The organism is Flavobacterium sp. CAN_S2, from assembly GCF_015752255.1.
In the GTDB taxonomy this organism is placed as follows: Bacteria; Bacteroidota; Bacteroidia; order Flavobacteriales; family Flavobacteriaceae; genus Flavobacterium.
The window spans coordinates 230,687-346,029 of sequence record NZ_JADOVA010000001.1; the positions used below are offsets into that span (position 1 = coordinate 230,687).

Here is a 115,343-nt window from a genome sequence, read left to right on the forward strand (position 1 = left end):
ATTTAGACACAATAAGCGTAGGTGTTATTCAAGCACTGAATGAGATTTCTGTTGCAGAAATTCATCATTCCAAATACTGTGACGATGCTTTTTTGAAAATAAAAAAAGCGCTACATGATAATGTACCTTATGATTTACTTATCAGCGATTTATCATTTAAACCCGATCATCGAGATAACCGACTAACTTCCGGCGAAGAACTAATTGAAGCAGTAAAAAAAGTACAGCCAGATATAAAAACAGTAGTATTTTCTATTGAAGATAAATCATTTCGAATTAAGTCACTTTTTAAAAACCAAGGAATCAACGCCTATGTATCTAAAGGTAGAGACAGCATTCCGGAGCTTAAAAAAGCAATTCAGCGTATTTATAATAACAAAGAAATTGAGCTCACCTCAGAGATTGAATATGCGCTAAGAGATAAATCACTTTTTGAAATTGAAGCGTATGATATTACCCTTTTGAAATCATTAGCCAAAGGTTTCACACTAGACGATATTTCGACCGAATTCAAAGATTCGGGAATTATTCCAAATGGCAGCAGCAGTTTAGAGAAACGCATCAATAAATTAAAAATATACTTCAAAGCAAGTAACAATGTACATTTGATAGCTATCACAAAAGATTTAGGACTGGTATAATCTGGCATCGCCTCATCAAGAGAGTTACTTCCCCTGAATAAAAATCCGAATTATATTTAAAAGTGCATTTTAAACAAAAATGATTCTTAAAAGAGAAAATACATTTTTATTAAAATTGCACAAAAAAACACTCCCATTACGGTTTTCCGTAAAGATAAAGTTTTAAAAGACATTAGGTTTGCCACAACAAACTTTAAGATCATTTAAAATGGCCAATTTCACAAAAGACGACTTAGCATTTACCGGATATTCACAAAAAATCGATTTGGCAAATAATCCAGAACATATCGAAATACTTGACGGTATGTACATTGACAAAACAGAAGAAATTGAAGTAATACATTTCTGTAATCAGTTTCTAGAAAAATATAAAGTTCCTCAAACCAGAGCAAGTTTTCAAAAAGTTGAAAGTTTCTTACAACATACAGCGTTAGAAAATGAAGTCTATAAAGCTCAATTACAAGATTGGATAGCAAGCAACTGGATCAAATAATACACTTTTTTACCTATAAGTCTGTAACTGAAAATAACTTTTTACGGTATATAATTTGCAGCAAAACCTCGTTTTTTTTTGATTGCTAAATAATTCTTGACCTCAAAAAAATACAACTGATAGCGGATTCAAATAATTATTTTGCTGGAATACGGTTTACCGTAAGGAACGAAATTTTATTGCCTTTACCTTTGATGAGAGTATAAAACCTAAATGATTTTGCAAATAATTTAGTCATGAAAGAAAACGAAGTGCTGAACAATGAAACTAAAAAATATAGAATTGAAAAATGGAATAAAACGCTTCATGATTATGATAATTATGTAAAAGAATACCTAAAGGATTATAAGAAATCGCTTCAAGGAAATAGTATTTCTTTATCCAAATATCCTTACATGAAAATCAAATCAGAGGCTTTATATAAGAAACTTAAAAAAGCGACAGATAAAAAAATTTTGACAGAAAGTCAGATAAAAAAAATATTACAGATTCAATTAAAAATAGTAACTGCCTGTTGTGAGTAAATCTTTTTAAAAAGACAAAATGAAAAAAAATATTTTACTGGTAACTATACTAACAATTTTGATTTTTTCCTATCCAACAAAAACTAAACATAAGAATAACAATTCAAGTATCAACAGAGAAAACAGTATCCTAATAACGGTACAAAGCGACCGGAAATATGATTCTGATGAAGATGTCAGAAAACTTTCAAAGGAATTTTTCGAAAAAAAAACGATAAAAAACCAGTTTGACACCTCAAAAATAAAAATTTTAATCAACATTCCTCAAGGCACAATAAAGGAAAAATCCTGTATTATAAAAACAGCTATGTAAGTCCAAAAACTAAAGTAGAATAATCCTTTCAAACATAAATAGTTTACAAAAACAACAACAAATAATGGCATCAATAGTACTTCTTAACCTCAGTTTACTTTTTGCTGTTCAAATCGGAATTATGATACTAGGTGCAATTTGGCTAGTATTTTTAGTATATCATTTATGGAAAAATAAATAATATTTCTCTTTTCAAACAAGACTTTATAAAGTCTTTCAAAAAAAACTCAACATCTATAATTAATTCAATAAAGATTAAGAACAACCATGATTTTAAAAAATAATTTCATAGAACTATCATTAAGTGAGAACGGGATACTTTTAATCTTTAAAACAAAAGAAAAAAAGCAAATTTTGTTTTCTGATTTGGACCAAGTTTACATCACAGTAAACAAAATAAAAACTATTTACATTGCCCTAATTTTTGCAATTTCAATAGGATTAGCTGGATTTAGCTATATCACTTTCCAAATAGACTTAATCCTGATAATAGCTTTCTTATTAGTAATTACCATCATTTTAAAAATGAATGATTACAAAAGATATGGTCTAAAAATACGTTTAAAAAACGGTGTTGTTTTTGAAAAAAAAATAGATATCAAATCCAAACATGAAACAATAGATTTTGTAAATGACATTCGAAAAGAGATTTATGATTGTAAAATAAAAAAGAGTAATGAGGCTTTAATTAAAGTTCAGCATGAATCTGTTGTGTAAAAACGGAAAATCCTGCAAAAAAATTAACTTCAATAAAAAAATACAACTGAAAAAACTTTACTCACATTGCTCAATCTAAGTTTGAATTGTTTTAATTTTACAAGTTATAAGACCCAAAACAATTCCCAAAATTGACTACATTAAAAGCGCTTTATTCAGCATTATTCCTCCTTATTCCCTTCTATATTTTCTCCCAAACGAAACTCGTTTCCTGGAATATCGAAAACTTTGGAAAATCAAAATCTGAACAAACAATCAACTATATTGCAAATTCGCTTAGAGAATATGACATAATCGCCATTCAGGAAGTCGTGGCGGGATATGGTGGCGCACAGGCTGTGGCCCGGTTAGCAGATGAACTGAATCGCAAAGGCACGAAATGGGATTATGTAATTAGCAATCCTACCAGCAGCAGCGCTTACAAAACCGAACGTTATGCTTTTATTTGGAAAACAAGCAAGGTTAAAAAAATAGGAAGAGCCTGGCTTGAAAAGAAATACCATTTAGAGATTGACAGAGAACCCTATTTTTGTACGTTTGAGTATGAAAATAAACAATTTACAGTCGTGAATTTCCATGCAATTACAAAGAAAAGACAACCTGAAACAGAAATTAAATATTTCAAGTATTTACCGGATGAATATCCAAATTTGAACTTGATTTTTGCTGGGGATTTCAATTGTCCGCAATCACACACGGTTTTTAACCCTTTGAAAAAAATGGGTTACACTTCTATTTTGATTGGTCAAAAAACATCGCTGAAACAAGAATGCAAAAACGACAATTGTCTGGCTTCGGAATTTGATAATATGTATTTTAAATCTTCGAAAGTAAATACTATAAATTCAGGAATTATTGCGTTTTATAAAAACTTCAATTCTTTAAAAGAAGCCCGAATAATCTCTGATCACATTCCTATTTGGTTTGAATTTTCTTTGAACTAAATTAATCAAAAACTTCAAATTGATCACCGTCAAAACTGGCGAAAACCATACTCGGGTGCGAATCCTGATGAAACATATTCCCTTTATTATCAATAGCAATGGCACCGGCAAAACCATCATAAGGTTTTAATTCATTAAACGTTTTAGTAAAAGCTTCTTGTAATGAAAAACCATCAGTAACTCGAGTTACAATTTTTGTTGCAGTGGCATTACTCACAATATCCTCACCCACTCCTGTCAAACTCACGCCACAAAATGCATTAGCATAATTCCCGGCTACAGTTGCAGAATCAGAAATACGTCCCGGAATTTCAAATCCTTTACCTCCAGTTGAAGTTGCTACAGCAATTTTTCCCTTGGCATCTAAAGCTACACAACCAACTGTTCCAGTTCCTAATGATTTCAGTTTCGCTTCATACTCTGCTCTTCTTTGTGGAATTTCGGTTGAAAAAGCTTCAAAACCATGTTTCCTTGCAAAATTAGTAGCTCCACTACCGCCTAAAATTCTATCGTCATATTGCATCAGTATTTGTGCAACCTGAACCGGATTCTTCACTTCTTCAATATTGATAACGCCACTCATTTTCTGAGTTTCCCCATCCATAACGGCTGCACTCATTCTGATTTTTCCGTCACTTTGTATTTGGGACCCAATTCCGGCATTGAATAATTCGTCATCTTCCAAAAGAGAAACCGCATAAACAACAGTTTCTAATGCAGAATGCGTTTGTAAAAATGCATAGGAATCTTTTACAATTCTTTCTAATGCATTTTGCTTGGCAACTTTTGTTTCGTTGTTGGTTGATGATTCCGAGAAAAAACCACCATGTATAATTAATTTCATAATTGATTGAAGCCTTTTAGTTTACTGTATAAAAATCTGTTATTCGCAAACTAACTATTATATGTAATGTGAAGATTGAATGTGCATTTTGTGCGTATCAAGATTGTAAGTATCAAACTTGCTCATCACATGGGTTACTAAATGGGAGATCGAAATGGGTTGTCCTAATTCTACTTTCGTTAAATTAGTGTCTTTTATTTCACGACCATCTACTAAAATAACCAAGCCGGAACCTATGGCTTCCATTTCCTTATTATTGGTAATCAACAATCCTGTATCCTCACCTAAACCTATTCCAAGCACTCTCGGATTCCCTACAACAGCTTGAAAAAGTCTGCCAATTCTGCCGCGTTGCACAAAATGAGTGTCAATAATAACACCGTCAATTAAACCCAATCCGCTTGAGATTTTCACTTCACCTTTCAATAACGCTTCTGAGCTGCTTCCCTGATAAATCATGTTATTTGAAGCTGCTGCTGCTCCAGCCGAAGTACCTGCATAAATAAATTCTTCATTATGGTATTTATCCAGTAGCATATCATGAAACGGGGTCCCTCCAAGAATAGAACTCAATCGCAACTGATCGCCTCCGGTAAACATAACAATATCAGCTGCTTGCAATCGTGCCAAAACCTCAGGATCAGCGGCTTGTTCTCTCCTTTCAATATGGAGAATATCTACATTTTTAGCATTCAAATATTCAAAAGCCTTGACATATTCAGGTCCTATTTCTCGTGGAATAACAGAGGCCGTTGTAATAACTTCTATTCGTGATTTTTCTTTATGTTTTGATTCATTTAATATCCTTTTTAGAATTCCAGCTTCAAAAAAGTTTAAATTATTGGTTGCATTTTTATCTAAATCGGTTTCCGTAAAACTTCCTTTGTCAACTGCACCGCCTATTATTATTAGTTTTCCAAGTATATTCATTTTGTAAAAATAACCAAAAAGATAAAAAAGAGCCTTTGAAGTTGTGTTTTTTTTTCAATAATTGCCAACAGAGCTACTAATAATTAATTTTTAAAGAATAAATTTTGATTCCTATCGTAAAAACTTTACTTTAGTTGCATTCTAACTTATTTAGATTGAATTATTAGATTGTACTTTACTTTTTTTACCCAAATCTATTCTGGTTAAAAATGAAAATTAAGCCTTTGTATTCAACTATTTTTTACACAAAAAATAATCTTTCCGTTTTTATGAAAATAATCAAAGTACAAGCCCTCCGTGGTCCGAATATCTGGAGTATTCAAAGAAAAAAATTAATCCAAATGCGCTTGGATTTGGAAGAAATGGAGCAATTTCCCACCAATAAAATTGACGGATTTAGAGAACGAATCGAAGCAATGTTTCCTTCAATGATTGAACATCGTTGTTCCGAAGGTTGTCGCGGCGGATTTTTTTCCAGAGTTGAACGTGGCACTTGGATGGGACATGTCATCGAACATATTGCACTCGAAATTCAGTCTCTTGCAGGAATGGAAACCGGTTTTGGAAGAACCAGAGAAACCAAAACTCCGGGAACTTATAATGTAGTTTTCAGTTATACTGAAGAAAATGTAGGACTTTTTGCTGCGGAATCCTCCGTTGCCATAGCCGAAGCTTTAATTGCCGGAACTGAATATGATGTTGATGCCGACTTACAGAAGATGCGTGAAATACGCGAACGTGTTCGCCTTGGTCCAAGTACAGGAAGTATTGTAGAAGAAGCTGTCTCCAGAGATATCCCTTGGATACGCCTTGGAACAAATTCTTTAGTACAACTTGGATATGGTATCAATCAAATGCGTTTTCAGGCAACAATCACCTGTAAAACCAGCAGTATTGCAGTAGATATTGCCTGCAACAAAGAACAAACTAAAAAAATGTTGGAGATGGCCTCTATCCCTGTGGCAAGCGGAAGCATTTGTGTAGACGAAGAAAGTCTAGCTGAAGTAATACAAAAAATTGGCTATCCTATTGTCCTAAAACCTTTAGGCGGAAATCACGGAAAAGGTGCTTCTATTAATGTAACCAATTGGGAGGATGCAGTGGCTGGTTTAGCTTTTGCACAAGCATATGGAAAACGTGTCATTGTAGAAAAATTTATAACCGGTTTCGACTTTAGAATATTGGTTATCGATAATAAATTAGTTGCTGCCGCAAAAAGAGTTCCGGCACACGTAATAGGAAATGGAACGGACAGCATTCAGCAATTAATTGAAATTACCAATCAGGATCCAAGAAGAGGTTATGGACATGAAAATGTGCTGACTCAAATCGATGTTGACAGAGATACAGAAGATTTATTGGAAAAACTAAACTATACATTGGAAACGATTCCTAGAATCGGCGAAATTGTATTTTTGAAATCAACAGCAAATTTAAGTACTGGCGGAACTTCTGTAGATGTTACTGATATGATGCACCCGGAAAACATCTTTCTAGCAGAAAGAATTTCTAGAGTGATTGGACTTGATGTTTGCGGAGTTGATATTATGGCAGAAAATTTAACGCAGCCGTTAAAAGAAAATGGCGGTGTAATTCTGGAAGTCAATGCGGCTCCCGGCTTTAGAATGCACCTTGCACCTTCTGAAGGATTGCCAAGAAACGTGGCTGCACCGGTAATTGACATGCTATATCCTCCGGGAAAATCGTGTCGTATTCCTATAATTGCCGTAACAGGAACTAATGGAAAAACTACTACAACCCGACTATTGGCACATATTGTAAAAAATAATGGTTTCAAAGTAGGTTTCACAACATCAGATGGAATTTATGTTCAAAACCACATGATGGAAAAAGGAGATACGACAGGACCTCTTAGTGCCGAATATATTTTGAGAGATCCAACTGTAGAATTCGCAGTTTTGGAAACTGCCAGAGGCGGAATTCTTCGTTCTGGGTTGGGCTTCAGTCGCTGTGATATCGGGGTAATCACGAATATTCAGGAAGACCATTTAGGTTTAAGTGACATTCATACTTTAGACGATTTGGCCAGAGTTAAAGCAACAGTGGTCAAAAGTATCAAGAAAAACGGCTGGGCTGTTCTAAATGGTGACGACGAACATTGTATAAAATTAGGAAAAGACCTAAATTGTAATGTAGCTTATTTCAGTTTGAGCGAAGACAGCGATTTTATCAAAAAACTTTGTGCCGAAGGAAAAACAGTTGCAGTCTACGAAAATGGCTATATCACTATCAAAAAAGGAGAATGGAAAATCCGAATTGAGCGCGCTACTCATGTACCTTTAACATTGGGCGGTAAAGCAAAATTCATGATTGCCAATGTCCTTGCTGCTACTCTAGCTAGTTATTTATGGGGTTTCAAGACTGAAGATATCAGCTTGTCCCTTCAGACTTTCATTCCAAGTGCCGCTCAAACGCCAGGGCGTATGAATATTTTTGAATTCAAAAAATTCAAAGTCCTAATTGATTTTGCTCATAATGCATCTGGTTATAAAGGGGTTGAAGAATACCTTCAAAGCGTAGATGCTTCCAAGAAAATAGGAATTATTGCAGGAGTTGGTGACCGTCGTGACGAAGATATCAGGGAATGTGCCACTATTGCGGCCCGAATGTTTGACCATATCATCATCCGACAAGAAAAATACTTAAGAGGAAGAACCGAAGATGAAATTATTAATTTAATCCTGGATGGAATAAAAACTTCAGGAAAAACCGTTACCTATGAAATTATTCCTAAAGAAACCGAGGCGATCAAACATGCTATAAATTGTGCCGAAGAAGGAAGCTTCATCACCGCTTTAAGTGACGTCGTGACCAATGCAATTGATATTGTACAAGAATATTTAGACAAAGAAAATGAACACGGAGTAGTGTAATTTTTTCAGGAGCTAATCCTGCTGTCCGTTATATCTTTGTTTGCCTAAAGAAGGCAAACAAAGGATGCCACTACCATCAGGGCTAAAAAACAAAAGCCAATCGAATTCCGATTGGCTTTTGTTGTATATTATGTTTTCAATTTTTTCTTTCTGGCTGCAGGAAACAAAACGTTATTCAAAATCAAACGATATCCCGGTGAATTAGAATGTAAATCTAAAACTGTTGGAGGATCTCCCACCTGATGCTGAAAATCTTCCGGATCGTGACCACCATAAAAAGTAAACATTCCTTTCCCTTTTTGCCCATGAATATAACGGGCTTCCCCATTTAGCTCACAAGTTCCCATCACCAACACATTTGACTTAATTAAGGGCGCATCAAATGCAGTAGTTTGCCCCATAAATCCTTTGACCAACTGTGTATGGTTTTGACAAAGCATACTTGGAATTGGATCCCATTTAGCCGAAAATTCCATTAAGGTAAAGTAATCTTTCTCCATCGGAATTCGTCTTTTTGTAGTCATATCTATATCCGAAAATTCATATTGCTCCGGTTTTCTTTCCAATGTAAAATCTTTGAAAGCAAATGAATTACTGTAATTCATTTTAGATTGGTAATTTCCTTCACTAGGATCTCCATCAAACATAGCTTCGCAAATATCTACACCATCCGCTGCCAAAGCGATGTCAAAACTATCCGTTGCAGAACACATGGCAAACATAAATCCACCACCAATTACAAAGTCCCTGATTTTTTTAGCAACAGCTCCCTTTTCCTGAGACACTTTAGCATATCCTAATTTAGTTGCTAAAGTCTCCGCCTCTTTCTTTTGCTCGATATACCAAGGTACGTTCTTATAAGCCCCGTAAAACTTACCGTATTGACCCGTAAAATCTTCATGATGCAAATGCAGCCAATCGTATAACAGCAGTTGATCGCTTAATACTTCTTCATCATATATTGCAGTGAAAGGTATTTCAGCATACGTCAAAACTAAAGTCACAGCATCATCCCAAGGTTGTTTTCCTTTAGGAGTATACACCGCAATTTTAGGTGCTTTTTCCAGCACCACCGATTCCATATTTTGGGAAGGACTTGAGATTTCATTTAATATTGTCAATTCTTCCGCATCAGAAATGATTTCAAAACTGACACCGCGTATCTGACATTCTTTTCTGATTTCCTCGGCATCAGGCAATAAAAAGGAACCTCCGCGATAATTAAGTAACCAACTCGCTTTGTAATTTTTGTCCAAACACCAAAATGTAATTCCGTATGCTTTCAAATGGTTTTGCTGCGTAGTTTCATCCATTGGAACCAATATAAACGAAGCTTTGGCAGTTATAGACAATAGAAAAAGGAATATATAAAAGAGTTTCTTGAGCATTTTGCGGTAATTTTTTAATCTCAAAGATAGAAAGTAAGGACTTCAAATGAATAAAATTTAACGTTTAAATGAAGCTTTATCATCGCTTTTCTAAAAAACACGTAAAAATACGCATAGCCAAATTATTTCTTAATTATAAATTCGCAGATATCCTTTAATAAACCAAAATGAAAAATTTAATAATGAATCCAAACGAAAGCAATGATCCGTTCAATCTTCTGAATTTATTAAAAAAAATAGGATTGTGTTTATTAATAATCCTTATCATTACTTTTTACATGCTTTGCTACCAACATCTTAGCCTATAAAGAATCAAAATCATTCTCAAAAAATATAAATTATTTTGAAAAATTATTACACCGCTTTATCAGAAGAAATTCTCGTCACTGCAAAATCAGATGGCGATTCAACCTTGCTGAGAAGACAACTTTTCTATATCCGGGCAGCAAAACTGGAGAAAAGTCTGGATAGTGATGATTTGAGAAAGACCTTTTGGATAAATATCTACAATGCGTATTATCTCATTATTTCAAAAGAATCTACTGACAACACTTCAATTTACAACTTGAAAAGAATAAAAATTGCTCGTTCTCAATTGTCATTAAACGATATTGAACATGGGATTTTAAGGAAATCCAAATTTAAAATAGGATTTGGATATCTTACGAATCCATTTTATTCTGATTTTATAAAAACGTTTGCGGTAAAGGAGTTGGATTACAGAATCCATTTTGCTTTACAAAGTATTTCTTTAGAAAAAACTACCATTGATTATTACGATAGTGAAATAATTGAAAACCAACTCGGTCAAATTACCCACAATTTAATTCGATCTGAAACTGAATTTGATCCAAAATTAAAATTAATCCGAACATCAAAATTTTTATTCTCTTATTATCGGGATTTTGGAGGTATGAGCTCTGTTAAAAAACTATTACAAGCAAGTTTAAAAAAAGACTTGAAAGGGTATACACTTCAGTTCAAAAACTCTGCAAAATAAAGAACAATTACTAATGCATCCCAATTGCCGTTTCTCTCCCAATTAACGCAATTTTCAAAAAAAATTAAACTTCAAAATCCATAATTTCATTCTGAACAGCATAAACCACTAAACCAGCGATATTCCTCGATTCAGTTTTCAATAATAAATTGTTGCGATGACCTTCTACCGTTCTTGGACTTATAAACAGCTTTTCGGCAATTTCAGCCGTACTTTTTTGCAAACAAATCAGTTTTAATACTTCAAATTCACGAGCTGTCAAAAAATTATTATCTAAAGCGCTCTTTGTTTTTTTAGCAGTCAACACATCATCCTGAATAATTTTCATGACATAATCCGTGTAGTAAAAACCTTTTTCAGCAACTTCATTTATAGTTGTAATCAATTCTTGCGGGGTTGCATTTTTTATCAAATACGAAACCGCGCCTACATCAATCATATTGGCAACAAAAGACTTTGAATCATAACTGGTCAGTGCTATTATTTTTAGTTTTGGAAATTCCACATGAATAATCTTAGTCGCTTCAACACCATTAATTCCTGGCATTTTTAAGTCCATGATGATAATATCCGGAAGATTATTTTTATTTTTTTGGAGAAAAGAAATCAATTCATCCCCGTTTGACGCTTCAAAAATGATGTCAATATTTGGTTCACGACCCAATAAAAAAGAAATTCCTTTTCTAAAAAGAATCTCATCATCCACTAATATTATTTTTATAGTTTTACCCATTTTTTAAAAATTAAAAACTACCGAAATTCCTTTGTTTAATGCTGATTCTAATGTCATTTTACCATTTAAAAAAGCAATTCTGCTTTCTATATTTTTCATTCCTAAACCTTTTTTATTTTCGTCGGATTTCATTTCAAAACCAATTCCGTTATCTGAATAATAACAGTTTTTGATTCCGTTCTTCTCTTCAAAAAGGACTGCAATAAGAGTAGCTTTTCCGTGCCGAAGCGAATTATTCATCAGTTCTTGCAAAATTCTAAAAACATGCAAATGTTTATCAATGTCTTTGATATCAAATGCAGTTTTGTTTTCATAATTTACTTTAACCGCTTTCGAACTGCTAAATTCCAAACATAATTCCTCGACTCCTGCATGAAGTCCAAATTTTTCTAAAACGGGAGGCAACAAACCGTGTGCAATTTTTCTTGAATTATCTAAAGCTTTACCGGTAAGATTGATAATGTTTGCTGTAATTTCATGAATCTCGTTTTGAGATAAATTAGGTGTAGTCAACAAATGCGAGTTCAGCGAAACGATATTCAGTTTAGAACTGATGTCATCATGCAAATCTTGCGCAATACGCTTGCGTTCCTCTTCTTGAGTAATAATTACAGCACTTAAAAGTTCTTTTTGATACTGAATTTCTAAATCCTTCTTTTCTAATTCCTTTTGAATGATTTTCTTTCTTGAAAAATAAAAAAACAATATCAAAACCAATCCCATAAGAAGGAAAGCGATAAAACTATACACTATAATTTCAATTATTTCACTTTCCTGCAGAGTATTGACTTTCATAAAATTGTTTTAAATTCTCTTTTTTTAGAAAAACTTTTTTTCCATTCTACCAATATAAAAATCTGATACAAAACATACAATATACTGTTCAAAATCCACGTAATTTTACTCATTTTTGGACTTAAAACAATTGTCAGATTCCCTACGAGAAACAAAATTGTACTGCCGAACAAATAGAATAAAATGCCCATATTTATGAAATAGAACTCTTTTTTTTCATTTAACATATTGTAAAAATGAAAAGTGGCATACAGAATCAATAATATGGAAGTTATGAATATTTCAAAAAGATTAAATTTTAAAAACAAAGAAAAGTCAATGGCATATTGTATTGCTAAAGCTAACAAGACTATGATTAAACAAACTTTCACTATTTTTTTTTGCAATTCTCCTTTTAAAATATTTATGTAAAAAAGACTCAGAAGTATAAACTGGCCGATAAAATAAAAATGCGAGAGATATAAGTTATTAATATTGAATTTTTTCAAGGTCATTGAAGTAACTTGGACTAAAAAAATTACACCAAGATACCATGTAAAAATTGAGTACGCTTTCCCGTCATTTCTGGCACCTTTAATAAATAAAATGAGGTTAAGAAATAAAATTAAGTAACCAATATCTGCAAATAATCTCCACATGTCAATTAGGAATTTAAAGGACTTTCAGGATCACTCGCTGGCGGGCAAGGCTCTGTAAAATCGTATATATTATCTTCACTTCCTGCTGAATTTCCAACCCCAACAGTAATCATATCTACATAAATTCCTGTTTCCGGATTGAATTTTGTTCCTACAATCATTAATTTTTCAACGCCTTCATCATTCACTCCAATATAAGCTCTCACCGCATCTACTCCTTCTGCTAGAACTTCCAGTAAATCAACTTTTGGAATCAAAAAAGCATTGACATGATGGTGTTTGTTGTAATTACCTTCTCGTTTAGTCCAACGTTTGGCCCATTTTTGTGCTGTTTTTAATGGAATAGAATTAATCGATTTTCCTTTAATTTTCCCTTCTGAAGTAGTTTTTTGTGACATAGGTTTTGAGTTTTGGTCTACAATATTTTTGAAATTAAAAATCGTTAGCTAAACTACTATTTTTTATTGTTTTAACAAAATTCATCCTATCTAATACCGTATTAAAAAGCCTAAATCATTCGTATGATTTAGGCTTTTTAATCTTATATCCTATAAAAAGAGGACTAACTTCTTTCATTTTCTAAAAAGGAACGTCGCTGTCATCATCCGGATCATTCAAATTACTTCCAAAAGCATCATTCGCAGATGGTAAATTTTTAGTAATAAAAGGATTGTCATCCTGATTCATGCTGGATGGTAAATCATCATACCCACCGCTGTAATCTTCCAGATTATCAAATTTTCCTAAATGCCCAATAAACTTCAAACGAACGTTTTCAATACTACCGTTACGGTGTTTTGCAATCATTATTTCTGCCTGACCCGCAGTTGGTGATGCTTCATCATCATCCCATTCGTCAATTTTGTAATATTCCGGACGGTATAAAAAAGATACAATATCGGCATCTTGCTCAATCGCTCCCGATTCACGTAAATCAGATAATAAAGGTCTTTTGCTGGATCCACGCGTTTCTACTGCACGCGACAATTGCGAAAGGGCTATTACAGGAACGTTCAATTCCTTAGCTAAAGCTTTTAGGTTTCGGGAAATCGTTGAAATCTCCTGCTCTCTATTTCCTCCACCTTTTCCGTTTCCTCCTGCCGTCATCAATTGCAAATAATCGACAATGATAATTCGGATTCCATGTTGCGAAACCAAACGTCTTGCTTTTGCACGTAAATCAAAAATTGATAATGAAGGCGTATCATCAATAAATAATGGTGCTTTTTCTAAATTCTTCACTTTAGTACTCAACTGTTCCCATTCGTGTTTTTCTAATTTTCCGGTACGCAATTTCTCCGAGGACAAACCTGTTTCAGAGGAAATCAAACGGGTGATCAACTGCACGGATGCCATCTCCAGAGAAAACAAGGCTACGGGCATTCCGAAATCAATTGCCATATTTCTGGCCATCGATAATACGAATGCTGTTTTACCCATTGCAGGTCTAGCCGCTATAATAATTAAATCACTCGGCTGCCAGCCAGAAGTAATCTTATCTAATTTATCAAAACCTGTGGCGACACCACTCAATCCTTCTTGACCGGCGATTTCCTCAATACGTTTTTTGGCTTGCAATACTAAACTCTGCGCCGTTTCGGAACTTCGTTTAATGTTTCCTTGTGTAACCTCGTATAATTTAGATTCGGCTCTGTCTAATAAGTCAAAAACATCCGTTGTTTCGTCGTAAGAATCTTCGATAATTTCTGTCGAAATCCGAATCAAACTGCGTTGAATAAATTTTTGAAGAATAATTCTGGAGTGAAATTCAATGTGTGCCGAAGACGATATCTTTTGCGTAAGCTGAATTAAGTAAAAATCGCCGCCTGCCAAATCCAATTTTGCATTTTTCTTCAGTTGTGCAGAAACGGTTAATAAGTCAATAGGCTGCGTTTCTGTAAACAGTTGAACGATAGCCTCAAATATATGTTTGTGTGCTTCTTTATAAAAAGCATCGGGCTGTAAAATGTCAATTACATCATCAACCCCTTTTTTGTCAATCATCATGGCACCCAACACAGCTTCCTCTAAGTCGAGAACCTGCGGTTGCAATTTTCCTTTTTCAAGGCTTATAATAGTAGTTTTATCAACCTTCACAGGATTAATATTTCTGAAGTTTTCCATAGAGCGAAAGTAACGAAAATTAAAAAAATATGGTTGTCGAGTTGTTATAAATAATTGTTCATAACTAACTATTTTTTGTTTATAACCCAAAAAAAACCCGTCTCGTTCTAGGTTCTAGCGCGAGACGGATTATATGTGAAATTGTAAGATTTTACTCTTTATACTCGCCCATTTTGCTGTATTTATCCATCCTTTGGGCAATTAATTGTTCTGTTGATAAGTCTTTCAACTCATTAAAACCCTTCATAATATATTGCTCTACGGTTTTGAAAGCAGTTTCTCTGTCGTAGTGTGCTCCACCTAATGGTTCTGGAATAATATCATCTACTAACTTTTGCTTTTTCATGTCAGCCGAAGTCAATTTCAAAGCCTCAGCAGCTTGTTCTTTGTATTCCCAGCTTTTCCATAAAATAGAAGAACATGATTCTGGCGAAATAACGGAATACCAAGTGTTTTCCATCATATATACTTTGTCACCAACTCCTATTCCTAATGCACCTCCAGAAGCTCCTTCACCAACAATAACGGTGATAATAGGCACTTTTAAGCGAATCATTTCAAATATGTTTCTGGCAATAGCTTCTCCTTGTCCGCGTTCTTCTGCTTCTAATCCTGGATAAGCTCCCGGAGTATCAATAAGAGTGACCACTGGAATACCAAATTTTTCAGCCATTTTCATCAAGCGCAACGCTTTCCTATAGCCTTCTGGATTTGCCATCCCAAAATTACGGAACTGACGCATTTTAGTATTGATCCCTTTTTGCTGACCTACAAACATAAACGATTGTCCATTAATTTGTCCTAAACCACCTATCATGGCTTTGTCATCTTTAAACCCTCTGTCTCCAAAAAGTTCAAGAAATGTACCTTTAGTAAGATTAGTAATATGCTCTAGTACATAAGGCCTATTAGGATGACGAGATAACTGAACACGTTGCCAAGCCGTTAAATTTTTATAAATATTCCTTTTAGTCTCTTCTAGTTTCTTGCTGATTTGTTTGCAAGTATTCGTTACATCAACATCTGATTCCTGACCAATAATGAGACATTTGTCTAACTGATCTTCTAGTTCTTTTATTGGAAGCTCAAAATCTAAATATTCCATAGGATTTTTGCGTTTTTGTTTTTATTTCGAACCGCAAATATAAAATTTTAAATCGTTCGAAACGGTAAATATTCTATTTATGTGTAAAAGTTTGCTTCAACAAAGCAGGAAATTCTTAAACTGTTTTGCCCTTTTGATAGTGTTTAATTGCACCATTAAGGATTACTGTAATTACTATTATCAGTGCGCCAATATAAAATTCAAAACTCATTTTTTCTTTTCCGCCAAGGATGAAATACGCCAATACAATTCCGTAAACCGGCTCTAAATTCGTAGTCAACATGACCGTGTACGGCGTTAGTTTTTGCATTACTTTCACCGATGCCGTAAAAGCATACGCGGTACAAACCGAGGCTAAAATCAGGATTAAAATCCAATTATTAGCGGTCAATACAAAAAAGTCCAGTGTGAATTTCCCTTGAAATAAAAAGTAAATGGTGATGAAGGCAACACCCGCCAAAAATTCATAAAACGAAATTACCGAAGGATCGTGATCCGCAATCAGCTTTCCGTTCATCAGCGTAAACAAAACGCCTAATATGATGGATGCCAAAGCGTACAACATTCCGTCAAGGTAATTGATTTCGACTTTCATAATCAATGCCAATCCTGCGATTATGATGAGTCCAAAAAAGACTTCGTACCACAAAACCTTTCGACCATAAAAAAGCGGCTCTAAAATAGATGCGAAAAAAGCACCCAATGAAAAAACCGACAGTGTTATGGACACATTAGAAACATGAATCGCTTTGAAAAAAAAGATCCAGTGTAACGCAATCAATAACCCGACGAAAATCAATTTGAGGAACGATTTTAAAGGAATTCGAAACGATTTTTTCTTAAAAGCCAAAAACAGCGCTAAAAAAACAGCTGCAAAAAACATGCGATACCAAACCAAAGCATCTGCTGTTATGGTGATTAAAGCGCCTAAAATGGCAGTAAAACCCCAAATAAAAACAATTAAATGAAGGTTTAAATAACTTTTTAAATTATCGTTTTGCATTTCGTAGTAAATAAATGGCTAAAATTCCAAAAGCAATATTGGGCAACCAAACCGCTAACATCGGAGGAATACTGGATTTTTCGGCCAATACGCCAAAGATTTTATCAAAAAACACAAAGGCAAAAGCCAATGCAATTCCTATGGCCAGATTCGTTCCCATTCCGCCTCTACGCTTCATCGAAGAAACGGCTACGGCAATAATGGTAAGAATAAAAGCCGATACCGGAACGCTGTATTTTTTATACAAAACCACTAAGTACACGTTGATATTAGAGGAACCTCTTTCTCTTTCTTTTTCTATAAAAGCATTCAATTTTCCTAAGCTCAACGTTTCCGCAATATAAACTACAGGTGTTAAATCCTCTAAATCAAAAGTAAAAACAGCCTTTTTTTCCGGCAGCTTTTCAATTTTATCATTCAGTTCACCTACCGTTCTTTTCGTGTAATCATACATCGTGTAAGTGCTGTCCTCTTTATTCCATTTGATTCTGCTGGCCGTTATTTTATGGACTAATTTCTCGTTCTTAAATTTCTCCAAGGAGAAACTAAAAGCAATTTTCGATTCGGCGTTGAAACTGTTTACATAAATAAACTCATTGTCGTTGATCTGGCGGTACACATCCGTATTATCACCGCGCATGGCTTCTTTTCCGCCTCCTTTCAAGTACGTGTACCTGAAATTATTAAAACCTTCACTGGCCGCCGGCACGACAAAGAAACCCATTAACAATACAAAAACTGAAACGATGGAAGCACCTATAATATAGGGTCTTAAAAATCGTGTAAATGAAATCCCCGAACTTAAAATAGCAATAATCTCCGTATCATTTGCCAGTTTTGATGTAAACCAAATCACCGATAAAAACAAAAATATAGGAAAAAGGGAATTGGCAAAATAAACCGTAAAGTTGTAATAATAAAGTGCAATCTCTAAAAACGGAACTTTATTTTCCAGCATTTTATTGATCTTTTCGGATACATCCACAACGATTCCTATCGGGATAAACAACAACAGCATCACCGCGAATGTGGCTAAATATCTTTTTAGGATGTATTTGTCTATTATTGTTAGCATGTTTTTGTTTAAGGTTTAAAGTTTAAGGTTTAAAGTCAGCGCTGGAACGTTAAACTTTAAACCTTAAACATTTTTTTTACAAACGTTGACTCATATTTTTCACCATCATTTCTTTCCAAGGTCTGAAATCGCCCGCTAAGATATGTTTTCTGGCTTCACGAACCAACCACATATAAAAACCAAGATTGTGTATCGTGGCAATTTGTTTTCCTAGGTATTCATTAGCAGCAAAAAGGTGGCGCAAATACGCTTTCGTGTATTCTGTATCCACGTAAGTGATTGCCATTTCGTCAATTGGAGAAAAATCAGCTTCCCACTTTTTATTTTTGATATTGATTGTACCATTTGCAGTAAACAACATTCCGTTTCTAGCGTTACGCGTAGGCATCACACAGTCAAACATGTCGATTCCAAGGGCAATATTTTCCAAAATATTGATTGGAGTTCCCACGCCCATCAAGTAACGCGGTTTGTCTTCCGGTAAAATTTCGCAAACCACTTCAGTCATTGCGTACATTTCTTCGGCAGGTTCCCCTACTGAAAGTCCACCAATAGCGTTTCCTTCTTGATTTGAATTCGCAATATATTCCGCTGATTGCTGACGCAAATCCTTATAACAACTTCCCTGAACAATTGGGAAAAAAGCTTGATCGTATCCGTATTTTACAGGCTGCGTGTCTAAATGATTGATGCAACGGTCTAACCAACGATGCGTCATTTTCATGGAGCGTTTTGCGTAATTGTAATCACAAGGATACGGCGTACACTCATCAAAAGCCATGATAATATCGGCACCAATGGTACGTTGAATTTCCATCACATTCTCTGGCGTAAAAAAGTGGTACGAACCGTCTATATGCGATTTGAACTTCACTCCTTCTTCCTTAATTTTTCTGTTGGCCGAAAGGGAATACACTTGGTAGCCACCAGAATCCGTCAAAATATTACGGTCCCAGTTCATGAATTTATGCAAACCACCAGCTTTCTCCAGGATTTCCGTTTGTGGTCGCAAGTATAAGTGGTAGGTATTTCCCAGGATAATATCCGGGTTAATGTCTTCTTTCAGTTCCCGTTGATGCACTCCTTTTACCGAAGCTACGGTACCCACAGGCATAAAAATTGGAGTTTCAATCACCCCGTGATCAGTAGTAATACTTCCCGCTCTGGCTTTGGACTGCGGATCTTTTTTTAATAAATCAAACTTCATAGTAACGTATTTCACCCGATTGTTCGGCTGGCAAAGATAGGTTAATTTGAAATCTACATCAAAAAAATGTTTTTCATCCTTTAAAGTATAAAAATAACCTGAAAGTTCTCGGGATAACCAACTAAAATCATCCCATTTCTATTCAAAACACATCCAGCTAATGAAAATCATTTTGATGATTTGTAAGAAAATTTTAATATATTTGAAAATCAATAAAGCGAAACAAACCTTCGCCAATCTACCCATATTTGGGTGTATTTACGATGGTTTGTTTTGCCTATATAAAAGTTGTGGGCAATTGTCGAGCGAATCGATAAAAAAGAACGTAAATCAATCATATGAGTAATATTAGTTCGAATTGTTTATTTCATTTTACATCCAAAGCTGAATTTCTAATTGGTATTTTGACGAACACGTTTATACCAAGATATTGTTATGAAGAAACAAAACTCAACTCGAGTTTTGACAGACCTAAAATGATGGGCGCAAGACCAATGGTCTGCTTTTGCGATATTTCTTTGAGTCAAATAAACAATCATGTCAAAACATATGGAGATTATGGTATCGGAATGACCAAAGAATGGGGAATTAGAAATAAGCTAAATCCTTTGATATACGTTAACGAAGGTTCCGAATTAGCCGATGCTTTCAGCAAGATGGCAAGTACAATGTTCGATCTACTCGATAAAAATTGCAATGAATATACCCGAAATGCTTATGACCAATTTGCAAAAATGTCAAATTTTGTTAAGCCATATTCTGGTGAAATAATTATGAATTCAAAACCTGTAAATATTCGTTTCTACAACGAGCGTGAATGGCGTTTTGTTCCTGATGTTGCTAACGATGACAATGTTTCTTTAATTTTAAGTAAACAAGATTTTGAAAATCCAATCAAACTGGCTTCTGAAAATATTAAACTGCAAAACTATAAACTTAAATTTACACCTGACGATATAAAATACATTTTTGTTAAAAACGATAAAGAAATACACTCAATGATTACGGCATTGAGACAAATAAAAGGTGATAAATTCAGTCCTAAAATATTAGATTTACTCGCCTCAAAAATTTTAACAACTAAACAGATTGAAGAAGATTTTTAAAACAACTGCCCTCAACAGCCGTTTGGAAAGATTGCGAATTTTGTGGTAAATTCACGTTTGCGTTCTGCAAGAAATTTTATCTTTAGTAGAAAATAAACGGTTACGAACTTCCAGCCATCTCAAAGCAGCGAAACGTTATGCCTAATGTTACGGAAAACCTGGAAATTAAAGACTTTATATTAAAACATGAAAAATTCATTCGAAAATATTGAGAAATTTATCAAACCATTTCGAGAAATGCAAGAAAAGTTAAAGCCAGTTATCGAAATGCAAAAAAGAATGGAGCATATAAACAAAATGCAGAAGACGTTTGAGAATATTAATAAAATTTATACTTCTGTTCCAAAATTTAATAATGTTTTTTTAGAACAATTAAAATCTTTTCAAGAGATTGGAAATCGCTTAAAAGAATATGAAGCAAAAACCCCAGATTATTTATTACTAATTGCTCAAAACGGTTGGTATATGGAATTGGATTGCGAAATGAAATTTCCTTCAGAAATTGCTAAAGATTTTGCCGAAGACAAATCCGATATTGCAAATGAAAAATTAACCAACTACTACACTGAAAATCTTGATAGAATTTTCGCAGAAATTACTTCAAGACATACAAACAGAAAGGAAATTTTTGAACAAATTTTATCTGCTTTTTACAGAGGAGAATATTATACAATTATACCTTGTATATTATCACAAGTTGATGGCATTTGTTTTGACTTCACTAAAAAAAAATTTTTCATAAAAGAAAAAGACAATAAATATTTGCCACAAATATCTTCTGAATTAGAAAAATCAGTTGGAAGCTTTTTGAATATCTATTTATCACCGTTAAAAAATCAAACGCCAATAATGGTTCAGGAAAAACAGATTTCAGAATTTCCTTGTAAATTAAACCGTCACGAAATATTACACGGAATAAATGTTGATTATGGAAATAAAGAAAATAGTTTGAAAGTAATTTCTCTTTTAAAATATATTTCCGATTTACTAATTGAAATCGAAGAAAAACACTAGGCATAACAGCCGTTTTGCTCTATTAAGAATTTTGTGGCAAGTTCACTTTCACGATTCGCAAGAATTTTTATCTTTAACAGAAAATAATTCGTTCCGAACTTTGCAACTGATGAGAAGCAGTAAAACGTTAAAATTCAATTTATTACGACCAATAAGACAACCATCAATTGACATAAAAGGAATATAATGACGACAGAATTTCCAATAATAAAAACCGAAAAACTTTTACTTCGACAATTTGTTGACAACGACCTTAAAAATGTTTTCAAAGGACTTTCGCATCCAGATATTATCAAATATTATGGAGTGAGTTTTCAAACATTGGAAGCAACGAAAGAACAAATGACTTTTTTCGCTGACCTTGAAAAAAACGAAACGGGAATTTGGTGGGCTGTTTGCTCTGCAGACAACAAGACATTTTACGGAGCAGGCGGACTAAACAGTTTAAATAGAGAACATAAAAAAGCAGAAATAGGATTTTGGCTAATTTCAGAGTTTTGGGGTAACGGAATTATGAAAGAAGCTATGCCGTTAATTTGTAATTATGGATTTGATAATTTGGAACTTCATAGAATTGAAGGGTTTGTAGAGTCAGAAAATAAGAATTGTAAAAACGCAATGGCTAAACTGGATTTCCAACACGAAGGAACAATGAAAGAATGTGAAATTAAAAATGGCAAGTTTATAAGCCTTGACATTTATGCAAAAGTGAAGACAACTTAATGATGAGTAAACTAAAAAAATCAATTGAAAAAAACCCGATCACACTGATATACAAAAATCGTTAGTGCAGTTTTTCAAACTGTGCCAACAGCAGCAAGCAAATAACAAAAAAATCAAACCTCATTTTGAACACAAACAACTGCGTTTTGGACACACTCAAATATGATAAAGTTCTAAACTTTGCACTTCACTAATACATAAAAAAATGAAGTACAAAATTTTAGGAAATACAGGTTTGAAAGTTTCCACACTTTGTTTAGGGACAATGAACTATGGCGGAAAAGGTTTTTTCGGCTATATGGGTAACCTTGATCAAAATGCAGTGGATGAACAAATTAAAATTGTAACCGAAGCAGGTGTTAATTTTATTGACACAGCAAACATTTACTCAGAGGGACTTTCGGAAATTATGATTGGCAAGGCAATCAAAAACCTTTCAATCAATAGGGACGACTTGGTTTTGTCAACAAAAGTGAGAGGTACTATGGGCAAAAGCCAAAACGACTTGGGGCTTTCAAAAAAGCACATTATTCAACAAGTTGAAGGAAGTTTAAAAAGGCTTGGTACAGATTATATTGACTTGTACCAAATTCACACAGCAGACCCACTAACGCCCATTGAAGAAACCATCAGAACATTAGATGATTTAGTGCGAAGCGGAAAAATTAGGTATTTTGGCGCAAGTAATATTATGGCTTGGCAATTAATGAAAGGCTTGGCTTATTCTCAGTACAATCATTTAGACAGATTTGCTTCGTTGCAAGCAAATTACTCTTTGGATGTAAGAGATGCAGAACGTGAAATTATACCTATGCTAGAAGACCAAAAAGTGGGAATGATGGTTTGGAGTCCTTTAAGTGGTGGTTTGCTTACCGGAAAGTATAAAAGAAACGGACAGAATGAAGAAGGAAGACTAAATAATTTTCCGTTTCCGCCTTTTCACGAAGAAAGAGCTTATGATGTTTTAGATGTGCTTACACCAATGGCAGAGACAAAACAAGTTTCAGTTTCGCAATTGGCGTTGGCTTGGTTGTTACATCAGCCGGTAGTAAGCAGCATTATTATTGGTGCAACCAAAATACATCAACTTCAGGACAACTTAAAATCTGTTGCTGTTGTATTTACGCCAGAGGAATTAAATCAGCTGAACGAAGTAAGCAAATTGCCTGCTGAATATCCAGGAAATGTTTTGGAAATAATGACAATGGACAGAAGTGCCGGAGTTGATTTTCAAAATGCTTAACTTTACTAAAATAACAAAGTAGGCAGTAAAAACCACTGCTTACTTATTTGACTTATGAAAAACAAAGAGCAACATATAAAAAAACTGAATTCAGTTGCAGCATTACATTCTTTGATGGGATTGAAAAGTCCGTTGAATCCATTGATTACAGTTATTGACCATTCTATAAAATCAAATACTAATCAATATCAAAATGGAAAATTACTATTTGATTTTTACAACATAACACTAAAAAGGAGTTTTAAAGGAATATTAAAATATGGTAAAAATGAGTATGATTTTGACGATGGGACAATGTCTTTTATTGCGCCAAATCAAATAATTAGTGTAGATAGTGAAGAAAATAGAAACAGCGATGGTTGGTCATTATTATTTCACCCCGATTTAATAAGGCAATACCCATTAGGAAAAGCGATTAAAAACTATGGATATTTTTCATACGAAGTAAACGAAGCACTTCATCTTTCAGACGAAGAAGAAAAAATAATTGAAGCAATCGTTCAGAATATTCAAACGGAAATAAGTTCAAGATTAGATAATTTTAGTCAAGATGTAATTGTTTCAAACCTTGAATTGCTTTTAAATTATTGCAATCGTTTTTACAGCAGACAATTTATTACAAGAAAAATGGCCACTAACGATTTGTTCTCTAATTTTGAAAACATATTAAACAAACATTTTAATCTCGATTCAGATTTGCCAATACCAACAGTTGAAAAATTAGCAAATGAACTCCATGTTTCGTCTTCCTATTTAAGCGATATGTTGCGAAGCTTGACAGGCCAAAATACGCAGCAACATATACACGAGAAGCTTATTGAAAAAGCGAAAGAAGTTTTAATAACTACAAACTTGACAGTAAGTGAAATTGCCTATCAATTAGGTTTTGAGTATCCTCAATCTTTTAGCAAACTATTCAAAAGTAAAACCAATTTGACACCAATGGAGTACAGACAAACATTTAATTAAAGTATTAAGTTTATGAAACTAATATTATTTTTATGTTCCCGAATACTTTTGTCTTACTGAACATAATAAACAGACAATTTCCAATGATCAAATAAAAAAGTCAGACTTGAAAAAACAATACAAATAAGTGAGCAACAAAAACGAATGCTATAAAAAGTAAAATACTAAATAATTTCACCATCAAAATGTTTCAATTCAACCGCAACTATTTTATACTAACAATTTTACTTTTCCTGACAGAAATCGCCATTGCTATGTATGTTCATGATGACTTTATAAGACCTTATTTCGGAGATTTTTTAGTGGTTATTTTACTCTATTGTTTTGTGAAATCCTTTGTAAAAGTCTCGGTTTTAATAGCCGCAAGTCTTGTGTTGGTTTTTTCATTCGGGATCGAAATCGCGCAGTATTTCAATATGGTGGAAAAACTGGGACTTCAACATTCTAAGATTGCAAGAGTTGTCCTCGGGAATTCATTTGCCTGGATGGATTTGCTTGCCTACGTTCTTGGAATTCTGACCGTAATTGTCATTGAAACACTCCGTTTAAAACGAAAGAATAAAATCCATAACCAGATGTAACTTTCTCTAAAATACGGTATTTCATACAGCAAACTCTTGTAAAAAATTCTTATGTTTGTCTGAACACGATTTTAAAAACTTTAAAAATATGATTCGAAAATTATTTTCCTCAAGTTTATGGTCCGCTAATGCAACAGATTGGGCTTCGCTTATTTTACGACTAACATTTGGTTTATTGATGTTGAGTCATGGTATTCCAAAACTGATGAAGTTAATGGATGGCAACATGGAATTTGGTGATCCAATAGGTATTGGAGTTCCGGCATCATTAGCTTTGACGGTTTTTGCCGAAGTTTTATGTTCCGTTTTACTAGTAATTGGATTATGGACCAGACTGGCATTGATTCCGCTTATTATAACCATGGCGGTTGCCGTATTTATTGTTCACATCAATGATGATTTGGGAACAATGGAATCTGCATTACTGTATTTACTGTCCTATTGTGCACTATTTTTATTGGGAAGTGGTAAATATTCTGTTGATGCGATTTTGAAAAAATAAGCTTCCTCCAATTCTTCTTATTCTTAGGATTTAAATATCAAAACCTTAATCATGCTGCTCTTACAGTGTGTTAAGGTTTTTTCTTATTGTGCAATTCCATAAAAGCAATAATTTCATCAAAGCGATTACTCCAAGGCGAGAAATACTGAAGCACCATTGGGACGTGCTTTTTATTCAACCGTATTGGTGTCACATCGGGTTGGAAAGGTTGCAAAGCAGTTACAAAACGGCTGTTGGCAATTTTTATGGAATTATATGTTTTGTCTCCAATATAAATTAAAAAAGGTGGCGTGTTTTTATTTAAAAAATAAATGGGCGAAGCATCTTTCCATTGCTCCGGATTTGAGGTCCAAGTTGCCAAATAATCATCTTTTTCAGTTGGTGGATTTCCCTCTAAATAATTTTTCATATCTAATCCTGCCGCATCATTCAGGATAATTCCGGCAATAGTTCCAGAATCAATTCCATATTTCGGATTCATGACTGCCAAAGCTCCAAGATGCCCGCCCGCCGAATGACCCGTTATATAAATCGAATTGGGATTACCATTGTACTGACTGATATTCTTTTTTGTCCATTGAATTACAGACACAATTTGCCGTGCCATATCATCATAAGAAGCCTCAGGACTCAACGTATAATCCGGAATAACTGTAATCACGCCTTTGTTGGCAAAATTTCTGCCCAGTAAATCATAAGTGCCTTTCCGACCGCTGTTCCAATTTCCTCCGTGAACAAAAATTATAACGGGAACCGGCGTCACACTTGATTTTCGGGGAACAAAAACATTCAATTGTGGTGGTTTTGCCGTATTTTTTTCGGTAGAATTGAGGTACGAAATATCAGTATTTTTTTTTGAACCGCAGTTGACGAAAAGAAAAGCATTCAATAAGACGATGATGAAAAAGGAGAAACGCATATTCATTTTTTTACGAATATAAGATTTTAAAAAATCACGAAAGTTAATTTAGCTTTAAAAGGTAGTTTTCTTAAGTAAAACGTTTTTCATATCCTTTAATACGCCTATATTTACTATGAAATTTTCGTTTATTAATGCTGCTGAAATTTTTCTTTTATCAAAAATCCCAGCATCTATTTCTACTATTTTAAAAAAAATTAAAAACAAATGAACACTACAAATGCTCAAAATCTCGAGAAAATGACTTTAACTCAAAACATCAGTCGGAATATTTTAGGACTATTCCTTACAACTGCTGGAATTAGTCATCTTACTTGGAGTCGAACAGAATTTTTAGCACAAGTACCACCGTGGATTCCTATAAACGCCGATTTAGTGGTTCTGCTGTCTGGAGTAGTCGAAATTGCTTTGGGTTTATCCCTAATTCTTTTATTTAAATATCGCATCCAGGTTGGATGGATTGTAGCTGCTTTTTTTGTCCTTGTCTTTCCGGGAAATATTGCGCAGTTGGTCGAACATAGAAATGCTTTCGGACTCAATACAGAACTAGCCAGATGGCTTAGACTTCCACTTCAACCACTTCTCATTCTAGTAGCATTATGGTCAACTGGCGCTTGGCATTCGTGGAGGAAAAAATAAAAAATTATGTAAGGAAGTCTACTATATCTTTCTTTTAAATTTCAAAACGGTACTGTACCAAATAAAATAGGCTGCCCTTCCGGACAGCCTATTTATATTTATCTTAGAAAAGATTAGTTGAATTGTGAAGCCACATATTCAATTAAACTTTCATCGCTCATTTTATTAGAAGTACTTTCTTTAGTCTCTACATTTTTATATTGTGGAGTCTCACTCAAATATTTAATAAATTGTTCTTGAGCAGTTCCAGGACCTGTTACGTGTAATTCATCTACATTTTGCATGTGAGCAGTAATGCTTTTGAATAATTTATGCAATGAATCTCTTTCTGCATTGTTAGCCGCATTTTCGTTTGAGTTACCACCTTGACCTTCTTCTTTTTCGTGTCCTAATACTACGAAATCTCCTGAATCTACATTTTCTCTACCTACGATAGTTGCATGATGTGAATCCATCCACACTCCGAATTGTTTTTTACTTTTGTCTGACATTATGCTATATTTATTTTTATTAATATTTGTATTATTAAATTGTCAAAAAGCATGCCGTGACAGTTTAAATACTTTATCTTTTAAAAATAGCATATTTTTTCGAAACAATGGCAGTCAATTATGAATTTACTTTTTAATTAACACAATTGACTCACAATATCTTAGCTTAAAAGAAATCTATTTTTGATAAAAAGATGCTCTATTGTTTTTATCTTATAATTACTGCCATGAAACAATCTGATACAAATCGTTTGTCACTTTAAGTTTTTCTTTTTCAACCTGTTTTGCATGATTATGTCGAATTATTTTGCAAAGAATCTATTGTTTGTACCTTTACTTTCGAAAATAAAAAACTAAATCATATTAAGATGTACGAATTACTAAAAAAGTATATCAGCAACCGAGCACAAATCAATGATGAACAAATGGATTTCATCTGTTCCTTTTTTAAACCAATGCAAACCAAGCGCAATGAAATTTTAGTGCGTTACGAGGAAATATGCCAGCAGTATTATTTTGTAAACAAAGGCTGTATCAGAATTTTTACCATCAATAAAGAAGGGATTGAAACGTCACGCTTTTTTGCTTTTGAAGGTGGTTTTGGAACAGCTTTACCCAGTTTTATTGATCAGCAGCCCGCTTACGAATACGTACAAACGATAGAGAAATCAGAATTATTGGTAATTTCCAGAACTGACTTTTATCAGCTCGTAGAAACAATGCCTCAATTTGCATTAATTTACAGAGAGATTCTCGAATTAGGTTTTATAACGGCTCAAAAACGCATCTACGGTTTTCAGGGATTTGATGCTTTGGAAAAAGTAAAATGGATTATTGAAAACCAACCTCATTTTTTATTGCGTGTTTCTAATAAAATGGCAGCATCCTATTTAGGAATTTCTCCTTCAACCTTAAGCAGAATAAAATCCAAACTCTGAAAACGTTGACATAGGACAAGCTTTTTCACGCGACTCATTTTTAATTTTGTAAAAAAATTAATCATGAAAATCAACTCTTGTTTATTAGTACTACTCATTCCATTATTTTCATTGGCACAAATCAGCACTAAAAAAAGTACCGATTTCACCAATTTAGATGCCAAAAAGGAAGGAAATTATACGACCCAATCCGTTCAACTAACGCTCAAAACTGCATTTCAAATAACAGAACAAGCCCGAGAAGCCGCAACAACATTGGGAAAAAATGTTACCATCGCAGTATTAGATGCTTCTGGTCAAATTATAATTCTCACTCGTGGCGACGAAGTGGGACCGCACAATACGGAAGCGGCCAGAAGAAAAGCGTACACCGCATTATCAACAAAAACCCCTACACTTTTATTATCCAGAAATGCCAGATTAAATCCGGATACTCAAAATTTAGCCACATTGCCGGAACTTTTATTATTAGGCGGTGGTTATCCGCTTTGGCACAATGGAAAAGTCATTGGAAGTATTGGCATTGCCGGAGGAGGAAGTCCTGAAAACGATGATTCAATTGCCAAATCAGGTGCAATTGCAACCGCACAAATCACAACTCATTAATTTTAAACACAAACAAAAATGAAAAATTTACTATTTAGTTTACTTTTTACAGCTGTAGCAACAGTAAGCTATTCGCAGAATAATACGTACCAATTGTCCAGCCATATTTTAGACATTTCCAGCGGAACAGCTGCAATTGGTGTCCCGGTTGTACTAGAAAAATACGATGAAACCACTAAAATATGGTCGTATGTGGATGAAAAAATAACGGATAAAAATGGTAGAATTACCGATTTTCTGAATTATAAAGAAACAAAAAAAGGAATTTATAAACTTAGATTCTTGGTAGCAGACTATTTTAAAAGCAAAAAGACAGACAGTTTTTATCCTTTTATTGAAGTTGTTTTCCAAATTAAAGATACTAACCATTATCACGTTCCCATTACGCTTTCCAGCTATGGATATGCAACGTACCGTGGCAATTAATTATTAATCGAAAATTTTAGTAATACTGTTCAAAAAAACCTCATTCCGCCTTACTGTTTTTTAAGGTAGATGAGGTTTTTTTAATCAATTTTAACTATTAAAATAATTATAAATATCTGATTATCAATTATTTTAATTAAATTGTTTATATTTTATTATCTTTGGTTTAGGTTTAAATCAAGCCGCTTTAGCACTCTTATTTTAATTTTAAAAGCATTTCAAAAGTGCTTATGATTAAGATTTGTATTACCGCCCCTTTTATCTTTATTTATCGAAACCTGCATATTTTCACGATTGGGCTAAATCAGCCTAATTATTAAAATCGAAGGTATGAAAAAGATATTCTTCCTATTTTTTTTTCATTTATTGATTCTCCCTTTTGCTTTTGCGCAAGAGGCTAGAGAAATTGTGAAAAAAGCAGACGAAAAAGCAAAAGGAAAAACCTCTGTGGCTACCATCACAATTCAAACAATTCGGCCAGGATGGACTCGGGAAATGAGTGTGAAAGGATGGACAAAAGGAAATGATTTGACCTTGATTTTGGTTTTGGCTCCAGCCAAAGAAAAAGGCGTAGTCTATTTAAAGCGAAAAAAAGAAGTTTGGAACTGGATTCCTTCCATAGAAAGAAACATTAAAATGCCGCCTTCGATGATGAGCCAGAGTTGGATGGGAACTGATTTTACCAATGATGATTTGGTCAAGGAAGCTTCTATTCTAGAAGATTACAACCATTCGTTTCTAGCAGAAGTCACTATTGACGCAAGAACTTGTTATAAAATCCAACTGCTGCCCAAACCCAAAGCTGCAGTGGTTTGGGGAAAAGTCATCATGGCCATTGATAAAAAAGATTTCATGATTCTGCATGTTGAGTACTATGACGAAGATGGTGCTTTAATAAACACGATGCACTGTACCGATATAAAACTATTAGGAGGTCGCTTATTACCTGCAAAAATGGAAATGGTTCCTGCTAACAAAAAAGGCAATAAAACAGTATTGCTTTATAATTCACTTGTTTTTGATACGCCGCTGGACGATTCCTTCTTTACCACCCAAAACATAACCAAAGTAAAATGATTCTGAAATTAATTTGGAGAAACCTTTGGCGCAACAGCCGACGCACGCTAATCACGATGGCTTCCATAGCGTTTGCCGTTTTATTTGCCGTTTTGATGAAATCATTTCAGGATGGGGTTTTTAATAATTTGATTAAAAATGTAGTAGGATACTATTCTGGTTATGTTCAAATTCACCAAAAAGGCTATTGGGACGAACAAATTCTGGACAATAGCTTTGAGCTAAAAAAAGAATTAAATAATCAACTGCAACAAAACCATCAAATAACTGCAATTGTTCCTCGATTAGAAACTTTTGTTTTGGCTTCCAAAGGAAATACAACCAAAGGATGTCTGCTCGTGGGAACTGATGCCTTAAGAGAAAACAAGCTCACTCAATTAAAAAGGAAACTAATAAAAGGAAGTTATTTCGAAAACAATGAGGCAACAGTTCTTATTGCGGAAGGTTTGGCTAAACGGCTGGAGGTTAGTGTTAATGATACGATTGTGCTTTTTGGCCAGGGTTTTCATGGCGTTATGGCTGCCGGAAAATATAAAATAAAAGGAATTATTCATTTGGCCTCTCCAGAAATGAATGCAGCTTTTGTGTATTTGCCTTTGACTGCAACCCAGTCTTTTTTGAGTGCTGAAAACAGACTTACTTCTGTTTCATTGGGGATAGATGATCCTGAAAATACAGCTGCTATCGCTCAAAACATAAAAGCAATAATTGGACAACAATACGAAGTAATGCCTTGGCAGGAATTGATACCTGATGTTGCGAACCATATCAAAGCCGATGGTTTTTCGTTTTACATCTTTTCAGGAATTTTATACCTCATCATTGGCTTCGGACTTTTTGGAACGGTATTAATGATGACGGCGGAGCGCAAATATGAGTTTGGAATGCTGATTGCTATCGGGATGAAAAAATCCAAATTGCAACTGATACTATTTGGTGAAACAGTACTGATTACTTTTTTTGGAGTCCTGTTAGGCATCTTGATGAGTCTGCCATTAGTATTATATTTAAAAGAAAAGCCAATCCGTTTTGGGGGAGAATTAGCAAAAGCGTATGAACAATTTGGTTTTGAAGCACTCTTTCCCACTAACGTTGACCAGAATATTTTTACAACCCAATCGCTGATTGTCTTGGCAATGGCAGTGATCATAGGCGTATATCCGCTTTGGCATATTCATGGTTTGGATCCTGTGAATGCAATGAAAAAGTAAGGTGCTCTCTCTTTCTATTTCGAAAAAAGTGAGCCACGAATCCCATTAATACACACTGATTTTTTAATATCCGAAAAGTGGGTTTTAAATCAAAAAAATAATGATACAATTCATATTAAAGAAAAAATCATGTTGACAAAAATCGCCAGCAGAAATATTTGGAGAAGCAGGAAACGAAGTCTCATCATTATCACAGCGGTAAGCATTGGTTTATGGGCTGGAATTTTTATGATGGCTTTTTATAACGGCATGATTGAACAACGAATCAATTCTGCAATTACAGACGAACTTTCCCATATTCAAGTACACCATCCCAAATTCAGAAAAGAATATGATATAAAATACCGTTTATCCGAAGGCAGAAAAATAGTGGAAACTATTAGAAAAGACAGCAAAATAAAAGCAGTAGCTGGTCGTGTAATCCTGAAAGGAATGATTGCTTCGGCCTCCGGAAGCAGTGGCATAACGATAAACGGAATTATGCCTGAAGCAGAGCAAGTACTCACTAATTTAAACGGAAAAATCATCAAAGGAAACTATTTTAATCCCCAAAAGACAAACGAAATCATCCTAAGTGAAAAGCTAAGCAAAAAATTAAAACTGAACCTCAACAAGAAAACCATCTTGACTTTTCAGAATGCCGAAGGCAATCTGGCATCAGGAGCTTTCCGGATTACCGCTATTTACAAAACCGTAAATGGGCCTTACGATGACAGCAATGTTTTTGTAAAAATTATGGATATAGATTCTCTCGCCGGGATTCCAAATGCCATGAATGAAATTGCTATTTTATTGAAATCCAATACCGAATTGGAAGAAATTCAAAAAAAACTGAAAGACAAGTTTCCAAAAACAGAAGTAAAAAACTGGATGGAAATTTCACCGGAACTTGGACTGACAATTTCCGTGGGAGACCAAATGGTTTTTATTTTCATGGGAATTATTCTGCTGGCGCTGGCATTTGGAATTGTCAATACAATGATGATGGCCGTACTGGAACGCACTCGGGAAATAGGGATGTTGCTGGCTTTAGGGATGAATAAATTTAAAATATTCATGATGATTCTCTTAGAAACACTGTTTCTGATAATTGCCGGTTGTCCCGTTGGGATTTTGTTGGCCTTTGTTTCTATTGCCATAACGCAGCGAACAGGAATTGACTTTAGTAATTTCTCTGAAGCGTATTCTAGTTTTGGTTACAGTTCCATTATCTATCCCAGCTTGACAGCAAGGCAGTTCGGAATTATCATGTTGCTGGTTTTTATTACGGCCTTATTTTCGGCTTTATTTCCGGCAAGAAGAGCTTTAAAATTAAATCCGGCAGAATCTTTAAAAAAATGAGACCATGAAAGAAACAGTTATAGATGCGCATAATTTATCGAAAATATACGATGAAAATACTATTCCGGTGTATGCACTGAACAAAGTCCATCTTCATATTTCACGGGGAGAATTCACGGCCCTCAAAGGTCCTTCGGGTTCGGGAAAAACAACTTTACTGAACATGATTGGTGGTTTAGATATTCCTTCAGAAGGTTTTGTCGAGATCAACGGAACCAATATCACGGAACTCAGAGGTAACAAACTGATTGATTTTAGATTGAACAATATTGGTTTTGTATTTCAATCCTATAATTTGATTCCGGTGCTTACCGCCAAAGAAAATATCGAGTTTATTATGCTTTTGCAAAAGCGTCCCAAGCAAGAAACAGAGCTACGGGTTTTAGAATTACTGAAACAAATTGGATTACAAGACAAAATCAATAAACGTCCTAGAGAATTATCCGGAGGACAACAACAACGTGTGGCCGTGGCCAGAGCATTGGCACCAAAACCACAATTTATTCTTGCAGACGAACCCACAGCAAATCTCGATTCTGTTTCAGCAGAAAATTTGCTAGACATGATGCTCAAACTCAATCAGGAAGAGAATATGACATTTGTTTTTTCGACACACGATCAAAGAGTCATCAACCGAGCGCGAAGAGTCATCACACTCGAAGACGGAAAAATTGTGTCTGATACAGCTCCAACATCTGTTGTACATTAACAAACAGTAATAAAATAAAGCATTGTGAAATTTTATAAATCCATAGCAACCGGTATTTTATGCTTCATTTGCGCCACAGTTGGTGCGCAAAAGGACAGCATAAAAACGCCTTGGATTGAAGTCAATGGCTACATCAAAGACATTCAAAGCACTTATTTTATCCAAAAAATTGATTCGAATGCCTCCATGAATCTGATTCATAACCGTTTGAATTTCAAGTTCACTATTTCGCCCAAAATTAGCGCAAGGCTCGAAATCAGGAATCGTATTTTTTATGGTGAGCAAGTCAAACTGATTCCAAACTTTGGAAAAACCATCAACGAATACAATGGCTTATTAAACCTTTCTCATTTATGGATTGATGAAAAATCATTTGTGGCGCATTCCGTTATTGACAGAATGCTAGTTCAATATATCGATGAAAAATGGGATATCAAAATAGGAAGGCAACGTATTAACTGGGGGATTAACAACATCTGGAATCCCAATGATATTTTTAATGCCTATAATTTTCTGGATTTTGATTACGAAGAACGCCCTGGCAATGATGCGATACGGATTCAGCGCAATTTGAACAACAGTTCCGTTTTAGAGTTTGCTTACAAACCAGGGAAATATAAGGACGAGCACACCGTTGCTTTTTTATATAAATTCAATAAATGGAACTATGATTTTCAGTTCTTGGGAGGCATCTACCAAACGGATTATGTCGTTGGTGGCGGCTGGGCCGGGAATATTAAAGATGCCGGTTTTAAAGGGGAATTGAGTTGTTTTATTCCAAAGCGAAACACTTTGGAGACATCCGAAACGGTTAGTTTTTCCCTAATGGCGGATCAAACGTTTAAGAACGATTGGTATGTTTCGATTGCCGGTTTATACAATAGCAATCCTACCAATGTTTTTGCCGCCAGCGAAAGTTTTAACAACTCAAATTTATCAGCGAAATTGCTGTTTCCATTCCGTTATAATTTTTACACGACGATTATGAAAACAATTTCTCCTATAGCATCGTGTAACTTTTCATTTATTTACTCCCCTGAAAAACACACATTGATTCTTGTTCCTACTTATGCGTGGAATGTGGCAGCAAATTTTGATTTGGATTTTACAGCGCAGTCTTTTTTTATGGAACAGAATAATGCGTATAAGAATGGAATAACTCAAATTTATATTCGTGGCAGATGGAGTTTTTAGAGCATTACTGCCAAATATAATTTTTGTTAAGTGACAATTAGTACTATAAATCGACCGTGTAATTGTAATTTTGTAAGACAGGAATAGGCATACAAGACTTATTAATCTTAAAAAATAAAAACTATGGAAGTAGCAAAAATTATCAAAGAGAAACTGGGAACTATTGTCGATGTGCGTTCCTATGATGAATTTATGGGAGGTCATGTTGCGGGATCCATCAATATTCCGTTGAATGAAATTCCGCATAGAATGCAGGAAATACAGGAACTTAAAGCACCATTAGTACTATGTTGTGCCTCTGGAAATAGAAGTGGACAGGCACAAGTATTTCTAACCGCGCACGGAATCGAGTGCTACAATGGCGGTTCATGGCTTGATGTGAATTATCTTCAATCCCAAATTGTGTAACATGATAAACATACTCAAAAAAATATTTGGGCTTGGCGCCAAAGTGGATTATCCGGAATTAATTCAGAACGGAGCTATTGTCGTTGATGTGCGCAGCAAAGCAGAATATCTGGCAGGACACATTAAGGATTCTCTAAATATTCCCGTGGATACACTGCGTAATAATCTGTTCAAATTGAAAGATAAAAACCAACCTATCATTACGTGTTGCGCTTCTGGAATGCGAAGCGCTTCGGCAAAAAGCATTTTGAAATCTAATGGCTATACTGCAGTATACAATGGCGGCGGATGGAGCAGTCTAAAAAATAAAATAGGACGATGAAAGATTTTTTGGTAACAGTAAATAATACTATTCGTATTTACAATTAGTTAATTAACAGTTGATTAGATTATTATTTGATTAATTTTATTCCACTTAAAAAATTTAAGTGAATGAGTTAGATAGAAAAAATAGTATCTATTATTTCTATACAATTTAATCTTAAAAACTATCGTTATGAGAACTGCAATTAGTAAAAACGAAAATGTAAAAGGTGCAATGCAAGCAAAAAGCAATGCCGCACATGGCTTAAGAGATTTATTTGAAAATGGATTGAAAGACATCTATTGGTCTGAAAAAGTTTTGACTAAAACCTTACCAAATATGGTGAAAAATGCTTCAACACCAGAATTAGTAAACTCATTAAAAAGCCAATTAAATGAATCGAAAGAACATGTTTCTCGCTTAGAGAAAATTTTTCAAGAGAATGGTATGAAACCAACTGCAAAAAAATGTGATGCTATGGAAGGTATTCTAAAAGAAGCCGATGGTCTAATTAAAGAAACTGATTTAGGTGCAGTACGAGATGCAGGAATTATTGCTGCGGAACAAAAAGTGAAACATTACGAAATAGCAACGTATGGTACTTTGCACGCCTTTGCTAAAACACTCGGAGAAAACAAAGCTGCCAATTTGCTTGCAATGACACTCGATGAAAAGAAAAAAACAGATGCAACATTAACCGGAATTGCAATGTCAACCATCAACAATCAAGCTCACAAAGCAGATGCGATTACAAACATTAAAGCATAATTTTCATACTTAAAACAGCTAATAACTGTTTTTCCTACTACTTAAAAAGCCCGCATTTGCGGGCTTTTCTGTGAATTATAATCTGACTTGAATAAAATGTAATCTGTTTTATAGCTAATAAAAAATTTAAATTATTCAGCCATCGCCGGATAATCAGTGTATCCTTTCACGGTATCAGTATAAAAAGTAGTTTGATCTGGTGTGTTCAATGGTGCATCCGTTTCATAACGAGCCACTAAATCTGGATTCGCAATAAATGGAACTCCATAAGCAACAAGATCAGCGTAACCATCTTCGATAACTTTTATACCCGTTTCTTTGTTAAAACTTTTATTGATGATTAACGTTCCTTTGTAAAATGGTCTGAAATGTTTAGCTACTTCAGTAACCGCAAAAGGGACTTCAGTTACATCAGTAAAAGGCTCCGTTAAATGGATATAAGCCAAACCGTAATCATTCAGTTTATTGATAATGTACTCATAGGTTGGAATTGTCTGTTCATCCAGCATCATTCCCTGAGCATTGTGCAAAGAAGGATTCAATCGAACACCAACTTTATTATAATCAATAACTCCTTCTAAAGCATCTAGAATATCAAATAGGATTCGGGATTTGTTTTCAATAGAACCACCGTATTCATCCGAACGATGATTGGAATAACCATTAAAAAACTGTTGCAACAAATATCCATTTGCAGCGTGCAATTCGACTCCGTCAAAACCTGCAGCAATTGCATTTTTAGCTCCGTTTTTAAAATCTAAAACGGTTTGTTTGATGTCTTCAATCGTCATTTCTTTTGGAACAACTGTATCAACAAAACCATCATTTGTGTACGCTTTTGCAAAAGGATTTAACGCTGACGGTGCGTGTGGCAATTCACCGTTATGCAAATCCGGATGCGATAATCGTCCCGTGTGCCACAATTGTGCGAATATAGTTCCTTCTTTTTCGTGTACTGCTTTTGTAACTAGTTTCCAACCTTCGGTTTGAGCTGCACTATAAATTCCTGGAACGTTGATAAAACCAACTGCTTTTGTACTCACAAAAGTTCCTTCGGAAACAATTAAACCTGCTGTAGCTCTTTGCGCATAATATTCTGCCGTGAGTGTTGTAGGAACATTTCCTTCATTATTAGAACGGCTTCGTGTCATTGGCGCCATCACCATTCGGTTTTTTAAAGTACTGCTTCCTAATGTATAAGGTTGAAATAAAATTGATTTGCTCATTTGATTTTTTTTTTAAATTAATGTTAGTTTATAAAATATCGGCTTTCAAACCAATACTTGTCAATAATGTCAAAATAGTCTTTACGGCTTGCTTATCGTTTCCGTTCAAAAAAAAGGAATCGTTAGATTCATCCGCTGATTCGAAACTCTGAACAACTTTGGAATAAGGAAACAAATCCTGCCATTTTTCAGCAGAATTTCCGCTAGTATTTGTATTCTTTTTGTTTTCCAAGAAAATTACAATCTTGCCTGTAGCCACATTTCTGATTTTTTCAATCAGATTGCTGTCAGATGCCGTAGCATTTGAAAGTATAATAACATCAGCTTCCCAACTGGCATTAGTAGGACATATCATCATCTCAGCGTTTGCGTTTGGATACTCTGAAAGTATTTGGGAATAAACGATATTCAATACGACAACATCACGATCAAACAGCAAAACGGGATTGGTTTTGGCAATTTGCTTCGCTAAAAAAATACTGTTAATTTCTGAAACACCAAGTACTGCAAATGTTCTTCTATTTGACATCGACTTTTATTTACTTGGCAAATTTAGGGCTATACTGGTGAAGTTTCCGTTGATGTAAAACAAGAAATTCTATTGATCTATGTCAATTAAAATTAACTCCTATTGTTAATTTGTTTGCGAACCCGACTCAATGTTTCCGGTTTCAGTCCAAGGTAAGAAGCGATCATGTGTTGGGGTACACGTTGAACAATTCCGGGATAAGCCAGTCCCAAATTGGTATATTTCTCTTCGGCGGTTTCTGTTAAAGCCGAATTTATTCTGGCTTGATTGGCGATGTAGGCATTTTGCAAAAGCAAGCGTTGGTATCTTTCAAACATGGGGATTTTATCCATCAATGCTTCTCTAGCTTCAGTAGTCAGCAAAAGCAATTCAGAATCCTCAAGCGCTTCAATGGTATAAATAGAGTTGCTGTTGGTCAGAAAACTGGACAAATCTGTAATCCACCAGCCTTCAATCGCAAATTGTACAATGTGCTCATTTCCTTTTTCATCCATTGAAAAAGAGCGAAGAATTCCTTTTTCAACAAATGCATTGTAGATACAAATGTCTCCTTCCTGCAACAAGGTTCGTTTTTTACGTAACTTTTTTGGGATAAAAAACGTTTTACACAACTCCATTTCTTCTGGGGTTAGTGTCACTTTTTCGTGAATGCTTTTGAATAATTGTTGAAACATGGCTGCAAGATACTAAATAGTGTTAAAAGTGAAAAATTGTGTTGGTGCCAAAAAATAGAATCCTTAATAACTATTGATAAATCTAAAAATGGAACCTTCTATTAATCAAATTATCTGATTATATTTGCGCAGTCTAATTTTAACACACAAATGAAACCGAACACACAACAATTAAACGATTTAACAATCCAAGTCAGAAGAGATATTCTTCGAATGGTACACGCAGTAAACTCAGGTCACCCAGGTGGTTCTTTAGGTTGCGCTGAATTTCTGGTAGTTTTATACCAAAATATCATGGAACGCAAAGAAGGTTTTGATATGGACGGAATTGGAGAAGATCTTTTCTTCCTTTCAAACGGACATATTTCTCCAGTTTTCTATAGCGTTTTAGCGAGAAGCGGTTATTTTCCGGTATCAGAACTGGCTACTTTCCGTTTGATCAATTCAAGATTGCAAGGACACCCAACTACACATGACGGTTTACCGGGAGTACGTATTGCGTCTGGTTCTCTTGGACAAGGATTATCTGTAGGGATTGGTGCGGCACAAGCTAAAAAATTGAATGGTGACAGCCATATTATTTATACGCTTCACGGCGATGGTGAATTGCAAGAAGGTCAAAACTGGGAAGCCATAATGTATGCTTCTGCAAAAAAAGTGGACAATCTTATTGCTACAATCGATTTAAACGGAAAACAAATTGATGGTTCTACTGACGAAGTTTTAGCTATGGGAAGTATCCGCGCTAAATTTGAAGCTTTTGATTGGGATGTTTTAGAAATTAAAAAAGGAAACGACATCGAAGCTATTATTGCTGGTATGAATGATGCTAAATCAAGAACCGGAAAAGGTAAACCAGTTTGTGTATTGTTGCATACTGAAATGGGTAATGGTGTAGATTTTATGATGTACAGTCATGCTTGGCACGGTAAAGCGCCTAATGATACGCAACTTGAAATTGCTTTAGGTCAAAATTATACTGAAGGAGAAAGCGACTACTAAATAATTATGAATTTTGAATTATAAATTATGAATTCTCATAATCTTTAATTTTAAAATCATTCAATTAAACAAAATGAAAAAATATACAAATACAGGAAGTAAAGATACACGCTCGGGTTTTGGAGCGGGAATGACTGAATTAGGTCAAAAAAATGAAAATGTTGTGGCACTTTGTGCGGATTTAATAGGTTCTTTAAAATTTGATGATTTTAAGAAAAACCATCCGGAGCGTTTTTTCCAAATTGGAATTGCGGAAGCCAACATGATTGGAATTGCAGCAGGTTTAACCGTTGGAGGAAAAATTCCTTTCACAGGAACTTTCGCTAATTTTTCTACAGGAAGAGTGTACGATCAAATTCGACAATCCGTTGCATATTCTGAGAAAAATGTGAAAATTTGTGCTTCACACGCTGGATTAACTTTAGGTGAAGACGGAGCAACACACCAAATCCTTGAAGATATTGGGTTGATGAAAATGTTACCTGGAATGACTGTAATCAATACTTGTGATTACAATCAAACTAAAGCGGCTACATTAGCAATTGCAGAGCATCACGGCCCTGTTTATTTGCGTTTTGGTCGTCCCGTGGTGCCTAATTTTATGCCAGCTGACGAACCTTTCGAAATAGGAAAAGCAATTGTTTTAACTGAAGGTTCAGATGTAACTATTGTAGCTACCGGACATTTAGTTTGGGAAGCTTTAATCGCAGCTGAAGCATTAGAAGCAAAAGGAATTTCTGCTGAGGTGATTAATATTCACACAATCAAACCATTGGATGAAGAAGCGATTTTGAAATCATTAGAAAAAACAAAATGTATCGTTACTGCCGAAGAACACAATATTCTGGGTGGTCTTGGCGAAAGCGTTTCTAGAGTTTTAGCATTAAACAGCCCGTTACCGCAAGAATTTGTGGCGGTGAATGATAGCTTTGGAGAATCTGGAACACCAGAACAATTAATGGATAAATATAAATTGAACAACCAAGCAATTGTTGAAGCAGTTGAAAGAGTAATGAAAAGAAAATAATCTATTCATTTAACAAGCAAAAAAAATCCAGTTCATTTGAACTGGATTTTTTTTTGAATTGTATTTTTTAATTACATTTTACTAAATGTCTTTTGACTCTGTCAGGATTAGTAGTATTACCGTCACAGCTTGGGATAAACTCAAAAGGGATTAAAACACCATTAGTTCCTGTGATTTCTGTTCTGGTACTCACACCGTCTCCATCATCATCCGTATCTAAATAATTAGGTATTCCGTCACCATCGGTATCATCCGGATTAGCTACTCCTGTTGCAAAAACACGCATGTAATTATCTCCATCAATATCTTCTTGAAAATTCATTATTCCATCGCCATCTGAGTCAAGTCTGTTAATTTCATACAATTTAAAACTAAAAACTAAAGGTGCATATGCTGGAATACTATTGCTCCCTAAATTATAATATCCTAATCCAGAAGGAATAAACATTACTCCCGCCCCAAAATCTTTATAAGAAACTGTACCATCATCTTTAGATGAATAAGTTCCAGTTTTAAATTCTGGAAAAGTTTCACCCCATCCAGTTATAGTAGTAGTAAGATTAAAAAATTGTTGTGGATCCCTTAATTCTTCAAAAAAGGTAGCAGTTAATGTTTCCACCTCGGCAACTTTTTGACGGGATAAATAGTCCCCTTTATACGCTGCCAATACACCATCAACATTCGAAGGAGATGCTCCTGTTCCTTCTCTTAAAACCAAGTAATATAATGTATACGTAATGTCGTGAAGCTTTACAGGTCTACTCAAAAGTTTAGGATATGTAGGGCTATTCAAATAAGAATAGATAGAAGGTTGCGTTCCTCCTGCAGCAATCTTAGTGAAAGTAACATCTTGATCGTCTTGAAAACCAGCGTGGTTGACTACAGTAATATAATATGTTTTTAAATACTCTTCAATATCTGTTAAATCAGTTTTATACTGAACTGCAAATTCTCTTGGCGGGGTAATTTCCGCAGCATCATCCTTTGAGCATGAAAATAAAGAGACAGTTGTAATTAATAGAATAAAATAATACTTAAATTTGTTCATTATAGCTAATTTTTTAAGTGCGCAAGATACAATTTTGATTGATTTTTGTAAACTATTTAACTCCGATTTTAGAAAATTTATGAGAATAGATAAATATTTATGGTGCATGCGGTATTATAAAACGCGAAACATGGTTACCGAAGCCTGTAAAAAGAATCATGTCACGGTAAACGGCCTCGTTGCCAAACCATCAAAGGAAGTTTTTCCTACTGATAAAATCACTTTTAGAAAAGACCAAATTACCCAAATTATTACGGTTTTAGACATTCCTGAAAATCGTGTCGGGGCAAAATTGGTGGATATTTATAGACGAAATGATACTCCGGCTGAAGCATACCAACATTTGGAACTTTTAAAATTATCCAAAGAACATTATCGAAAAAATGGAACCGGAAGACCAACCAAAAAAGACAGAAGAGACATTGACGAATTTGGAAATGAAATAATCACCGATGAAGATGATGAGTAATAGTTAATACTTAACAAATGATTATTTCAATTTTAAACAGTGAAACCGTTAAACAATAAACTAAAATAATGAGCAAAAATATCATTTTAACAAATCAGGAAATAGAGCATAAAATAAAAAGAATTGCATACCAAATCTATGAAACCTTTGTAGATGAGAAAGAAATTGTAATCGCTGGCATTGCTGCTAATGGTTTTATATTTGCAAAAAAAATAGCACTGGCTCTGGAAACAATATCGCCTATTAAAGTTTCGCTCTGCGAAGTAAAAATCAACAAACAGAATCCACAACTTCCCATTCAGACTTCACTATCAAAAGAACAATATGCTAATAAAGGACTTGTACTTGTTGATGATGTATTAAATTCAGGAACTACGCTAATATATGCTGTACGACACTTCATAGACGTTCCTTTGAAAAAATTCAAAACGGCCGTACTTGTAGATCGAAACCACAAGAAGTACCCCGTAAAAGCTGACTTTAAAGGAATATCACTTTCTACATCCTTATTAGAACATGTACAGGTTGTATTTGATGACAATGGCGACAACTATGCTTATCTAAGCTAAAATAGCCATTATATCCAGAACGGTCTGATCAATGGTTTTATCATCTACCACAACTTTATGTTGTGCTTGGTTGTAATAAAAACTTCTTTCAAAGAGGTGCATTGCAATAAACTCTTTCATCTCCTCATCATTTTTGTTGGCGATGAGGGGTCTTTTGCTTTTATTAGCAGACAATCTTTTAAATAATGTCTCAATTGACGCTTTAAGATAAATAGAAACAACATTATCTGCTTTTAACAGCTCATGATTATTGGCATAACAAGGCGTTCCTCCGCCCAAACCTATAATTAATTGCTCTGGCGAATTCAATAATTCGATAAAAACTTCGTGCTCTAACTTTCTAAAATAAATTTCTCCATGCTTTTCAAAAATGGCATTTATGGACAAATTTACTTTTTCTTCTATCTTTTTATCCAAATCTACAAAAGGGATACTGATATTTTTTGACAACTTATTTGCAATAGTGGACTTCCCGCACCCCATATAGCCTAATAATATAATTTTTCTCATGAAATAAAACCTTATAAACTAAGGCGTTAAGATTTATTGTTTAAAAAAGACAAATTTATAATAAAATTGCTTGGAAAACTCCAAAATAAGTCCTTATATTTGCACCCGCATTCAAGGAAAGAATATGACTCGATAGCTCAGTTGGTAGAGCACATCACTTTTAATGATGGGGTCCTGGGTTCGAGCCCCAGTCGGGTCACAATTTTAGTGATCAACACATAATTTTCTTGAAAGCATTGACTCGATAGCTCAGTTGGTAGAGCACATCACTTTTAATGATGGGGTCCTGGGTTCGAGCCCCAGTCGGGTCACAAAAGGTCGAGTAATTTATTACTTGGCCTTTTTTATTTTAAGGCCACGTGGAGAAACGGTAGACTTGCCAGCTTGAGGGGCTGGTGCTCGCAAGGGCGTGTGGGTTCAAATCCCACCGTGGTCACAAAAGAAAATGCTTCTGAAAAATCAAGTTCACTTGATGGTTTCAGAAGCATTTTTATTTAACAAAAAATCACTTTATAGAAATAAGAAGAATCTAGCTGTTTAGTTTTAAAAAATTTTCCCTAAAGTATTTAAAAAAAACATAACCATCAAAACTCCCACAGATAAGCTTCCTGCAAACAAGAAGAAAGTTCCAATATATAAAAATGCTGTATTATTTTTTTCTTTCACAGTTTTGTTGTCTTGTCTTTCTGGTGCTGTGCTTCCCATCTTTAGTGCTGTATTATTTAATAGATAATGATCCGATTAAAATCTTTATTAATGCAAAATTACAGGTTATAAAAGGCTTTCACAATACCAACTTTTAGTGATTTTTTGATCAAAATCGGTTATTTAAAATAAAATCGATTTCTATTCGTTAATTAAATAACTAAAAAAAGAGTTGTACCTTTATCTAATCGTTCACCCATTTATTATTAAAGAAATTCCCCAAATTTCAAACCTTAAATTTTTATGAAAAAATTAGTCCTACTCGCATTATTACTAAGTTCCTTTGCAGGATGGAGTCAAAATCCAATTGCTTACGACTTATTTGACAAAGCATTAAAGAAAGCTGAAGTCGGTAACACCAAAGGCGCTATCGATGACTACAGTAAAGCGATTCGAATTGATCCTTTGTTTGCGTCAGCCTATTTAAACAGAGCGCTTTTGAAACAAAAATTAGGTGATATCAAAGGCGCCTTAAACGATGTTAACACAACAATAAAAATAGAACCTAAAAGAAGCGATGCCTACACTACAAGAGCCGATATAAACTATAAAGCTAAGGATTACAAGAGTACTATTGAAGATTGCACCATGTCTATCAGTTTAAACGAAAAGGATTATATCGCATATAATTTAAGAGGTCTTTCTAATTTTCATGCACAAAATAAGAAGAACGCTTGCGCCGATTTTACAAAAGCAATTCAGTTGGGAAGTCAAAGTGCCGTTAAAAACAAAAAAATGTTTTGTAAATAATTCTTTTTCAAAAAATAGTAAAATATACCAAAAAAAAGCGTCTTGAACTTAATCAAGACGCTTCACTTTTTTTAGACAAACTAATTTACTTACTCATTAATTGTTGCAGCGGTTTCAGTTGTTCTAAATCAATATTAGATTGTTGTAACACGCTCATCATTGTCATCACACTTGTTGGGTTCATGTCTTTGCCTAAGATGCGGACTACTGCAAAACCTTTTTCTTTTTTATTAGCAAAAAAAACAAATTCCTCGATGTGTTCATCCGTTCCCACAAAACTTACTGAGGCAACTTCTTTGCCAGAGCCAAATTTCATCAATTGTTGGTATTTTTTGTCCTTCAAAATCAAGTCAACTTTAGCGCGTTCCGTTTCAAACTCCGCTTTGTTTTTATCATTTAATTTGAAAGCTAAAACATTCATCTTGTCAAAAGACTTTAAAGCATCATTTTGAGCTACTGATAATTTTGTTTTATCCACATTCAAAATACTGGGAGAAACATCAAGCGCAATAAAATTTTTGTTTTCTGTATTTTCTACAAAATACTTTTGCAACGTCGGCTCCGAATTGCAGCTGATCAGGAACAAACTAAACAGCAGTAAAATTCCATATCCTGTTTTCATCTTACTTTTTACCTTTAGTTGCTTTCTTCAAGTCATCGCCTCCTGGAATTCTCATCTTATCGGTAAGGATAGAAATTTCATTCAAATCGAAATTACCGGTCAACGACATCAAAACTGTATCATCATTTTTAGCACCTTCGATAAACATCAATAACTCTCTGATTTGGGAATCTGTTGCACCTGATTTCACCAAAATTTTGATGTTTCTACCATTTTCATTCACGCGCATCAACTCTTCTAATCCGGCTGATTTGATGTATTTTTCCGCCACTACTTTCATTTCCCCTTCAACCCGAGTACTTTTTGTAGTGAATACTTTTAAATTATCAAGCTTTTTAATCAACGCTAAGTATTGTTGGGTTTCTTTATCTGAAGCATCCACTTTTACTTTACTCATTAAGTCAAACATTTTTTTATTGACAATAATAGAGGTAACATCATCTTGTCCGTCAAATTTATCAAATGCCGCTTGCGCAAAAATTGGACTCGCAATAAAAACTAACATTACGGTGATTAAAAACTTTTTAGCTGTAGTTAAACGGCTGTTCTTTTGAATCTGATTTGCTGGTGTGCAAAAACTTGGATTGGGATTGATTGATTTCATTTTTTTAATTTATTTAGCATTATTTTAATTGATTGTAGCGTTTACGCCGTGATTATCTTTTTCTAAAAGCAGTTAAATACCTCTAGATTTATTTTTAGTTTTTCGGAATACTTTATTTTTTGCGATTTGATATTCTTCAACATACTTAACACTTTCTATGCCAACATTTACATTTTTTGACAATAGTGAAAGTGCTTTTTGAGTTTCTTTAAAAGCTACTTCAGGATCATCATACGTTCCTAAATCTTTACTGTTATTAACTGGTTCCGAATTATAGAAAACATAAGTTCCAATTCCCATCAAAACAACAACCGAAGCTGCAATTGATATCCAGGCTAAATTCCGTTTGTGATTCCTGCTTTCATCCTTTTGAATTTGTAACCCCGGAATTTCCTGTTCAAACTGTTGTTCTTTTGCAACAGCAAAATGGTTAAATATTGCGATATACTTTTCTAAATGTGGAGCAACCTGCTGCGTCGAAAAATAATCCTGTAATTCATTCTCTTCTGCAATTGAAGTTTCACCATCAAAATATTTTTCAAGTAACGCTTCTACTTTATATAATTCCATAATTATGTGTTTTTGTCATGTATTCTCGTATCGTTTTTCGTGCTCTGGACAGTGCTACTCTAATAGCACTCTCGGTCATATCAAGCATTTTGGCCATTTCATCAAACTCATATTGTTCAATATCACGGAGCTGAATGATGATTCGTTGTTGCTCCGGCAATTGACTGATACTTCTCTCGACCCAATTCAAACTATCGTAATCTTCCAGTTTTTTATCTAATGCGGGCGCTGAATCTGTATAATTAGTATGAACAATTTTGAGATTTCCGGATCTTTTGGATTTCAATTGGTCTAAACAATAATTTTTTGTCATCGTCATCGCAAAAGCTTCAACGCTGCTGTATCCCGCCAAAGTTCCATTTTTGCTCCATAATTTCACCAAAACTTCTTGAGTGGCATCTTCGGCTTCCTCGGTACTAACCAGCAATCGCTTGGCCAACCTGAAGACTTTGTCTTTGAATGGAGCCACCATCAGCACAAACTCATTTTGGTTCATAAAAATTCTGGTATTAAACTGGTTATATAAGTAAGACGAATCAAATATATTTTTGCAACATAAAAACAAAAAATAAAACTAAAGTTAGTATTTTTACGTTAATTAAGTATTAAAACAAATATATGAGAACCGCATTCAAATTTACACTTTTATTATTCATTGCTACTTTTACTTTGCAAAGCTGTCAGGATAACGATGATATTGCACCGCCAGCCAGTTTAGAAATTCAGGATTTTATCTGGAAAGGAATGAACCAATATTATTTATGGCAAGCTGATGTCCCTAATTTAGCCGATGACCGTTTTGCGGATCAAACAGCATTAAACTCTTTTCTAAGAGAATATCCTGTTCCTGAGGAATTATTTGACGCGTTGAGAGTTAACTCTTCCATTGACAAATTCAGTTGGATTGTAAGCGATTATTTAGAACTAGAAGGAAGTCTTCAAGGAACAACTAAAAATAATGGTATCGATTTTGGTTTAAGCTATAAACCAGGAAGTACGACTGAAATATTTGGTTACGTACGCTATATTATTGCAAATTCCGATGCTTCTACTAAAAACATCAAACGTGGTGATTTTTTCACTGCTGTAAATGGAACGCAACTGACCGTTAGTAATTATCAATCCTTACTTTATGGTTCAAACGAAAATTACACGCTAAATCTTGCAGATTTTAACGGAACTACAATTGTTGGAAACGGAAAATCAGTTTCTCTTACCAAAACAGTGTTAACGGAAAATCCAATCTTGGTTAATAAAGTAATAACTTCAGGTACTCACAAAATAGGATATTTAATGTACAATGGCTTTTACGCAAATTTTGACACCCAATTAAACGACGCTTTTGCATCTTTAAAATCACAAGGAGTTACTGATTTGGTTTTAGATTTAAGATATAACGGAGGTGGTTCTGTGCAAACTGCTACGCGATTAGCAAGTATGATTACTGGACAATTCACAGGGAAAGTATTTGCAAAACAACAATGGAATAAAAAAATTAATGATTATTTCGAGGCTGAAAATCCAGATGCTTTGTATAATTATTTTACAGATAAAATAGGAAGTACAACGATTAACAGTTTAAACTTGACTAAAGTTTATATTCTGACTAGCGCAAGTTCAGCATCCGCAAGTGAATTAGTGATCAACGGATTAGAACCACATATCAACGTAATCCAAATTGGAGATGTTACGGTAGGGAAAAATGTTGGATCTGTTACTCTTTATGATTCACCAAGTTTTGGTGCAGAAAATAGAAATCCAAATCACAGATATGCCATGCAGCCTATTGTATTGAAAATTGTCAATTCACTTGGTTTTGGAGATTATTTCGACGGTTTGAAACCTGATTTTCTACAGAAAGAAACGTTAAGTACTTTAGGAGTTCTTGGAGAAACTTCTGAACCTTTATTAAGTACAGCCATTGGAAAAATAACTGGAACATCTCGTATTTCTAAACAAATTCCTGGAAAAGAATTTGAATTTTTTACTGATGCAAAATCAATAAAAGGAATCCAAAATCAAATGTATATTGAGAAAGCACCGGAAGGACTCTTGAAAGCTTTGGAATAAAATAAAAGGCTACACAATAAAACTGCTTTTTTGTAAGTTATTATTGAATAACCAATTAACACAAAACCACATGAAAAAAGTAATTCCATTGTTTCTGACTGTTGCTACTTTTGTCTCTTTTGCATTCGTAATTCCGAATACTATTGAGTCAAAACAAATAAATGTTGTTATTGATGCCGGACACGGCGGATCCGATTTTGGAGTAACTTCCAGTAGTGCCAATGAAAAACAAATTGTGGCCCAAATCACGGAGAAAATCAAATTTTTGAATAAAAACGAAAAAGTGACCATTCACCTAACAAGAACTGGCGACCAATTTCTTTCTTTGAGCGACCGTTCTGCACTAATAAACAAGATCAAACCAGATTTAGTTTTGTCACTGCATGTCAATCAAAATTTGAATCTAGCAAAATCAGGAATGGAATTTTATGTAGCGAAAGAATCGATTACGAAAGAAAGGTCAAATGAAATTGCAGTAGAACTTCGTAACAAATTTATCCGCAACACTGCTATAAAATCATCTGAAATAAAGTATGCACCCTTTCATATTTTAAAAAAATCAGAAGTGCCGGCAGTACTTGTTGAACTGGGTTATATGTCTAATCTTGATGACAGAGAATATTTGACAAATGATGTTCAACAAAACAAAATTGCAGCAACAATCTTAGAATTCATTTCAGAGTTGAAATAACAATAACTCTTACAAACAAAAAAAGGCTTTCAGTTACGAAAGCCTTTTTTTATTGATGGAAATTCCGAATTACAATTTGATATTCATACCCAATTTAAAATTCCTTCCTAAAGTATTATAACCAACATTTTCAACAAAATCAGCGTTCAAAATATTGCTCACCGCACCAAAAATGGATAATCTGTTTTTTACCAATTCATAACGAACAGAAGAGTTTACCAATTGATAAGATCCTAAAACAATGTTCTTTGTAGCAAAAGTAGCTCCGTCAAAAAAAGCATCATTTCTACTGTCTACATATTGATAATCTACATTAAAAAACAATCTTTCATTAATTTGAAATTCTAAAGCTGAATTTACTTTATGTTTTGGAATCAAGCGATCCAGCGCTTTATCTACTTGCGTAAAAGTATAATTTGAATTCCATTTGATTTTTTCGCTCAAGGCAAAAGAGAATTCGGTTTCTACTCCTTTTGCTTTATTCATTCCATCTATATTAATGTAGTTCGAATCGAAAGTTACCGGATTGAAATAAAATCCAATGAAATTAGTTTGCTCACGGTAAAAAGCAACTGCATTCAATTTGATTTTTTTATCGAAAAAATGCGTCTCAAAACCTGCTTCCACAGTTCTGTTTTTCTCCGGTGTCAAATCCGCATTTCCATATTCAGAATACAATTGGTACAAACTTGGCGTTACAAAAGCAGTGCTGTAAGAAGCCAAAATCTTCAATGGAACCGATTTAAAATCATAAGAAGGATTCACATTATAAACCAATTGATTTCCGTACTGACTGTGAACATTCAATCGCGCTCCAGCATTCAGATTCAATCCAAAATCCGTGGAAAGAACTCCAGTAATGTAAGGGTCAATCATATTGAATTTAGTAGCTTCCTTCAATATTCCACCAAAAGGAGTGATACTGTTCATATCATGAAACTGATATTGTGCTCCGGCAACAAGAAAAAACGATTCTGAAAATTCGTATTTATTAAAACCATCAACGTTGACACTTCGGGATTCATACTCTGAAAACCCTGGTTTATTGGAATAAAAATCGAAATCGTTGTACGTTCGAACAATTTTATTAAAGCTGGAATTCAAAACAAATTCCCCTTTAGAATATTTGTATTTTGGTAAAAAACCAAAACGAAATTGTTCTGATTCAGTTGAATTCAAATTGGTATCATTTGCACCGGTATTATCAAAAGAAGCATCATAATCATTGTTGATTTTATCATAATTACCAAAGAAATCCAATGTCAATTTATCCGTTACTTTATACCCTAACTTTGCCAGATAATTGATTCTGGAAAAACGATCTTCTTCATAATTATCCGTAGGATTAACAGGTGCTATCTGTGACATTCCACTTATTTCAGTACTGTTCAACGAGGCAAAATAATTTACTTTATTCGCATTTCCATTTACCGAAAAACCTTGATTATAATTCTGAGCGCTAGTTTTGTCAGTATTTGCAGTATTATTGGTTCCCACATTTACGTATGCATTCCCTTCAATAGCTTTCTTGCCTGATTTTTTTAAAGTAATATTAATTACTCCTGTTCCGGCACCTGAACCATACAACGTACTCGATGCACCTTTCATAATTTCAACGCTTTCTACCTGCTCCACCGGAAGCAAACGCAAATCATACTCAAAACTAATTCCTGAAGCATCATTCACCGGAATTCCATCAATAAGAATCAACACTTGATTGTTTTTTCCACCCCGAATGTAGTACCCTAAATTTTTTCCGGCAGCACTTTGATTTCCGTTAATTTCTACACCTGCAACAGAACTTAATACATTTGCAAGGCTTTGTCCAGCTTTGTTTTTCAAATCCCCAGCAGTAATTTTAGTGATTACTTTTCCTGATTTTTCTTTTGCCAAAGCAAATTTGGAGTCGGAAACTACCACTTCTTTCAATTCATCTTGAGAGGAAATAGTTTCATTTTGTTGCGCAAAAGCACAGCTTGTCATTAGTACGCACAACGCACTAATACGAACGATTTTTTTGTTCATTTTAATTAAACATTTAGTAACAGCAATTTTCTGTTACATGACTAAAAATGGGGAGAAAAGCATAGAATTACCCATACCCAAACCTTTTTTCCCGAAAGTTTGATACTCGATGTAATAGGCAGGTCTCCTGGCTTGCGTCTTGTTGTTTACCTTCCCATTCGTCTTGACGAACAGTGGTTTTGTAGATAACAACAAGCTTGATAGCTTACAGTTGCGGGTACAGCGTGAGATTTTTGAAATTGGATTTATGAAAATTGATTACAGATTTTAAATCTGAAATCAAAAATCGTTAATCAACAATCTTCAATCACTCTCTTCCCTTTTAATGCTGGTTTGAAAAAACAAAACAACAACCTCATTACGGGTGCAAATATAGCTTTATGATTGGAATAAAAAATAAAATTTGATTTTTAAAACGGATTAAATATACCTTTGCAGTTCTTGAAAAACATGTTATGAAATCTTTTTTATTACCATTTACGCTCTTTTTATTTGTCATTTCCATTGGTGGATGCAAACAAAATGACAAGAATCCTACTACCGGAAATACAGCCTCTGCTAATGAAATTCAATATGCCGAGGGATTAGAAATTTACAAATATCAAGGGTATTCCATAGTAAAAGTTACCCGACCTTGGCCTGAAGCCAAAGAAAGTTTCACTTATGTTTTACAAGAAAAAAACAGCATTATTCCCGACAGTTTGAAGCAGTTTTCCATCATTCCCGTTCCAATACAATCCATTGTTGTTACCTCAACCACGCATATTCCGGCTCTTGAAATGTTAGGTGTCGAAAACACTTTAGTTGGTTTCCCAAACACTGATTACATTTCCTCTGAGAAAACCAGAAAACGTATTGATTCCGGAAATATTAGAGAAGTTGGAACGAACGAAACTCTAAATACCGAGGTTCTAATTGATATGGCTCCAAATGTCATTGTGAGTTTTGGTTTAAATGATAGTAATCCAACGCTTGATAATCTTCAAAAAAGTGGTTTGAAAGTACTTTTGAATGGCGATTGGGCTGAACAATCCCCACTTGGAAAAGCGGAATGGATTAAGTTTTTTGGGGCCTTATATGGATTGGATTCCAAAGCAAATAACATCTTCTCTGAAATCGAAAAAGAATACACGAACACTTTGGCTTTAGCCAAAAAAGCAACATCAAAACCTACTGTTCTAAGCGGTGCAATGTTTCAAGATCAATGGTACGTGCCGCAAGGAGAGAGTTGGGCTTCGCTGTTTCTAAAAGATGCACAATCTAATTATTTATGGGCTGACACGAAGGGAACCGGCAGTTTGCCATTGCCTTTTGAAAAAATTCTAGAGAAAGCGCAAAATGCTGAATATTGGATTGCTCCTGGAGATTTTTCTTCGTTGAAACAAATGAGTGACAGCAATCCGCATTATAGTGAATTTACTTCTTTTAAAAATAAAAAAGTATATTCGTACGGCATCAATAAAGGAGCTAAAGGTGGAATTTTATATTTTGAATGGTCTCCTACCCGACCTGATTGGGTTTTGAAAGATTTAATTAAAATTTTTCATCCTGAATTATTACCCAATCATAAACTTTTTTTCTTTCAGAAATTAGAATAAATTGACTAAAACTAACCGAAATACAGTGCTTTTCATCATCCTAACCTTTGGGATGCTATTTTTGTTTGTCATAAATATCAGTTTAGGTTCTGTTTCCATTCCTGTAAAAGAAGTGTTTAGAAGTCTAACTGGCGGAATTGCAAGTAAAGAAACCTGGGAATACATCCTTATCAACTATCGCTTACCGAAAGCTATTGCTGCTATTCTTGTTGGAATGGGGTTATCCATAAGCGGCTTATTAATGCAAACACTGTTTAGAAATCCGCTGGCAGGACCTTACGTTCTGGGATTAAGTTCCGGAGCGAGTTTGGGCGTTGCAACCGTTATTTTAGGCGCAGCGCTGTTACCGCCATTTTTAGCAACACTTTTACTATCCTCTTACGGGATTATTTTGGCCTCCAGTTTAGGAAGCTTCACTGTTTTACTGGCTGTTTTAGCCGTTTCCCATCGATTACGGGATACTATGGCTATCTTAATTGTAGGACTGATGTTTGGGAGTTTAACCAGCGCCATTGTTGGTACGCTGACTTATTTCAGCACCGCGGAACAGTTACAGAAATTCACATTCTGGTCACTTGGAAATCTTGGCAATTTATCTTGGACCTCCATTTCACTTTTAACTATCTGCGTAGCGATTGGATTATTACTCAGTTTATTTAGCATCAAGCCGTTGAACTCATTACTTCTGGGTGAAAATTATGCCAAAAGTTTGGGGTTAAATTATAAAAAATCACGACTGATTATCATTTTTGCCACCAGTATTTTGGCCGGAAGCATCACTGCTTTTGCAGGTCCAATTGCTTTTATTGGATTAGCGGTTCCTCATATTGCAAAGCTAGTTTTTCAGACAAGCAATCACACAATTTTATTTTGGAGTACTATACTTTTTGGGGCGATTATCATGCTTATATGCGACAGTATTTCGCAACTTCCGGGCAGTGATTTGACCTTACCAATTAATGCCGTAACTTCTATTTTTGGAGCTCCGATTGTTATTTGGTTATTAATTAGGAAACGCAAAATGATGGGATAATGGAAAATAAAATCATCTTACAAGGTTCACAAATCAGCATTGGTTATTCTCATAAAAAAGAAAAAACCATTGTTGCTTCCAACATTGATATTTGTTTAGAAAAAGGAAAACTTATTGCTTTAATCGGTGCCAACGGTATTGGTAAATCGACGCTTTTGCGAACCATAACAGGCATTCAAAAACCAATTTCAGGAACTGTTTTACTCAATGGTCAAAACATTCAAGAAATAGGCGCTTTGACATTGGCACAAAATTTAAGTGTAGTTCTCACCGAAAAATTGCCTCCAAGCAACTTGACTGTTTTTGAACTTATTGCTTTGGGAAGACAACCGTACACGAACTGGATTGGAAAATTAACTGCTGAAGACATCGCAAAAGTGAATGAAGCGATAGAATTGACTCAAATTAGTCATCTAGCTGCTAAAAGACACTACGAAATCAGCGACGGACAATTACAGATAGTCTTAATTGCGCGAGCTTTGGCGCAAGACACACCATTAATTATTTTGGATGAACCCACAACTCACTTGGATTTGCTGCATAAAGTGGTATTGTTTAAACTATTAAAAAAACTCACTCAGGAAACTCAAAAATGCATTTTATTCTCCACTCACGATATCGATATGGCGATACAATTGAGTGATGAAATGATCATTATGACTCCAGAAAAAATAGTGCAAGATCAACCGTGTAATTTGATTCTAAAAGGAACTTTTAATACGCTTTTCAAAGACGAGCATATTATTTTTGATGCGTCCAAAGGGAAGTTTGTAATTTCTTAAAGCTTCAATCCTATTTGTCTTTTTGCTTCGCCAATGACAAACGCTACCGAATTAGCGATATTGAAACTTCTTATCAACGGTGACATTGGAATGGTAAGATGATTGGGAAATTCGTTTAAAACTACTTCGCTCAAACCTTTACTTTCTTTACCAAAAACTAACCAGTCACCATCTTGAAAATCAGTTTCCAAATATGATTTTTTGGCATGGGAACTCATCAGAAAAACACGGGATAAATCAGGAATCTGGGCTTTCCACTCTGATACATTTTGATATTCGGTCACATCGAGATGCACCCAATAATCCAAACCTGAACGTTTCAGGTTTTTATCATTGATAACAAATCCAAAAGGATGAATTAAGTGCAAACGGCTTTCGGTACCTACACACAATCGGCCAATATTTCCGGTATTATTTGGTATTTCAGGTTCTACTAAAACGATGTTTAACATTTTATACTTTATTAAAAGATTGAAAAATTAAAAGATTTAAAAATTCGTACTACCCTTTAAATTTCTATTTGAAAATTTTCTACTTCAACAACTTCTCCAGCCTGTAAATCGTTAAGATGTACATTTCCTATTCGAACACGAACCAAGCGCAACGTAGGAAAACCAACTGCTGCAGTCATTTTACGGACTTGGCGAAACTTCCCTTCATTTACCGTTATCGATGCCCAAGAAGTTGGACCGTGACGTTCATCCCTGATTTTTTTTCCTCTAGCTCCAAAAGCAGGAATTTCATGTATTAAAGAAGCATTGCATGGTTTTGTGATATACTTGGTTCCGTTAAAACCAATTTCAACTCCTTTTTGCAATTCATCAATCGCGTCCTGATGGATAATGCCATCTACTTGAACATAATATTCCTTGTCTACTTTCTTGCTTCGAATGATTTCGCTCATCATTCCGTCGGTTGTGAGCAACAATAATCCTTCGGAATCTTCGTCAAGACGACCAATTGCCATGGTTCCTTTCGGAAAATCATACAACTCACCCAGCAGTTTCTTTTTTCTTTTTAACTCGTAAATAAACTGACTTAAATACCCATAGGGTTTGTGAATAATGAAATGCGAATGGGACATTGTATTGGGTTAATTGTGCGCGCAAAGATAGTTTTGTTTTTGCTGGATTTAAAATTGTGACACTATACATTTATTGGTGTAAACCAAAAGCTATGTTAAAAAATTCGATTATATCGCAATAATGACGTACTATTATAAAAGTTATCAGAATTAATTTTTAAAATTACAGCATATGGAAAGCAACGATTTAGGTTCAAAAAAGACAAATAACAAACAAAATACAAACGAAGGATTTAGCGGTCAGAATCTAGACCAAAATACGAATCCTGAAGTATCACATTTAAAATCAGAAGTAGAAACTGATGTACATGGAGATCAAAAAATTGTTCAAAGAGCACGTAATATTGACGGAACTTTAGAACAAAATGAGGACAGCACTCCTAAAAATTTAAGTTCTGATACCGCGAATGTTTCTGAAGAACAAGCAAAAAAAATGGTAGAAAACAAAGATCATAACTCAGACATCATTCCAAATCGATATCCTAATGAGCATCCTGACAATAAGGAAGACCGTGGGAATATAAAACTTGATGAATAAGAATTCAATCTATTTAAAAGGCCAATATGAAAACTAATTCATATTGGCCTTTTTTTATTTATAAATCACTAAAACACACAAATTAAAAGAACAATTAATACCTAAAGCCTCCAAATTCATAAATACTAAAACTTCCATTACTATTTTACTTTCTAAAAGGAAACCAAAAAACTTTTGTTTATTTTTACAACCTTACAAAAAGAAATTCTATGTCAAATATGCTTCCGTTTTTATTGATTTTCATCGTTGCGCTCGCCATTGGTGTTTTTATTGGCAAACTCATTTTCTCCGCTAGATTCCAATCCGAAAAAATCAGTTTAGAAGAGAAATTAATCGCTTTAAATTCTCAATTCAATCAACTGAAAGAGCAAGTTATTGCTGACAAAACCATTTTCGAAAAGCAATTAGAAAATACCAATACAGAAAAAGAAAACATTCGAAGCGAAAAAGACAGTTTGGCCATTCAGCTTTCGAAAAAAGAAGTTGATTTTGAAAATCTTTGGGAACGCAATAAAGAACAAAAGGAAGAAGTCGAGAAACTACAGGAAAAATTCACCAAAGAATTTGAAAATCTTGCCAACAAAATCTTAGACGAAAAATCCAATAAATTTACGGAGCAGAACAAGGAAAACATGAAAAATATTCTGACTCCTTTGCAAGATAAAATTCAACTGTTCGAAAAGAAAGTAGAAGATACTCACAAGGAAAGCATTGATTATCATGCGGCTTTGCGCCAACAAATTCTGGGTTTACGAGAAATGAATATCCAGATGAGCAAAGAAACCATCAACCTGACCAAGGCTTTGAAAGGTGACAGCAAGATGCAAGGAAATTGGGGCGAACTAGTTTTGGAACGCGTTCTTGAAAAATCAGGATTAGAGAAAGGTCGTGAATACGAAGTACAACAAGCGTTCACAACCGAAGATGGAAACCGTGTTTTTCCAGACGTTGTTATCAATCTGCCTGACGGTAAAAAGATGATTGTCGATTCTAAAGTTTCTTTGACGGCTTACGAAAAATACATCAATGAGGAAGATGATATTTTAAAAATAAACTATTTAAAAGAACATGTCAATTCCATCAAACGCCATGTTGAGCAATTAGGAAATAAAAATTATCATGATTTGTACCAAATAGAAAGCCCAGATTTTGTTTTGTTGTTTATCCCTATAGAACCCGCTTTTGCGATGGCGCTGAATGAAGATACGAGTTTATATAACAAAGCATTCGAGAAAAACATTGTCATTGTTACTCCTGCGACTTTATTAGCGACTTTGCGAACGATTGATAGTATGTGGACTAACCAAAAGCAACAGGAAAACGCACTCGAAATTGCGCGACAAGCGGGTGCATTGTATGATAAATTTGAAGGTTTTGTAGCTGATTTAATCAAAATTGGTAAAAAAATTGACGAAAGTAAAACAGAATACAGCGGTGCAATGAATAAATTGGTGGAAGGAAAAGGAAACCTGATTGTGAGTGTTGAAAAATTGAAAAAAATGGGAGCTAAAGCCAAGAAAGCACTTCCGGAAAGCATATTAAACAGAGCTGAAAAAGACGAAAATCAACTTTTAAATTAAGCAGAAAATGAGAAAATTTTTAATGGTTACCACTGTAATAGTAGTATTGTCTATTGTAGGTTATTTTACTTTTTTATACAACGCCACGTACAGCGAAGGAGTTCGTTCCGGCGAATTGATTAAGGTGAGTAATAAAGGCGTGGCTTTCAAAACATGGGAAGGTGAAATAAGTCAGGGAATTTCTGGTGCACAAATCTTTTCTTTTTCGGTATTAGATAGCGAAGAAAAAGTAATTGCGGACCTGCAAGAATTCGAAGGACAATACGTGCAGGTAAATTATGTAGAACGTTACCGCACCTTTCCATGGTGGGGCGATACTCGTTATTTTATCACAGAAGTTAAGAAAGTAAATTCTCCATTTAAAATAAAATAGATGAATCGCACTTTTAAAACCGTAGCTTCCTCAGACATTAGTATTTCCGAGTTAATGTTACCTTCCAATACGAATTTCAGTGGAAAAATTCATGGCGGATATATTTTATCTTTACTGGATCAAATCGCATTTGCTTGTGCCTCAAAATTTTCCGGCAACTATTGTGTAACTGCCTCCGTAGACACTGTGAATTTCTTAAAACCTATTGAAGTCGGGGAATTGGTTACGATGAAGGCCAGTGTAAATTATGTAGGAAACAGCTCCATGATTGTGGGTATCCGAGTGGAAGCCGAGAATATACAGACTGGAAAAATCAAACATTGCAACTCTTCGTATTTTACAATGGTGGCAAAAGATAGCGAAGGCAAAAGCACGCCAGTTCCAGGTTTAATCCTCTCTAATATGAAAGATGTACGTCGTTATTTCAACTGTATCAAGCAGGTTTCCTTGAAAAAGGAACAAAACATTCATGAAGAAGTTTTTGATTACACTTCGGAAGAATCATTAGAAAGTTTAAAAAAATACAATGTCAAGTTAGAACTATAAATGCAACGAAATTTATAATCAGAGAAAGTAGTATTATAATTTTTTATAAGTATAATTTCATTGCAATTTCTGATTAAAAAAGGCCTCAATAATTAACTAAAATCCAATATTTTTCATTAGTTCACTATTTTTATTTCAACTATTTTTTTTGTAACTTTAAGTAATTTAATTCATAAATCGTTATGAAAAAAATTACCCAAATAGTACTACTTTTCATTGCAATTGCTGCTACTTCCCAAGAAAAAATGGTTTCATACATGGGAATCACAAATTTTGAAGCTTCCATTCCCTTGTTTGAAGAAGTTAAAGCTATAAATGAAAAAACAACCTGTATTTTAATAACAAAAACGGGAGAAATCGCTTGTTGGATCAACATTAAAGATTTTAAATTTAAAAGAGATTTGATGCAAGAGCATTTCAATAAAAACTACATGGAAAGCAACCGTTTTCCAAGAGCCGTTTTTAAAGGAAAAATCGATAAATTTGATTTTCAAAAACTTACCACAACCAATAATCAATATCAGATTACCGGAAAAATAACAATTCGCGGACGAACTAAAAAAATTGCAGTCAACGGAACTCTTAAAAAAGTGGATAAAGGAATAGAACTTTATTCTGCTTTTCCTTTAAACACTGATGATTTTAATATAGAAATTCCTTTTATTGTTCGCAGCAAAATATCAAAAAACGTAAACACTCAGATTATTTGTGTCTTAGAATAGCTCTATTTTGTTAAACAATTCCTTAATGCTTCTTCCAAATTGTTAAATTTAAATTTGAAACCAGTTTGTTCAATTTTATCTGAGGAAACTCTCCTTCCGGTTAATACAATTTTAGCCATTTCGCCCATTACTAATTTTAAGACAAAAGCAGGAACATTGGGCAACCAAATAGAATAGCCAAAAACACGAGCCAATGTTTTTGAAAAAACAGTGTTGGTCGTATTGTCACAAATAGCTGCATTATAAGGTCCTTCCATACTTGCATCTGAAATAGCTTGCAAATAAATAGCGCACAAATCATCTACATGAATCCAAGGCATATATTGCTTCCCAGAACCCAATGACGAACCCAACCTATATTTGAACAAAGGAATCAGCTTCTTTAAAAAACCGTCATTCTTCCCTAATACTAATCCCGTACGGATTTTCACTGTACGGATATTCAAATTCTCAATGAAATCAATAGAATCTTCCCATTTTTGACACGTATATCCCAAGAAATCATTTGCCGGTTTCATATCTTCCGTACAAATTTCCTCCCCATTTATAGCACCATAAATCCCCACCGCCGAAGCAGAAACAAAAGCATCTAGTTTTTTATAATGCTTTTTTAAAACATAATACAATAATTGAGTGGATTTTTCCCGACTATCAATTATGGCAGCTTTTCTCTTCGCAGTCCATCTTTTCTCTGCTATATTTTCACCTGCCAAATGAATAATATAATCTGCTTTCAAAATTGCTTCATCATCAATAGTCTGCTTTGCAAAATCCCATTTGTAATAGAAAACATCTCCTTTATTCTGTTTTTCACTCCTACTTAAGATGGAAACAGAGTATCCTTTGGCTAACAATAAAGTAGTCAAATTTCTTCCGATAAATCCCGAACCGCCGCTTATTAAAACATTCTTTTTCATAATAGTGTAAAGCTAATCATTTATAACGATATAAAATTATATTAAATTTTGTTTAACTTTATTAATATATAGTTAAACATTCACTACCTTTATACTCTAATTTGAAACACATCAAAAATGGCTACTAAAAAAACCCCAATAACAAAAGACAAAATAGTTTCTATGTATATGAATTATGTACTAGATCATAGTGAAAAACCAAAATCAGTTTATCATTTTACAAAAATCAATGATTTTACAGAAACGGAATTTTATGCATTTTTTGGAACTATAGAAAGTATTGAAAAAGAAATTTTCAAAATGTTTGTAGAAAAAACTATCGATTTGCTAAACAAAAACAAGGAATACGAGATGTATGACATGAAAAGCAAAATGTTAAGTTTCTACTTCACTTTCTTCGAAATATTAACTGCTAACAGAAGTTACGTTGTACTTATATTGCAAGAGCACAATAATCAGTTGAAAAAATTGATGCAGCTTTCTGGACTAAGAAATAGTTTCAAAAATTTCTTGACTGAAATCATTTCTGATGAATTTAGAACACAACAGGAAAAATTACAAAATTTTCAAGAGAAAACATTTCAGGAAACATCTTGGATTCAACTTTTATTGACACTGAAATTCTGGCTGGATGATTCGTCACCTTCTTTTGAAAAAACGGATATCTACATTGAAAAATCAGTAAAAGTGACTTTTGAATTGATGAATATTGCTCCTATAGATAGCTTAATCGATTTTGGAAAATTTATTTTCAAAGAAAAAATATACAATAAGTAATGAAAACGATAGACTACATCCCTACTTCAAAAATTGAAAGAGCTACAAAACTGGTACAAACTGGTGCAAAAGTTGGCGTGAACTACTTGAAATATTACGGAGAAAAAATGGTCAATTCTGATTTGACCCGTGATAAATTAAATGAAGACAATGCTGAAGATATTTATGACGGATTGAAAAGTTTGAAAGGAAGTGCACTGAAAGTTGCTCAAATGTTAAGCATGGACAAAAGTTTTTTGCCCCAAGCTTACGTTGAAAAATTTTCGTTGTCTCAGTTCTCTGTTCCACCACTTTCGGCTCCATTGGTATTGAAAACATTCAAAACAAATTTTGGAAAAACACCCTATGAGATTTTTGACGAATTCAATGCCACTTCTGTAAATGCTGCCAGTATCGGTCAAGTACATGTTGCGGTAAAAGACGGAAAAAAACTCGCTGTGAAAATTCAGTATCCAGGCGTTGCCAACAGCATTTCATCAGATTTATCAATGGTAAAACCTATTGCCATCAGAATGTTTAACCTTCAAGGAAAAGATTCGGATAAATATTTCAAAGAAGTTGAGGACAAATTGATTGAAGAAACCAATTATTTATTGGAGTTACAACAAAGTCAGGAAGTAGTTGCAGCTTGCGAAAAAATTGAAAATTTAGTTTTTCCAAATTACTATTCTGAATTCTCATCGGAGAAAATCATTACGATGGATTGGATGACAGGAAAGCACCTTTCGGAATTCACCAAAATAAACACCAATCCGGAAGTGGCTAATAAAATAGGTCAGGCTTTGTGGGATTTCTATATGTACCAAATTCATATTTTGAAAAAAGTACACGCTGATCCGCATCCGGGAAATTTCTTGGTGAATGATGAAAATCAATTGGTAGCACTCGATTTTGGTTGTATGAAACAAATTCCAACTGATTTTTACACTCCTTATTTTGAATTGATTGACAAAAAAGTCATTAATGATCCTAAAATATTCAACGATAAATTATTTGAATTGGAAATTTTACGTGTGGATGATTCTACAGCTGAAATTGTTTATTTCACCGAGATGTTCCATGATTTATTGTCCTTGTTTACAAAACCGTTTCAAGCAGAAACCTTCGATTTCTCTGATGAATCTTTTTTTGAAAGCATCGCACAATTAGGAGAGCGTTTTTCAAAAGATACCAATTTGAGAAAAATGAATGGAAATCGCGGATCTAAACATTTCATTTACATGAACCGAACGTTTTTTGGTTTATACAATTTGATGTTTGATTTAAAAGCGACAATTGTGGTTAATGCATTTGAAAAATACAAATAGTGAAAAAGGAAAATCTGCCTTCAAAAATGTGTCTGGTCTGCAACCGACCTTTTACTTGGCGGAAAAAATGGGAAAAAGTTTGGGACGAAGTCAAATATTGTAGCGAAAAATGCAAAAGAAACAAAAAGGGTTAGTTTGGTTTAGAAATGATTTGAGAGTTCATGACAATGAATCGTTGACAAATGCTATTGATGAAAATGAAACCGTAATTGCAGTGTATTTTTTTGATCCAAGGCATTTTGAGGATACTAATTTTGGATTTAAAAAAACAGAAAAGTTTCGCGCTAAGTTTCTGATTGAATCGGTAATAATATTGAAAGAAAATCTGGAAAAATTGAATATTCCGCTTTTGGTTTATCATCAAAGACCGGAAGATTTGATTCCAGAAATAATTACTGAAAATGGAGTTGATTCGATTTACTTTCAAGAAGAATGGACGAGTGAGGAAATGGAAGTTTTAGAGAATATTAAGCTGAAAGTTTCAGATTCAGTAGCTTTTAAAAGCACCTACAATCAGTTCTTATTTCATCCTGAAGACATTCCGTTTGACATTGCATCGATTCCAAATGTTTTTACACAATTTAGAAATCAGTGTGAAAAATCAACGAAAATTCGTTCTGAATTTACGGCTAAACCAATGCCGGAAGACAATTTGACTACAAACGAAAATTTAATTCCCAGCATGGAAACATTAGGTTTTGCTGATTTTGAAATGGATTCCAGAACGGCTTTCCCTTATCAGGGCGGTGAAGATGAAGCAATGAAAAGGTTGCAAAATTATTTTTGGGAAACCAAAAAACTAAGTGTTTATAAATTGACCCGAAACGGATTAATAGGTACTGATTTTAGTTCGAAATTCTCCCCTTGGTTGGCAAACGGTTCTATTTCGTCAAAAACTATTTATTGGGAAATTATAAAATATGAACAACAAATCGGGAAAAATGAATCCACCTATTGGTTAATTTTTGAACTGATTTGGAGGGATTATTTTAAATACATATCGTTGAAAAACGGGAATTCGATTTTTAAAATCGGAGGAATTTTAGACAAAAAATACGATTGGAAAACCAATCAATCAGCAATAAAAAAATGGATTAACGGCACGACAGAAGAACCTTTCGTAAATGCTAATATGATTGAATTGCAACAAACAGGATGGATGAGCAATCGCGGGAGGCAAAATGTAGGTTCATTTTTTGCAAAGGAACTGCTGATAGATTGGCGCATTGGAGCTGCCTATTTTGAAGCGATGCTAATTGATTACGATGTGCATAGCAATTACGGGAATTGGATGTATGTTTCCGGTGTTGGTAACGATCCAAGAGACCGAAAATTCAACATTAAGTTACAAGCATCCAATTACGATGGACAATCAAAATTCCAGAAATTATGGTTGCAACAACAATTATTTTAAAAAGATAAATGAATACTAATAAAAAACATATCAATGTAGTTTGGTTCAAAAGGGATCTTCGTTTACAAGATAACGAGGCAATTTTTAATGCAACAAAAACTGGCATACCCACATTGTTGCTTTATGTATTCGAAAAATCTTTAGAAAATGATTCGCATTACAGCCCCAGACACTGGAATTTCATCAAGCAATCACTTGTAGACATTAACAAACAACTGGAACAATCGAACACGCAAGTGTTAGCAGTTACTTCAGAAATTCTTCAGGTATTTAATATCCTTGAGGAAACGTATAAAATTGAAACCGTGTATTCACATCAAGAAACTGGTTTAAAAATCACTTACGAAAGAGATAAAACTTTCAAACGCTTTTGCAAAAACAATCAAATCAATTGGATTGAAAATACCAATAATGGAATTTTCAGAGCCTTACGAAACCGAACGAATTGGGTTGCTAAGTGGGAAGACTACATGAATCAACCGCAATTTATTTTTGATGGTAAACCAGAAAATTTTCTAAATACGGAAGCACTATTGGAACTCGAAAAAGCTTTAGAAAAAACCAATTTAGAAACTGTTCCGGATGCTATTTTTCAAAAAGGTGGCAGCACCATGGCTGGGAAATATTTACAGACATTTTTTGACGAACGGTATCACAATTATAATTCGCATATTTCGAAACCTTTATTGGCTCGAAAAAGTTGCAGCAGATTATCTCCATACATTGCTTGGGGGAATTTATCTTCCAGACAAGTGTTGCAAAAAGCGGCTACGTTCCGATTGACCTGCAATAACAAAAAACAAATTGATTCCTTTATATCTCGACTGACTTGGCAAGCACATTTTATCCAAAAATTTGAAATGGAAGAAGTCATGGAGTTTGAAAGTGTTAATAAGGGATTCCATTCGTTGAAAAAGAAAGTCAATGAAAATTACATTGAAGCTTGGAAAACGGGACAAACCGGCTTTCCATTAATTGATGCTTGCATGCGCTGTTTGAATGAAACCGGTTATTTGAACTTTAGAATGCGTGCGATGTTAGTGTCATTTTTTACCCATAACCTATGGCAACCTTGGCAAGAAGCGACGCAGCATTTATCACAAATGTTTCTGGATTTTGAACCTGGAATACATTTTCCGCAGTTGCAAATGCAGGCTGGAGAAACCGGAATCAATATGTTACGTATATATAATCCAATAAAGAACAGTTACGAACACGATCCTGACGGTGAATTTATAAAAAAATGGGTGCCGGAATTGCGCGATTTACCTCGGGCTTTTGTACATGAACCTTATAAAATGACCTATTTGGATCAGAAGTTTAACGATTTTGAAGTTGGAGTTAATTATCCAAAACCCATTGTAAACATGGAAAGAACGAGAAAATTCGCGAGTGATTTTTTATGGAAAATGAAGAAAAATCCTTTGGTAAAAGAAGAAAGTTCGCGGATATTAAAGCTGCATACCATGGCTGATATTGGCGATAGTGAGTAATATTTGAATGGCAAAAAAATATAATTTATGAATACAAAGAAAGAACTAACTGATTTAGAAAAAGATAGAATAATTGAAATGGCTTGGGAAGACCGCACCACTTTTGATGCTATTTTAATGCAATTTGGACTAAAAGAACAAGAAGTTATCGACCTGATGCGTACCGAAATGAAACCATCGAGTTTTAGAATGTGGCGCGAAAGAGTGCAAGGCCGTAAAACAAAACACGAAAAATTAAGGGATTTTCGAGAAGGGCGTTTTAAATGTACGATGCAAAGACAAATTAACAACAATAAGATTTCCAAACGATAATTTTTCAATAATACGAAACAAACCCAAAATAAATTTTAAATAACTGATTGAATAATACATATGAAAAACATAGTAATCATTGGTGGTAGTAAAGGAATTGGCAGTGCCATTTTGTTGCAACAATTAGAGACAAACTTGGTTTACAACATCAGCAGAAATGCACCTGAAATCACACATCCGAACCTGAAACATTACTCATCTGATGTTTTAAAAGATACACTTCCGGAAATTGAAAACATTGACACCTTGATTTATTGCCCGGGTTCTATCAACTTGAAACCTATTGGAAGTTTGAGTATCGATGATTTTAGAAATGACTTTGAAATTAATGTCATTGGTGCAGTAAAAGCCATTCAGAAATATTTGCCGGTTTTGAAAAAAGGAACAAATCCTTCGATTGTTTTGTTTAGTACGGTGGCTGCAAAATTAGGAATGCCTTTTCATGCGAGTATCGCTACTGCAAAAGCAGGTATAGAAGGATTAGTAAAATCTTTGGGAGCAGAACTAGCTTCAGTAGTGCGGATTAATGCCATTGCTCCTACAATTACCGAAACAACACTTGCAGCAGGTATTTTGAGAAATGATCGAATGAAAGAAAATATGGTGGAACGCCACCCGATGAAAGGATATTTGAAACCTGAAGAGGTTGCGAATATGGCCAACTTTCTAATTTCGGAAAATGCCAAGTCAATTTCAGGTCAAGTTTTTGAAATGGATTACGGAATCGTGACTTTTAAAATCTAAAAAATAATTAGCCAAACTTAAAATAGAAATACAGCATACCATGATAAAAGAAATGAAAAGTTACGAAAAAATCGAACAATACGATACTGAAATAACAGAAGCATTAGCGGATAATTACAAAGTAATCATTGAAAATTTAGGCGAAGATGTGACTCGCGAAGGGCTAGAAAAAACACCGGAACGCGTGGCAAAAGCGATGCAATATTTAACCCACGGTTACGGACTAGATCCATTAGAAATCCTAAAATCGGCAATGTTTACTGAAGATCACCAGCAAATGATTGTAGTAAAAGACATCGAAGTATACTCTATGTGTGAACACCACATGTTACCATTTTTTGGAAAAGCACATGTCGCTTATATTCCAAATGGTAAAATTGTAGGTCTAAGTAAAATCCCAAGAGTAGTTGATGCGTTTGCCCGAAGAATGCAAGTACAAGAACGATTGACAGACCAAATCAAAAATTGTATTCAGGACGCTTTGAATCCACTTGGTGTAGCGGTTGTGATTGAAGCGCAACACATGTGCATGCAAATGCGAGGGATTCAAAAACAAAATTCAGTTACAACAACATCGTCTTTTACAGGAGCTTTCGAGAAAGACAAAACCAGAAAAGAATTTATTAGCTTAGTTTCCAATAAATTAAGTTAATTCTTTAAACACAAAACCATGAAAATTCTCTTAACAGGCGCAACAGGTTATATTGGTAAGCGACTTTTGCCATTATTGGTAGAACAAGGACACAATATAATCTGTTGTGTGAGAGATAAAAACAGGTTTTATTGTCCAATTGAATATAAAAAAAATGTTACAGTAATTGAAGTTGATTTTCTGAATCGGGAAACATTGACCGCTATCCCTGCAAATATTGATGCAGCTTATTATCTAATTCATTCAATGTCAGGATCCGCTTCAAATTTTGATGAATTAGAAAATGAATCTGCACTGAATTTTGTGCAACGATTGAATGAAACCGAAGCCAAACAGGTCATTTATTTGAGCGGAATTGTCAATGACAAATCATTATCCAAACATTTATCTTCCAGAAAAAAGGTAGAAGAAATTTTAAATACAGGAACTTTTGCCGCAACTACTTTGAGAGCGGGAATTATTGTGGGCTCTGGAAGTGCATCGTTTGAGATCATTCGGGATTTAGTGAATAAACTGCCCATAATGATTACACCAAAATGGCTAAACACAAAATGCCAGCCGATTGCAATTCCGGATGTTCTTGATTTTTTATCCAAATCATTACTGAATCCACTTACCTACAATCAGAGTTTTGACATTGGCGGACCCGATATTTTAACGTACAAAGAAATGCTTTTGGGTTTTGCTGAAGCAAAAAAATTAAAGAGATGGATTTTCACTGTCCCAATAATGACACCAAAATTATCTTCCTATTGGCTCTATTTTGTTACCTCAACATCGTATAGACTCGCATCAGCTCTGGTCAGCAGCATGAAAGTCGAAGTAGTTTGCAGTGATAACCGAATCAATGAATTACTGCATGTAAAGCCTATGTCCTACAAACAAGCACTTTCACGTGCATTAATAAAAGTAGACGAAGATAAAGTAGCTTCGAGTTGGAAAGATTCGTTGGTCAGCGGACGTTTCAGCAGCAACATGTCGGAATATTTGAAGGTTCCAAAAAAGGATTGCTACATTGACCGACGTAAAATGGAAATCATAGATCGTGATTTCACCATCAACAGGATTTGGTCCATTGGGGGTGATACGGGTTGGTATTACGGGGATTGGTTGTGGGATTTACGCGGTTTTATTGATAAATTATACGGTGGCGTAGGTTCTCGAAGAGGAAGAACGAACCGACACGATATCCATTCTGGGGATGCTTTAGACTTTTGGCGTGTTTTGTATGCCAATAAAGAAGAAGGAAAATTAATCTTATTTGCCGAAATGAAACTGCCAGGTGAAGCTTGGCTCGAATTTAAAATAATAGGAAACACGTTGTATCAAGCGGCAACTTTCAGACCCAGAGGAATTTGGGGGAAATTATACTGGTATTCCGTTTTGCCCTTTCATGGATTTATCTTTAAAGGAATGCTGCAGAAATTGATTAAATAATTTTCTTTTTTAAACCTGTAAGTCATTTAAGTTTTTAAATAATGCTCAAAAACTTAAATGCCTTACATGTTAAATCTTTTTATTTCAAGATTCCGGCTTTGTAAGTCGCAATCGCTCGATCTCTCGCCATGGCGTGTTCTACCATAGGTTTTCCGTAACCTAAATCGAATTCTTTAATCCATTTTCGGATGTAGATTCCTTTTTCATCAAACTTTTTTTGCTGAATCTCAGGATTGAAAACTCTGAAATAAGGCGCTGCATCGCAACCCGTTCCTGCAGCCCATTGCCAGTTACCAACATTGGCAGACATGTCGTAATCCAGTAACTTTTCGGCAAAATAGGCTTCACCCCATTGCCACTGAATCATCAAATGTTTACATAAAAAACTTGCCACAACCATGCGAACTCTGTTGTGCATGTAACCCGTTTCATTAAGTTGACGCATTCCTGCATCGACCATTGGATAACCAGTTGTTCCCGAGCACCAACGCTTGAAATCTTCTTCATTATTACGCCACTGAATCCCATCATAAGCCGATTTAAAGTTTTGGGTAACGACTTTTGGAAAACTGAACAAGATTTGCATGAAAAATTCTCTCCAAATCAATTCACTTAAAAAGACATCGTTTTTATGAAATGCCCAATTGACTAATTTCCGAACGCTTACAGTTCCAAAACGCAAATGTGGCGACAAATAAGAGGTTTTATCCAAGGCTGGAAAATCCCTGATATCTTGATAATTTGCAATGAATTTTAAGTTGTGTGGCTTAACTTTTATTGGACTTTGTTCGAAACCTATTTGTTCCAAAGTAGGAAAATCAAAACTATTTTTATGGAAATTAGAAAAATAAGATTCAGTATCGTATTCCTGAACCGGCGCCATTGATTTGTATTTCTCTAACCATTTATTTTTAAAAGGAGTGTACACCGTATATGGCAATCCATCTGCTTTTGAGATTTCTTTTTCCTCGAAAATGACTTGGTCTTTAAAAGAATAAGCAATGGTTTTATTTGCTTCTAAAAGTTCACAAATTGCCGTGTCACGCTGAATGGCGTACGGTTCGTAATCTTTGTTGAAGAAAACTTCTTTGACATCATATTCTTCTAAAAGTAATTGCCAAACATTGAAAGTTTTTCCTTTTTTGACCAGAAGTGAGCTTCCAATTTCCTGTAGTTGCGTATTTATTTTCGAAAGTGAATCATGGATAAAACCTACACGGGCATCATTTTTTGGCAAACTGTCTAAAATGGAATCATCAAAAATAAACAATGGAACTACCGAATATTTTGACTGTAAGGCTTGAAATAAACCTACGTTATCTTCCAGACGCAAATCCCGTCTGAACCAAAAAATAGAAACTTCTTGCTTGCTCATTACTTTGCATTAAACATTTCGTCCACCTTTTTTACACGGTATTCAAAAATGGATTTCAATTTATTTTTAACGACCAATGTATTCATGATTCGGCCCAGAAAACCAAGCGGTAATCCGTAATGCACGACATCGGTCATTTTAGTTCCGTTTGGTGTTGCTTCAAAGAAATGTTTGTGGTGCCAAAAACTGTATGGACCAAAACGTTGTTCATCTATGAAATAACTATTTTCTTTTACTTGTGTGATTACAGTCATCCATGATAAAGTGATTCCAAAAAGTGGCGTTACTTTATACTGAATAATTTGTCCAGGATACATGGATTTTTGATCAAAATCTGTGATTTGAAAACCCATTCCTTCCGGTGTGATTTTCTGAAGATTTTTTGGGTTCGAAAAAAAAGACCAACATTCTTCTACAGTTGCATTTACGTACTGAACGGTTTCTTGTTTGTATATTTTCATGGTTGTGTTTTAAAGATAAATGCCTTCATGGAACACTGCGTTCGCGTGAGGGATAATAGTGGATCTCTTTTTATAATTGATCTCGTTTTTTTCAGAACGAGACCAATTATAAAAAAGCGGGAACGGATAGCCCGACCCCGCTGTAACGATAGTGAAAGCTGGGTCACGCCCAAATTTAATTTTATATTTTGTAGTACTTGAAAGGTACAAAAAGCATTCCGAAACACTCTCCGTCCTCTTTACCCAAGTGTTTGTGATGTACCTTGTGCGCTTTTCGCAAACCGATTAAATACTTGTTATTCGTGTTTTTGAACCACTTAAAACGTTGATGGATTAGGACGTCATGAATCATGAAATAACACATCCCGTAAAACATAATTCCAAGTCCGATGAAGAATTTATAGTTTAAACCGCCTTCGACACCGTAATAAAAAAGAACGATGCTTGGTATGGCGAAAATGACGAAAAAGATATCATTTCGTTCGAAAACATTCGCGTATTTGGGTTGGTGATGGTCAGCGTGAAAATACCACATTGAACCGTGCATTACATACTTGTGAGTAAGCCATGTGACGCATTCCATTATTAAAAAAGTACCTAGAAAAATCAAAAAAAATATCATTTTATTCTGTATTTAAGTATAACAATCCTTTAAAAACAAGCTGTAATTACACTAGCTTTAATTTATAAGACACAAAAGATTTTGCCAGCAGACCGGCTTTAGTGTAATTAGAAACTCGGATTCTTGCATTTCCAATTTCGTGGCAAGGTGTGTTTTCTAATTTTTTTAATAGTTTTTTATAGTACACAAAAGCTGTGTATACACCGAACTTAGCTTCGATAGGAAGTTTTACAATTCCTTCGTAAGCGACTCTGAAATCTTCTTCGATTTCATTGATGATTGCGGTTTTTGCATTTTCATCGAACGAATTCAAATCGACTCCAGGAAAATAATTGCGATTCAAAACCAAATTATCATCCTTTAAATCTCGAAGAAAATTTACTTTCTGGAACGCAGAACCCAATCGCATGGCTTCATCTTTCAGTTGTTCGTATCGTTTATTGTCACCGGCTACAAAAACCTTAAGACACATTAAACCTACAACATCCGCAGAACCGTAAATGTAATCATCGTATTCGGCTTTACTGTGATAATCAGATTTTATCAAATCTAATTTCATACTTTTTAAGAAAGCCTGAATAAGATCATCAGATATATTGTTTTGCTTCACCGTTTGCTGGAAAGAATTCAATATAGGATTTAAACTAATCCCTCTATCATAGGCTTTATAGTACTCATCCTCAAATTCTGTGATTAAACTTTCTTTGTCAAAACCATGGAATGAATCCACGATTTCATCTGCAAAACGGACAAAACCATAGATACTATATATGGCATCCCTAATACTTGGCGACAGCATGTAAACCGCCAGCGAGAAAGAGGTGCTATAGTTTTTTGTAACTAACTTGCTACATTTAAAAGATACATCATCAAATAATTGCTTCATACTATTGTTCTGAAAATTGCTTATTAATTAATTCCGACACTAATTTTCCAGAAATTAATGCTGGCGGTACTCCTGGTCCCGGAACGGTCAATTGACCGGTGAAATATAAATTCTTAACTTTTTTACTTTTTAATTTTGGTCTCAAAAATGCCGTTTGCAATAATGTATTTGCCATTCCGTAAGCATTCCCTTTGTATGAATTATACTCCGACACAAAATCATTTTTACAAAATGATTGCTTAAATATAATATTATTTTTTACACTTTGCTTTGTTAATGTCTCAAAACGATCCATTATTTTATCAAAATATTCTTCTCGCAACGCTTCAGTATCATTGATTCCAGGCGCCAAAGGAACAAGGAAAAAGCCAGATTCCATTCCTTCCGGAGCGGCAGTTTTATCCGTTACCGATGGGAAATTAGCGTAAAACAAAGGTTCTTTTGGCCACTGGGGTTCATCATAAATATCCTTGGCATGCTGATAAAAATCTACATCAAAAAACAATGCATGATGCGAAATATTTTCTATTTTTTTGTTGAAACCAACATAAAATAATAATGACGATGGTGCAAAAACTCTGCTGTCCCAATATTTCTCAGAGTACGCTCTGTGTTCCTGATCCAACAAAGTTTCAGTGTGATGGTAATCAGCACCACTCAAAATTAAATCTGAAGCAATAATTTCGCCGTTGACCTGAAGGGCTACCGCAGTTTTATTTTCAACGATAATTTTCTCGATGTTTGAATTAGTTTCAAATTTAACTCCCAGCTCTCGCGCTAGACTTTCCATTCCCCGAACCACATCAAACATTCCTGTTTTAGGATGCCAAGTTCCAAGACCAAAATCAGCATAGTTCATAAAACTGTAAAACGAAGGCGTATCTGATGGCTTTGCGCCAAGAAACAATACTGGAAATTCCAATATTTGGATTAGCCTTTCATTTTTAAATTTCTTGCGAACATCTTTACTGATATTGCTAAAAAATTGTCCCACTTTCATGGCTGTTTCCACAGTTATCAATTCGAGTGGAGAAACTCCCGGACGGTAAACCAAATCTTTGATAGCGATATCGTAATTACTTTTTGCCTCAGCCATAAAGTCATTCAGGATTTTACCGCTTCCTTTTTCGATAGCTTCAAAAGCGAATATAATATCAGGTAAATTGTCTGCTATTGATATGAAATCATCGATTCCGTAATAGACACGGTACGCAGGAGACAGTTTAATGAGTTCATAATAATCAGTTGTTTTCTTTCCAAAATCAGCAAAGAAACGTTCGAAAACATCTGGCATCCAGTACCAACTTGGTCCCATATCAAAAGTGAAACCTTCTCGTTTTAACTGTCGTGCTCGTCCTCCAATTGTTGCGTTTTTTTCATAAACCGTAACATCATGACCGCTTTGCGCTAAATAGGCCGAAGCTGCCAATGCTGAGAACCCAGAACCTATAATTGTAATTTTTTTTATTTTCATAATTTGTTTAGCAAATATACTAATTGTTTAAACAAAAACAATTAAATCCAGTCGACTAATTCCGTAATTGAATTAAAAATTGTAATTCGATCCGAAAGTTCTTCTTTTTTAATAAACTCAACCATTCTACCAAGATACCATAATTCAGTAGTATCATCCAGTAACTCATCAGACATTTTTTTGATGTAACTGTCTAATATATCTCTTTCTGGCTGAACTGTTAGGTACGACACAAAAACAATGGAATCAAAATGCTTTTTCAAATCTTTTAGATTTTCAATCGGCATACTCTCTCCTAAATAAATGGTTTTGTATCCATGCAATAAAATTTCATAATTGAGATACATCAATCCCAATTCGTGAATTTCATTCATGGGCAAAGACAATACAAAAACTTTATCAAGTTTGGTTTGCTTTAATATTTGAAGCTTTTCGGTATTTATTAATAGTTTTTGTTTAATTAAGTAGCTGATGAAATGTTCGTGAGCGGGCGTTATAGTATCGGATTGCCACAGTAACCCCAATTCATTCATCAAGGGTATGAAAACTTGATGAAAGACTTCTTTGAATGATTTTTCCGCGATTAACCAATTGTATGTATTAAAGAAAAGCTCTTGGTCAAAGTTCATCATCGCCATTTTGAACTCACTAATAGCGTGACTTTTGGCTGTTTTGCTCGAAATTATTTCTCGTACTAAAGACGGTATTTTTTCCTGCGGATAAGTCGCTATTTTCGAAATTTTATAGCCGTAATCGTGTAACAATGTGATATTTAACAGTTTTTGCAAACTGGCTAAATCGTACAAACGAATGTTAGTATCCGTACGCATCGGTTGAAGAATATCATATCTTTTCTCCCAAATTCGTATCGTATGCGCTTTGATCCCGGAAAGGTTTTCAAGATCTTTTATACTAAACACACTTTTTATATTGTTCATCGTTTATCTAAATTTAATAAACAAATGTAAAATAAATTTTATTATAAACGCTTATAATCAGCCTTAATCTTTTTTTAATTATACAATTACTTCTAATTCAGTTACACACAAAATAAGTTAAAACGACACTTGCAGAAATGTTAAATGCTGATTTCATATCTGTTTTTTTTCAGTCACTACTTTCTAAAAACTTCATTAACAACATTTTAAAACCAATAAATTGAAATATAATTTGACCTTTGAATCATTACATTATTAATTAACGTTTGTTTCATGTTTGAATAATAGTCATCTACAATTAGAAAGCATCTTGTAATAAAATTATTCTAAAACAATAATCTACAGAAATAATCACAACTAAATATACTTACAGTTACTCACAAAAAAAACAGATAAGTAACAGTTCACACTATTACTTATCTGCTTCCCTATTTGTAAAACAGAATGTTTAAATTATTTTTTGATGATTTTTCTGCTGGTAAAACCTTCATCATTATAAATCGTTAAAAAATAAATGCCACTGGAATACGCGCTCAAATCCATATTTATATTTTCGGAATCTGTTTTAATTTCATGTACCAAAGCTCCCAAAACATTAAACATTTTAACACCAGTCATCGGTTTACTTGCCTGGATTCGTAGTGTATTTGAAACTGGATTTGGATAAATAGTAAGCGTTGAAGAAGCTAAAAACGAACGGTTTGCTAAAGTATCATTATTAGTAGCAACCCAACTTGATGCTAAATTATTATCTAAAGTAGTACTTATTAAGTCCAGATACGTACCACCGCCATCAGGTGTTGTTGGCCAAGGCGCCGCATCAAAATATTCTACTGAGTCTATTATATTTCCATCGGCATCAGCCAAAACAATTTTCTGAGATTTATTAGATAAGTTTCGGACAAACTGACCAAAAGGAACTATTCCATATTTACTTTGAAAAGTAGTATTATTACTGGTCAAAAAGATGGTTTCATTTGCTCCAATAGTCGAATTGAACGGAAACTGATACGTCAATCCTAATTGTCTAAAATAAACCCCGGACAGATTTACGGATCGATCACTAATGTTTTGCAAAGCTATAAACTCTAAATCATTACTAACCGGAAAACTCGTTGACGTTTTAGGATTATAATTGATTTTAGTTATTACCAAAGGTGGCAACGAAACATTAGCACAGTTTGTAAAAGATCCTATATTATTTGTAATCCAAGTGGTTCTGTCAACAATAAAAGTTCTAATTCGATTTACATCAACATCATGATCGTTTAGGGTTCCCCATCTTTGTTGCTCTCGCGGAATCGCTTCGCTAATGTAAGTTAAGGCATTATCCATATAAGTAATCAGGGCATCTTTGTTCAAGGGCTTGCCAGGCGCTTTTACTTCATTCCATCGTTTAGAGAGGTAACATTTAAAATCGCCATTATCAAATAAATAGCTCCAAAATGGCGGCCCTATCCTATTCCCGTTATTAAACTGCCATTGATCTACGTGACTGCTATTTGTAAATGTACTTCCAAAACCTTGGTTAAAATCCCAAACTGGACCTGCTCGTAATTTTCCACCACGGTCTTTATGGAAAAAAGTGCTGGATTGATACACATCTGCGTTTGAGCACAACTCATTTACTAACATAAAATCGACAAACGAAGGCACATCAATAATTGTTCTATATCCATCTTCCAGATCATCATCATAGGCGTGATCTTCCATTCTGTTGAACTCGGCTTCTATATATTGAGTTTGTTCTGGTGTCGCATTTTCAGGTTTAGGTAAATCATGCACAAATTTAGTTTCGTCCATCCAAAACGCTACTGGGTCGCCGCCGGTGGTTTTATCAGCTTTTGTAATATATCCGCCAGTGATATTGGGTAGCGCATTATCAGTTGCTTCAATCTTTAAAACGTTGACTCTGTTTTCATTGGATTTTATTTTTTCCTGAAAAACATACAATCCCTTGTAATCACCATTAATCACTACCTCACAGTATTCTGTTTTAGAGGCATAATTTCCTAATTCTCTTGACATATAATACGCTAAATAGTCCCTAACTAAAGAAGGATCAAACCCTAATCCGTTCAAAATCCAGTCATTTTCACTTGGCATCCCAAAAATACTTACGTTATTGTTCGAAGTATTATCTGCTTTTAAAGTGGTTAAACTATACTGTTTTTTGGGAAGCGTTTGTGTCGAAGAACCTCTAATTTCAATACCAATTCTGCCCGTGTAGTTTAAAAACCCAGCCGTGTTTTGATCCGTCAGGTAATTTCTGGTTCCATCCGGTCGCTTGATGATTTTCATGGTTGCCAAAATTTTTGGATCATCGAGAATCTCGAGAGGCAAACCTGTGTTCGGGTCATTATCGGTGGTGATAATAACAATAGGGAGATTACTATCCGTAAAAGTTTGCGCTGTAACGGAATAAGAAGTAATCATTACAATTAACAAAATAAATTTTGAAATTGTATTAAGCCGATTAATGTACAATTTTTTCATGATTTGATTTCTTGTTAAATTAAAGCATAAATTTAATAAAAAAATAAACATAAAACACTGATAATCAATTATTTATGAAATAAATTAATTACTAATATATTTAAATTTTTTGATTTATATATATGACTCGCAGTGTCTTACGTTTTGCACTTTTTCAATCAAAAGAATTGAAATGCGAATTTCCTTTTTTGGAGTTAAGGATAATAAATAGTACGGAACGAGTAAAAAAGTAATGCGTATTCTGCCACAATATTAAAAAACGAAATAGTCCCTGTATACCAAACTACTAGTGACTTTATAATATTACAACTAAAATTTTCGAATTGTAAAACAATATAAATTTAGTCTATATAATTGAAAATCAGTATATTTACGTAAATTATTTTTTAAATTTTTAAAACCAACCGTTATGTACAAGCAGTTATTAAAAGATAGAACGGAAGCGGGCTTTTTACTATCCGAGAAATTAAAAAAATACCAAAATACCAATAGCGTAATTCTTGCCGTTCCCCGAGGCGGAGTTCCTGTGGGATTTGTAATTTCGAAAACCTTACACCTTCCTTTAGATATTGTACTCTCTAAAAAGATTGGACATCCCAACAACAAGGAATTTGCGATAGGCGCTGTTTCCATGGATTCCATGATTCTTGATGAACATCCCGAAGTCACAAAAAATTACATCGACCATGAGATTAACCGACTCCGACAACTCCTCCAAGAGAAATACGAACTCTACAATGGCAACCGTAAACCAATTGATATTGAGAATAAAAATGTGATTCTCGTAGATGACGGCATTGCGACAGGAAACACCTTGCTTGCCAGTATTGCTATGCTCCGAAAAAAAAATCCTGCAAAAATAATTGTTGCCGTTCCTGTATTGCCTTATGATACTGTATCGATATTTGAGAAAAATGCCGATGAATTTATTTATTTGATTGCGTCCTCTTATTTCCGAGGAGTGGGAAGTTTATATGAAGAATTCAATCAGGTGGAAGACGAGGAAGTAATTAGGATGCTGAACGTTATCAATACAACTGAATAATCATTTTAAAAGTTTTAAACATACCTAAAATTAGAAATCATGGAAAAATTAGATTTAGATATTCCGTTAGCGTCAGTTACGTTGAAAGGAGATTTGATTGTGCCCGAAAATGCTACTGGAATAGTTATTTTTTCGCACGGAAGCGGTAGCAGCAGATTCAGTTCCAGAAACAAAATGGTAGCAGAACTCATTCAGCAATATCACATAGGCACGTTCCTTTTTGACTTGCTTACGGAGGAAGAAGATGAAATAAACGAAAACCGATTCAATATTGATTTACTTAGTGAGCGATTAATAGCAACAACGCAATGGTTAATGGAACAGGAAAGTACTAAAGAACTCCCAATAGGGTATTTTGGGGCAAGTACTGGAGCAGCATCAGCATTGCGGGCCGCTGCGCATTTTAAGCAAAAAATAAAAGCGGTGGTTTCCCGTGGCGGTCGCCCAGATTTAGCAATATCCGATTTGCCTCAAGTAACTGCTCCTACACTACTGATTGTGGGCAGCCTTGACACTCCAGTCATCACTATGAATAAAATGGCTTATGATACATTAGAAGCGCCAAAAGAAATAAAAATCGTTGAAGCGGCAACCCATCTCTTTGAAGAACCCGGAAAATTGCAAGAAGTCGCGGATTTAGCCATCGATTGGTACAAAAAGCACCTGACTAAATAGTAAACTTGCATTCGCTAACTACATCAGGTCTTAGATTTCAGGTCTGATTTATTTCCTTTGAATTAAAAAAGTTAATTGATTAATCACATTAAAACTAGAATCATGGCAACAGTAAACACCTACATCACTTTTAATGGTTTTTGCGAAGAAGCTTTTCTTTTTTACAAATCCGTTTTTGGTGGTGAATTCTCTTATTTTGGTAGATTTAAAGACATGCCAATACCCGAAGGCCAAACCTGTCCTCCAGGAGAAGCCGAGAAAATCATGCACGTTTCGCTTCCTATAAGTGCTGAAACGGCGATTATGGGTAGCGATAGTTTTGAATCCTTTGGAAATGAAACTATTTATGGCAATAACTTTTCGCTTTCACTTAATACCGAGAGCAAGGAAGAAGCAGACAAGTTTTTCAAAGCACTTTCAGCCGGCGGAAAAATTATCATGCCGATGGAAAATACTTTTTGGAATGCCTATTTTGGAACCCTTGTTGATAAATTTGGCATCAATTGGATGGTGAATTTTGATTTGGTAGAAGAAAAATAAAATAAGTACCACGCAAATATTGAATAGCTTATTCAGCCACGGATTTCACGAATTTACACTCATTAATTCGTGGAATTAGTGGCTTTTCTTTTTGGAAAATTAATCCCTAAAAAAAGGAAAGCTAGACCAATACTAAAAACAATCACTTTTTTTCCTAAATTAGTTGAATCAAAAAAATGCTATGAAAAAACTAACCAAAGAAGATATCAGTCAGGAAGTATTTGACTTGTACGATGATTACGCCCATAACAAAATTGAAAGAAGACAATTTGTCGAGAAACTATCGCTTTTTGCAATAGGAACGCTGACACTTCCTTCACTTCTGAGTTTTATGACACCCAATTATATTGATTCTATCTTGATAAAACCCGGAGATCCAAGGCTAAAATCAGCATTCATCACTTATGAATCTCCAAAAGGTGGCGGAACAATAAAAGGACTTTTGTCACAACCCACTGGAACCAAAAAGAAATTACCCGGAATCATTGTTGTACATGAAAACCGCGGACTAAATCCGTATATTGAAGATGTAGGACGAAGAGCCGCTGTGGAAGGATTCATCACTTTAGCACCGGATGCTTTATCGCCACTGGGTGGCTATCCCGGAAATGATGATGCCGGACGAGAATTACAAAAAAAACGTACCCGTGAGGAAATGCTCGAAGACTTCATCGCAGCATACGAATATCTAAAATCTCACAAAGATTGCAATGGACATATTGGTGTGGTAGGATTTTGTTTTGGCGGTTGGATTGCCAATATGATGGCGGTAAAAATACCAAAATTGTGTGCCGCAGTGCCGTATTACGGTGGACAGCCCACTGCAGCTGAAGCCGAAAAAATAAAAACGCCCATCATGGCGCAATATGCTAGTTTAGATACCCGCGTGAACGAAGGTTGGCCAGCCTTTGAAGCTATCCTTAAAAAGAATAAAGTAGAACATATCGCTTATTTTTACGAAGGTGTGAATCATGGTTTTCATAACAATACGACACCGAGATACGATGAAAAAGCCGCTACTTTATCCTGGACACGAACCATTGATTTTTTTAAGGAAAAATTGAAGAAATAATTTCATTTTTTAAAAGTCTCTTGATTGGGGCTTTTTTTGTGGAATAGCATTTTGTTTTAGTTGACTATTGTTACGAAGTCAAAGCCGGAGACATTTGCCCAGTCTAACTGACTAATAATTCGTAGAGCAGTGAAATAACAAGTTATGAAAATTATTTTATTCCCTGGCACAAAATGAGTAATTGAATATAACCGCTGTTAGCAAATATCTTCTATTTTTTAATTATGCTTACTAAAAGAATTATTATAAAGTAAACAGTTATAAGAGCAAGAAATAAAGCCCAATCCCTAAAAACATGAAAAGTTGGATTTCCAGAAGCTTTATTGACAAAGCTTAAAACAATCAAATTTGAAAAAGCAAAAATTATAAAGTATGCGGGAAATATAATTCCAAAGGGACTTATATTAAAAATTACAGTATACAAGAAAGTAATTAATGCTAAAAGTACTAAAATGTAGTTAAGCCATTTTAAAGCAAGGATTACTTTGTTCATATTATGTTTCTATTTTATTCTTTCTCATTAGGTTTTTTTCCAACGTTCCGGCACTTTGAGATGGTGGGGATTTCGTAAACGTGTATTTCCTGTTTAACGAAAACGTGATGCGAAACGGAAATTCCACTAAAAACCCACTATATCAAAACGCCTGTTGAGCGTTCGTTTATATTAATTGTAATTTATTAGAATACTTGTTCCGCCTACTTTAAGATCGTAATTTGCTGAAATTTCTCCCCAACTAAATTTCCTTTGTTTTCCTATTTTTCCATTTAGCCATTTTTCAAATTTTTCTAATTTAGCCTGTTCTTCATTTTCAGACCAATTATCCCAATTTTTATTATTTGAATCAGTATCTGAAAATGAGAAAGTGACGAACTTAGTTTTCGTTTTAAAAAAGCAAACGCCTAAATTAAAGTACAGGTTTTCAATTTTTATATTTTTAAAATAAACCCATTCATAGTCATTTCCAAAATCATCAGTTGTCTCTTCTATATTAAAATCATTCACTTCGTTAAAATGTTGATTTGCTTTTATAGTCATTTCTGAATTCAAAGAGAAATTTCCATTTGTGATATTAATTATTTCCATATTAGATTTTTTCGTTTGGCATAAATGACGCACAACTTGTTAATAAGTCTGATTATGTCCGACCTATCACAACTAAATCAGGCTGTTTTGTCTGATAAACGTTAGATTTCATTTATTTTCTAATATAACTAAATTTCTATCTTGATTATATTTTAGCAGTATTTTCTTTAAATCATTCCAACTAATAAAAAAAGCCCCCAAAAGTCTATAACTTTTTGGGGGCAATTGTTTTAAAACCTTTTTAAGGAATTATTTTTTCTTTTGCTGTGCTTTTTGAGCTTCGGCTTGTTCCATCACTTCTTGCAATTTTTTCTGGAATTTACCTTGTTTCTTTGGCTCTTTCAATTTGTTCTCTTGAATTTGAGCATGAATTTTGTCGCTGTCAATAAAGTATCTTTTGATGACAATCATAATTCCGATAGTAATTAGATTCGAAATAAAGTTATACAAACTCAATCCGGCACCATAACTATTAAAGAAGAACAACATCATGATTGGCGACACATAGATCATGATTTTCATCATCTTCGCCATATCCGGCATTCCTTCTTGTTGTGGAGCAGCCATTTGCTGGTCTCCAGAAGTCATTTTCATGTAAAAGAAAATCGCAATCGATGCCAAAACTGGAAACAAACTGATGTGATTTCCGTAAAAAGGAATATAGAAAGGCAAACGGATAATTTCATCAAAAGAAGATAAATCATCTGCCCAAAGGAAACTTTTTTGTCTCAACTCAAAAGCTGAAGGGAAAAACTGAAACGAAGCGTACATAAATGGCAATTGAATCAAAGCCGGAATGCAACCTGCCATAGGATTCACACCCGCTTTGTTGTACAACTTCATGGTTTCCTGTTGCTTTTTCATTGGGTCTTTTTTGAATTTTTCACCCAATTCTGTAATTTCAGGACGCAAAACTTTCATCTTGGCTTGTGACAAGAACGATTTGAAAGTGATTGGCGACATTGCAATTTTTATCAGAATCGTAAAAATGATAATTGCAATTCCGTAAGCAATGTAAGAACTTAAAAATCCGAATAACGGTATAAAAATAAACTTGTTGATCCATCCGAAAATCCCCCAACCCAATGAGATAATTTTTTCAAGATTCAAATCGTATGATTTTAAAGTTTTATAATCCGTTGGGCCAAAATACCAACTCATTTTGTGATCTAATTCCCCATTGGTAAACGCCAAAGGAATATTAGCTTTAAATTGTTTGGTATACGTAGTATCAATTTTATCATCTATAACTAAATTATCAGACTTCACTTTTGCTGTTGCCAAAGGCGTTTTTGATAAAAGAATCGTAGAGAAAAAGTGCTGTTTGAAAGCGATAAAAGTTGCTTTTTCCAAATCAGATTCTTCTGATTGACCTAAACCGGCATAATCAATTTTCCCTTCTTCATGTTCGAAATAAATTTCAGTGTAACGGTTTTCATAAGAAACACTTTTCTCATTTCTGTAGGTTTTCAAATTCCATTCTAAATCCAATGGTTTTGCCGTATTCAATACTTTATTCAATCCTTGGGAACGAATGTCAAAACCAATCATATAGTCGTTTGGTTTCAAAATATACTTGTATTCTAAGAATTCATTGGCTCCCGCTTTCAATTTCATGGACAATATTTGATCTGCTCCAACTTTTGTTAAAGTAGGCTCAAAATATAAATCTTTAGAGTTTAAAGTACGGTTATCACTAGTTAGTAATTGCACATTTAAATTGGCATTATTGTCTTTTACCAATTGAACTAATTGTCCGGAACCTTTCTTGAACTTTTCGAATTGCTTCAAAGTCGCTTCAACAATATAACCTCCTTTATTGGCAATTGTTAGCTTAACCAAATCGTTTTCGATAGTGGTAACGCCCGATTTCGCAGAGGGAAGTGTCGCTGAATACGCAAAATTCCCTAGCGTTTTTTGCAATTGCGCCAGTTGAGTAGAATCTCCTGTAGCTGCCACTGCAACCGTTGCTTTTGCCACAGTTTTAGCTTCTAACTCTTTTGCTTTAGCTTCTCTAATCAACAATTCTTTTTGTGCTTTTTCAGCTGCAACCACTTTCGGGTCCGGTTGATTTTGGTACATGATAAAAACCAAAATACCAAAAATTAATGCAAAACCGATAATCGAATTGAGGTCAAATTTTTTTTGTTCCATTATTATATTTAAAAAAGTTTAATCTATTAGTATGAAGTTTGATAAATTGTTTCAAAAAACAACAACTATTTTTTCTTTGCCTGAACAGCTGCTGCCACAAAATTCACAAAAATAGGATGTGGATTCGCTACCGTACTTTTGTATTCCGGATGGTATTGTACCCCAATAAAAAACGGATGATTTTCTATCTCTATAATCTCAACCAATCCGGTATCAGGATTTACTCCAGAAGCAAGCAATCCTGCATTTTGCAATTGCGCAACATAATTACTATTGTACTCATAACGATGACGGTGACGTTCTGAAATCGTTTCTTTTCCGTATATTTTATAAGCCAATGAATCTTTTTTGATGTCACATTTCCATGCACCAAGACGCATCGTCCCTCCTTTGTCTGTAACTGTTTTTTGCTCTTCCATAAGGTTTACCACTGGATGAGCCGTGTGTTCATTCATTTCAGTTGAATTAGCATCAGTATAACCAAGAACATTTCTTGAATATTCAATGATTGCCATTTGCATTCCCAAACAAATTCCGAAGAACGGCATTTTGTTTTCACGCGCATGTTGCACTGCTGCAATTTTGCCTTCAATTCCTCTTTCACCAAAACCTGGCGCAACCAGAATTGCATCTAAACCAGAAAATTTCTCGCTTATGTTACTGGCATCAATATGTTCAGAATGAATGGAAACCACATTTACTTTAGTTTCATTAGCAGCACCTGCATGAATGAATGCTTCTAAAATAGATTTGTAACAATCCTGCATTTCAACATATTTTCCAACCAAACCGATATTCACGGTATGTTTCGGATTTTTTAATCGGCGTAAAAAAGTATTCCAGTTTTTTAAATCCGGAGCCGCTTTTTTAGGCAAATCCAATTTTTTTAACGCAACAACATCAAGTCCTTCTTCCAACATTAAATTAGGAACTTCATAAATAGTCGAAGCATCGATAGATTGGATAACTGCTTCTCTTTTTACATTACAAAACAAAGCCAGTTTATTGCGTAATTCTTCAGAAATTTCATGTTCTGTTCTGCACACTAAAATATCCGCTTTTATTCCGCTTTCCATCAAGGTTTTTACGGAATGTTGTGTGGGTTTTGTTTTCAATTCTCCAGCTGCGGCCAAATAAGGAACCAACGTAAGGTGAATTACAATTCCGTTATGCTCTCCCAATTCCCAAACCAACTGACGAACAGATTCGATGTAAGGCAAAGATTCAATATCCCCTACCGTTCCACCAATTTCTGTAATTACAATATCATAGTCACCGGAATTCCCAAGCAACTGCATTCTTTCCTTAATTTCATTGGTGATATGAGGAACTACTTGAACTGTTTTTCCTAAAAATTCCCCTCTTCTTTCTTTTTCAATAACCGAAAGATATATTCTTCCAGTGGTCACATTATTCGCCTGAGAAGTAGGAACATTCAAGAAACGCTCGTAATGCCCTAAATCCAAATCTGTTTCTGCACCATCATCAGTAACATAACATTCCCCGTGTTCATAAGGGTTTAATGTCCCTGGATCTACATTTATGTACGGGTCAAACTTTTGGATGGTTGTACGGTATCCTCTTGCTTGTAACAATTTTGCCAAAGATGCAGCAATGATTCCTTTCCCTAAAGAAGAAGTCACACCGCCAGTAACAAAAATATATTTCGTTTGATTCATTCTGTTGTTGTTTGTGTTGTAGTTGTGTAAAAAAACGTGGCAAAAGTACAAATTTAATTGGACTATTAGAATATTAGCCTGTTAGATTTTCAGACTCTTTTTTGGTTAAAAAAAAAGCAAAATCCAATTCTCTACAAATCTATGGAGTCTAATAAATGCTATCTTATGGTTTTGGATAGCGTTTTTTTATATTCCGAATTAACTCCTCCAGACCGTTAAGTTTCAATTCGTAAATTAATTTCAGCTGTTCACCTAATTCTCCTTTAGGAAACCCTTTATTGCTGTACCAAACAATGTAGTATTCAGGAATATCAATAAGAAACCATCCTTCATACTTACCAAAAGGCATTTTTGTATGGGCTAGCTTAATGAGTTGTTTTTGGTTTTGATCCATTTTTTATAAAAAAGAAGCAAGAGATAAGAAACAAGAACTATTACTACTTCTTGTTTCTTATCTCTTGCTTCTCAAATCTTTTTATTTCCAGTTAAAAATTATTCTTTTCTCGATTTCAGGATGTAAACTTAAGAAAACCGGACAAGTCATCGCCACTCTTTCCAGTATGGTTCTGTTTTTTTCCTCAGCCGTTCCGTACATTTCAAAAGCAATCTCTATTGCACCGATACGTCTCGGTTCTGCATTCATAATTTTAATTACTTCTGCGGTTGAACCCGTTAAATCAACTTGCATTTCTCGTGCCTTGATACCCATTATAGTCATCATACAAGTTGCTAATGCGTTTGCAACAGTATCAGTTGGAGAAAAAGCCTCACCTTTCCCGTTATTGTCCACCGGAGCGTCCGAAAGAATTTCGGTTCCCGATTGCAAATGAATCGAAGAGGTTCTCAAATCCCCTAAATAAGTCACTATTGATGTCATTAATTCGCTTCTTTTATGGTTAAATCCGTGTCGTAATATAAAATATAGATTCCTTTATTGGTATAACCGCCGTCCTCTTTTTTATAAAATTCAAATTTATTATCAATTTGTTCCGTTGCCGCAACATCAATTGTTTCCTGATATTTTTTATCCTGTGATAAACGCAACATCGTATCAAAAGTTAAATCAAATCCACGAGTTGCAAAAACACTAGGATAAATTTTGTTTTTCTTTCTAAATTCCTTTTCGAAAATTAGAGCTTCAGGAGATTCGTTTTCACGGGTAACTGATGGATACATTAATTTTAATTTGGTCAAATTCACAAAATTAATTTCATCCGTATCTAATGTTTCATTAGGCTCCAAAATTACCAGTTGTACTTTATACGAAGACATAGCGCTCAACATTGCCGCTATTGTCGATTTTATCATTCCGGTGTTTCCAGTTTCCATTATGACATAGTTTATCTTGTCTTTTACAAATAAACTTTTCAAATTTTCAGCAGAAACTCCACCGTTTGCGGTAAGCGCAGAAAATCTAACATCTTTATGATTCTCTTTGATAAACTGAATAACCGAACCTTTTTTCTTATCGACAACCGCTACCATATTGCCGCCTTTGGAACGCATGTAATCGAACATGGCATTTTTGACTGTTTCAGGAGCTGGAATCGATTGAAAAATATTAGCGTAGGAAACTCCTAAATCTTTTGACAAAGGCGAAATTACAGGAACTTGATTTGGCAACAATAATTCGGCCGCTTTTTCAACATTGCTTTGATAGAATGGTCCAATAATCGCATCGGAATCTTCCAAATCATTATTTTTTATAATGGAAGTAACATTAGAAGTGTTTTTGGTTTCCTGCGAATCGAAGATTTTCACATCAATATTAAGTCCTAATGTTTTAGCCGAATCAATAGCAATTAACGCTCCAGCATAAAAATCCAACGTCATATTCAAGAATTTATCTTTTTTGAGACGCATTGCAGTCGAATTGACCGTATCGCCTTCAATTTTAGATATATTAAACGGCAACAGCAGTACCAGCTTTTTTCTGTCATTACTTCGGTTGTAGTTTGACAATTCTGTATATTCCTTTTTAGCTTCCGGAGAAAATGTAATTGTAGCAGGGAATTTTAAAACCATGCCTTCAATAACGCCTTGAGCTAATTCAGGATTCAGCCCTATTAATTCCTCCTGACTCATACCTGCCATTTTAGACAAACTATATAAGGTCTCTTTGGGCTTTACAGTATAATTTAAGTAATTTACCGTAGGAGTCGTTTTTACTGGATTTGTAGTTACAATCTCTTTTTTTGATTCAGTAACAGGAACAGTTTTCTCTGGTTTTACTACCGAAGTTTTGGGATTTCCTTTAATCAATAATTTAAATCCTTCGGGTAAATTAGTGACTACTTCAGGATTTTTGCGTTCTAATTCCTCAATCGTAATTCCGTATTGCTTTGCTATAGAATATTTAGTCTCTTTTGGAAGCACATAATGATACACCACTTTTTCATTGACTGGAATAGCACTATTTTTCAAAATAACATTCGAAGGAATTGTAAGCGTTTGTCCAATTTGCAAGCCTTCTTTTTCAAGAAAAGGATTCGCTTGTTTTAATGCTTCATCCGTGACACCATATTTTTTCTCTATTCCATACAAAGTCTCTTTTGGCATTACCTGATGCGTTACAGTAGCGCTTCCTTTTTTAGGCTGAATAACAGCTGCATTTTTCGTAGATTGATTTGGAATCAACAATACACTATTCGGCTTAAGACCACTTTGTGCATCTGGATTCAATTGGTAAATATCAAAGGGAGTAACCTTGTATTTCTGTGCAATCTGATTGATTGTTTCTCCTTTTTCTACCTTGTGTGTTATTGTTTTCCCTTGTGAAAAAGCACTGTGACTAAACAACAAAGCAGTCATACAAATCGCAAAAAAATATTTCATCATTTTTATTTATAAATTATTTAAATCTTTAACAAAGCAACGGTATCAAATTTTATTCCAAAAATCTGATACCGTTTATGTGAGGAACATTCCCGCTAAAAAAATGATGTCCTAAGAATATAAACAACTAAATTATTCCCATTCTATTGTAGCAGGCGGTTTTGAGCTGATGTCATACACAACTCTATTGACTCCTTTTACTTTATTAATAATATCATTCGAAATTTTCATCAAGAAATCATACGGCAAATGTACCCAGTCCGCGGTCATACCATCAGTAGATTCTACGGCACGAAGCGCAATCACTTTTTCGTAAGTACGTTCATCACCCATAACTCCTACGCTATTTACAGGAAGCAAAATTGCTCCGGCCTGCCATACTTTGTCATATAATCCCCAAGATTTCAACCCGTCAATGAAAACAGCATCTACATCTTGCAAAATTTGCACTTTTTCCGGTGTGATATCGCCTAAAATACGAATGGATAATCCTGGTCCAGGAAAAGGATGTCTTCCTAATAATTCTGGATCAATTCCCAGTGAAGCTCCTACTCTACGCACTTCATCTTTGAAAAGCATACGAAGCGGCTCCACTATTTTCAGTTTCATATAATCCGGTAAACCACCCACATTATGATGCGATTTGATTGTCGCTGAAGGTCCTTTTACAGAAACCGATTCGATAACATCAGGATATATTGTTCCTTGAGCCAACCATTTTACATCTTCTATAAGGTGTGATTCATCATCGAAAACTTCGATAAATACACGTCCAATAATTTTACGTTTGGTTTCCGGGTCACTTACACCAGCTAATTCAGATAAGAAACGATCTCCGGCATCCACTCCTTTTACGTTCAAACCCATTCCTTTGTATTGGTCTAATACGTTTTGGAACTCGTTTTTACGAAGCAAACCATTGTTTACAAAAATACAGTATAGATTTTTTCCAATAGCTTGGTGCAATAAAACTGCCGCCACAGTAGAATCTACTCCGCCAGAAAGTCCTAGAACTACTTTATCATCTTGCAATTTTTCCTTTAATTCAGCCACCATTTCTTCAACAAAGGCATTTGGTGTAAAGTTTTGAGGAACTTCTGCTATTTTTACTAAAAAGTTTTCTAGCATTTTCGATCCATCGGTAGAATGAAAAACCTCAGGATGATATTGAATTGCATATGTAGTTTCGCCTTCAATTTTGTAAGCAGCAAATTCTACATCATGAGTACTTGCCAGTTTTACGCCATTTGTTGGTAAAGCTTTGATACTATCACTATGACTCATCCAAACTTGGCTATTTTCAGAAACTCCTTCAAAGAAAATTTCATCTTCCTTTATGAATGATAAATTTGCTCTACCATATTCTCTGGTATTTGACGCCGCCACTTCACCACCACTAAAATGGGATAAATATTGCGCACCGTAACATACGGCCAGCATAGGAAGCTTTCCTCTAATTTGAGATAAATCTGGATGTGGCGCATCTTCTCCTCTAACAGAAAAAGGGCTTCCTCCAAGAATTACTGCTTTATAAGATGATAAATCACTCGGAAAATGATTGTAAGGGAAGATTTCGCAGAATATATTTAATTCGCGAACTCTACGCGCAATAAGCTGTGTGTATTGCGATCCGAAATCTAAAATAAGTACGTTGTGTTGCATGTGCAAAAATACTTTTTATATTTTGAATTGAAAAATTGAATTTTGAAAAATATTTATTTTCTTTTAAACTGTTTAAATAATTTCTTTTGTCTACCGCAAAAACAACTAGTCTTGTAGCTAAACTTGGATTTATCCTGAAATTAGGTTTAAAATATAAAAGAGTACATTTGTAAACCTTATAATCTACTAAAAACAAAAAAGATGAAAACAAAAAAATATATAGCAGTTGCAATTTTTGGATTAATAGCTATTTCTTGCAGTGTAATTGATGACTTATTGACTTTTTCGATAGACAATCAAACTACAGTGACAATTCCATCCGGCTTTCCTGCTAATATCGCTTTAGATGTAGTGACTCCAGATATTCCGTCAAATTCCAGTTCTGTATTTGAAAATAATAATACAAATGCCGAATTAGTGAAAGATGTAAAGTTGAAAGAGATGAAATTGACGGTAACAAATCCCTCCAATAAATCATTTTCATTTTTGAAATCGATACACATCTACATTTCTACAAATGACACTGACGAAATAGAATTGGCATTTTTAGATGATATCAACTCCACTTCAAATACTTTAAATCTAACTTGTACTACTGCGAAATTAGATAAATATGTTAAAGCTTCCAGTTTTAAATTAAGAACAAAAGCTTTAACCAAAGAATCAATAACTCAAGATGTATCTATAAAAGCAGATATAAAATTTCAGGTTACCGCAGATCCTTTTTAGAAAACAATAAATCACAATAAAAAACCGTTGAAATGTAAGTTACATTCAACGGTTTTTTTATTCTCTATACGAATGTATTTATTCCTTTACTAAGATAATTGTGGCTTTGAATCCAGTTCCAAGATTCCACTGACTCGCTGATATCAAACCTCCTTTATCATCGTATACTTTAAATTCAGCAGTATTAGGCCCCGAACTTCCTTGATTTAAGGCTTCAAAATCTATCTTGTTGAACCCTTTTTCTAAAACAATTTCAAAACCTTTAAAATTACTGTCTAAGTTCACTTGATATTGAATTACTTTATCATTTAAATATACTCGAATCTGATCCCCGTCTACATAGGCCGCATCGCGATACATGACTTTAGCGGTAACAGATCCAGTGGAGAAATTTCCTAAATTTTGATTTTTTCGATAAACAATACCCTCCGTATTTTCCTCTTTCTTATTCCACTTGTCTTTGTAAACGTCCCCAGGATTGATAAACTCGTTTTTAGGAGTCATGGAGAAATTAGTTGCCGGCGTAGTAGGAAGCGACGGACTTGGTTTTGGATTAAAAATTTCCGGGTTTTTAAATACGTTTGGTGTATTGATAGGCGGAATATCTGCTTTCGGCGGAATTGTTTTTTTTATTTTTGGTGCATTAGCTTTAGGTGGAATCGCTTTAAATTTCGAGCTAAATTCATTCTGGGCATATCCGCTCAAAGACATACTGATGGTAATCATTAAAAATAAAATCCTTTTCATAACTTTCTAAATTAGTTTATCCGTGCTTATAAAATTTTAAAAATAAAAAACCCATCGTATTTATTCAAGAATCAAGCAGTAATTTAACTTTCATTTATAACTCCCAAATCTGCTTTTTATTACATTTTTGAAATTAAAACTGCTACTATTCGCTTGAAAAAATTGAACTTTTTTAATCTAAAATCGGTGTTTTTATTTCGCTTTTTTTTCTAACTTGCAAATATTATGCCATACCAAAATGACTATTTAAACCGAAGAAAACAACAACAAGAAACTACTAAAATGAAAAGAGAAAACATATTGACAGGATCTCCATGGGAAGACAAAATGGGCTATTGCAGAGCCGTGCGAATAGGAAATATCATTGAAGTTTCAGGCACAGTAGCGATAGTTGATGGTGAAAAAGTAAAAGCTGATGACGCGCATGCGCAAACAGTAAATATTTTAGAACGCGTAAAAGTTGTTTTAGAAGACTTAAAAGTAACTATGGAAGATGTCATCCGAACCCGAATTTTTACTACTGATATTTCGACATTTGAAGACGTTGCTTCAGCTCATGCCTTGTTTTTTAAGGACATTAAACCTACTACCGGTTTTTATGAAATCAGCAAACTGGTTGCCCCTGAATACTTAGTCGAAATTGAATTCACCGCAATAGCCACCGAAAAACCATTAATTCAAGAAGGTTTATAATACTTTTGCAAAAAACAATTTGCCATTTTACTAATGAATTTGGAAGAAACTAAAAAAATATCGTCGCTGCTGCTCAAATGGATTTCTATTTGTATTTTGATAGGTTTTTTTTCCGGTTCGGCATCTGCTTTTTTTCTGGTTTCCTTAGAATGGGTTACTCAAATCCGAGAAAACAATAATTGGATTATTTGGCTTTTGCCAATAGGTGGTTTGGCAATAGGATTGGGATATCATTATTGGGGTAAATCAGTGGTAAAAGGGAATAATGTATTGCTGGAAGAATACGAAAACCCGAAGAAAATCATTCCGTTAAAAATGGCGCCTTTGGTACTTTTTGGAACCCTCATCACCCATCTTTTTGGTGGTTCAGCTGGTCGGGAAGGAACTGCCGTACAAATGGGTGGTGCCATAGCAGACCAGTTTACAAAATTATTTCAACTTGATGCATTCGAAAGAAAAACAATCCTCATTTTAGGAATCAGTGCCGGATTTGCCTCCATTTTTGGAACTCCTTTAGCTGGAGCATTATTTGCTCTAGAAGTCGTTTATTTTAGTAAAATCAATTTTAAAAGCATTGTGCTTTCCTTTTTTGTTGCTTTCATCGCTTATTTCACGGTAGAACTTTGGCACGTAAAGCACAGCCATTATGCAATTCCATTTCTGCCAGAAAATAACTTTACGACTCTATTTTGGGTAATTCTCGTGAGCATTTTATTTGGCCTAGGCGCCATGCTTTTTTCCAGAAGCACACATTTTTGGGGATATTTATTTTCAAAAACTATTTCATTTCCACCACTTCGCCCTTTCGTAGGCGGATGTTTCATAGCACTGGCCGTTTATTTTATTGGAACCACAAAATACATTGGTCTTGGAGTCCCTATGATTGTCGATGCTTTTTCGACACCAAATACTTCCTATGATTTCCTGCTGAAAATACTTTTTACAGGATTTACACTAGGAGCCGGATTTAAAGGAGGAGAAGTCACACCATTATTTTTTGTTGGTGCTACATTGGGAAGCGCCTTATCGCTTATAGTTCCTTTACCGATAGCACTTTTGGCAGGAATGGGATTTGTGGCTGTTTTTTCGGGAGCTACTCATACGCCTATTGCCTGTACGGTTATGGGAATGGAACTTTTTGGAATCGAAAGCGGCATTTTTATTGGAATTGCGTGCCTAATCGCTTACTTTTCTTCGGGGTCAGTGGGGATTTACAATTCACAAATTGTAAGAGGAGCAAAATACCATTTGTACAAAAAATTGAAAAGAAAAAACACCGACTTTTTATAACCTTCTAAAAGTTTGTTAATTGTAGAAATGATTTCAACATTACATTAAAAAAATGTAATTTCGCAGACTATGAAAATACAAGACATTCAAGCGATACAGTTGTTATTATCAACTCCAAAAAAAATTGCAATAATCCCTCACCGCGGTCCTGACGGAGACGCCATGGGTTCTACTCTGGGTTTGTACCATTTTTTATTAAAAAACAAGCATCATCCTGTAGTCGTTTCTCCAAATGAATTTCCAGATTTTCTGGCCTGGATGCCGGGTTCAGAAACCGTTAAAATATTCGAAAAAGACAAACAAAACTGCACCAAAATTCTTGAAGATGCAGAACTTATTTTTACATTAGACTTTAATGCGTTGCATCGCACCGGCGAAATGGAACATGTTTTAGCTAAACTGACCGCGCCTTTTGTAATGATAGATCATCATCAAAAACCGGATGATTACGCTGTGGTAACTTATTCAGATACTTCGTTTGGATCTACATGCGAAATGCTTTATAACTTCATATCGCATCTTGGAAAAAAAGAAGACATCGATAAAACCATTGGAACTTGCATTTATACTGGAATTTTAACTGACTCCGGTTCATTTCGTTTTCCAAAAACAACTGGAACTACCCATAGAATTGTAGCTGAACTAATTGATTTAGGCGTTGAAAACACTGAAATTCCAAGCTTATTATTCGACAACAGTTCTTTTGGACGATTACAAATATTGGGAAGAGCGCTTCAAAATATGAAAGTGATAACGGAACATAAAACAGCATACACAACACTTACTCAGGAGGAATTGAATTCCTTTGATTATGTAAAAGGTGATACGGAAGGAATTGTAAATTACGGACTAAGTATTAAAGGAATCCTTTTTACCGCTATATTTATAGAAAATAAAGAAGAAAAAATCATCAAGATTTCATTCCGTTCCCAAGGTGACTTTGATGTCAATCAGTTTTCAAGAGACCATTTTAACGGTGGTGGACATCGCAATGCTGCGGGAGGAAAATCAGAAGTCTCAATGGAAGAAACGATTCGGAAATTTGAAGATTTAGTAACAAAACTAAGCATATAATCCCATGAAAAATAGTAGCCGAATCGCAATTATATTCTTTCTTTTTGTCCTCGTTTCAAGTTGCAAACAGCAACAAGATGCCAGAAGACCTATTTCTCAAGCTTCAGGAAGTTTCATGAAGAAATCTATAGCGCGTAACAAAAAATTGGTAGCCACTGAGGAAACTAAAATTCAGGATTTGATCAAAAGTAATCCTAATGTAGTTTATCTGGCATCCAAAAAAGGATATTGGTATTCCTATGTGACTCGAAATGAAATTGATTCTTTAACTCCGAAAAAAGGAGATGTCGCTTTTTTTGATTATGAAATCAAAGACTTGAAAGGCACCATCATCTATTCTGAATTAGAATTAAGACCGCAAATATATTATGTGGACAAGCAAAATATAATGATGGGTTTGCGTGACGGAATCAAATTGATGCGTAAAAACGAGAAGGTCAATTTCCTTTTCCCATCAAATATGGGATACGGCTACCATGGAGACAACAAAAAAATTGGCACTAACCAACCTTTAATTTGTACGGTAACGCTTCGCGATTTCAAACCCGAGGCGGTCTATAAAAAAGAAAGTGAACTAAAAACAAAAGCAGTTCCAGTGGCCGCTCCAATAAAAAAAGAAACCCCAGCCGTAAGTAAGACTACGGATACTATAACTCAATAAAATTAAATTTAGAAATGAAAAAAAAGATCCTATTCGTATTCCTGGTAATTGCTTCATTTTACGCTTGTAAAGAAGAACACAACAACCTTCCTGATGGTTTATATGCTAAAATTGAAACCAATAAAGGAGAAATAATTGTACAATTAGATTTTGAAAAAGCACCGATTACAGTAGCTAATTATGTAGCCTTAGCTGAAGGAAAAAATGAATTTGTAACGAATGAAAATCTTAAAAACAAACCTTTTTTCGACGGATTAAAATTCCACAGAGTCATCAAAGATTTCATGATACAAACCGGAGACCCACTTGGAACAGGTTCTGGAGATACAGGATATAAGTTCAAAGATGAATTTTCAGATTTGAGATTTGACAAAGGCGGTGTTTTGGCTATGGCCAATAACGGACCAACGACTAACAGCAGCCAGTTTTTTATTACGCATCTTGCAACACCTTGGCTGGACGGAAAACATACCATTTTTGGTCATGTAGTTGAAAATGGAATGGAAGTAGTAAACAAAATTGAACAAAACGATTACATCAATAAAGTAACCATCATCAGAAATGGTGAAGCGGCAAAAAAATTCAATGCTGTAAAAGTATTCACTGATTATTTCGCTGTAGAATCTGAAAATCAAAAGAAAAAAGCAGCTATCGACGCTGAAAACAAAAGAGTATACAACGAAAAGTACAAAGTAGTTCGGGAACAAAAAGTGGCGGAATTTGCTGATTTAAAAGCAAAGGCTACCAGAACACCTACGGGATTACAATATGTGATTACCAAAAAAAGCGGTGGTAAAAAACCCGCTAATGGCGCAAATGTTTTCATACACTACGCCGGTTTTCTGGAAGATGGAGAATTATTTGATGCCAGTGTTGAAAGTGTTGCAAAAACATTTGGGAAATATGATGAAAATAGAGCCGCTCAAAACGGATACCAACCCATCCCTTTTCAAGCCGGTAAAAAAGATGGCATGATTCCTGGTTTCATCGAGGGACTGGAGCAACTATCTTTTGGTGACAAAGCTGTAATTTTCATTCCATCACGTTTAGGATATGGAGCTGCGGGCGCTGGAGGAGTAATTCCACCAAATGCAAACATCATTTTTGAAATCGAATTATTAGAAAAAACGCCCCAATAATATTAAAAACAAGCCTTTAAATTAGCACAACATGAAATTTAAAATTCTAATTTTATTATTTCTGGGAATGGTCAACGTACATTCTCAAACAATCAAGAAATCCATTCCTGCCAAAAAAACGGTTACAACAGCTAAAGCAACTGTAAAAACACCAGTTAAGCCTGCTGTTAAAGCTCCGGTAGTTATCGAGGGAATTTTTGCAACAATCGCCACCAATAAAGGGAATATTGTATTGGAATTAGAATACAAAAAAGCACCCGTAACTGTAGCAAACTTCATTGCACTTGCCGAAGGTAAAAATACATTTGTAACGCAGGAAAATCTGAAAGGAAAACCGTTCTTTGATGGTCTAAAATTTCACCGTGTCATTAACGATTTCATGATTCAGGGTGGAGATCCTTCTGGAAATGGTTCTGGTGGTCCGGGTTATTCATTTAAAGATGAATTCACTGACTTGAAACATGACAAACCCGGAATTCTTTCTATGGCAAATTCTGGACCCACTACTAATGGAAGTCAGTTTTTTATAACCCACAAAGCAACCCCGTGGTTAGACGGAAAACATACCGTTTTTGGTCACGTAACTGAAGGAATGGCTATTGTAAATTCAATTGCGCAAAGCGATGTGATTACAAAAATTACCATCGTAAGAAAAGGCGCTTTAGCCAAAAAATTTGATGCGCCAAAAGTGTTCGCTGATTATTTCAACAATAAATCCGAAGACCAAAAGAAACAGGATTTAATCAACGCTGAAAATAAAGCAAAACAAGCTGCTCTAGAAGCTGAAAACAGAGTAAAACGAGAAGCTCAAGAAGCGCAAGCCAAAAAAGTGTACATGGAAAAATACGGTCCTGTAGTAGCTGCAAAAAAAGCCTATTTAGCCACCGTAAAAGCCACAGCAACCACTACACCATCTGGATTATCCTATAAAATAATTGAGAAAGGAACTGGAGTAAAACCAACTAATGGAACAACATTTTATTTTCATTATGCCGGTTATTTTGAAGACGGAACCCTATTTGACAGCAGCTATGAAGAAGTCAACAAAACTTACGGAAAATTTGATGCAAATCGTGCCGCTCAAAACGGATACAGAGCCTTCCCATTTGAAGCCGGAAAAAAAGACGGTATGATACCTGGATTTATCGAAGGATTGGACAATATGGCGTTTGGCGATAAAGCAGTAGTTTTTATTCCATCAAATCTGGCGTATGGTGAACGAGGTGCTAGCAACGTTATTCCGCCTAATACAATGCTTGTTTTCGAATTGGAAATGTTGGAAAAACAGCCGGCTCCAAAACAATAAAACTCAAAAAGGATACAATAAAGAAACCCGACAGATTTTGAAATCTATCGGGTTTTTTTTTTGCTATTTATTCTCCACTAATCCTGACTACATTACTAAAAACCGATAATTATCCGTTTCGTCCGCGTGATCAACATTCCTTCTTCAACTATTTCTTTCCAAATTTCCAGTCAAATTCATCTTTCTGATTGATAATGGCGCCAATTTCAAATTTCACTACCTCATCAAATTCAGTTTGAAAAATCATCCAGTTTTCTTCGTTGAAATAATTTTCGAACGTATCAAACTCTTCCTGAGTAAATTTAGTGATTCCTTTGCCAGCCAAATCTTTTTTAACTTCACTAATTTTTCTGTTGATTATTTTGTATCCAAACAGTTCCAGTTCAGGACTCGACGCTACGATATAACCCAATTTAAAATCTTCCTCGACATAGAACGTCAAACGCATTTTTAATTTATTATAAGCAAAAATTACATTATCATCCTCGTCTTTATAATTGCGGTCTGGTTTACCGTAAATTGCGGTAACATCATTTTGTTTCATTCCGAAAATGAGCTTGTCAATTCCGTGTTTTGGATTTATTTTCATATTCATTTATTTGACTGCAAAGTTCGCAAAGTTTTTCGCAAAGTCCACTATTTTTTATAGTTTAAAATTAGCGGATAACAAAAAACCCATTTGCTTTTACCATTCAAAATTTGGGCTTGATAAGCCAAAAAAGTGCATTGTACTAGACGCTGAAAATGAATTTCAGTGAACTTCTATAAAAACAACTACTAGTTGAAGTAATCTTCAAAAGAAAAAATCGGGAGGATTTCTACTTTTATTCCTGACGTAAATAAGTGGTAATGATTACTATTTATTCTATTGTAAAGTAAAAAAAGCCTAGAGTAAATAATGATTCTCCTTTATAATTTGTAGGAATTTTTTAATATATTTGAAAATCAATAAAGCGATGGAAACCTTCGCTAATATAACCATATTTGAGTGTATATACGAAAGTTTGTTTCGTATATATACTAGTTAACTGTAATTTATGAGAAAATTTCTACTAATCATTTTAGCTTTTACAATTACCATTTGTAAATCTCAAAAGCCACAATCATCTAAAGAACTGAATGTCTTGTTCATTGGAAACAGCCTGACTTATTTTTACGATATGCCTCAAACTCTTCAAATGATGTTGAATGAAACAAATTCGAATATAAAAATTGAACATAGCACTTTTCCAGGTATGTCATTGTCTGATCATTTGGATAACATAATCGAATCTCGGACAGAGAATGGAATTAGCGCAAGAAAAAAGGAAATTGGAGAAACCACAGAAACTGAGATTAAAATAGCCGAAAAAAATTGGGATATTATTATTCTACAAACTGGAACTGTTAGTGTATTGATTCCTGAAAATCGTGATTTAAAAATTAACAAAGCTATAACGGATATTAAAAAATTAGTTTCTAATTCAAAATGCAAATTTATACTTTTCAATACTTGGCCTTCAAAAAATGAATATCCCAAACAATATTGTTATCCGTCAAGAGTGATAGATAAATCAATCGAAAAAGAAAGATGTTGTTCGCCAACTCTTAAGAATTTAAAACAAGAAACTAGACTAATAAATGAATCCTATGATTTAGTTGCACAGAAAAATAACTTGTTGAAATCTGACAATGGAAATAAATTCTACGAGGTTTTAACAAAAAATCCCGAAATAGAACTTTATGAAGATGATAGTCACCCAAATAAATATGGAGCTTTTTTAAACGCGTGTGTTTTCTACCAAATGCTGACTGACAAAAAAGCGTCTGAATTAAAATTCAACGGAGAAATCGAACCAAAAACTGCGGAATTATTAAAACAAGTTGCGAAATAAAACTACTGCTAACAGCTAGAATTTCTTTGCGTGCGTAGCACGAACAATAAAACTACAGTTGAACAGCCTGTCACGTTTTTACGGTAGAACCGTTCACTGGCAGTTACTATTGAGTTATCGTAAAGTTTTGAAAGAGAATTTCAAGAGGATTTAGTGTCGTCTAATTGGAGTGATTTATATCTATTTTTCTCTTTTTAATTCAATACCAACTTTTAACTTTCTTTCCTTATATAATTTTCATTGTAGTTTAAATCACATATATTTACTTATTGATCTACTAAAAATATTTCATGTAGAGTTTTTTGTTCCAACCCTTCGGGGAACTGACGTTATCTACTATTTTATATTATACATCCTAAAATTAATTATAAATGAATATAAAAGACGGACTTATAACAAAAGGTTTTATACTCTCTGGATTGATGAACATTTTTGGAGTACTAGTTTTTTCGCGGTTTTTCAGCAATACAGTTATTCCAGAATATGATACCCAAGCCATGTCGAATTTTGGTCTGTTAATGATTGTAGTTTGGGGATGTGTTTTTATATCGGTTTCTAAAACTTATTACAAAGTAAAATGGCTAATCGGCGTGTTTGCCATCGAAAAATTGATTTATGCAACGCATTGGACGAACTGGATGTTAAACAACACACTTTCGGAAGTTTTTACAAAAGATAAAATGGCAGGTATATATTACGCAATTTATGGCATCAATGATTGGCTGTTTTTTGTCTTTTTTTTGATAGTTTTTATCCAACTCATTCGTACTACTAAATAATTTTTAATAATTAAATCTAAGTAGTTACGAACTGCTAAATTCCTCAAACTTAATAAAAATCTATAATTAGTAGCTTAAATCATATCCAAAATATTGATTTAACAACACAAAAATCTCTTTTTTGTGATTCCAAACATTAATATTTGAACTACCAAAAGTCATCAAGTGCAAAGCCATCTAAGCCGCTAAAGCGAGTTTGAATATCTTGCCTATAAACAGTATTTTACCTCTTTAAACTTATAGGATACTCGGTAACAATTCTTATTAAAGAACTTGTTAATTCAATTTAATTCACTAACTTTCATGTACTTATACTGAATCATCTATTCAGAATATCGAACGAACTTCTTTTAATTTTTATACTGCACGAATATGAAAATTTCATTAGAAAAAAAAATAATCATTGGATTCATCCTCAACCTGTTTGTTGTTTTTGCGATAGCTGGGGTTTTTATTTTACGAATTAATAAAGGAAGAAATCAAGAGTTAGATAATTCATTGAATTGGATCGAAATTGCATTGATTATTCTTTCTGTTATTTTGCTGACCGTTGTTTACTTTATTATTCGGGCTCAACTTCGGGCTAAAAATATTTCTCAAGAATTACTTTTAGAAAACAAACAACTACTGCAGTCAATCCTTGACAACACTTCAAGTCCTATGTTTATAAAAAAGATAAATGGCGAATACCTGTTGATCAATAAAGAATTTGAATCCTTGTTTAAAATCTCAAATCTGGAAATTATAGGTAAAACCGATCATGATTTTCTGGCACCAAGTACAGCAGATGCGTATCGAAATTCGGATTTTGAAGTTGTCAAAGCGTTGAAAGAATTAAAAACCGAAGAAACAATTCTACAAGCTGATGGCAAGCATACCTATATTGCTGTAAAATTTCCTATTTATGATGCCGCTAAAAGAATTTATGCCATTGGTGGAATTTTTACTGATATTTCCGAAAGAAAGAAACTGGAAGAGTCCTCTAAAGCAGCTGATAAATTCTTTATGATGTCAGTAGATATGATGATTATCTCATCGATGGAAAAATTTATAAAAGTGAATCCGGCAGTCAGTAAAATTTTAGGATATTCAGAGGAAGAACTCTTGCGCAAAAATTTCTTAGAATTTACGCATCCCGATGACATAGAAATTACTAAAAAAGAAGTACAAAAATTACAGACCGGAGCTGCTTCCATTAAATTCGAAAACCGATATATTTGTAAAGACGGATCTGTCAAATGGCTAGTCTGGTCCGTATTCCCCGATGTAAAAAGCGGATTATTGTATGCCGTAGCGAGTGATATCACTGACAAAAAAGAAATTGAAAACGCACTAAATGTTGCCAATACATTTTTTTACATGTCATTTGATATGTTTGTAGTGATTAAAGACGAGAATTTTGTAAAAGTCAATCCTGCATTTACCCGAATTTTAGGATATGATCAGCAAGAAATCATAAACAAACCGTTTTTAAGTTTCATCCATCCTGATGACGCATCAATCTTTATGGATGGCGTCAAAAAATTAAAAATCAGTGATTCTGTGGTTACTCACAGAGTTCGGGAACGCTTGAAAGATGGCTCCTATAAATGGTTTGACTGGACCAGCACAATCGATATTCAAACCGGAATTATTTACGCCGTTGCACGTGATGTATCCGAATTAATTGCAAATGAAGAATCGTTGAAAATAGCAAATATGTTTTTTGACATGGCTTTCGATATTTTAACAGTGGCCAAAGATGAGCATTTCATTAAAATAAATCCCGCTTTTACAAAAACGCTTGGTTACAATCAAGACGACATGAACCGCATTAAATTCATAGATTTAATTCATCCAGATGACAAACAAACTGCTGTCGAAATATTGCAAAGACATTTAAAAGGAGAATCCGTTGTCAATTTCAGAACACGGTTTATGTGCAAAGACAGCTCTTATAAATGGCTCGATTGGAATAGTAATATTGATATGAAAAACGGGGTATTTTATTCCGTTGCGAGAAATGTTACGGAGCTGGTGGAGTTAGAAAACGAACAACAAACAGCCATAGATAATCTCTATGAAAATGAGGAAAAATTACGATTAATAGTCGAAAATATCAGCGAAGGAATTATTGTGGCAAATGCCGATAAAAAGATAATTATGGCCAATAATATGGCTAACGAGATCTTTGGAATCGAAGAAGACGACAAAATTTCAACGAATTTAAGCAATCATTTCGAGCTATATTTTCCGGATGAAAAAACCATTTTTCCGTCACAAAATTTACCTATGGAACGTGCTCTAAGCGGGGAAGTCACAACTGACGTCGAAATCATTCTTTGGAATCCAGTGGCTCAGGAAAAGAAAAGAGTGCTGATAAGCGGCCGCCCGTTAGTAGATCAAAACAACAATGTAGTTGCAGCTGTTGTCACCATAAAAGACATCAGTAAATACAAACAAATGGAGGAAGATTTGAAAGAATCTGAATCAAAATACCGACAATTAATAGGTTTCCGAAAAGGAAATGCTGATACAATGCTTTAAACTTGAAAGCTACATTTGCAAGGATATTTTGTGTTATAATTTTCTTTTCAGATTCTCTTTCACTTCATCAAACCATTCATTTTTTAGAATACTTAAAATAATACTGTCCCTACGAGCTTCACTTCCTAAGGTTGGCATGTGATTACGCAATATACCTTCTACTTTGCAACCTATGCTTTTCATGGCTGCAATACTTCGTACATTATTATTGTCAGCACGAAATTCAACCCGTTCCATTCCAAGCGTTTCAAATGCATATTGTAAAAGTAAATATTTGCAATGTTTATTAAGTCCGGTTCCCCGAAAAGCTTTTCCGTACCAAGTGTAGCCTAATTGCAGCGTTTTGAATTCTAAATTAATATCGTAAAAACGAGTACTTCCGGCATATTCTCCAGATTTTTTATCGAAAACAATAAAGGGAAATTCGGTATTCATTTCTCTGGCTTTTAGCGCAATCTGAATGTATTTTTCCAGATTTTCTCTGCCATTGGCGCGCACCAAAGAATACTCCCAGGTTTCTGGCTCATTAAGGGAAATTTCCAATAAATTTTCGAAATCTGATTCTTGTAAGGAACGTAATAAAACGGTTTCGTCCTCCAGAACTAACGTATGTGAAAAGTTAAAATCCATATTGATATCCATTTTAGTGTTGTAAACTAAAGTCAACCAAATATAAATCATATTAGATTAGCACTAAAAAATATTTTACGCCTAGATTAAAATCTACCAATTACCATGTTTACAAGACAATAGCCACAAACCAAAATTCAATTGCGTTCTTTCTACTGTTTTACTATTTTATTTTTTCTTACTTTTAGTGTCTAAAGCAAAAATTTCTTTTACTGTTAAAATATCGTTGAACCTAAATTTAAAAAATGAAACCAATCCAGTTATTAGCGTTCTGTTTACTACTTTTTAGTACTTTTTCCTCCAACTCCCAAAATCAAAAATCAAAAGAATTCAAAGTAGAATTTGAAAAATTCACACTCGAAAATGGGTTACAAGTTATTTTGCATATTGACCGCTCAGACCCTGTGGTTGCGGTTGCTTTGACTAGTCATGTAGGTTCAGCCCGAGAAAAAGAAGGCCGTACAGGATTTGCGCATTTGTTTGAACATTTACTTTTCTTGGAATCGGAAAATTTAGGAAAAGGAGGGCTTGATAAAATGAGTGCTCGAATTGGCGGTGAAGGTGCTAATGGTTCTACCAGCAGAGACCGTACGAATTATTTTCAGACCGTTCCTAAAGATGCATTAGAAAAAATGATTTGGGCCGAAGCTGATAAATTAGGTTATTTCATCAACACGGTAACAGAGCCGGTTTTAGCCAAAGAAAAACAGGTTGTTAAAAATGAAAAAAGACAGAGTTATGATAACAGACCATATGGACATAATTTTTCAGTAATTTCTAAAAATTTATATCCGGCAACGCATCCATACAACTGGGATGTTATTGGTTCTTTGGAAGATTTGCAAAATGCGACACTTGAAGATGTAAAAAGTTTTTATAATCGCTGGTATGTGCCAAACAATGTTACGCTCACTGTTGCCGGAGATTTTGATGTAAAACAAACTAAAGCTTGGGTCCAAAAATATTTTGGAGATATTAAACGCGGAGAAGCGATTCCAAAAATGGAAAAACAGTCTGTGATATTGACCGAAACTAAAAAACTGTATTACGAGGATAATTTTGCCAAGTTACCGCAACTAACGCTAACATGGCCTTCAGTTTACGAATACCATCCTGATAGTTATGCATTAGAAGTTTTGGCAAGCTATCTTTCTAAAGGTAAAAAAGCACCTTTGTATAAAACCCTTGTAGAAGACAAAAAATTAACGGATGCCACTGATGTTTTTCAATACAATTCAGAAATAGCAGGTCAGTATATGTTAAGCGTAACCGCTTTTGAAAAAACAAATTTGAATGACGTAATGAACGGTGTAAACGAAGCTTTTAAAAACTTTGAAGCCGAAGGAATTTCTCAAAGTGATTTAAATCGTATTAAGGCTGGACAAGAAACAGCTTTTTACACCAATTTATCGAGTGTGTTAGGAAAAGGATTTCAGCTGGCGCAATATGAAATTTTCGCGGGAACTCCGGATTATATCAATCAAGATGTCAAAAATATTCTTGCCGTAACTACCGAAGATGTAATGCGTGTATATCAAAAATACATCAAAGGAAAACATTTTGTAGCCACTAGTTTTGTTCCAAAAGGAGAAGCAAATTTAATTTTGAATGGTTCAACATTAGCCGCGGTTGTTGAGGAAAAAATCATTGAAGGAAAAGAAGATGCGTTTGATGCCAGCATTATTGCAACCTATGAAAAGACACCTTCAAAATTCGATCGAAGCGTTGAACCCGCTTACGGAGAAAGTCCTGATGTAAAATTACCAACAGTTTGGAAAAGTAAGTTGTCATCTGGTCTAAACGTATTAGGAATTGAAAACCACGAAGTGCCGCTCGTTCAATTTCAATTGCAAATAAAAGGCGGAATGTTACTTGAAGAAGCAAATAAAATAGGAGTTTCGAATATGCTGGCGGAACTGATGACAAAAGGAACCAAAAACAAAACTCCGGAGCAACTTGAGAATGCGATTGAAAGTCTAGGAGCAACCATAAGAGCTTATGCAAGTGATGAATCTATATTTATTTCAGGAAATACGTTGGCCAAAAATTACACTGCAACTATGGCATTAGTTCAGGAAATAATTTTACAACCACGATGGGATAGTACTGAATTTGATTTGATTAAACAAAGTACGTTAAGCCAAATCACACAACAAAAAGCGGATCCAAACAGTATTGCCAGAAATGAATTCAAGAAATTAATCTATGGCAAAGAATCGATATTGGCGAATAATCGCATTGGTACTGAAAATTCAGTAAATAGCATTACAATTGCCGATTTAAAAAATTACTATACTAAAAACACTACTCCATCAGTTACTAATTTTCAAATTGTAGGAGCTATTTCAAAAGCAGATGTGACCAATTCATTAGCGGCTTTAAATAAAAATTGGGAGGCTAAAAAAGTTACGGTTCCTAAAGTGGAAACAGCAACCACAGCAGCATCCTCAAAAATTTATTTTTATGATGTTCCAGGTGCAAAACAATCGGTAATCCGAATTGGATATCCTGCTCTTGCGGCTACGGATACTGATTTTTATCCCGTACAAATCATGAATTACCGTTTGGGCGGTGGTAGTTTTGCATCACAATTGACGCAAGAATTGCGCGAAGGAAAAGGATATACATATGGTATCAATTCGTCTTTTAATGGCTCTGTGAACAAAGGTCCATTTACTGTTGCAAGTGGTGTACGTTCGAATGTAACGTTTGAATCCGTTAGTTTAATCAAAGAAATTATATCTGAATATGGAAAAAAATTCAATGAGAATGATCTTGAAGTAACGAAAGGATATTTAATAAAAAGCAATGCGAGAGCATTTGAAACGCTTTCGGCAAAACTTGAAATGCTATATGATATCAGTAACTACAATTACGCTGATAATTATGCGAAACAACAGGAAAACATTGTGAAAAACAGCACTATTGACGCTATAAAAAAGCTTTCAGAAAAGTATTTGAATGCTGATAAAATGATCTATTTAGTGGTAGGTGATGCTGAAACACAATTGAAAAAGCTCGAGCAAATTGGTTTTGGAGAACCAATTCTTCTTAATAAAACAGCAGTAAAATAAATTGATTTTAAACGAATTTGGGTTATACATCACTGATTGTCATAGCCCAGATCGAAGTGAAAATCCCGACTGCAAAAAAGATAATTTTTCTTGTCCTGAAAGAGCGACCAACGGAAGCTACTTTCAGGATTTAGAAAAATATTTTTTTAAGGGAGTATTGTAACGGAGTGCTGGATAAGCTCCTGAAAATTTTATTCATTCATTTCGTCATGACGTTCCGGAACTTGTGGATCATATAGCGGGCATTTGAATTCATCCATTATATTTACTAAAGAATCCATTGTTTTTCCTTCAGTACCATAACAATCAATTTTAATACTTTGAGGCGTAGTCCTGATATGAAAAGCACCTACACCATTGTTATTTTTCCAACTTTTCTCGTCTACTTTTTCCCACTTGGAAAATACCGAAGCAATTCTATTTAAAATAACTTGAACAGGAAGTTCTTCAAGGCCTTCAATTTCAGCTTGTTCTTCAGTAATAGTTTCATAAACTAAGTGATGGTTGAGATAAATTCCCTCAAGATATTTCCAAAAAACCAATTCGTACATAGATAAAAAATTAAAAGATTAAACAATTGAAAGATTGAAAAATGAACTTACAATAAAGCTACTTAATATTCAAAAGTCCCATATTCACTGGCAATAGTCAGTTTTTTTGAAGTAGCAGCTTCTACTCTACCTACGATTTGTGCATCAACGTTGAATGATTTTGAAATCGCGATAATATCTTGTGCAACTGCTTCCGGAACATAAATTTCCATACGGTGACCGCAATTAAACACTTGGTACATTTCTTTCCAATCCGTTTTAGATTGCTCTTGAATTAACTGAAACAAGGGCGGAACTGGAAATAAATTGTCTTTTATAATGTGTAAATTTTCTACAAAATGTAAAATTTTAGTTTGCGCTCCTCCACTGCAATGCACCATCCCGTGAATTTCATTGGAAGAATATTTATCTAAAATTTTCTTGATGATTGGCGCATAGGTTCTGGTTGGCGAAAGCACTAATTGTCCGGCATCGATTGGAGAATTTTCAACAGCGTCAGTCAATTTTACTTGTCCGGAATAGATTAATTCTTCTGGAACTGCAGCATCAAAACTCTCCGGATATTTGTTCGCCAAATATTTCCCGAAAACATCATGGCGCGCTGATGTCAATCCGTTGCTTCCCATTCCTCCATTATAGCTTTTCTCGTAAGTAGCCTGACCAAAAGAAGCCAATCCTACAATCACGTCACCTGCTTTAATATTGGCATTATCGATTACTTTGCTGCGTTTCATTCGAGCTGTAACTGTTGAATCTACAATTATTGTTCGAACAATATCGCCTACATCTGCCGTTTCTCCACCAGTTGAATGTATGGTTACGCCAAAAGAATCCAGTTCTTTAATCAGTTCTTCAGTTCCGTTGATAATCGCTGAAATTACTTCGGCGGTGATCAAATTTTTATTTCTTCCAATGGTTGATGAAAGTAGAATATTATCAGTTGCTCCCACACACAATAAATCATCGATATTCATGATTAACGCATCTTGCGCAATACCTTTCCAAACGGAAATATCGCCAGTTTCTTTCCAATACATGTATGCCAAAGAGGATTTAGTTCCGGCTCCATCAGCATGCATAATCAGACAATAGTCATCATCTTGGGTTAAATAATCCGGTACAATTTTGCAGAAAGCTTGTGGAAATAATCCTTTATCAATGTTTTTTATTGCATTGTGAACATCTTCTTTGGATGCCGAAACACCGCGTAGCGCATATCTTTTTGAAGTATCTGAACTCATGTAGTATAGTTGTGAAGCCTGCTTTTTGGCAGGTAGTTGTGCGGCAAAGGTAATTATTTTTTTGGGTTTTGCCTATCGAGATTAAGAACTGTTTCCTTATAAATTTACCACCAAAAACCGTTTCTGAATTCAATTATCTTCTGAAACAAAATGGAATTAACAAAAAAATGCCTATCCAAAAAAGATAGACATTTTGTTTAAATATTTATATACTTTCTACTTCCATTCCGGCATAGAGCCGCCCGCGAATAAAGTTGTACGGGAATCAACATCATTAAGACTTGCTTTTTGAATGTTATTTATAGAAATTCCATCATTAGAAGTATGTGTGAAAATCAGTTCAGCTTCGTTAGGAGAAAACTTAACATCAAGATCGTTAAATCCATTTGGTTTGTTTGTATCCAGTTCTGTTGAAGTATTACTTGTTCTGTTATAAATAAAAATACGGGAATCGAGTCTTCTGTAATTTGAGCTTTGATAACCTGAAACATCTCTGGTATAGACAATTCTTTGATTATCAACAGAAATATTTAATCCACTTACACCTCCATTTAATCCAGAAAGCACTTGATATAAAACAACCCCAGAAGTATTTATGACATAAACTTCTACATTATAGCCTGAAATATCATTTACTTTCAATACGATTTGGCTTCCGTCTTGACTCCAGTCACATTCAGATATAAATTTACCATTTGGCGTTTTAAACAATTGGATTAATCCGCTGCCATTTGCATTGATACGATACAACTTATCAAAATTTGGATAAATCAATTGGCTACCATTTGTACTCCAACTATAATTTACATGTTCCATATTGAAACCTGCAATAGGAATTGAATTGGTTACTTTAAATACATTTGAACCATCAGGATCCATCGTGTAAATTTGATTTTGAGATCCATCTGAACTGATGTATGCAATTTTTTTAATCTGCAGATTTTTTCTAGGTCTAAAACTATTTACTTCAGAAGAAGACAACTGTAATTCATTTCCTGCTTCATCAGCGGTGTAAATAACATTATTACTTTTGACTTTTTTAACATACAAAAACCTAGGATTAGGAAATTCAAGAGTCGTAAAGCTATTGGTCACACTATTTGATGGTGCATTTATGCCATCAGATGAAATTACCTGCCAATAATATTTTGTACTATAACTTAAACCTGAAATTTCAAGTGATGTAGTCTTAATATCTTTGTAAGTCGTCACAACATCCGTGGTTCCATTTTTAACAGTAACAGTATAGGTAAGCGGATCGAGTTCTTTATCAGTGGCCGTCCATGTCAAATTCAGTTTTAAAGCCTGATTTTTAGCGTTATCAACCGGAGCAGTTAATATAGGAATTTCTGGTGGCTTATTATTTGCTGTTGATACGTCTAATTCAAATATGATTTGTACGGTAACATTTTTAGTGATTGTAGCCGGTTCAAATTTAGAAATGTAGCCATCTTTTTGTGCTTGAAAAGAATATTTTCCTACGAGAATCTCACTAAACTCAAAATATCCATCTTTATCCGTAAAGTAAGTACTTGTTGTAGGACTTGTAGAAACTCTTGCGTTTACTATTGGTTCAAAAGTTTCTGAGTCTACAACTCTCCCTTTTACTTTTCCCATGCCGCTGTCATCAATTTGTTCTTCACTGCAAGAAACAAAGAGAATGAAACACATCATGATTGTTATCCCTAATTTTTTCATCTTTATATTGTATTATTTATTTAGACACCTAGATCGATTTGTACTTTTAGTACTTTCCTCATTTACGTTTTGCTACAAAAAACAGAACTTATTTAATTTTAGCTTTTTGTTTTCGAGGAAAATAATATGTCATTCCAAAACCGAAACGCCAATAGTAATCATCCCGTACCCCACTTACTACATAGTCTACTTTGTCCGAAAAATTCAAGTTATGATCTGCGTACAATTTTAGACCAAAATCATTACTGACCAAATATTCTACTCCGGCACCATATGTAACTTTTGCGTGGAAATTTTCGAAAGCAGAATTGAAACCAGTTCCAAAACCTCCAAAAAAGTAAGGCGTGACAACATCATAAGGAAGAACTAAATATTCTAAATTTAATTCTAGTGATGCATAACCCACATCTAGTTTGTCTTTATTTCCTAATCTAAAAACATTGCTTGACGCACTTAGATTTAAATTAGGCTTTATAAAATATTTAATTGCACCTCTCAGCATGGGTTTAGCTACTGGATTGGGATAATCACCTGCCATGTAGGTTGCACCTCCTGTTGCTTCAAGTCCTACTTTGCCTCTTTTTTCAATTCTATCTCTACCATGAAGCAACGCTAAATCTGCTTCATCTTTTTCTTTAGTATATGAATCTATAAAAGTGGTAACTTCCTTTGAAGTGGCATTTACTTCCCAAAGATTATTCTTTATCCCATCTACAATCAAACCTTCAACCGCTTTCTCTATTGCTTCGGTAACAGCAAGCTGAATAGGCTCATTTCTGGTAAAGCCAGTTTCTACTTCAAGTAAGCGTTTGATATTTACATATTTGAACAAATTAGCATCTACACTTTGAGATAAAATTGTTTTAGAAACATAAACTGTATTCAATATTTTACCATTAGATGTTGAAACTAATCTTAGATAAATGGAAATTCGATCTTGTCTGTATCGGGTAGAACCGCCAGTTCCAAAATATCTGGCACCAAATCCTCCAGTAATAATATTAGAATCGTACGAAATAATACCTCCCTCTAATAAAACTCCTGCAAATAACAAAGGCGTCAACTGTGTTTCCGGTGTTTTTGAATCTGTAGCGTATTCTTGACGTGTAGAGCGTATAATATTTCTCTCGTTTAATAGGTTTCCAAGATTTTCTCTTTCTATAGGTACAAACCATTTAGAATCACCTAAAGCTTTGATTAAAATAGAAGTTGCTCCCTGAGTCACGGCAGTGCTAAAAGTACTTCCCTGGTCTATCGCTTTATACTGACCGGTTTGATCTTTAAATTTATAAACCCCAACAACAATTTGTTCCTTGGGCTTAGGAAGTTTTGTCAATAAAGAAGTAGCTGGTGTGTTTTCTCCATAAATCGCTTTTTCAACACCAACGGGCTGATTGAAATAAGCTCCACAACTGGACAATAGAAAAACAAATAGCAGTGTGATGGTTGCGTTTTTATTCATAATAATAGGTAGCATTAAGAGGCATATTTTGGGCAAAATTGCATTGTCATTATTACAAACTGTTTAGAATCAATTTTGTAATATTTTATTTATTAGAAAAATCAGGATTATGATATTTTTCAATGTGAAGTAAAAGCTAATTTCCCGGAATAAAAATCTGTGTTTGTTCACCAGTGTCCGTATCTAGTATATCAACAACTAATCCCAGATTTGAAGGATAAATATCAACGGATAAGCTCCCAAAAACATAAGCGCCTTCCTTAATTCCTCCTTCTCCAAACTGTTTCTGGAATAATGAATTTGATATCTGATTCAGAATTTGATTATTAAGATTTTGTTTGAAGCGTTCCAACTCTGTTGGTTGTTCATATCCCAAACCGGTGTCCTCTTTAAATTCATTTTGAGCTTCAGCTGAACTGAGCAACCATTGATAATTAAACGTATCTCCGCCAAACGCTGGGTTTCTTGGTTTGTAAACCAAATCTTGAGCGGTCAAAGTATTAGAAAATACGCACAGTAGAATTGTTAAAAATAATAGTTTCATAATAATATTTATTTAAGTGAAGAAGTAGTAGAGGCATTTTAAAATTTTCGTTAAAATAACGATAGTATTAAATCCGTTTGAACAAATTAATATTGAGTAATGAATTTAGCTTGTTTTTCAATATTTTTAAAATATTTAAAAATTTTAGCAGAAGATGTTTCTGCCATATATTTTAAAAAATCTTCATCAGGTCTTGCAATAAATTCTTCAACAATATCATTATCAATTTTCACACTAATTTTGGTTGTTCGACCAAAGGTCAATTCCTCCTGAACTGTAATTATTTTTTGAGACTTGATTTTTAATTTAGAAAACTCCGAGTAAAGCATATCATAGAAATCATTCCCTAATTTCGTTTTTGTTTCATTTGCGATAATACCTAACATCTCTAAGCCATCATTAGGTTTTAAGACACTTACTTTAGTTTCTTCATCACCCCCAAAAACTAATCGATCTTTCCCTATTATTGCATTATCTTCATCATAAATCAATAATAATATAATGATTTGATCGTCTTGAGTTCTATTGACCTGGGTTTTGGAAAGAATAACTTTTTGAATCGGCTCTAGTGTAACACGACCATCTTGAGCATTATCCGATCTATTGGAATTCCGTTTATTTTTTTTAAAGACAGTAAGCTTAAATGAAATATTTCTGAATTCCGATTTTAAATTCTCAACCGTTGCTGTCGCAGAAAGTGTGTTTTCTACCTCTTCAACTTCTATTTTTGGTTTAATGTCTTTATTTAAGTTTTGAGAAAAACAAAATGATACATTAAGCAATAAAAGTAAAAAAGTAATATGGGCGAATGATTTCATATTCTAGTGATTAAATATATAAATTGTGCCCGAATTTCCAGTTTGGGTAATTTTTAAATCTCTTGAAATAGAATTTGTTCCGTTGTTAAACAACGTCAAATTACTTCCTTCTTGATTTATTGACATATCTATGGATGATGCGGAGTATAATGAAAAATCACTTATATAATTATTAGAACCAGATTGTGAAACGGACTGATTTAAATCACCAGTATTTTTGTACATGTCTAAGTAATTATTAAATCCATTCTGGCTAACAGCAATTTCATAATTTTCAGACTTCACAGTAACAGATGAAAAATTATTAAAACCAACTTGTTTAACTTGGATTAAATTATTGTTTAGAAGATAATTATCCATTGATTGTGCTTGACCTACTTCACCAAAATTTAGTTTGGAAATCATAGTTTTATCAACCAAATCATACAGATCTGAAGAGGTGTTTATTTGTAAAACCTGAGCATTTATTGAAAATGCACTTAAAAATGCAATAACAAATAGGATAATATTTTTTTTTGATTTCATGACTTGCTAATTTTATTGTCAAACACATTAAAATATAGATTCTGATAATAATTATAAAAACGAATCATAAAAACTAAATTCATAAAGAATGAATTTATAGAAGGGTATTAGATAATTAATTTCCTCACAAAAACTTATAAGTTTTAAAACTGAGATCAATCAATTTATTTTTAAAAATAATAGTAAAAAAAAGGGATAGAGTGTAATCTACAACTCCATCCCTTTTTATGAGTATGAAAATTAGTTAGATTGATAAACCATACTTAAATTTCCAAAACCCCATTGGTTAACAGTACTCATGTGATCGCTACCAGTTTGTAAAGTCCAAGCGCTGTTGGCTGTTCCATATTGGTTGATATAAGAAGTATTATCTGCTCCAAATTGTACTGTTGATGCATTATTATCATCTCCTAGTTGATATACATTTGCATCATTGAAAAATCCAGTTTGCAATACACTAGATTCATTTCCGTCACCTACTTGAAGTACATTTGAATAATTACCAGCAACAAACTGTAACGTAGTTGAGGAATTATCTCTACCAATTTGAGTAGTTTGAGATACATTAAAGAAACCCGCTTGACCAGTCACAGCATCATTTCTTCTACCGTCTTGATCTATAAAAGCAGCATTTGCAACACCAAGTTGCCCAATGTAAGCATCATTACGACGCCCGTCTTGCTCAACATCTGCAAGGTTGAAGAAACCACCTTGATTAGTGTCAGATTCATTGAATCTTCCATCTTGATCAATAATAGCCCAGTTTCCAACACCCAACTGAAGAACATCAGAATCGTTTTGCATACCAACTTGTGTTACAAAACCGGCATTCGCAACTCCTAATTGGTTTACCATACTTACGTTCCCTTGTGCAAAAGCCAATGAACCTACTAGCATCGCGGAGATGCTCAAAATTACTTTTTTCATAATAAATATATTTAATTGGTTGTTAATACAAGTTATCATGTAGGTTTAAAAAAAGTGATTTGGGAACCTCTTCTTTTATGTAATAAATAACAAGACTTTTAGTATTAATAACAGTCCTTATTTTTTTACTACATATCAAAGATATAAAACATAATTAGAAAGAAGTACGTATAAATACGTGTTTTTCATGCAATTATAGTAATTTTCGATGAAATGTAATTCTGTATCGATGAACTACGTTTTTACCAAAATTCATAAACAAGAAAAGGACTACATAAGTTAATATTGTTAAAATAACTCGCATTCATACTAAATTTAATAAGAACTATATTATAAAAAAACAAAATAAAGAGAAGAAAAACTTTAATAATACATTTTAGAGATTCTTTAGCTATATAATAACACTCAAGTTCTAAAATTGCTAAAAAATATAGTACAAACTACATTATTAGATACTAACATAAATGAACCTATTTCATAACTCTATATTTGAAACTTCTTAAAAAAATAAACCAAGATATTAATACTTTATATGAGTAAACCAATCTTGCTATTTTGCATTATGAAAAGATTTATGATAAAAAAAATGCCTTTCCAAAAAGGAAAGGCATTTAAAGATTATAGAAATATTACTTACTACTTAGTAAATAACAATTCTCTATATTTAGTTAAAGTCCAGATTTCATTATCTACCAATAACTCTAATTTATCACAATGATTTCTGATAATTTCAAAGTATGGTTTTACTTTATTACAATATGCTTCTGCCATTTCCTGCGCATCAGTCAAATTATTCGCTATCTTTCTTTCGTTTGTCATCTCCTCAACTTTTGAGTTAATACCTTCAATATGTCCTGAAATTTCTTTTATCAAAACAATTTGCTCTTTAGCTATTGTTTCAAAATCATCCCCAAAAATATCTTTTAACCCTTTAACATTAGCAATCAAAGTATTTTGGTAACGAATTGCCGTAGGAATAACGTGATTTTTAGAAATATCACCTAAAACTCTTCCTTCAATTTGGATTTTTTTAGTGTACTCCTCTAGTTCAATTTCGTATCGAGCTTCAACTTCAATATGGTTCATGATGTTTAATTCCGAAAACAAATCTAATGACTGC

General features: G+C 34.3%; 120 protein-coding genes, 3 tRNA genes and 1 riboswitch (2 of these 124 running past the window's edge). Of the genes, 70 read left to right on the forward strand and 53 right to left on the reverse strand.

Annotated elements, in window-relative coordinates; translation table 11 throughout:
* The 6 genes from IWX80_RS00990 to IWX80_RS01015 form a co-directional block, all read left to right on the forward strand.
* A protein-coding gene (locus tag IWX80_RS00990; protein WP_196851796.1) for a response regulator crosses the window boundary here: on the forward strand, positions 1 to 641 show its 3' portion. 28 nt of this gene lie to the left of the window's left edge; the window shows 641 of its 669 coding nt (coding positions 29-669); its start codon lies off the left edge, out of view; the stop codon is at positions 639 to 641.
* 208 nt (positions 642 to 849) lie between these two features.
* Positions 850 to 1,134, forward strand: a complete 285-nt coding sequence (locus IWX80_RS00995; RefSeq protein ID WP_196851797.1) for a hypothetical protein — start codon at positions 850 to 852, stop codon at positions 1,132 to 1,134.
* 236 nt (positions 1,135 to 1,370) lie between these two features.
* The gene (locus tag IWX80_RS01000; protein WP_196851798.1) at positions 1,371 to 1,658 is read left to right on the forward strand and encodes a hypothetical protein; all 288 of its coding nucleotides are present in this window, start codon (positions 1,371 to 1,373) and stop codon (positions 1,656 to 1,658) included.
* Positions 1,659 to 1,677: 19 nt separating this feature from the next.
* A complete protein-coding gene (locus tag IWX80_RS01005; RefSeq protein WP_196851799.1) occupies positions 1,678 to 1,971 on the forward strand; it encodes a hypothetical protein in 294 nt (97 codons plus the stop codon).
* A gap of 267 nt (positions 1,972 to 2,238) precedes the next feature.
* Complete coding sequence (locus IWX80_RS01010) at positions 2,239 to 2,688, forward strand: hypothetical protein (protein ID WP_196851800.1); 450 nt, start codon at positions 2,239 to 2,241, stop codon at positions 2,686 to 2,688.
* Positions 2,689 to 2,819: 131 nt separating this feature from the next.
* Positions 2,820 to 3,632: an endonuclease/exonuclease/phosphatase family protein gene (locus IWX80_RS01015; protein ID WP_334682175.1), complete on the forward strand. Its 813-nt coding sequence runs from the start codon at positions 2,820 to 2,822 to the stop codon at positions 3,630 to 3,632.
* 1 nt (position 3,633) lies between these two features.
* On the opposite strand, the gene IWX80_RS01020 is transcribed toward IWX80_RS01015, so the two are convergent.
* The gene (locus tag IWX80_RS01020) at positions 3,634 to 4,476 is read right to left on the reverse strand and encodes an isoaspartyl peptidase/L-asparaginase (RefSeq protein WP_196851801.1); all 843 of its coding nucleotides are present in this window, start codon (positions 4,474 to 4,476) and stop codon (positions 3,634 to 3,636) included.
* Between the two features lie 57 nt (positions 4,477 to 4,533).
* Complete coding sequence (locus IWX80_RS01025; RefSeq protein WP_196851802.1) at positions 4,534 to 5,406, reverse strand: cyanophycinase; 873 nt, start codon at positions 5,404 to 5,406, stop codon at positions 4,534 to 4,536.
* Between the two features lie 269 nt (positions 5,407 to 5,675).
* Here IWX80_RS01025 and cphA point away from each other — a divergent pair, with 269 nt between their 5' ends.
* Positions 5,676 to 8,300 carry a cyanophycin synthetase gene (cphA, locus tag IWX80_RS01030; RefSeq protein WP_196852914.1) on the forward strand — a complete coding sequence of 875 codons (2,625 nt, stop codon included), beginning with the start codon at positions 5,676 to 5,678 and terminating at the stop codon, positions 8,298 to 8,300.
* 128 nt (positions 8,301 to 8,428) lie between these two features.
* Here the strand turns inward: cphA and IWX80_RS01035 are convergent, their stop codons facing one another.
* Entirely contained in the window at positions 8,429 to 9,688 is a 1,260-nt protein-coding gene (locus IWX80_RS01035) for an asparagine synthetase B (protein ID WP_196851803.1), read from the reverse strand.
* Positions 9,689 to 9,855: 167 nt separating this feature from the next.
* On the opposite strand from IWX80_RS01035, the gene IWX80_RS01040 reads away from it, so the two are divergent.
* The gene (locus IWX80_RS01040) at positions 9,856 to 9,996 is read left to right on the forward strand and encodes a hypothetical protein (RefSeq protein ID WP_196851804.1); all 141 of its coding nucleotides are present in this window, start codon (positions 9,856 to 9,858) and stop codon (positions 9,994 to 9,996) included.
* A 35-nt stretch (positions 9,997 to 10,031) separates the two neighbouring features.
* On the forward strand, positions 10,032 to 10,688 hold the full coding sequence (locus tag IWX80_RS01045) for a DUF547 domain-containing protein (protein ID WP_196851805.1): 657 nt from the start codon (positions 10,032 to 10,034) through the stop codon (positions 10,686 to 10,688).
* A 64-nt stretch (positions 10,689 to 10,752) separates the two neighbouring features.
* On the opposite strand, the gene IWX80_RS01050 is transcribed toward IWX80_RS01045, so the two are convergent.
* The 8 genes from IWX80_RS01050 to tgt form a co-directional block, all read right to left on the reverse strand.
* Positions 10,753 to 11,421, reverse strand: coding sequence for a response regulator (locus IWX80_RS01050; RefSeq protein ID WP_196851806.1), 669 nt, complete (start codon positions 11,419 to 11,421; stop codon positions 10,753 to 10,755).
* A gap of 3 nt (positions 11,422 to 11,424) precedes the next feature.
* Positions 11,425 to 12,216 (reverse strand): sensor histidine kinase, encoded by a 792-nt coding sequence (locus tag IWX80_RS01055; RefSeq protein ID WP_196851807.1) that lies wholly within the window; start codon positions 12,214 to 12,216, stop codon positions 11,425 to 11,427.
* Positions 12,217 to 12,859: 643 nt separating this feature from the next.
* Positions 12,860 to 13,252 (reverse strand): hypothetical protein, encoded by a 393-nt coding sequence (locus tag IWX80_RS01060; RefSeq protein WP_196851808.1) that lies wholly within the window; start codon positions 13,250 to 13,252, stop codon positions 12,860 to 12,862.
* A gap of 181 nt (positions 13,253 to 13,433) precedes the next feature.
* Complete coding sequence (gene dnaB, locus IWX80_RS01065) at positions 13,434 to 14,978, reverse strand: replicative DNA helicase (RefSeq protein WP_091171360.1); 1,545 nt, start codon at positions 14,976 to 14,978, stop codon at positions 13,434 to 13,436.
* Positions 14,979 to 15,129: 151 nt separating this feature from the next.
* Positions 15,130 to 16,083 carry an acetyl-CoA carboxylase carboxyltransferase subunit alpha gene (locus IWX80_RS01070; protein ID WP_196851809.1) on the reverse strand — a complete coding sequence of 318 codons (954 nt, stop codon included), beginning with the start codon at positions 16,081 to 16,083 and terminating at the stop codon, positions 15,130 to 15,132.
* 115 nt (positions 16,084 to 16,198) lie between these two features.
* Positions 16,199 to 17,086 carry a DMT family transporter gene (locus IWX80_RS01075; protein WP_196851810.1) on the reverse strand — a complete coding sequence of 296 codons (888 nt, stop codon included), beginning with the start codon at positions 17,084 to 17,086 and terminating at the stop codon, positions 16,199 to 16,201.
* Positions 17,073 to 18,161 carry an LptF/LptG family permease gene (locus tag IWX80_RS01080; RefSeq protein WP_196851811.1) on the reverse strand — a complete coding sequence of 363 codons (1,089 nt, stop codon included), beginning with the start codon at positions 18,159 to 18,161 and terminating at the stop codon, positions 17,073 to 17,075. The genes IWX80_RS01075 and IWX80_RS01080 overlap by 14 nt, the downstream gene beginning before the upstream one ends.
* A 76-nt stretch (positions 18,162 to 18,237) precedes the next feature.
* Entirely contained in the window at positions 18,238 to 19,368 is a 1,131-nt protein-coding gene (gene tgt, locus IWX80_RS01085) for a tRNA guanosine(34) transglycosylase Tgt (RefSeq protein WP_196851812.1), read from the reverse strand.
* Between the two features lie 338 nt (positions 19,369 to 19,706).
* Here tgt and IWX80_RS01090 point away from each other — a divergent pair, with 338 nt between their 5' ends.
* From IWX80_RS01090 to IWX80_RS01120, 7 genes are all read left to right on the forward strand, one after another.
* The gene (locus IWX80_RS01090; protein ID WP_196851813.1) at positions 19,707 to 20,474 is read left to right on the forward strand and encodes an abortive infection system antitoxin AbiGi family protein; all 768 of its coding nucleotides are present in this window, start codon (positions 19,707 to 19,709) and stop codon (positions 20,472 to 20,474) included.
* Between the two features lie 186 nt (positions 20,475 to 20,660).
* Entirely contained in the window at positions 20,661 to 21,488 is an 828-nt protein-coding gene (locus IWX80_RS01095) for a hypothetical protein (protein ID WP_196851814.1), read from the forward strand.
* A 186-nt stretch (positions 21,489 to 21,674) separates the two neighbouring features.
* Positions 21,675 to 22,211 carry a GNAT family N-acetyltransferase gene (locus IWX80_RS01100; RefSeq protein ID WP_196851815.1) on the forward strand — a complete coding sequence of 179 codons (537 nt, stop codon included), beginning with the start codon at positions 21,675 to 21,677 and terminating at the stop codon, positions 22,209 to 22,211.
* Positions 22,212 to 22,416: 205 nt separating this feature from the next.
* Entirely contained in the window at positions 22,417 to 23,454 is a 1,038-nt protein-coding gene (locus tag IWX80_RS01105; protein ID WP_196851816.1) for an aldo/keto reductase, read from the forward strand.
* A gap of 54 nt (positions 23,455 to 23,508) precedes the next feature.
* Positions 23,509 to 24,423: a helix-turn-helix domain-containing protein gene (locus tag IWX80_RS01110; RefSeq protein WP_196851817.1), complete on the forward strand. Its 915-nt coding sequence runs from the start codon at positions 23,509 to 23,511 to the stop codon at positions 24,421 to 24,423.
* A 185-nt stretch (positions 24,424 to 24,608) separates the two neighbouring features.
* Positions 24,609 to 25,004 carry a ribosomal maturation YjgA family protein gene (locus IWX80_RS01115; RefSeq protein WP_196851818.1) on the forward strand — a complete coding sequence of 132 codons (396 nt, stop codon included), beginning with the start codon at positions 24,609 to 24,611 and terminating at the stop codon, positions 25,002 to 25,004.
* An 88-nt stretch (positions 25,005 to 25,092) separates the two neighbouring features.
* Positions 25,093 to 25,506, forward strand: coding sequence for a DoxX family protein (locus IWX80_RS01120; RefSeq protein WP_196851819.1), 414 nt, complete (start codon positions 25,093 to 25,095; stop codon positions 25,504 to 25,506).
* 70 nt (positions 25,507 to 25,576) lie between these two features.
* Here IWX80_RS01120 and IWX80_RS01125 read toward each other — a convergent pair whose 3' ends face one another.
* Positions 25,577 to 26,431, reverse strand: coding sequence for an alpha/beta hydrolase (locus tag IWX80_RS01125; RefSeq protein ID WP_334682176.1), 855 nt, complete (start codon positions 26,429 to 26,431; stop codon positions 25,577 to 25,579).
* Positions 26,432 to 26,632: 201 nt separating this feature from the next.
* Here IWX80_RS01125 and IWX80_RS01130 point away from each other — a divergent pair, with 201 nt between their 5' ends.
* Entirely contained in the window at positions 26,633 to 27,064 is a 432-nt protein-coding gene (locus IWX80_RS01130; protein WP_196851820.1) for a DoxX family protein, read from the forward strand.
* A gap of 113 nt (positions 27,065 to 27,177) precedes the next feature.
* On the opposite strand, the gene IWX80_RS01135 is transcribed toward IWX80_RS01130, so the two are convergent.
* Complete coding sequence (locus IWX80_RS01135; RefSeq protein WP_196851821.1) at positions 27,178 to 27,555, reverse strand: hypothetical protein; 378 nt, start codon at positions 27,553 to 27,555, stop codon at positions 27,178 to 27,180.
* A gap of 368 nt (positions 27,556 to 27,923) precedes the next feature.
* Here IWX80_RS01135 and IWX80_RS01140 point away from each other — a divergent pair, with 368 nt between their 5' ends.
* The 11 genes from IWX80_RS01140 to IWX80_RS01190 all read left to right on the forward strand — a co-directional run bounded on the left by IWX80_RS01140 (position 27,924) and on the right by IWX80_RS01190 (position 36,537).
* Positions 27,924 to 28,493 (forward strand): Crp/Fnr family transcriptional regulator, encoded by a 570-nt coding sequence (locus tag IWX80_RS01140; RefSeq protein WP_196851822.1) that lies wholly within the window; start codon positions 27,924 to 27,926, stop codon positions 28,491 to 28,493.
* A 63-nt stretch (positions 28,494 to 28,556) separates the two neighbouring features.
* Positions 28,557 to 29,099: a heme-binding protein gene (locus tag IWX80_RS01145; protein ID WP_196851823.1), complete on the forward strand. Its 543-nt coding sequence runs from the start codon at positions 28,557 to 28,559 to the stop codon at positions 29,097 to 29,099.
* Positions 29,100 to 29,117: 18 nt separating this feature from the next.
* The gene (uraH, locus tag IWX80_RS01150) at positions 29,118 to 29,525 is read left to right on the forward strand and encodes a hydroxyisourate hydrolase (RefSeq protein WP_196851824.1); all 408 of its coding nucleotides are present in this window, start codon (positions 29,118 to 29,120) and stop codon (positions 29,523 to 29,525) included.
* A gap of 330 nt (positions 29,526 to 29,855) precedes the next feature.
* A complete protein-coding gene (locus IWX80_RS01155; RefSeq protein WP_196851825.1) occupies positions 29,856 to 30,602 on the forward strand; it encodes an outer membrane lipoprotein-sorting protein in 747 nt (248 codons plus the stop codon).
* Complete coding sequence (locus IWX80_RS01160; RefSeq protein WP_196851826.1) at positions 30,599 to 31,813, forward strand: ABC transporter permease; 1,215 nt, start codon at positions 30,599 to 30,601, stop codon at positions 31,811 to 31,813. The genes IWX80_RS01155 and IWX80_RS01160 overlap by 4 nt, the downstream gene beginning before the upstream one ends.
* 129 nt (positions 31,814 to 31,942) lie before the next feature.
* Entirely contained in the window at positions 31,943 to 33,154 is a 1,212-nt protein-coding gene (locus IWX80_RS01165; RefSeq protein WP_196851827.1) for an ABC transporter permease, read from the forward strand.
* Positions 33,155 to 33,158: 4 nt separating this feature from the next.
* Positions 33,159 to 33,863: an ABC transporter ATP-binding protein gene (locus tag IWX80_RS01170; RefSeq protein WP_196851828.1), complete on the forward strand. Its 705-nt coding sequence runs from the start codon at positions 33,159 to 33,161 to the stop codon at positions 33,861 to 33,863.
* Positions 33,864 to 33,887: 24 nt separating this feature from the next.
* Positions 33,888 to 35,057, forward strand: a complete 1,170-nt coding sequence (locus IWX80_RS01175) for a hypothetical protein (RefSeq protein ID WP_196851829.1) — start codon at positions 33,888 to 33,890, stop codon at positions 35,055 to 35,057.
* 123 nt (positions 35,058 to 35,180) lie between these two features.
* On the forward strand, positions 35,181 to 35,465 hold the full coding sequence (locus IWX80_RS01180; RefSeq protein ID WP_113633444.1) for a rhodanese-like domain-containing protein: 285 nt from the start codon (positions 35,181 to 35,183) through the stop codon (positions 35,463 to 35,465).
* Between the two features lies 1 nt (position 35,466).
* Positions 35,467 to 35,787: a rhodanese-like domain-containing protein gene (locus IWX80_RS01185; RefSeq protein ID WP_196851830.1), complete on the forward strand. Its 321-nt coding sequence runs from the start codon at positions 35,467 to 35,469 to the stop codon at positions 35,785 to 35,787.
* A 174-nt stretch (positions 35,788 to 35,961) separates the two neighbouring features.
* Entirely contained in the window at positions 35,962 to 36,537 is a 576-nt protein-coding gene (locus IWX80_RS01190; RefSeq protein WP_121366006.1) for a YciE/YciF ferroxidase family protein, read from the forward strand.
* A 131-nt stretch (positions 36,538 to 36,668) separates the two neighbouring features.
* Here the strand turns inward: IWX80_RS01190 and IWX80_RS01195 are convergent, their stop codons facing one another.
* The 3 genes from IWX80_RS01195 to IWX80_RS01205 form a co-directional block, all read right to left on the reverse strand.
* The gene (locus tag IWX80_RS01195) at positions 36,669 to 37,763 is read right to left on the reverse strand and encodes an alkene reductase (protein ID WP_196851831.1); all 1,095 of its coding nucleotides are present in this window, start codon (positions 37,761 to 37,763) and stop codon (positions 36,669 to 36,671) included.
* Positions 37,764 to 37,791: 28 nt separating this feature from the next.
* Positions 37,792 to 38,292 (reverse strand): hypothetical protein, encoded by a 501-nt coding sequence (locus tag IWX80_RS01200; protein WP_196851832.1) that lies wholly within the window; start codon positions 38,290 to 38,292, stop codon positions 37,792 to 37,794.
* Between the two features lie 92 nt (positions 38,293 to 38,384).
* Positions 38,385 to 38,966 (reverse strand): Crp/Fnr family transcriptional regulator, encoded by a 582-nt coding sequence (locus IWX80_RS01205; RefSeq protein WP_196851833.1) that lies wholly within the window; start codon positions 38,964 to 38,966, stop codon positions 38,385 to 38,387.
* Positions 38,967 to 39,116: 150 nt separating this feature from the next.
* Here IWX80_RS01205 and IWX80_RS01210 point away from each other — a divergent pair, with 150 nt between their 5' ends.
* Both IWX80_RS01210 and IWX80_RS01215 read left to right on the forward strand, forming a co-directional pair.
* On the forward strand, positions 39,117 to 39,968 hold the full coding sequence (locus IWX80_RS01210) for a transketolase (RefSeq protein ID WP_196851834.1): 852 nt from the start codon (positions 39,117 to 39,119) through the stop codon (positions 39,966 to 39,968).
* Positions 39,969 to 40,041: 73 nt separating this feature from the next.
* Positions 40,042 to 40,995 (forward strand): transketolase family protein, encoded by a 954-nt coding sequence (locus IWX80_RS01215; RefSeq protein WP_196851835.1) that lies wholly within the window; start codon positions 40,042 to 40,044, stop codon positions 40,993 to 40,995.
* A 67-nt stretch (positions 40,996 to 41,062) separates the two neighbouring features.
* Here the strand turns inward: IWX80_RS01215 and IWX80_RS01220 are convergent, their stop codons facing one another.
* The gene (locus IWX80_RS01220; protein WP_196851836.1) at positions 41,063 to 42,043 is read right to left on the reverse strand and encodes an FKBP-type peptidyl-prolyl cis-trans isomerase; all 981 of its coding nucleotides are present in this window, start codon (positions 42,041 to 42,043) and stop codon (positions 41,063 to 41,065) included.
* 79 nt (positions 42,044 to 42,122) lie between these two features.
* On the opposite strand from IWX80_RS01220, the gene IWX80_RS01225 reads away from it, so the two are divergent.
* Both IWX80_RS01225 and IWX80_RS01230 read left to right on the forward strand, forming a co-directional pair.
* Positions 42,123 to 42,512, forward strand: a complete 390-nt coding sequence (locus tag IWX80_RS01225; protein WP_113633436.1) for an RNA-binding S4 domain-containing protein — start codon at positions 42,123 to 42,125, stop codon at positions 42,510 to 42,512.
* Positions 42,513 to 42,580: 68 nt separating this feature from the next.
* Positions 42,581 to 43,081 (forward strand): phosphoribosyltransferase domain-containing protein, encoded by a 501-nt coding sequence (locus IWX80_RS01230; protein ID WP_196851837.1) that lies wholly within the window; start codon positions 42,581 to 42,583, stop codon positions 43,079 to 43,081.
* On the opposite strand, the gene IWX80_RS01235 is transcribed toward IWX80_RS01230, so the two are convergent.
* Positions 43,073 to 43,591 (reverse strand): shikimate kinase, encoded by a 519-nt coding sequence (locus tag IWX80_RS01235; RefSeq protein WP_196851838.1) that lies wholly within the window; start codon positions 43,589 to 43,591, stop codon positions 43,073 to 43,075. The two genes, IWX80_RS01230 and IWX80_RS01235, sit on opposite strands and share 9 nt — an antisense overlap.
* A 126-nt stretch (positions 43,592 to 43,717) precedes the next feature.
* Here IWX80_RS01235 and IWX80_RS01240 point away from each other — a divergent pair.
* From IWX80_RS01240 to IWX80_RS01250, 3 genes are all read left to right on the forward strand, one after another.
* A tRNA-Lys gene (locus IWX80_RS01240) sits at positions 43,718 to 43,790 on the forward strand.
* 39 nt (positions 43,791 to 43,829) lie between these two features.
* A tRNA-Lys gene (locus IWX80_RS01245) sits at positions 43,830 to 43,902 on the forward strand.
* 42 nt (positions 43,903 to 43,944) lie between these two features.
* Positions 43,945 to 44,027, forward strand: a tRNA-Leu gene (locus tag IWX80_RS01250).
* Positions 44,028 to 44,134: 107 nt separating this feature from the next.
* On the opposite strand, the gene IWX80_RS01255 is transcribed toward IWX80_RS01250, so the two are convergent.
* Positions 44,135 to 44,296, reverse strand: coding sequence for a hypothetical protein (locus IWX80_RS01255; RefSeq protein WP_196851839.1), 162 nt, complete (start codon positions 44,294 to 44,296; stop codon positions 44,135 to 44,137).
* A gap of 243 nt (positions 44,297 to 44,539) precedes the next feature.
* Between IWX80_RS01255 and IWX80_RS01260 the strand changes: the two genes are divergently transcribed.
* Complete coding sequence (locus tag IWX80_RS01260) at positions 44,540 to 45,046, forward strand: tetratricopeptide repeat protein (protein WP_196851840.1); 507 nt, start codon at positions 44,540 to 44,542, stop codon at positions 45,044 to 45,046.
* A gap of 85 nt (positions 45,047 to 45,131) precedes the next feature.
* Here IWX80_RS01260 and IWX80_RS01265 read toward each other — a convergent pair whose 3' ends face one another.
* The 4 genes from IWX80_RS01265 to IWX80_RS01280 form a co-directional block, all read right to left on the reverse strand.
* Positions 45,132 to 45,668 carry a DUF4252 domain-containing protein gene (locus tag IWX80_RS01265; RefSeq protein ID WP_196851841.1) on the reverse strand — a complete coding sequence of 179 codons (537 nt, stop codon included), beginning with the start codon at positions 45,666 to 45,668 and terminating at the stop codon, positions 45,132 to 45,134.
* Between the two features lies 1 nt (position 45,669).
* Positions 45,670 to 46,173, reverse strand: coding sequence for a DUF4252 domain-containing protein (locus tag IWX80_RS01270; protein ID WP_334682286.1), 504 nt, complete (start codon positions 46,171 to 46,173; stop codon positions 45,670 to 45,672).
* Positions 46,174 to 46,344: 171 nt separating this feature from the next.
* A complete protein-coding gene (locus IWX80_RS01275) occupies positions 46,345 to 46,842 on the reverse strand; it encodes a hypothetical protein (RefSeq protein ID WP_196851843.1) in 498 nt (165 codons plus the stop codon).
* Positions 46,829 to 47,338 carry an RNA polymerase sigma factor gene (locus tag IWX80_RS01280; protein WP_113633463.1) on the reverse strand — a complete coding sequence of 170 codons (510 nt, stop codon included), beginning with the start codon at positions 47,336 to 47,338 and terminating at the stop codon, positions 46,829 to 46,831. The genes IWX80_RS01275 and IWX80_RS01280 overlap by 14 nt, the downstream gene beginning before the upstream one ends.
* Before the next feature lie 122 nt (positions 47,339 to 47,460).
* Between IWX80_RS01280 and IWX80_RS01285 the strand changes: the two genes are divergently transcribed.
* Together IWX80_RS01285 and IWX80_RS01290 are read left to right on the forward strand one after the other, a co-directional pair.
* Positions 47,461 to 48,912: a S41 family peptidase gene (locus IWX80_RS01285; protein ID WP_196851844.1), complete on the forward strand. Its 1,452-nt coding sequence runs from the start codon at positions 47,461 to 47,463 to the stop codon at positions 48,910 to 48,912.
* 70 nt (positions 48,913 to 48,982) lie between these two features.
* Complete coding sequence (locus tag IWX80_RS01290) at positions 48,983 to 49,603, forward strand: N-acetylmuramoyl-L-alanine amidase (RefSeq protein ID WP_196851845.1); 621 nt, start codon at positions 48,983 to 48,985, stop codon at positions 49,601 to 49,603.
* A gap of 69 nt (positions 49,604 to 49,672) precedes the next feature.
* Here the strand turns inward: IWX80_RS01290 and IWX80_RS01295 are convergent, their stop codons facing one another.
* Complete coding sequence (locus tag IWX80_RS01295) at positions 49,673 to 51,628, reverse strand: TonB-dependent receptor plug domain-containing protein (protein ID WP_334682177.1); 1,956 nt, start codon at positions 51,626 to 51,628, stop codon at positions 49,673 to 49,675.
* A gap of 100 nt (positions 51,629 to 51,728) precedes the next feature.
* A riboswitch (cobalamin riboswitch) is annotated at positions 51,729 to 52,001 on the reverse strand.
* 82 nt (positions 52,002 to 52,083) lie between these two features.
* Between IWX80_RS01295 and IWX80_RS01300 the strand changes: the two genes are divergently transcribed.
* From IWX80_RS01300 to IWX80_RS01310, 3 genes are read left to right on the forward strand one after another with little or no spacing between them, the layout of a single operon-like run.
* Positions 52,084 to 53,226 (forward strand): ABC transporter substrate-binding protein, encoded by a 1,143-nt coding sequence (locus tag IWX80_RS01300; RefSeq protein WP_196851846.1) that lies wholly within the window; start codon positions 52,084 to 52,086, stop codon positions 53,224 to 53,226.
* A 1-nt stretch (position 53,227) separates the two neighbouring features.
* Complete coding sequence (locus IWX80_RS01305; RefSeq protein ID WP_334682178.1) at positions 53,228 to 54,259, forward strand: iron ABC transporter permease; 1,032 nt, start codon at positions 53,228 to 53,230, stop codon at positions 54,257 to 54,259.
* Positions 54,259 to 55,041, forward strand: a complete 783-nt coding sequence (locus IWX80_RS01310; protein ID WP_196851847.1) for an ABC transporter ATP-binding protein — start codon at positions 54,259 to 54,261, stop codon at positions 55,039 to 55,041. Before IWX80_RS01305 ends, IWX80_RS01310 begins: the two co-directional genes overlap by 1 nt.
* Here the strand turns inward: IWX80_RS01310 and IWX80_RS01315 are convergent.
* Together IWX80_RS01315 and IWX80_RS01320 are read right to left on the reverse strand one after the other, a co-directional pair.
* Complete coding sequence (locus IWX80_RS01315; RefSeq protein WP_196851848.1) at positions 55,038 to 55,493, reverse strand: tRNA (cytidine(34)-2'-O)-methyltransferase; 456 nt, start codon at positions 55,491 to 55,493, stop codon at positions 55,038 to 55,040. The two genes, IWX80_RS01310 and IWX80_RS01315, sit on opposite strands and share 4 nt — an antisense overlap.
* Positions 55,494 to 55,549: 56 nt before the next feature.
* Positions 55,550 to 56,125, reverse strand: coding sequence for a pseudouridine synthase (locus tag IWX80_RS01320; RefSeq protein WP_196851849.1), 576 nt, complete (start codon positions 56,123 to 56,125; stop codon positions 55,550 to 55,552).
* A 172-nt stretch (positions 56,126 to 56,297) separates the two neighbouring features.
* Here IWX80_RS01320 and IWX80_RS01325 point away from each other — a divergent pair, with 172 nt between their 5' ends.
* The 5 genes from IWX80_RS01325 (at position 56,298) to IWX80_RS01345 (ending at position 59,884) form a co-directional block, all read left to right on the forward strand.
* Entirely contained in the window at positions 56,298 to 56,663 is a 366-nt protein-coding gene (locus tag IWX80_RS01325) for a hypothetical protein (RefSeq protein WP_196851850.1), read from the forward strand.
* 209 nt (positions 56,664 to 56,872) lie between these two features.
* Entirely contained in the window at positions 56,873 to 58,243 is a 1,371-nt protein-coding gene (gene rmuC / locus IWX80_RS01330) for a DNA recombination protein RmuC (protein WP_196851851.1), read from the forward strand.
* 7 nt (positions 58,244 to 58,250) lie between these two features.
* Entirely contained in the window at positions 58,251 to 58,616 is a 366-nt protein-coding gene (locus IWX80_RS01335) for a 6-phosphogluconate dehydrogenase (RefSeq protein WP_113633475.1), read from the forward strand.
* Positions 58,617 to 59,162 carry an acyl-CoA thioesterase gene (locus IWX80_RS01340; protein WP_113633476.1) on the forward strand — a complete coding sequence of 182 codons (546 nt, stop codon included), beginning with the start codon at positions 58,617 to 58,619 and terminating at the stop codon, positions 59,160 to 59,162.
* Positions 59,163 to 59,344: 182 nt separating this feature from the next.
* Complete coding sequence (locus IWX80_RS01345; protein WP_196851852.1) at positions 59,345 to 59,884, forward strand: YceI family protein; 540 nt, start codon at positions 59,345 to 59,347, stop codon at positions 59,882 to 59,884.
* A gap of 2 nt (positions 59,885 to 59,886) precedes the next feature.
* Here IWX80_RS01345 and IWX80_RS01350 read toward each other — a convergent pair whose 3' ends face one another.
* Positions 59,887 to 60,801 (reverse strand): TIGR01777 family oxidoreductase, encoded by a 915-nt coding sequence (locus tag IWX80_RS01350; RefSeq protein WP_196851853.1) that lies wholly within the window; start codon positions 60,799 to 60,801, stop codon positions 59,887 to 59,889.
* A gap of 117 nt (positions 60,802 to 60,918) precedes the next feature.
* Between IWX80_RS01350 and IWX80_RS01355 the strand changes: the two genes are divergently transcribed.
* The 9 genes from IWX80_RS01355 to IWX80_RS01395 are packed head-to-tail and all read left to right on the forward strand — an operon-like array spanning position 60,919 to position 68,937.
* Positions 60,919 to 61,578: a TetR family transcriptional regulator C-terminal domain-containing protein gene (locus tag IWX80_RS01355; protein ID WP_196851854.1), complete on the forward strand. Its 660-nt coding sequence runs from the start codon at positions 60,919 to 60,921 to the stop codon at positions 61,576 to 61,578.
* Positions 61,578 to 62,885 (forward strand): ABC1 kinase family protein, encoded by a 1,308-nt coding sequence (locus IWX80_RS01360; protein WP_196851855.1) that lies wholly within the window; start codon positions 61,578 to 61,580, stop codon positions 62,883 to 62,885. Before IWX80_RS01355 ends, IWX80_RS01360 begins: the two co-directional genes overlap by 1 nt.
* Positions 62,885 to 63,019 (forward strand): DUF2256 domain-containing protein, encoded by a 135-nt coding sequence (locus tag IWX80_RS01365; RefSeq protein WP_188051168.1) that lies wholly within the window; start codon positions 62,885 to 62,887, stop codon positions 63,017 to 63,019. The genes IWX80_RS01360 and IWX80_RS01365 overlap by 1 nt, the downstream gene beginning before the upstream one ends.
* On the forward strand, positions 62,995 to 64,299 hold the full coding sequence (locus IWX80_RS01370) for a DASH family cryptochrome (protein ID WP_196851856.1): 1,305 nt from the start codon (positions 62,995 to 62,997) through the stop codon (positions 64,297 to 64,299). Before IWX80_RS01365 ends, IWX80_RS01370 begins: the two co-directional genes overlap by 25 nt.
* Before the next feature lie 8 nt (positions 64,300 to 64,307).
* Positions 64,308 to 65,792: a cryptochrome/deoxyribodipyrimidine photo-lyase family protein gene (locus IWX80_RS01375; protein ID WP_196851857.1), complete on the forward strand. Its 1,485-nt coding sequence runs from the start codon at positions 64,308 to 64,310 to the stop codon at positions 65,790 to 65,792.
* A gap of 27 nt (positions 65,793 to 65,819) precedes the next feature.
* Positions 65,820 to 66,104: a TIGR03643 family protein gene (locus tag IWX80_RS01380; protein WP_196851858.1), complete on the forward strand. Its 285-nt coding sequence runs from the start codon at positions 65,820 to 65,822 to the stop codon at positions 66,102 to 66,104.
* Positions 66,105 to 66,164: 60 nt separating this feature from the next.
* On the forward strand, positions 66,165 to 66,848 hold the full coding sequence (locus IWX80_RS01385) for an SDR family NAD(P)-dependent oxidoreductase (protein WP_196851859.1): 684 nt from the start codon (positions 66,165 to 66,167) through the stop codon (positions 66,846 to 66,848).
* A gap of 40 nt (positions 66,849 to 66,888) precedes the next feature.
* Entirely contained in the window at positions 66,889 to 67,500 is a 612-nt protein-coding gene (gene folE / locus IWX80_RS01390; RefSeq protein WP_241258514.1) for a GTP cyclohydrolase I FolE, read from the forward strand.
* Between the two features lie 18 nt (positions 67,501 to 67,518).
* Positions 67,519 to 68,937, forward strand: a complete 1,419-nt coding sequence (locus tag IWX80_RS01395) for an SDR family oxidoreductase (RefSeq protein ID WP_196851860.1) — start codon at positions 67,519 to 67,521, stop codon at positions 68,935 to 68,937.
* 79 nt (positions 68,938 to 69,016) lie between these two features.
* Here IWX80_RS01395 and IWX80_RS01400 read toward each other — a convergent pair whose 3' ends face one another.
* The 7 genes from IWX80_RS01400 to IWX80_RS01430 all read right to left on the reverse strand — a co-directional run bounded on the left by IWX80_RS01400 (position 69,017) and on the right by IWX80_RS01430 (position 77,189).
* A complete protein-coding gene (locus tag IWX80_RS01400) occupies positions 69,017 to 70,312 on the reverse strand; it encodes a cryptochrome/photolyase family protein (protein ID WP_196851861.1) in 1,296 nt (431 codons plus the stop codon).
* The gene (locus tag IWX80_RS01405) at positions 70,312 to 70,773 is read right to left on the reverse strand and encodes an SRPBCC family protein (protein ID WP_196851862.1); all 462 of its coding nucleotides are present in this window, start codon (positions 70,771 to 70,773) and stop codon (positions 70,312 to 70,314) included. The genes IWX80_RS01400 and IWX80_RS01405 overlap by 1 nt, the downstream gene beginning before the upstream one ends.
* A 181-nt stretch (positions 70,774 to 70,954) precedes the next feature.
* Positions 70,955 to 71,395, reverse strand: coding sequence for a sterol desaturase family protein (locus IWX80_RS01410; protein WP_196851863.1), 441 nt, complete (start codon positions 71,393 to 71,395; stop codon positions 70,955 to 70,957).
* Positions 71,396 to 71,441: 46 nt separating this feature from the next.
* Positions 71,442 to 72,281 (reverse strand): phytoene/squalene synthase family protein, encoded by an 840-nt coding sequence (locus IWX80_RS01415; RefSeq protein ID WP_196851864.1) that lies wholly within the window; start codon positions 72,279 to 72,281, stop codon positions 71,442 to 71,444.
* A 1-nt stretch (position 72,282) separates the two neighbouring features.
* Positions 72,283 to 73,755 (reverse strand): phytoene desaturase family protein, encoded by a 1,473-nt coding sequence (locus IWX80_RS01420; protein WP_196851865.1) that lies wholly within the window; start codon positions 73,753 to 73,755, stop codon positions 72,283 to 72,285.
* Between the two features lie 41 nt (positions 73,756 to 73,796).
* Positions 73,797 to 74,693, reverse strand: a complete 897-nt coding sequence (locus IWX80_RS01425) for a MerR family transcriptional regulator (protein ID WP_196851866.1) — start codon at positions 74,691 to 74,693, stop codon at positions 73,797 to 73,799.
* Positions 74,694 to 75,146: 453 nt separating this feature from the next.
* Entirely contained in the window at positions 75,147 to 77,189 is a 2,043-nt protein-coding gene (locus tag IWX80_RS01430) for a CotH kinase family protein (RefSeq protein WP_196851867.1), read from the reverse strand.
* Between the two features lie 409 nt (positions 77,190 to 77,598).
* Between IWX80_RS01430 and IWX80_RS01435 the strand changes: the two genes are divergently transcribed.
* The 4 genes from IWX80_RS01435 to IWX80_RS01450 all read left to right on the forward strand — a co-directional run bounded on the left by IWX80_RS01435 (position 77,599) and on the right by IWX80_RS01450 (position 80,521).
* A complete protein-coding gene (locus tag IWX80_RS01435; RefSeq protein ID WP_196851868.1) occupies positions 77,599 to 78,234 on the forward strand; it encodes a phosphoribosyltransferase in 636 nt (211 codons plus the stop codon).
* A gap of 39 nt (positions 78,235 to 78,273) precedes the next feature.
* Positions 78,274 to 78,909 (forward strand): dienelactone hydrolase family protein, encoded by a 636-nt coding sequence (locus tag IWX80_RS01440; RefSeq protein ID WP_196851869.1) that lies wholly within the window; start codon positions 78,274 to 78,276, stop codon positions 78,907 to 78,909.
* Positions 78,910 to 79,011: 102 nt separating this feature from the next.
* A complete protein-coding gene (locus tag IWX80_RS01445) occupies positions 79,012 to 79,449 on the forward strand; it encodes a VOC family protein (RefSeq protein ID WP_196851870.1) in 438 nt (145 codons plus the stop codon).
* Between the two features lie 181 nt (positions 79,450 to 79,630).
* Complete coding sequence (locus IWX80_RS01450; protein ID WP_196851871.1) at positions 79,631 to 80,521, forward strand: dienelactone hydrolase family protein; 891 nt, start codon at positions 79,631 to 79,633, stop codon at positions 80,519 to 80,521.
* A gap of 664 nt (positions 80,522 to 81,185) precedes the next feature.
* On the opposite strand, the gene IWX80_RS01455 is transcribed toward IWX80_RS01450, so the two are convergent.
* The 7 genes from IWX80_RS01455 to guaA form a co-directional block, all read right to left on the reverse strand.
* On the reverse strand, positions 81,186 to 81,605 hold the full coding sequence (locus IWX80_RS01455) for a hypothetical protein (protein ID WP_196851872.1): 420 nt from the start codon (positions 81,603 to 81,605) through the stop codon (positions 81,186 to 81,188).
* A 249-nt stretch (positions 81,606 to 81,854) separates the two neighbouring features.
* On the reverse strand, positions 81,855 to 83,759 hold the full coding sequence (yidC, locus tag IWX80_RS01460) for a membrane protein insertase YidC (RefSeq protein ID WP_196851873.1): 1,905 nt from the start codon (positions 83,757 to 83,759) through the stop codon (positions 81,855 to 81,857).
* A 65-nt stretch (positions 83,760 to 83,824) separates the two neighbouring features.
* Positions 83,825 to 85,438, reverse strand: coding sequence for a CTP synthase (locus IWX80_RS01465; RefSeq protein WP_196851874.1), 1,614 nt, complete (start codon positions 85,436 to 85,438; stop codon positions 83,825 to 83,827).
* A 163-nt stretch (positions 85,439 to 85,601) separates the two neighbouring features.
* Positions 85,602 to 85,832, reverse strand: coding sequence for a DUF3820 family protein (locus IWX80_RS01470; protein WP_091209127.1), 231 nt, complete (start codon positions 85,830 to 85,832; stop codon positions 85,602 to 85,604).
* Positions 85,833 to 85,913: 81 nt separating this feature from the next.
* A complete protein-coding gene (locus IWX80_RS01475; protein WP_196851875.1) occupies positions 85,914 to 86,315 on the reverse strand; it encodes an OsmC family protein in 402 nt (133 codons plus the stop codon).
* Entirely contained in the window at positions 86,315 to 88,276 is a 1,962-nt protein-coding gene (locus IWX80_RS01480; RefSeq protein ID WP_334682179.1) for a LysM peptidoglycan-binding domain-containing protein, read from the reverse strand. Before IWX80_RS01480 ends, IWX80_RS01475 begins: the two co-directional genes overlap by 1 nt.
* A gap of 129 nt (positions 88,277 to 88,405) precedes the next feature.
* The gene (guaA, locus tag IWX80_RS01485; protein WP_196851876.1) at positions 88,406 to 89,935 is read right to left on the reverse strand and encodes a glutamine-hydrolyzing GMP synthase; all 1,530 of its coding nucleotides are present in this window, start codon (positions 89,933 to 89,935) and stop codon (positions 88,406 to 88,408) included.
* 201 nt (positions 89,936 to 90,136) lie between these two features.
* Between guaA and IWX80_RS01490 the strand changes: the two genes are divergently transcribed.
* On the forward strand, positions 90,137 to 90,664 hold the full coding sequence (locus IWX80_RS01490; RefSeq protein WP_196851877.1) for a hypothetical protein: 528 nt from the start codon (positions 90,137 to 90,139) through the stop codon (positions 90,662 to 90,664).
* Between the two features lie 78 nt (positions 90,665 to 90,742).
* On the opposite strand, the gene IWX80_RS01495 is transcribed toward IWX80_RS01490, so the two are convergent.
* Positions 90,743 to 91,411 carry a hypothetical protein gene (locus IWX80_RS01495; protein ID WP_196851878.1) on the reverse strand — a complete coding sequence of 223 codons (669 nt, stop codon included), beginning with the start codon at positions 91,409 to 91,411 and terminating at the stop codon, positions 90,743 to 90,745.
* A 282-nt stretch (positions 91,412 to 91,693) separates the two neighbouring features.
* Here IWX80_RS01495 and IWX80_RS01500 point away from each other — a divergent pair, with 282 nt between their 5' ends.
* The 6 genes from IWX80_RS01500 to IWX80_RS01525 all read left to right on the forward strand — a co-directional run bounded on the left by IWX80_RS01500 (position 91,694) and on the right by IWX80_RS01525 (position 97,574).
* Complete coding sequence (locus IWX80_RS01500) at positions 91,694 to 92,104, forward strand: RidA family protein (protein WP_196852919.1); 411 nt, start codon at positions 91,694 to 91,696, stop codon at positions 92,102 to 92,104.
* A gap of 33 nt (positions 92,105 to 92,137) precedes the next feature.
* Positions 92,138 to 93,394 (forward strand): voltage-gated chloride channel family protein, encoded by a 1,257-nt coding sequence (locus IWX80_RS01505; protein WP_196851879.1) that lies wholly within the window; start codon positions 92,138 to 92,140, stop codon positions 93,392 to 93,394.
* Between the two features lie 69 nt (positions 93,395 to 93,463).
* Entirely contained in the window at positions 93,464 to 94,468 is a 1,005-nt protein-coding gene (locus tag IWX80_RS01510) for a DHH family phosphoesterase (RefSeq protein WP_196851880.1), read from the forward strand.
* Between the two features lie 4 nt (positions 94,469 to 94,472).
* The gene (gene gldI / locus IWX80_RS01515; protein ID WP_196851881.1) at positions 94,473 to 95,129 is read left to right on the forward strand and encodes a gliding motility-associated peptidyl-prolyl isomerase GldI; all 657 of its coding nucleotides are present in this window, start codon (positions 94,473 to 94,475) and stop codon (positions 95,127 to 95,129) included.
* Positions 95,130 to 95,143: 14 nt separating this feature from the next.
* Complete coding sequence (locus IWX80_RS01520) at positions 95,144 to 96,268, forward strand: peptidylprolyl isomerase (protein ID WP_196851882.1); 1,125 nt, start codon at positions 95,144 to 95,146, stop codon at positions 96,266 to 96,268.
* Positions 96,269 to 96,299: 31 nt separating this feature from the next.
* Positions 96,300 to 97,574: a peptidylprolyl isomerase gene (locus IWX80_RS01525; RefSeq protein ID WP_196851883.1), complete on the forward strand. Its 1,275-nt coding sequence runs from the start codon at positions 96,300 to 96,302 to the stop codon at positions 97,572 to 97,574.
* A 148-nt stretch (positions 97,575 to 97,722) separates the two neighbouring features.
* Here IWX80_RS01525 and IWX80_RS01530 read toward each other — a convergent pair whose 3' ends face one another.
* On the reverse strand, positions 97,723 to 98,163 hold the full coding sequence (locus IWX80_RS01530) for a hypothetical protein (protein WP_196851884.1): 441 nt from the start codon (positions 98,161 to 98,163) through the stop codon (positions 97,723 to 97,725).
* A gap of 448 nt (positions 98,164 to 98,611) precedes the next feature.
* Here IWX80_RS01530 and IWX80_RS01535 point away from each other — a divergent pair, with 448 nt between their 5' ends.
* The 3 genes from IWX80_RS01535 (at position 98,612) to IWX80_RS01545 (ending at position 102,753) form a co-directional block, all read left to right on the forward strand.
* Positions 98,612 to 99,448: a DUF4886 domain-containing protein gene (locus tag IWX80_RS01535; RefSeq protein ID WP_196851885.1), complete on the forward strand. Its 837-nt coding sequence runs from the start codon at positions 98,612 to 98,614 to the stop codon at positions 99,446 to 99,448.
* 371 nt (positions 99,449 to 99,819) lie between these two features.
* On the forward strand, positions 99,820 to 100,227 hold the full coding sequence (locus tag IWX80_RS01540) for a hypothetical protein (protein WP_196851886.1): 408 nt from the start codon (positions 99,820 to 99,822) through the stop codon (positions 100,225 to 100,227).
* A gap of 372 nt (positions 100,228 to 100,599) precedes the next feature.
* Entirely contained in the window at positions 100,600 to 102,753 is a 2,154-nt protein-coding gene (locus IWX80_RS01545) for a PAS domain S-box protein (RefSeq protein ID WP_196851887.1), read from the forward strand.
* Between the two features lie 33 nt (positions 102,754 to 102,786).
* On the opposite strand, the gene IWX80_RS01550 is transcribed toward IWX80_RS01545, so the two are convergent.
* Positions 102,787 to 103,383: a GNAT family N-acetyltransferase gene (locus tag IWX80_RS01550; RefSeq protein WP_196852920.1), complete on the reverse strand. Its 597-nt coding sequence runs from the start codon at positions 103,381 to 103,383 to the stop codon at positions 102,787 to 102,789.
* Positions 103,384 to 103,628: 245 nt separating this feature from the next.
* Here IWX80_RS01550 and IWX80_RS01555 point away from each other — a divergent pair, with 245 nt between their 5' ends.
* Positions 103,629 to 106,457: a M16 family metallopeptidase gene (locus IWX80_RS01555; RefSeq protein ID WP_196851888.1), complete on the forward strand. Its 2,829-nt coding sequence runs from the start codon at positions 103,629 to 103,631 to the stop codon at positions 106,455 to 106,457.
* Between the two features lie 191 nt (positions 106,458 to 106,648).
* Here IWX80_RS01555 and IWX80_RS01560 read toward each other — a convergent pair whose 3' ends face one another.
* From IWX80_RS01560 to IWX80_RS01600, 9 genes are all read right to left on the reverse strand, one after another.
* Entirely contained in the window at positions 106,649 to 107,008 is a 360-nt protein-coding gene (locus IWX80_RS01560) for a hypothetical protein (protein WP_113633500.1), read from the reverse strand.
* A 62-nt stretch (positions 107,009 to 107,070) separates the two neighbouring features.
* On the reverse strand, positions 107,071 to 108,249 hold the full coding sequence (locus IWX80_RS01565; protein ID WP_196851889.1) for an AIR synthase related protein: 1,179 nt from the start codon (positions 108,247 to 108,249) through the stop codon (positions 107,071 to 107,073).
* Between the two features lie 216 nt (positions 108,250 to 108,465).
* Entirely contained in the window at positions 108,466 to 109,947 is a 1,482-nt protein-coding gene (locus IWX80_RS01570; RefSeq protein ID WP_334682180.1) for a carboxypeptidase regulatory-like domain-containing protein, read from the reverse strand.
* An 88-nt stretch (positions 109,948 to 110,035) separates the two neighbouring features.
* Entirely contained in the window at positions 110,036 to 111,424 is a 1,389-nt protein-coding gene (locus IWX80_RS01575) for a CsgG/HfaB family protein (protein WP_334682181.1), read from the reverse strand.
* A gap of 121 nt (positions 111,425 to 111,545) precedes the next feature.
* Positions 111,546 to 111,953: a curli production assembly/transport component CsgF gene (locus IWX80_RS01580; RefSeq protein ID WP_196851890.1), complete on the reverse strand. Its 408-nt coding sequence runs from the start codon at positions 111,951 to 111,953 to the stop codon at positions 111,546 to 111,548.
* A gap of 86 nt (positions 111,954 to 112,039) precedes the next feature.
* Positions 112,040 to 112,771, reverse strand: a complete 732-nt coding sequence (locus IWX80_RS01585) for a CsgE family curli-type amyloid fiber assembly protein (RefSeq protein WP_196851891.1) — start codon at positions 112,769 to 112,771, stop codon at positions 112,040 to 112,042.
* 3 nt (positions 112,772 to 112,774) lie between these two features.
* Positions 112,775 to 113,296, reverse strand: coding sequence for a hypothetical protein (locus IWX80_RS01590; RefSeq protein WP_196851892.1), 522 nt, complete (start codon positions 113,294 to 113,296; stop codon positions 112,775 to 112,777).
* A gap of 240 nt (positions 113,297 to 113,536) precedes the next feature.
* The gene (locus IWX80_RS01595) at positions 113,537 to 114,223 is read right to left on the reverse strand and encodes a hypothetical protein (RefSeq protein WP_196851893.1); all 687 of its coding nucleotides are present in this window, start codon (positions 114,221 to 114,223) and stop codon (positions 113,537 to 113,539) included.
* A gap of 636 nt (positions 114,224 to 114,859) precedes the next feature.
* Positions 114,860 to 115,343, reverse strand: the 3' portion of a protein-coding gene (locus tag IWX80_RS01600; RefSeq protein ID WP_196851894.1) for a glutamine synthetase III family protein. The gene runs 1,706 nt beyond the window's last position; the window shows 484 of its 2,190 coding nt (coding positions 1,707-2,190); its start codon lies off the right edge, out of view; the stop codon is at positions 114,860 to 114,862.

Bases quoted from the DNA above. Each gene is read 5' to 3' on its own strand.
- IWX80_RS01410 (WP_196851863.1), bottom strand. From the start codon at position 71,395: ATGATATTTTTTTTGATTTTTCTAGGTACTTTTTTAATAATGGAATGC.
- IWX80_RS01595 (WP_196851893.1), bottom strand. From the start codon at position 114,223: ATGAAAAAAGTAATTTTGAGCATCTCCGCGATGCTAGTAGGTTCATTG.
- IWX80_RS01140 (WP_196851822.1), top strand. From the start codon at position 27,924: ATGTACGAATTACTAAAAAAGTATATCAGCAACCGAGCACAAATCAAT.
- IWX80_RS01105 (WP_196851816.1), top strand. From the start codon at position 22,417: ATGAAGTACAAAATTTTAGGAAATACAGGTTTGAAAGTTTCCACACTT.
- IWX80_RS01535 (WP_196851885.1), top strand. From the start codon at position 98,612: ATGAGAAAATTTCTACTAATCATTTTAGCTTTTACAATTACCATTTGT.
- IWX80_RS01470 (WP_091209127.1), bottom strand. From the start codon at position 85,832: ATGGATCAAAACCAAAAACAACTCATTAAGCTAGCCCATACAAAAATG.
- IWX80_RS01500 (WP_196852919.1), top strand. From the start codon at position 91,694: ATGAAAAGAGAAAACATATTGACAGGATCTCCATGGGAAGACAAAATG.
- IWX80_RS01270 (WP_334682286.1), bottom strand. From the start codon at position 46,173: ATGTTAGTTTTTATTGCGAGTCCAATTTTTGCGCAAGCGGCATTTGAT.
- IWX80_RS01200 (WP_196851832.1), bottom strand. From the start codon at position 38,292: ATGTCAAATAGAAGAACATTTGCAGTACTTGGTGTTTCAGAAATTAAC.
- IWX80_RS01555 (WP_196851888.1), top strand. From the start codon at position 103,629: ATGAAACCAATCCAGTTATTAGCGTTCTGTTTACTACTTTTTAGTACT.
- dnaB (WP_091171360.1), bottom strand. From the start codon at position 14,978: ATGGAAAACTTCAGAAATATTAATCCTGTGAAGGTTGATAAAACTACT.
- IWX80_RS01075 (WP_196851810.1), bottom strand. From the start codon at position 17,086: ATGCAAAACGATAATTTAAAAAGTTATTTAAACCTTCATTTAATTGTT.
- IWX80_RS01455 (WP_196851872.1), bottom strand. From the start codon at position 81,605: ATGGAAATAATTAATATCACAAATGGAAATTTCTCTTTGAATTCAGAA.
- IWX80_RS01300 (WP_196851846.1), top strand. From the start codon at position 52,084: ATGAAATCTTTTTTATTACCATTTACGCTCTTTTTATTTGTCATTTCC.
- IWX80_RS01080 (WP_196851811.1), bottom strand. From the start codon at position 18,161: ATGCTAACAATAATAGACAAATACATCCTAAAAAGATATTTAGCCACA.
- IWX80_RS01280 (WP_113633463.1), bottom strand. From the start codon at position 47,338: ATGAACCAAAATGAGTTTGTGCTGATGGTGGCTCCATTCAAAGACAAA.
- IWX80_RS01420 (WP_196851865.1), bottom strand. From the start codon at position 73,755: ATGAAAATAAAAAAAATTACAATTATAGGTTCTGGGTTCTCAGCATTG.
- IWX80_RS01545 (WP_196851887.1), top strand. From the start codon at position 100,600: ATGAAAATTTCATTAGAAAAAAAAATAATCATTGGATTCATCCTCAAC.
- IWX80_RS01285 (WP_196851844.1), top strand. From the start codon at position 47,461: ATGAGAACCGCATTCAAATTTACACTTTTATTATTCATTGCTACTTTT.
- IWX80_RS01205 (WP_196851833.1), bottom strand. From the start codon at position 38,966: ATGTTTCAACAATTATTCAAAAGCATTCACGAAAAAGTGACACTAACC.
- IWX80_RS01010 (WP_196851800.1), top strand. From the start codon at position 2,239: ATGATTTTAAAAAATAATTTCATAGAACTATCATTAAGTGAGAACGGG.
- IWX80_RS01340 (WP_113633476.1), top strand. From the start codon at position 58,617: ATGAATCGCACTTTTAAAACCGTAGCTTCCTCAGACATTAGTATTTCC.
- IWX80_RS01395 (WP_196851860.1), top strand. From the start codon at position 67,519: ATGAAAATTCTCTTAACAGGCGCAACAGGTTATATTGGTAAGCGACTT.
- IWX80_RS01350 (WP_196851853.1), bottom strand. From the start codon at position 60,801: ATGAAAAAGAATGTTTTAATAAGCGGCGGTTCGGGATTTATCGGAAGA.
- IWX80_RS01145 (WP_196851823.1), top strand. From the start codon at position 28,557: ATGAAAATCAACTCTTGTTTATTAGTACTACTCATTCCATTATTTTCA.
- IWX80_RS01495 (WP_196851878.1), bottom strand. From the start codon at position 91,411: ATGAAAAGGATTTTATTTTTAATGATTACCATCAGTATGTCTTTGAGC.
- IWX80_RS01345 (WP_196851852.1), top strand. From the start codon at position 59,345: ATGAAAAAAATTACCCAAATAGTACTACTTTTCATTGCAATTGCTGCT.
- IWX80_RS01505 (WP_196851879.1), top strand. From the start codon at position 92,138: ATGAATTTGGAAGAAACTAAAAAAATATCGTCGCTGCTGCTCAAATGG.
- IWX80_RS01355 (WP_196851854.1), top strand. From the start codon at position 60,919: ATGGCTACTAAAAAAACCCCAATAACAAAAGACAAAATAGTTTCTATG.
- IWX80_RS01440 (WP_196851869.1), top strand. From the start codon at position 78,274: ATGGAAAAATTAGATTTAGATATTCCGTTAGCGTCAGTTACGTTGAAA.
- IWX80_RS01380 (WP_196851858.1), top strand. From the start codon at position 65,820: ATGAATACAAAGAAAGAACTAACTGATTTAGAAAAAGATAGAATAATT.
- IWX80_RS01360 (WP_196851855.1), top strand. From the start codon at position 61,578: ATGAAAACGATAGACTACATCCCTACTTCAAAAATTGAAAGAGCTACA.
- IWX80_RS01525 (WP_196851883.1), top strand. From the start codon at position 96,300: ATGAAATTTAAAATTCTAATTTTATTATTTCTGGGAATGGTCAACGTA.
- IWX80_RS01425 (WP_196851866.1), bottom strand. From the start codon at position 74,693: ATGAACAATATAAAAAGTGTGTTTAGTATAAAAGATCTTGAAAACCTT.
- guaA (WP_196851876.1), bottom strand. From the start codon at position 89,935: ATGCAACACAACGTACTTATTTTAGATTTCGGATCGCAATACACACAG.
- IWX80_RS01265 (WP_196851841.1), bottom strand. From the start codon at position 45,668: ATGAAAACAGGATATGGAATTTTACTGCTGTTTAGTTTGTTCCTGATC.
- IWX80_RS01445 (WP_196851870.1), top strand. From the start codon at position 79,012: ATGGCAACAGTAAACACCTACATCACTTTTAATGGTTTTTGCGAAGAA.
- IWX80_RS01020 (WP_196851801.1), bottom strand. From the start codon at position 4,476: ATGAAATTAATTATACATGGTGGTTTTTTCTCGGAATCATCAACCAAC.
- IWX80_RS01260 (WP_196851840.1), top strand. From the start codon at position 44,540: ATGAAAAAATTAGTCCTACTCGCATTATTACTAAGTTCCTTTGCAGGA.
- IWX80_RS01375 (WP_196851857.1), top strand. From the start codon at position 64,308: ATGAATACTAATAAAAAACATATCAATGTAGTTTGGTTCAAAAGGGAT.
- IWX80_RS01370 (WP_196851856.1), top strand. From the start codon at position 62,995: ATGCAAAAGAAACAAAAAGGGTTAGTTTGGTTTAGAAATGATTTGAGA.
- IWX80_RS01385 (WP_196851859.1), top strand. From the start codon at position 66,165: ATGAAAAACATAGTAATCATTGGTGGTAGTAAAGGAATTGGCAGTGCC.
- IWX80_RS01155 (WP_196851825.1), top strand. From the start codon at position 29,856: ATGAAAAAGATATTCTTCCTATTTTTTTTTCATTTATTGATTCTCCCT.
- IWX80_RS01565 (WP_196851889.1), bottom strand. From the start codon at position 108,249: ATGAGTTCAGATACTTCAAAAAGATATGCGCTACGCGGTGTTTCGGCA.
- IWX80_RS01530 (WP_196851884.1), bottom strand. From the start codon at position 98,163: ATGAAAATAAATCCAAAACACGGAATTGACAAGCTCATTTTCGGAATG.
- IWX80_RS01400 (WP_196851861.1), bottom strand. From the start codon at position 70,312: ATGAGCAAGCAAGAAGTTTCTATTTTTTGGTTCAGACGGGATTTGCGT.
- IWX80_RS01160 (WP_196851826.1), top strand. From the start codon at position 30,599: ATGATTCTGAAATTAATTTGGAGAAACCTTTGGCGCAACAGCCGACGC.
- IWX80_RS01235 (WP_196851838.1), bottom strand. From the start codon at position 43,591: ATGAGAAAAATTATATTATTAGGCTATATGGGGTGCGGGAAGTCCACT.
- IWX80_RS01560 (WP_113633500.1), bottom strand. From the start codon at position 107,008: ATGTACGAATTGGTTTTTTGGAAATATCTTGAGGGAATTTATCTCAAC.
- IWX80_RS01215 (WP_196851835.1), top strand. From the start codon at position 40,042: ATGAAAAAATATACAAATACAGGAAGTAAAGATACACGCTCGGGTTTT.
- IWX80_RS01040 (WP_196851804.1), top strand. From the start codon at position 9,856: ATGAAAAATTTAATAATGAATCCAAACGAAAGCAATGATCCGTTCAAT.
- IWX80_RS01430 (WP_196851867.1), bottom strand. From the start codon at position 77,189: ATGAAAAAATTGTACATTAATCGGCTTAATACAATTTCAAAATTTATT.
- IWX80_RS01475 (WP_196851875.1), bottom strand. From the start codon at position 86,315: ATGACATCAATAGTGACTTATTTAGGGGATTTGAGAACCTCTTCGATT.
- IWX80_RS01070 (WP_196851809.1), bottom strand. From the start codon at position 16,083: ATGGAATATTTAGATTTTGAGCTTCCAATAAAAGAACTAGAAGATCAG.
- IWX80_RS01170 (WP_196851828.1), top strand. From the start codon at position 33,159: ATGAAAGAAACAGTTATAGATGCGCATAATTTATCGAAAATATACGAT.
- IWX80_RS01060 (WP_196851808.1), bottom strand. From the start codon at position 13,252: ATGTCACAAAAAACTACTTCAGAAGGGAAAATTAAAGGAAAATCGATT.
- IWX80_RS01510 (WP_196851880.1), top strand. From the start codon at position 93,464: ATGAAAATACAAGACATTCAAGCGATACAGTTGTTATTATCAACTCCA.
- IWX80_RS01325 (WP_196851850.1), top strand. From the start codon at position 56,298: ATGGAAAGCAACGATTTAGGTTCAAAAAAGACAAATAACAAACAAAAT.
- IWX80_RS01125 (WP_334682176.1), bottom strand. From the start codon at position 26,431: ATGAATATGCGTTTCTCCTTTTTCATCATCGTCTTATTGAATGCTTTT.
- IWX80_RS01025 (WP_196851802.1), bottom strand. From the start codon at position 5,406: ATGAATATACTTGGAAAACTAATAATAATAGGCGGTGCAGTTGACAAA.
- IWX80_RS01590 (WP_196851892.1), bottom strand. From the start codon at position 113,296: ATGAAATCAAAAAAAAATATTATCCTATTTGTTATTGCATTTTTAAGT.
- IWX80_RS00995 (WP_196851797.1), top strand. From the start codon at position 850: ATGGCCAATTTCACAAAAGACGACTTAGCATTTACCGGATATTCACAA.
- IWX80_RS01315 (WP_196851848.1), bottom strand. From the start codon at position 55,493: ATGTTAAACATCGTTTTAGTAGAACCTGAAATACCAAATAATACCGGA.
- IWX80_RS01180 (WP_113633444.1), top strand. From the start codon at position 35,181: ATGGAAGTAGCAAAAATTATCAAAGAGAAACTGGGAACTATTGTCGAT.
- IWX80_RS01035 (WP_196851803.1), bottom strand. From the start codon at position 9,688: ATGCTCAAGAAACTCTTTTATATATTCCTTTTTCTATTGTCTATAACT.
- IWX80_RS01540 (WP_196851886.1), top strand. From the start codon at position 99,820: ATGAATATAAAAGACGGACTTATAACAAAAGGTTTTATACTCTCTGGA.
- IWX80_RS01465 (WP_196851874.1), bottom strand. From the start codon at position 85,438: ATGAATCAAACGAAATATATTTTTGTTACTGGCGGTGTGACTTCTTCT.
- folE (WP_241258514.1), top strand. From the start codon at position 66,889: ATGATAAAAGAAATGAAAAGTTACGAAAAAATCGAACAATACGATACT.
- IWX80_RS01490 (WP_196851877.1), top strand. From the start codon at position 90,137: ATGAAAACAAAAAAATATATAGCAGTTGCAATTTTTGGATTAATAGCT.
- IWX80_RS01220 (WP_196851836.1), bottom strand. From the start codon at position 42,043: ATGAACAAATTTAAGTATTATTTTATTCTATTAATTACAACTGTCTCT.
- IWX80_RS01115 (WP_196851818.1), top strand. From the start codon at position 24,609: ATGTTTCAATTCAACCGCAACTATTTTATACTAACAATTTTACTTTTC.
- cphA (WP_196852914.1), top strand. From the start codon at position 5,676: ATGAAAATAATCAAAGTACAAGCCCTCCGTGGTCCGAATATCTGGAGT.
- IWX80_RS01255 (WP_196851839.1), bottom strand. From the start codon at position 44,296: ATGGGAAGCACAGCACCAGAAAGACAAGACAACAAAACTGTGAAAGAA.
- IWX80_RS01275 (WP_196851843.1), bottom strand. From the start codon at position 46,842: ATGGAATTATATAAAGTAGAAGCGTTACTTGAAAAATATTTTGATGGT.
- uraH (WP_196851824.1), top strand. From the start codon at position 29,118: ATGAAAAATTTACTATTTAGTTTACTTTTTACAGCTGTAGCAACAGTA.
- IWX80_RS01185 (WP_196851830.1), top strand. From the start codon at position 35,467: ATGATAAACATACTCAAAAAAATATTTGGGCTTGGCGCCAAAGTGGAT.
- IWX80_RS01195 (WP_196851831.1), bottom strand. From the start codon at position 37,763: ATGAGCAAATCAATTTTATTTCAACCTTATACATTAGGAAGCAGTACT.
- IWX80_RS01295 (WP_334682177.1), bottom strand. From the start codon at position 51,628: ATGAACAAAAAAATCGTTCGTATTAGTGCGTTGTGCGTACTAATGACA.
- IWX80_RS01095 (WP_196851814.1), top strand. From the start codon at position 20,661: ATGAAAAATTCATTCGAAAATATTGAGAAATTTATCAAACCATTTCGA.
- tgt (WP_196851812.1), bottom strand. From the start codon at position 19,368: ATGAAGTTTGATTTATTAAAAAAAGATCCGCAGTCCAAAGCCAGAGCG.
- rmuC (WP_196851851.1), top strand. From the start codon at position 56,873: ATGTCAAATATGCTTCCGTTTTTATTGATTTTCATCGTTGCGCTCGCC.
- IWX80_RS01520 (WP_196851882.1), top strand. From the start codon at position 95,144: ATGAAAAAAAAGATCCTATTCGTATTCCTGGTAATTGCTTCATTTTAC.
- IWX80_RS01005 (WP_196851799.1), top strand. From the start codon at position 1,678: ATGAAAAAAAATATTTTACTGGTAACTATACTAACAATTTTGATTTTT.
- IWX80_RS01580 (WP_196851890.1), bottom strand. From the start codon at position 111,953: ATGAAACTATTATTTTTAACAATTCTACTGTGCGTATTTTCTAATACT.
- IWX80_RS01290 (WP_196851845.1), top strand. From the start codon at position 48,983: ATGAAAAAAGTAATTCCATTGTTTCTGACTGTTGCTACTTTTGTCTCT.
- IWX80_RS01130 (WP_196851820.1), top strand. From the start codon at position 26,633: ATGAACACTACAAATGCTCAAAATCTCGAGAAAATGACTTTAACTCAA.
- IWX80_RS01120 (WP_196851819.1), top strand. From the start codon at position 25,093: ATGATTCGAAAATTATTTTCCTCAAGTTTATGGTCCGCTAATGCAACA.
- IWX80_RS01585 (WP_196851891.1), bottom strand. From the start codon at position 112,771: ATGAAATCATTCGCCCATATTACTTTTTTACTTTTATTGCTTAATGTA.
- IWX80_RS01335 (WP_113633475.1), top strand. From the start codon at position 58,251: ATGAGAAAATTTTTAATGGTTACCACTGTAATAGTAGTATTGTCTATT.
- IWX80_RS01480 (WP_334682179.1), bottom strand. From the start codon at position 88,276: ATGATGAAATATTTTTTTGCGATTTGTATGACTGCTTTGTTGTTTAGT.
- IWX80_RS01090 (WP_196851813.1), top strand. From the start codon at position 19,707: ATGAGTAATATTAGTTCGAATTGTTTATTTCATTTTACATCCAAAGCT.
- IWX80_RS01405 (WP_196851862.1), bottom strand. From the start codon at position 70,773: ATGAAAATATACAAACAAGAAACCGTTCAGTACGTAAATGCAACTGTA.
- IWX80_RS01320 (WP_196851849.1), bottom strand. From the start codon at position 56,125: ATGTCCCATTCGCATTTCATTATTCACAAACCCTATGGGTATTTAAGT.
- IWX80_RS01570 (WP_334682180.1), bottom strand. From the start codon at position 109,947: ATGAAAAAATTAGGGATAACAATCATGATGTGTTTCATTCTCTTTGTT.
- gldI (WP_196851881.1), top strand. From the start codon at position 94,473: ATGAAAAATAGTAGCCGAATCGCAATTATATTCTTTCTTTTTGTCCTC.
- IWX80_RS01230 (WP_196851837.1), top strand. From the start codon at position 42,581: ATGAGCAAAAATATCATTTTAACAAATCAGGAAATAGAGCATAAAATA.
- IWX80_RS01310 (WP_196851847.1), top strand. From the start codon at position 54,259: ATGGAAAATAAAATCATCTTACAAGGTTCACAAATCAGCATTGGTTAT.
- IWX80_RS01225 (WP_113633436.1), top strand. From the start codon at position 42,123: ATGAGAATAGATAAATATTTATGGTGCATGCGGTATTATAAAACGCGA.
- IWX80_RS01190 (WP_121366006.1), top strand. From the start codon at position 35,962: ATGAGAACTGCAATTAGTAAAAACGAAAATGTAAAAGGTGCAATGCAA.
- IWX80_RS01575 (WP_334682181.1), bottom strand. From the start codon at position 111,424: ATGCTACCTATTATTATGAATAAAAACGCAACCATCACACTGCTATTT.
- IWX80_RS01450 (WP_196851871.1), top strand. From the start codon at position 79,631: ATGAAAAAACTAACCAAAGAAGATATCAGTCAGGAAGTATTTGACTTG.
- IWX80_RS01165 (WP_196851827.1), top strand. From the start codon at position 31,943: ATGTTGACAAAAATCGCCAGCAGAAATATTTGGAGAAGCAGGAAACGA.
- IWX80_RS01050 (WP_196851806.1), bottom strand. From the start codon at position 11,421: ATGGGTAAAACTATAAAAATAATATTAGTGGATGATGAGATTCTTTTT.
- IWX80_RS01055 (WP_196851807.1), bottom strand. From the start codon at position 12,216: ATGAAAGTCAATACTCTGCAGGAAAGTGAAATAATTGAAATTATAGTG.
- IWX80_RS01210 (WP_196851834.1), top strand. From the start codon at position 39,117: ATGAAACCGAACACACAACAATTAAACGATTTAACAATCCAAGTCAGA.
- IWX80_RS01110 (WP_196851817.1), top strand. From the start codon at position 23,509: ATGAAAAACAAAGAGCAACATATAAAAAAACTGAATTCAGTTGCAGCA.
- IWX80_RS01550 (WP_196852920.1), bottom strand. From the start codon at position 103,383: ATGGATTTTAACTTTTCACATACGTTAGTTCTGGAGGACGAAACCGTT.
- yidC (WP_196851873.1), bottom strand. From the start codon at position 83,759: ATGGAACAAAAAAAATTTGACCTCAATTCGATTATCGGTTTTGCATTA.
- IWX80_RS01135 (WP_196851821.1), bottom strand. From the start codon at position 27,555: ATGTCAGACAAAAGTAAAAAACAATTCGGAGTGTGGATGGATTCACAT.
- IWX80_RS01435 (WP_196851868.1), top strand. From the start codon at position 77,599: ATGTACAAGCAGTTATTAAAAGATAGAACGGAAGCGGGCTTTTTACTA.
- IWX80_RS01415 (WP_196851864.1), bottom strand. From the start codon at position 72,281: ATGAAGCAATTATTTGATGATGTATCTTTTAAATGTAGCAAGTTAGTT.
- IWX80_RS01100 (WP_196851815.1), top strand. From the start codon at position 21,675: ATGACGACAGAATTTCCAATAATAAAAACCGAAAAACTTTTACTTCGA.
- IWX80_RS01000 (WP_196851798.1), top strand. From the start codon at position 1,371: ATGAAAGAAAACGAAGTGCTGAACAATGAAACTAAAAAATATAGAATT.